This window comes from Pseudomonas sp. URIL14HWK12:I5 (assembly GCF_900176445.1).
Classification (GTDB): Bacteria; Pseudomonadota; Gammaproteobacteria; order Pseudomonadales; family Pseudomonadaceae; genus Aquipseudomonas; species Aquipseudomonas monteilii.
In genome coordinates, this window is sequence record NZ_FWXQ01000002.1 from 113,973 (window position 1) to 228,866 (window position 114,894).

At 61.6% G+C, this 114,894-nt stretch carries 101 protein-coding genes and 1 tRNA gene (2 of these 102 running past the window's edge); 51 read left to right on the forward strand and 51 right to left on the reverse strand.

The features are described 5' to 3' along the window. The 15 genes from nuoM to B9A31_RS05080 form a co-directional block, all read right to left on the reverse strand. Window positions 1–110: the 5' portion of an NADH-quinone oxidoreductase subunit M gene (gene nuoM / locus B9A31_RS05010; protein WP_016711600.1), read on the reverse strand. Its footprint begins 1,423 nt before the window's first position; only the first 110 of its 1,533 coding nucleotides appear in the window; its start codon is at window positions 108–110; its stop codon lies off the left edge, out of view. A 40-nt stretch (window positions 111–150) separates the two neighbouring features. Continuing rightward, entirely contained in the window at window positions 151–2,004 is a 1,854-nt protein-coding gene (gene nuoL, locus B9A31_RS05015) for an NADH-quinone oxidoreductase subunit L (protein WP_084296712.1), read from the reverse strand. Then, the gene (gene nuoK, locus B9A31_RS05020; RefSeq protein WP_003251446.1) at window positions 2,001–2,309 is read right to left on the reverse strand and encodes an NADH-quinone oxidoreductase subunit NuoK; all 309 of its coding nucleotides are present in this window, start codon (window positions 2,307–2,309) and stop codon (window positions 2,001–2,003) included. The genes nuoL and nuoK overlap by 4 nt, the downstream gene beginning before the upstream one ends. Window positions 2,310–2,312: 3 nt before the next feature. Continuing rightward, window positions 2,313–2,813 carry an NADH-quinone oxidoreductase subunit J gene (gene nuoJ, locus B9A31_RS05025; RefSeq protein ID WP_016711598.1) on the reverse strand — a complete coding sequence of 167 codons (501 nt, stop codon included), beginning with the start codon at window positions 2,811–2,813 and terminating at the stop codon, window positions 2,313–2,315. 10 nt (window positions 2,814–2,823) lie between these two features. Further along, window positions 2,824–3,372, reverse strand: coding sequence for an NADH-quinone oxidoreductase subunit NuoI (gene nuoI, locus B9A31_RS05030; protein WP_016488223.1), 549 nt, complete (start codon window positions 3,370–3,372; stop codon window positions 2,824–2,826). Window positions 3,373–3,383: 11 nt separating this feature from the next. Continuing rightward, window positions 3,384–4,391, reverse strand: a complete 1,008-nt coding sequence (gene nuoH / locus B9A31_RS05035; RefSeq protein WP_003251440.1) for an NADH-quinone oxidoreductase subunit NuoH — start codon at window positions 4,389–4,391, stop codon at window positions 3,384–3,386. Continuing rightward, window positions 4,388–7,102 (reverse strand): NADH-quinone oxidoreductase subunit NuoG, encoded by a 2,715-nt coding sequence (gene nuoG, locus B9A31_RS05040; RefSeq protein ID WP_016711597.1) that lies wholly within the window; start codon window positions 7,100–7,102, stop codon window positions 4,388–4,390. The genes nuoH and nuoG overlap by 4 nt, the downstream gene beginning before the upstream one ends. A 133-nt stretch (window positions 7,103–7,235) precedes the next feature. Next, window positions 7,236–8,615: an NADH-quinone oxidoreductase subunit NuoF gene (nuoF, locus tag B9A31_RS05045; RefSeq protein WP_019098403.1), complete on the reverse strand. Its 1,380-nt coding sequence runs from the start codon at window positions 8,613–8,615 to the stop codon at window positions 7,236–7,238. Beyond that, entirely contained in the window at window positions 8,612–9,109 is a 498-nt protein-coding gene (gene nuoE / locus B9A31_RS05050) for an NADH-quinone oxidoreductase subunit NuoE (protein WP_012273294.1), read from the reverse strand. The genes nuoF and nuoE overlap by 4 nt, the downstream gene beginning before the upstream one ends. Before the next feature lie 2 nt (window positions 9,110–9,111). Next, window positions 9,112–10,893: an NADH-quinone oxidoreductase subunit C/D gene (gene nuoC / locus B9A31_RS05055; protein WP_019098402.1), complete on the reverse strand. Its 1,782-nt coding sequence runs from the start codon at window positions 10,891–10,893 to the stop codon at window positions 9,112–9,114. Between the two features lie 79 nt (window positions 10,894–10,972). Beyond that, window positions 10,973–11,650, reverse strand: a complete 678-nt coding sequence (locus B9A31_RS05060) for a NuoB/complex I 20 kDa subunit family protein (protein WP_003251429.1) — start codon at window positions 11,648–11,650, stop codon at window positions 10,973–10,975. 10 nt (window positions 11,651–11,660) lie between these two features. Then, the gene (locus B9A31_RS05065; protein ID WP_003251427.1) at window positions 11,661–12,074 is read right to left on the reverse strand and encodes an NADH-quinone oxidoreductase subunit A; all 414 of its coding nucleotides are present in this window, start codon (window positions 12,072–12,074) and stop codon (window positions 11,661–11,663) included. 491 nt (window positions 12,075–12,565) lie between these two features. Next, window positions 12,566–12,724, reverse strand: a complete 159-nt coding sequence (locus B9A31_RS27665) for a hypothetical protein (protein WP_371104727.1) — start codon at window positions 12,722–12,724, stop codon at window positions 12,566–12,568. Between the two features lie 271 nt (window positions 12,725–12,995). Next, window positions 12,996–14,321, reverse strand: a complete 1,326-nt coding sequence (gene aceA, locus B9A31_RS05075) for an isocitrate lyase (protein ID WP_016711593.1) — start codon at window positions 14,319–14,321, stop codon at window positions 12,996–12,998. 492 nt (window positions 14,322–14,813) lie between these two features. Continuing rightward, window positions 14,814–15,548, reverse strand: coding sequence for a secretin N-terminal domain-containing protein (locus tag B9A31_RS05080; RefSeq protein ID WP_027608764.1), 735 nt, complete (start codon window positions 15,546–15,548; stop codon window positions 14,814–14,816). 165 nt (window positions 15,549–15,713) lie between these two features. Between B9A31_RS05080 and B9A31_RS05085 the strand changes: the two genes are divergently transcribed. Then, complete coding sequence (locus B9A31_RS05085; RefSeq protein ID WP_084296713.1) at window positions 15,714–16,874, forward strand: ATP-binding protein; 1,161 nt, start codon at window positions 15,714–15,716, stop codon at window positions 16,872–16,874. A 91-nt stretch (window positions 16,875–16,965) separates the two neighbouring features. Further along, complete coding sequence (locus B9A31_RS05090; protein WP_025753381.1) at window positions 16,966–18,408, forward strand: SulP family inorganic anion transporter; 1,443 nt, start codon at window positions 16,966–16,968, stop codon at window positions 18,406–18,408. 69 nt (window positions 18,409–18,477) lie between these two features. On the opposite strand, the gene fusA is transcribed toward B9A31_RS05090, so the two are convergent. Together fusA and B9A31_RS05100 are read right to left on the reverse strand one after the other, a co-directional pair. After that, entirely contained in the window at window positions 18,478–20,589 is a 2,112-nt protein-coding gene (fusA, locus tag B9A31_RS05095) for an elongation factor G (protein WP_019098398.1), read from the reverse strand. A 73-nt stretch (window positions 20,590–20,662) separates the two neighbouring features. After that, on the reverse strand, window positions 20,663–21,088 hold the full coding sequence (locus B9A31_RS05100) for a hypothetical protein (protein ID WP_019098397.1): 426 nt from the start codon (window positions 21,086–21,088) through the stop codon (window positions 20,663–20,665). A gap of 140 nt (window positions 21,089–21,228) precedes the next feature. On the opposite strand from B9A31_RS05100, the gene B9A31_RS05105 reads away from it, so the two are divergent. Next, a complete protein-coding gene (locus tag B9A31_RS05105) occupies window positions 21,229–21,531 on the forward strand; it encodes a hypothetical protein (RefSeq protein WP_025753382.1) in 303 nt (100 codons plus the stop codon). A gap of 3 nt (window positions 21,532–21,534) precedes the next feature. Here the strand turns inward: B9A31_RS05105 and B9A31_RS05110 are convergent, their stop codons facing one another. Then, the gene (locus B9A31_RS05110; RefSeq protein ID WP_084296714.1) at window positions 21,535–22,785 is read right to left on the reverse strand and encodes a 2-aminoadipate transaminase; all 1,251 of its coding nucleotides are present in this window, start codon (window positions 22,783–22,785) and stop codon (window positions 21,535–21,537) included. Between the two features lie 120 nt (window positions 22,786–22,905). Continuing rightward, complete coding sequence (gene gcvA, locus B9A31_RS05115) at window positions 22,906–23,802, reverse strand: transcriptional regulator GcvA (protein WP_016711586.1); 897 nt, start codon at window positions 23,800–23,802, stop codon at window positions 22,906–22,908. A gap of 255 nt (window positions 23,803–24,057) precedes the next feature. Between gcvA and B9A31_RS05120 the strand changes: the two genes are divergently transcribed. The 3 genes from B9A31_RS05120 (at window position 24,058) to B9A31_RS05130 (ending at window position 26,778) form a co-directional block, all read left to right on the forward strand. Next, window positions 24,058–25,440, forward strand: a complete 1,383-nt coding sequence (locus B9A31_RS05120) for an amino acid permease (protein WP_016711585.1) — start codon at window positions 24,058–24,060, stop codon at window positions 25,438–25,440. A gap of 57 nt (window positions 25,441–25,497) precedes the next feature. Next, window positions 25,498–25,995 carry a PaaI family thioesterase gene (locus B9A31_RS05125; RefSeq protein WP_016711584.1) on the forward strand — a complete coding sequence of 166 codons (498 nt, stop codon included), beginning with the start codon at window positions 25,498–25,500 and terminating at the stop codon, window positions 25,993–25,995. An 87-nt stretch (window positions 25,996–26,082) separates the two neighbouring features. Next, window positions 26,083–26,778 (forward strand): glutathione S-transferase N-terminal domain-containing protein, encoded by a 696-nt coding sequence (locus B9A31_RS05130; protein ID WP_019096369.1) that lies wholly within the window; start codon window positions 26,083–26,085, stop codon window positions 26,776–26,778. 5 nt (window positions 26,779–26,783) lie between these two features. On the opposite strand, the gene B9A31_RS05135 is transcribed toward B9A31_RS05130, so the two are convergent. Beyond that, window positions 26,784–28,400 (reverse strand): inorganic phosphate transporter, encoded by a 1,617-nt coding sequence (locus B9A31_RS05135; RefSeq protein WP_019096368.1) that lies wholly within the window; start codon window positions 28,398–28,400, stop codon window positions 26,784–26,786. Between the two features lie 211 nt (window positions 28,401–28,611). Between B9A31_RS05135 and B9A31_RS05140 the strand changes: the two genes are divergently transcribed. The 31 genes from B9A31_RS05140 (at window position 28,612) to B9A31_RS05290 (ending at window position 55,021) form a co-directional block, all read left to right on the forward strand. Continuing rightward, window positions 28,612–29,043 (forward strand): GNAT family N-acetyltransferase, encoded by a 432-nt coding sequence (locus tag B9A31_RS05140; protein ID WP_016711581.1) that lies wholly within the window; start codon window positions 28,612–28,614, stop codon window positions 29,041–29,043. A gap of 117 nt (window positions 29,044–29,160) precedes the next feature. After that, a complete protein-coding gene (locus B9A31_RS05145) occupies window positions 29,161–29,550 on the forward strand; it encodes a helix-turn-helix domain-containing protein (RefSeq protein ID WP_016711580.1) in 390 nt (129 codons plus the stop codon). Window positions 29,551–29,613: 63 nt separating this feature from the next. Beyond that, window positions 29,614–30,252, forward strand: coding sequence for a response regulator transcription factor GacA (gene uvrY / locus B9A31_RS05150; RefSeq protein WP_003251380.1), 639 nt, complete (start codon window positions 29,614–29,616; stop codon window positions 30,250–30,252). 5 nt (window positions 30,253–30,257) lie between these two features. Further along, window positions 30,258–32,081: an excinuclease ABC subunit UvrC gene (gene uvrC, locus B9A31_RS05155; RefSeq protein ID WP_027608767.1), complete on the forward strand. Its 1,824-nt coding sequence runs from the start codon at window positions 30,258–30,260 to the stop codon at window positions 32,079–32,081. Window positions 32,082–32,114: 33 nt separating this feature from the next. Further along, window positions 32,115–32,675, forward strand: a complete 561-nt coding sequence (pgsA, locus tag B9A31_RS05160) for a CDP-diacylglycerol--glycerol-3-phosphate 3-phosphatidyltransferase (RefSeq protein WP_016711578.1) — start codon at window positions 32,115–32,117, stop codon at window positions 32,673–32,675. Between the two features lie 64 nt (window positions 32,676–32,739). Then, window positions 32,740–32,815, forward strand: a tRNA-Gly gene (locus B9A31_RS05165). Window positions 32,816–33,108: 293 nt separating this feature from the next. Next, window positions 33,109–33,879 carry a helix-turn-helix domain-containing protein gene (locus tag B9A31_RS05170; protein WP_019096367.1) on the forward strand — a complete coding sequence of 257 codons (771 nt, stop codon included), beginning with the start codon at window positions 33,109–33,111 and terminating at the stop codon, window positions 33,877–33,879. Window positions 33,880–33,883: 4 nt separating this feature from the next. Beyond that, window positions 33,884–35,542 (forward strand): type III secretion system outer membrane ring subunit SctC, encoded by a 1,659-nt coding sequence (gene sctC / locus B9A31_RS05175; protein WP_233454301.1) that lies wholly within the window; start codon window positions 33,884–33,886, stop codon window positions 35,540–35,542. Between the two features lies 1 nt (window position 35,543). Next, the gene (gene sctW, locus B9A31_RS05180; protein ID WP_025753394.1) at window positions 35,544–36,647 is read left to right on the forward strand and encodes a type III secretion system gatekeeper subunit SctW; all 1,104 of its coding nucleotides are present in this window, start codon (window positions 35,544–35,546) and stop codon (window positions 36,645–36,647) included. A gap of 22 nt (window positions 36,648–36,669) precedes the next feature. Next, window positions 36,670–38,721, forward strand: coding sequence for an EscV/YscV/HrcV family type III secretion system export apparatus protein (locus B9A31_RS05185; RefSeq protein WP_025753396.1), 2,052 nt, complete (start codon window positions 36,670–36,672; stop codon window positions 38,719–38,721). An 11-nt stretch (window positions 38,722–38,732) separates the two neighbouring features. Then, on the forward strand, window positions 38,733–40,034 hold the full coding sequence (gene sctN, locus B9A31_RS05190) for a type III secretion system ATPase SctN (RefSeq protein ID WP_084296715.1): 1,302 nt from the start codon (window positions 38,733–38,735) through the stop codon (window positions 40,032–40,034). Next, a complete protein-coding gene (locus B9A31_RS05195) occupies window positions 40,018–40,473 on the forward strand; it encodes a hypothetical protein (RefSeq protein WP_019096362.1) in 456 nt (151 codons plus the stop codon). Before sctN ends, B9A31_RS05195 begins: the two co-directional genes overlap by 17 nt. Then, the gene (locus tag B9A31_RS05200; RefSeq protein ID WP_084296716.1) at window positions 40,470–41,480 is read left to right on the forward strand and encodes a SpaN/EivJ family type III secretion system needle length determinant; all 1,011 of its coding nucleotides are present in this window, start codon (window positions 40,470–40,472) and stop codon (window positions 41,478–41,480) included. The genes B9A31_RS05195 and B9A31_RS05200 overlap by 4 nt, the downstream gene beginning before the upstream one ends. Beyond that, window positions 41,477–42,385, forward strand: coding sequence for a FliM/FliN family flagellar motor switch protein (locus tag B9A31_RS05205; protein ID WP_019096359.1), 909 nt, complete (start codon window positions 41,477–41,479; stop codon window positions 42,383–42,385). Before B9A31_RS05200 ends, B9A31_RS05205 begins: the two co-directional genes overlap by 4 nt. Continuing rightward, a complete protein-coding gene (locus tag B9A31_RS05210) occupies window positions 42,378–43,040 on the forward strand; it encodes an EscR/YscR/HrcR family type III secretion system export apparatus protein (protein WP_025753401.1) in 663 nt (220 codons plus the stop codon). The genes B9A31_RS05205 and B9A31_RS05210 overlap by 8 nt, the downstream gene beginning before the upstream one ends. A gap of 9 nt (window positions 43,041–43,049) precedes the next feature. Then, entirely contained in the window at window positions 43,050–43,304 is a 255-nt protein-coding gene (locus B9A31_RS05215) for an EscS/YscS/HrcS family type III secretion system export apparatus protein (protein ID WP_016711568.1), read from the forward strand. Between the two features lie 6 nt (window positions 43,305–43,310). After that, a complete protein-coding gene (sctT, locus tag B9A31_RS05220; protein ID WP_019096357.1) occupies window positions 43,311–44,090 on the forward strand; it encodes a type III secretion system export apparatus subunit SctT in 780 nt (259 codons plus the stop codon). 1 nt (window position 44,091) lies between these two features. Next, on the forward strand, window positions 44,092–45,123 hold the full coding sequence (locus tag B9A31_RS05225) for an EscU/YscU/HrcU family type III secretion system export apparatus switch protein (protein ID WP_084296717.1): 1,032 nt from the start codon (window positions 44,092–44,094) through the stop codon (window positions 45,121–45,123). Window positions 45,124–45,262: 139 nt separating this feature from the next. Then, on the forward strand, window positions 45,263–45,760 hold the full coding sequence (gene sicA / locus B9A31_RS05230; protein WP_019096355.1) for a type III secretion system translocator chaperone SicA: 498 nt from the start codon (window positions 45,263–45,265) through the stop codon (window positions 45,758–45,760). After that, the gene (sctE, locus tag B9A31_RS05235; RefSeq protein ID WP_019096354.1) at window positions 45,760–47,517 is read left to right on the forward strand and encodes a type III secretion system translocon subunit SseC family protein; all 1,758 of its coding nucleotides are present in this window, start codon (window positions 45,760–45,762) and stop codon (window positions 47,515–47,517) included. The genes sicA and sctE overlap by 1 nt, the downstream gene beginning before the upstream one ends. 19 nt (window positions 47,518–47,536) lie before the next feature. After that, the gene (locus B9A31_RS05240) at window positions 47,537–48,565 is read left to right on the forward strand and encodes an IpaC/SipC family type III secretion system effector (RefSeq protein ID WP_050547850.1); all 1,029 of its coding nucleotides are present in this window, start codon (window positions 47,537–47,539) and stop codon (window positions 48,563–48,565) included. Between the two features lie 14 nt (window positions 48,566–48,579). Beyond that, window positions 48,580–49,539: an IpaD/SipD/SspD family type III secretion system needle tip protein gene (locus tag B9A31_RS05245; RefSeq protein WP_019096352.1), complete on the forward strand. Its 960-nt coding sequence runs from the start codon at window positions 48,580–48,582 to the stop codon at window positions 49,537–49,539. 9 nt (window positions 49,540–49,548) lie between these two features. Then, a complete protein-coding gene (locus B9A31_RS05250; protein WP_019096351.1) occupies window positions 49,549–49,812 on the forward strand; it encodes an acyl carrier protein in 264 nt (87 codons plus the stop codon). A 211-nt stretch (window positions 49,813–50,023) separates the two neighbouring features. Further along, a complete protein-coding gene (locus B9A31_RS05255) occupies window positions 50,024–50,704 on the forward strand; it encodes a winged helix-turn-helix domain-containing protein (protein WP_081717228.1) in 681 nt (226 codons plus the stop codon). A gap of 94 nt (window positions 50,705–50,798) precedes the next feature. Next, window positions 50,799–51,965 carry a PrgH/EprH family type III secretion apparatus protein gene (locus B9A31_RS05260; RefSeq protein ID WP_177325291.1) on the forward strand — a complete coding sequence of 389 codons (1,167 nt, stop codon included), beginning with the start codon at window positions 50,799–50,801 and terminating at the stop codon, window positions 51,963–51,965. A gap of 16 nt (window positions 51,966–51,981) precedes the next feature. Beyond that, entirely contained in the window at window positions 51,982–52,242 is a 261-nt protein-coding gene (locus B9A31_RS05265) for an EscF/YscF/HrpA family type III secretion system needle major subunit (protein WP_016711558.1), read from the forward strand. Window positions 52,243–52,355: 113 nt separating this feature from the next. Next, window positions 52,356–52,619 carry a type III secretion system inner rod subunit SctI gene (gene sctI / locus B9A31_RS05270; protein WP_256204582.1) on the forward strand — a complete coding sequence of 88 codons (264 nt, stop codon included), beginning with the start codon at window positions 52,356–52,358 and terminating at the stop codon, window positions 52,617–52,619. Beyond that, window positions 52,616–53,338, forward strand: a complete 723-nt coding sequence (locus tag B9A31_RS05275; RefSeq protein ID WP_019096347.1) for an EscJ/YscJ/HrcJ family type III secretion inner membrane ring protein — start codon at window positions 52,616–52,618, stop codon at window positions 53,336–53,338. Before sctI ends, B9A31_RS05275 begins: the two co-directional genes overlap by 4 nt. Continuing rightward, window positions 53,322–53,894 (forward strand): hypothetical protein, encoded by a 573-nt coding sequence (locus tag B9A31_RS05280; RefSeq protein WP_016711555.1) that lies wholly within the window; start codon window positions 53,322–53,324, stop codon window positions 53,892–53,894. The genes B9A31_RS05275 and B9A31_RS05280 overlap by 17 nt, the downstream gene beginning before the upstream one ends. Next, a complete protein-coding gene (locus B9A31_RS05285) occupies window positions 53,866–54,585 on the forward strand; it encodes an oxygen-regulated invasion protein OrgB (RefSeq protein ID WP_174244674.1) in 720 nt (239 codons plus the stop codon). Before B9A31_RS05280 ends, B9A31_RS05285 begins: the two co-directional genes overlap by 29 nt. Then, window positions 54,575–55,021, forward strand: coding sequence for a hypothetical protein (locus B9A31_RS05290; protein ID WP_019096345.1), 447 nt, complete (start codon window positions 54,575–54,577; stop codon window positions 55,019–55,021). The genes B9A31_RS05285 and B9A31_RS05290 overlap by 11 nt, the downstream gene beginning before the upstream one ends. Window positions 55,022–55,103: 82 nt before the next feature. On the opposite strand, the gene B9A31_RS05295 is transcribed toward B9A31_RS05290, so the two are convergent. The 5 genes from B9A31_RS05295 to B9A31_RS05315 all read right to left on the reverse strand — a co-directional run bounded on the left by B9A31_RS05295 (window position 55,104) and on the right by B9A31_RS05315 (window position 60,406). Next, window positions 55,104–56,327, reverse strand: coding sequence for a hypothetical protein (locus B9A31_RS05295; protein WP_019096344.1), 1,224 nt, complete (start codon window positions 56,325–56,327; stop codon window positions 55,104–55,106). Between the two features lie 43 nt (window positions 56,328–56,370). Continuing rightward, window positions 56,371–56,775, reverse strand: coding sequence for an InvB/SpaK family type III secretion system chaperone (locus B9A31_RS05300; protein WP_019096343.1), 405 nt, complete (start codon window positions 56,773–56,775; stop codon window positions 56,371–56,373). Window positions 56,776–57,533: 758 nt separating this feature from the next. Beyond that, complete coding sequence (locus B9A31_RS05305) at window positions 57,534–58,760, reverse strand: hypothetical protein (protein WP_141099576.1); 1,227 nt, start codon at window positions 58,758–58,760, stop codon at window positions 57,534–57,536. Window positions 58,761–59,140: 380 nt separating this feature from the next. After that, window positions 59,141–59,656, reverse strand: a complete 516-nt coding sequence (locus tag B9A31_RS05310) for a DUF4880 domain-containing protein (protein ID WP_027608773.1) — start codon at window positions 59,654–59,656, stop codon at window positions 59,141–59,143. A gap of 438 nt (window positions 59,657–60,094) precedes the next feature. After that, the gene (locus tag B9A31_RS05315; protein ID WP_016711549.1) at window positions 60,095–60,406 is read right to left on the reverse strand and encodes a DUF6124 family protein; all 312 of its coding nucleotides are present in this window, start codon (window positions 60,404–60,406) and stop codon (window positions 60,095–60,097) included. 87 nt (window positions 60,407–60,493) lie between these two features. On the opposite strand from B9A31_RS05315, the gene B9A31_RS05320 reads away from it, so the two are divergent. Further along, complete coding sequence (locus B9A31_RS05320) at window positions 60,494–61,201, forward strand: S24 family peptidase (RefSeq protein WP_033693091.1); 708 nt, start codon at window positions 60,494–60,496, stop codon at window positions 61,199–61,201. Window positions 61,202–61,234: 33 nt separating this feature from the next. Here B9A31_RS05320 and B9A31_RS05325 read toward each other — a convergent pair whose 3' ends face one another. The 4 genes from B9A31_RS05325 to B9A31_RS05340 are packed head-to-tail and all read right to left on the reverse strand — an operon-like array spanning window position 61,235 to window position 66,793. Beyond that, complete coding sequence (locus B9A31_RS05325; RefSeq protein WP_084296718.1) at window positions 61,235–63,187, reverse strand: acetyl/propionyl/methylcrotonyl-CoA carboxylase subunit alpha; 1,953 nt, start codon at window positions 63,185–63,187, stop codon at window positions 61,235–61,237. Beyond that, the gene (locus B9A31_RS05330) at window positions 63,184–63,999 is read right to left on the reverse strand and encodes a gamma-carboxygeranoyl-CoA hydratase (RefSeq protein ID WP_084296719.1); all 816 of its coding nucleotides are present in this window, start codon (window positions 63,997–63,999) and stop codon (window positions 63,184–63,186) included. Before B9A31_RS05330 ends, B9A31_RS05325 begins: the two co-directional genes overlap by 4 nt. A 3-nt stretch (window positions 64,000–64,002) precedes the next feature. Continuing rightward, the gene (locus B9A31_RS05335; RefSeq protein WP_016711545.1) at window positions 64,003–65,610 is read right to left on the reverse strand and encodes a carboxyl transferase domain-containing protein; all 1,608 of its coding nucleotides are present in this window, start codon (window positions 65,608–65,610) and stop codon (window positions 64,003–64,005) included. Window positions 65,611–65,629: 19 nt separating this feature from the next. Next, entirely contained in the window at window positions 65,630–66,793 is a 1,164-nt protein-coding gene (locus B9A31_RS05340; RefSeq protein WP_016711544.1) for an isovaleryl-CoA dehydrogenase, read from the reverse strand. Window positions 66,794–67,115: 322 nt separating this feature from the next. On the opposite strand from B9A31_RS05340, the gene B9A31_RS05345 reads away from it, so the two are divergent. Next, window positions 67,116–68,798 (forward strand): AMP-binding protein, encoded by a 1,683-nt coding sequence (locus B9A31_RS05345; RefSeq protein ID WP_025753427.1) that lies wholly within the window; start codon window positions 67,116–67,118, stop codon window positions 68,796–68,798. A gap of 78 nt (window positions 68,799–68,876) precedes the next feature. Here the strand turns inward: B9A31_RS05345 and B9A31_RS27230 are convergent, their stop codons facing one another. Next, window positions 68,877–69,038 carry a hypothetical protein gene (locus B9A31_RS27230; protein WP_015271006.1) on the reverse strand — a complete coding sequence of 54 codons (162 nt, stop codon included), beginning with the start codon at window positions 69,036–69,038 and terminating at the stop codon, window positions 68,877–68,879. 139 nt (window positions 69,039–69,177) lie between these two features. Here B9A31_RS27230 and B9A31_RS05350 point away from each other — a divergent pair, with 139 nt between their 5' ends. The 3 genes from B9A31_RS05350 (at window position 69,178) to glgB (ending at window position 76,786) form a co-directional block, all read left to right on the forward strand. Then, window positions 69,178–71,196 carry an alpha-1,4-glucan--maltose-1-phosphate maltosyltransferase gene (locus B9A31_RS05350; protein WP_025753429.1) on the forward strand — a complete coding sequence of 673 codons (2,019 nt, stop codon included), beginning with the start codon at window positions 69,178–69,180 and terminating at the stop codon, window positions 71,194–71,196. Between the two features lie 62 nt (window positions 71,197–71,258). Next, window positions 71,259–74,579: a maltose alpha-D-glucosyltransferase gene (treS, locus tag B9A31_RS05355; RefSeq protein ID WP_084296720.1), complete on the forward strand. Its 3,321-nt coding sequence runs from the start codon at window positions 71,259–71,261 to the stop codon at window positions 74,577–74,579. Next, window positions 74,576–76,786 carry a 1,4-alpha-glucan branching protein GlgB gene (gene glgB / locus B9A31_RS05360; protein ID WP_019096699.1) on the forward strand — a complete coding sequence of 737 codons (2,211 nt, stop codon included), beginning with the start codon at window positions 74,576–74,578 and terminating at the stop codon, window positions 76,784–76,786. The genes treS and glgB overlap by 4 nt, the downstream gene beginning before the upstream one ends. A gap of 55 nt (window positions 76,787–76,841) precedes the next feature. On the opposite strand, the gene B9A31_RS05365 is transcribed toward glgB, so the two are convergent. The 8 genes from B9A31_RS05365 to B9A31_RS27235 form a co-directional block, all read right to left on the reverse strand. Continuing rightward, complete coding sequence (locus B9A31_RS05365) at window positions 76,842–77,918, reverse strand: autotransporter domain-containing protein (protein ID WP_019096700.1); 1,077 nt, start codon at window positions 77,916–77,918, stop codon at window positions 76,842–76,844. Between the two features lie 346 nt (window positions 77,919–78,264). Next, the gene (gene glgX / locus B9A31_RS05370) at window positions 78,265–80,418 is read right to left on the reverse strand and encodes a glycogen debranching protein GlgX (protein WP_019096701.1); all 2,154 of its coding nucleotides are present in this window, start codon (window positions 80,416–80,418) and stop codon (window positions 78,265–78,267) included. 152 nt (window positions 80,419–80,570) lie between these two features. Beyond that, window positions 80,571–80,852: a DUF2934 domain-containing protein gene (locus B9A31_RS05375; RefSeq protein ID WP_371059035.1), complete on the reverse strand. Its 282-nt coding sequence runs from the start codon at window positions 80,850–80,852 to the stop codon at window positions 80,571–80,573. A 17-nt stretch (window positions 80,853–80,869) separates the two neighbouring features. Continuing rightward, a complete protein-coding gene (locus B9A31_RS05380; RefSeq protein ID WP_084296721.1) occupies window positions 80,870–83,644 on the reverse strand; it encodes a malto-oligosyltrehalose synthase in 2,775 nt (924 codons plus the stop codon). Further along, window positions 83,641–85,710, reverse strand: coding sequence for a 4-alpha-glucanotransferase (gene malQ / locus B9A31_RS05385; RefSeq protein ID WP_025753436.1), 2,070 nt, complete (start codon window positions 85,708–85,710; stop codon window positions 83,641–83,643). Before malQ ends, B9A31_RS05380 begins: the two co-directional genes overlap by 4 nt. After that, window positions 85,707–87,449, reverse strand: coding sequence for a malto-oligosyltrehalose trehalohydrolase (gene treZ / locus B9A31_RS05390; RefSeq protein WP_084296722.1), 1,743 nt, complete (start codon window positions 87,447–87,449; stop codon window positions 85,707–85,709). Before treZ ends, malQ begins: the two co-directional genes overlap by 4 nt. A 14-nt stretch (window positions 87,450–87,463) precedes the next feature. Continuing rightward, window positions 87,464–89,023 carry a glycogen synthase GlgA gene (gene glgA / locus B9A31_RS05395; protein WP_019096703.1) on the reverse strand — a complete coding sequence of 520 codons (1,560 nt, stop codon included), beginning with the start codon at window positions 89,021–89,023 and terminating at the stop codon, window positions 87,464–87,466. A gap of 564 nt (window positions 89,024–89,587) precedes the next feature. Continuing rightward, window positions 89,588–89,755 (reverse strand): DUF6026 family protein, encoded by a 168-nt coding sequence (locus B9A31_RS27235; protein ID WP_019096704.1) that lies wholly within the window; start codon window positions 89,753–89,755, stop codon window positions 89,588–89,590. A gap of 204 nt (window positions 89,756–89,959) precedes the next feature. Between B9A31_RS27235 and gnd the strand changes: the two genes are divergently transcribed. The 5 genes from gnd (at window position 89,960) to B9A31_RS05420 (ending at window position 95,372) form a co-directional block, all read left to right on the forward strand. Next, a complete protein-coding gene (gene gnd / locus B9A31_RS05400) occupies window positions 89,960–90,943 on the forward strand; it encodes a phosphogluconate dehydrogenase (NAD(+)-dependent, decarboxylating) (RefSeq protein WP_019096705.1) in 984 nt (327 codons plus the stop codon). Next, window positions 90,940–92,436, forward strand: a complete 1,497-nt coding sequence (gene zwf, locus B9A31_RS05405) for a glucose-6-phosphate dehydrogenase (protein WP_027608782.1) — start codon at window positions 90,940–90,942, stop codon at window positions 92,434–92,436. Before gnd ends, zwf begins: the two co-directional genes overlap by 4 nt. A gap of 82 nt (window positions 92,437–92,518) precedes the next feature. Then, complete coding sequence (locus tag B9A31_RS05410; protein WP_084296723.1) at window positions 92,519–94,315, forward strand: glycoside hydrolase family 15 protein; 1,797 nt, start codon at window positions 92,519–92,521, stop codon at window positions 94,313–94,315. An 80-nt stretch (window positions 94,316–94,395) separates the two neighbouring features. Continuing rightward, window positions 94,396–94,752: a VOC family protein gene (locus B9A31_RS05415; RefSeq protein WP_016711527.1), complete on the forward strand. Its 357-nt coding sequence runs from the start codon at window positions 94,396–94,398 to the stop codon at window positions 94,750–94,752. Continuing rightward, window positions 94,752–95,372 carry a TetR/AcrR family transcriptional regulator gene (locus B9A31_RS05420; RefSeq protein WP_016711526.1) on the forward strand — a complete coding sequence of 207 codons (621 nt, stop codon included), beginning with the start codon at window positions 94,752–94,754 and terminating at the stop codon, window positions 95,370–95,372. Before B9A31_RS05415 ends, B9A31_RS05420 begins: the two co-directional genes overlap by 1 nt. A gap of 35 nt (window positions 95,373–95,407) precedes the next feature. Here B9A31_RS05420 and preA read toward each other — a convergent pair whose 3' ends face one another. From preA to hydA, 3 genes are all read right to left on the reverse strand, one after another. Beyond that, window positions 95,408–96,682 (reverse strand): NAD-dependent dihydropyrimidine dehydrogenase subunit PreA, encoded by a 1,275-nt coding sequence (gene preA / locus B9A31_RS05425; protein WP_016711525.1) that lies wholly within the window; start codon window positions 96,680–96,682, stop codon window positions 95,408–95,410. Next, the gene (locus B9A31_RS05430) at window positions 96,683–98,050 is read right to left on the reverse strand and encodes an NAD(P)-dependent oxidoreductase (RefSeq protein ID WP_084296724.1); all 1,368 of its coding nucleotides are present in this window, start codon (window positions 98,048–98,050) and stop codon (window positions 96,683–96,685) included. 63 nt (window positions 98,051–98,113) lie between these two features. Further along, a complete protein-coding gene (gene hydA, locus B9A31_RS05435; RefSeq protein ID WP_025753444.1) occupies window positions 98,114–99,553 on the reverse strand; it encodes a dihydropyrimidinase in 1,440 nt (479 codons plus the stop codon). 344 nt (window positions 99,554–99,897) lie between these two features. On the opposite strand from hydA, the gene B9A31_RS05440 reads away from it, so the two are divergent. Beyond that, on the forward strand, window positions 99,898–101,388 hold the full coding sequence (locus B9A31_RS05440) for an NCS1 family nucleobase:cation symporter-1 (RefSeq protein WP_019096710.1): 1,491 nt from the start codon (window positions 99,898–99,900) through the stop codon (window positions 101,386–101,388). Between the two features lie 76 nt (window positions 101,389–101,464). Next, complete coding sequence (locus B9A31_RS05445; protein ID WP_019096711.1) at window positions 101,465–102,748, forward strand: Zn-dependent hydrolase; 1,284 nt, start codon at window positions 101,465–101,467, stop codon at window positions 102,746–102,748. A gap of 121 nt (window positions 102,749–102,869) precedes the next feature. Here B9A31_RS05445 and B9A31_RS05450 read toward each other — a convergent pair whose 3' ends face one another. The 3 genes from B9A31_RS05450 to nhaB all read right to left on the reverse strand — a co-directional run bounded on the left by B9A31_RS05450 (window position 102,870) and on the right by nhaB (window position 106,094). Beyond that, window positions 102,870–103,829 (reverse strand): ribonuclease Z, encoded by a 960-nt coding sequence (locus B9A31_RS05450; protein WP_084296725.1) that lies wholly within the window; start codon window positions 103,827–103,829, stop codon window positions 102,870–102,872. A gap of 107 nt (window positions 103,830–103,936) precedes the next feature. Next, window positions 103,937–104,482 carry a lipocalin family protein gene (locus B9A31_RS05455; RefSeq protein ID WP_019096713.1) on the reverse strand — a complete coding sequence of 182 codons (546 nt, stop codon included), beginning with the start codon at window positions 104,480–104,482 and terminating at the stop codon, window positions 103,937–103,939. 109 nt (window positions 104,483–104,591) lie between these two features. Beyond that, window positions 104,592–106,094 (reverse strand): sodium/proton antiporter NhaB, encoded by a 1,503-nt coding sequence (gene nhaB, locus B9A31_RS05460; protein WP_019096714.1) that lies wholly within the window; start codon window positions 106,092–106,094, stop codon window positions 104,592–104,594. Between the two features lie 151 nt (window positions 106,095–106,245). Between nhaB and B9A31_RS05465 the strand changes: the two genes are divergently transcribed. Together B9A31_RS05465 and nudC are read left to right on the forward strand one after the other, a co-directional pair. Further along, complete coding sequence (locus B9A31_RS05465) at window positions 106,246–107,058, forward strand: crotonase/enoyl-CoA hydratase family protein (RefSeq protein WP_025753447.1); 813 nt, start codon at window positions 106,246–106,248, stop codon at window positions 107,056–107,058. 36 nt (window positions 107,059–107,094) lie between these two features. Further along, window positions 107,095–107,925 (forward strand): NAD(+) diphosphatase, encoded by an 831-nt coding sequence (nudC, locus tag B9A31_RS05470; RefSeq protein ID WP_019096716.1) that lies wholly within the window; start codon window positions 107,095–107,097, stop codon window positions 107,923–107,925. Here the strand turns inward: nudC and B9A31_RS05475 are convergent. From B9A31_RS05475 to B9A31_RS05505, 7 genes are all read right to left on the reverse strand, one after another. Next, window positions 107,893–108,672, reverse strand: coding sequence for a TSUP family transporter (locus tag B9A31_RS05475; protein WP_019096717.1), 780 nt, complete (start codon window positions 108,670–108,672; stop codon window positions 107,893–107,895). The genes nudC and B9A31_RS05475 overlap by 33 nt on opposite strands. Window positions 108,673–108,778: 106 nt before the next feature. Beyond that, window positions 108,779–109,525 (reverse strand): RHS repeat-associated core domain-containing protein, encoded by a 747-nt coding sequence (locus tag B9A31_RS05480; protein ID WP_080587342.1) that lies wholly within the window; start codon window positions 109,523–109,525, stop codon window positions 108,779–108,781. A gap of 198 nt (window positions 109,526–109,723) precedes the next feature. Then, window positions 109,724–110,554 carry an alpha/beta fold hydrolase gene (locus B9A31_RS05485; protein ID WP_084296726.1) on the reverse strand — a complete coding sequence of 277 codons (831 nt, stop codon included), beginning with the start codon at window positions 110,552–110,554 and terminating at the stop codon, window positions 109,724–109,726. A gap of 80 nt (window positions 110,555–110,634) precedes the next feature. Then, entirely contained in the window at window positions 110,635–111,924 is a 1,290-nt protein-coding gene (locus B9A31_RS05490) for an NAD(P)/FAD-dependent oxidoreductase (RefSeq protein ID WP_027615036.1), read from the reverse strand. 128 nt (window positions 111,925–112,052) lie between these two features. Next, entirely contained in the window at window positions 112,053–114,011 is a 1,959-nt protein-coding gene (locus tag B9A31_RS05495) for a DNA topoisomerase III (protein ID WP_027608787.1), read from the reverse strand. A 166-nt stretch (window positions 114,012–114,177) separates the two neighbouring features. Then, window positions 114,178–114,606 carry a GNAT family N-acetyltransferase gene (locus tag B9A31_RS05500; protein WP_019096721.1) on the reverse strand — a complete coding sequence of 143 codons (429 nt, stop codon included), beginning with the start codon at window positions 114,604–114,606 and terminating at the stop codon, window positions 114,178–114,180. Then, on the reverse strand, window positions 114,599–114,894 hold the 3' end of the coding sequence (locus B9A31_RS05505) for a ribosomal protein uL16 3-hydroxylase (RefSeq protein ID WP_016711508.1). Its footprint extends 871 nt past the window's final position; 296 of the gene's 1,167 nt are visible here — the last part of the coding sequence; its start codon lies beyond the right edge, outside the window; its stop codon occupies window positions 114,599–114,601. The genes B9A31_RS05500 and B9A31_RS05505 overlap by 8 nt, the downstream gene beginning before the upstream one ends.

Genomic DNA, 114,894 nt, shown 5'->3' on the forward strand with positions numbered 1-114,894 from the left:
GACATGGTCAGCAGCGCGATCCAGCGCGGCAGGGTGGCGCCGAAGCGCTCACCCAGCCAGCACAGGAAGCCGCCGATGAAGGGGATCAGGATCAGCCAAGGCAAAATCATGACGGGTTGGTTTCCTTTGGCAAAGTCGCAAGATTCATAGTCATACCGCAGCCACTACCACAGCGCCGAGCACCAGCACGGCACCCACGGCGATAGAGGCGGTGTACCAGCGCAGTTGGCCCGTCTCGGTCTTGCTCATGGCGACGTGGCCGCCACGCGCCATCCGAGGAATCAGGCCGATGCTGCGGTCAACCGGGTCCTTGCGCAGGATGTGGCTGATCAGCAGGTACGGTTTGACGAAGAGCTTGTCGTAGATCCAGTCGAAGCCCCAGGCGGCGAACCACCAGGCCGACAGGACGCGGCCGATGCCGCTGTTGGCAACTGCGCTGACGAAGGTGCGCTTGCCCAGGAACAGCAGGGCGGACAGCAGGATACCGGCGATGGCGATGGCACCGGAGGTGATCTCCAACGCGTGCTTGGCTTCGCCACCGGCATGGCCGGCACTTTCAGGCAGCACGCCTGCCAGCGGCGGGTGAATCCAGGCACCGACGGCGGTCGACAGCACGATCAGCACACCCAGCGGCAGCCAGTGGCTGATGCCGTGGCCGGCGTGGGCTTCGGTCTTGGCTTCGCCGTGGAAGGCGATGAAGATCAGGCGGAAGGTGTACAGCGAGGTCATGAACGCACCCACCAGGCCAGCGTACAGCAGGCCGGTGTTACCGCTGGCGAAGGCTTCCCAGAGGATCTCGTCCTTGGAGTAGAAGCCCACGGTCACGATTGGCAGTGCCGCCAGGGCAGCGCCACCGACCACGAAGCTGGCGTAAGCCAGTGGTAGCTTCTTCCACAGGCCGCCCATCTTGAAGATGTTTTGCTCGTGGTGGCAGGCAACGATCACCGCGCCGGAGGCAAGGAACAGCAGGGCCTTGAAGAAGGCGTGGGTCATCAGGTGGAAGATCGCCGCGTCCCAGGCACCGACGCCCAAGGCCAGGAACATGTAGCCGATCTGGCTCATGGTCGAGTAGGCGAGGATACGCTTGATGTCGGTCTGTACCAGCGCGGCGAAGCCGGCCAGCACCAGGGTCACACCGCCGACAACGCCTACCAGGTGCAGGATGCCCGGCGCCAGCAGGAACAGGCCATTGGTACGGGCGATCAGGTACACGCCCGCGGTCACCATGGTCGCGGCGTGGATCAGTGCCGAAACCGGGGTCGGGCCTGCCATTGCGTCGGCGAGCCAGGTCTGCAGTGGCAGCTGGGCCGATTTACCGACCGCACCACCCAGCAGCATCAGGGTTGCCAACACCATCCAGGTGTCGCCCGCCTGGAACTTCTGCGGTGCCAGCACCAGCAGTTCCTGCACGTTCAGGGTACCCAGCTGGGCGAACAGGATGAACAGGCCGATGGCCATGAACACGTCGCCGATACGGGTGACGATGAAGGCCTTGAGTGCCGCGTTACCGTTGTTGCGGTTGCTGTAGTAGAAACCGATCAACAGGTACGAGCACAGGCCCACGCCTTCCCAGCCGAAGTAGATGAACAGCAGGTTATCGCCCAGGATCAGGAACAGCATGCTGGCGATGAACAGGTTGGTGTACGAGAAGAAGCGCGAGTAGCCGGCTTCGCCACGCATGTACCAAGAGGCGAACAGGTGGATCAGGAAGCCCACGCCAGTGACCACGCCCAGCATGGTGACCGACAGGCCGTCCAGGTACAGGGTGAAGTTCGGCGCAAAGCCGTCCACCGACATCCACTGCCACAGCAGCTGGCTGTACGCGCCGCCTTCAGGCGGGGCGACGTTGAATTGCCAGATGACATAGGCGGCGGTGGCGGCCGAAAGGCCCACCGAGCCGACGCCGATCAGGGCGGACAGGTTCTCTGAGAACCGACCGCGCGAGAACGACAGCAGCAGGAAGCCGACGAGGGGGAAGACGAAAGTCAGGAAGAGAAGGTTCATCCGCGCATCTCACTGGCAGCATCGATGTCGAGAGTGTGGAAGCGGCGATACAGTTGCAGCAGGATGGCCAAGCCAATACTGGCCTCGGCGGCTGCCAGGCTGATCACCAGAATGAACATCACCTGGCCGTCGGGCTGGACCCAACGGGCACCGGCGACGACGAACGCCAGGGCAGAGGCGTTCATCATGACTTCCAGGCTCATGAGCACGAAGAGGATGTTGCGGCGGACCATCAGGCCAACCAGACCTAAGCAGAACAGGATGCCGGCGACTGCCAGACCGTGCTCGAGAGGGATAGCACCCATGATTTACTCCTTCGCCTCGTTGCGGCCCAGGTGGAAGGCGGTGACGGCTGCAGCCAGCAGCAGCATCGAAGCCAGTTCGACCACCAGCAGGTAAGGGCCGAACAGGCTGATACCCACTGCTTTCGGGCCCACGGTGGTACCACTGATGCCAGCGCCGCTCGGGGTGACGAACAGCACGTACAGCAGCTCTGCCAGCAGCAGGGCGCCGAGGATCACTGGCCCGACCCAGATGCCGGGCTTGAGCCAGCCCCGTTCCTGGGCGACCGAAGCCGGCCCCAGGTTGAGCATCATCACCACGAACACGAACAGCACCATGATGGCGCCGGCGTAGGCGATCACTTCCAGGGCGCCGGCGAACGGCGCACCCAGGGAGAAGAAGATCATGGCCACGGAAATCAGCGAAATGATCAGGTAAAGCAAGGCGTGCACGGGGTTGGTACCGGTCACCACCCGAAGGGTGGAGACCACGGCGATCCCGGATGCGAAGTAGAAAGCGAATTCCATCTTTCTGTCCTTATGGGAGCAAGCTCTTCACGTTGATCGGCTCGGCTTCGTTCTGCGCAGCGCCTTTCGGCTTGCCAGCGATGGCCATACCCGCAACACGGTAGAAGTTGTAGTCAGGGTTTTTGCCGGGGCCGGAGATCAGCAGATCTTCTTTCTCGTACACCAGGTCCTGACGCTTGAACTCGGCCATTTCGAAATCCGGCGTCAGCTGGATCGCGGTGGTCGGGCACGCTTCTTCACACAGGCCGCAGAAAATGCAACGCGAGAAGTTGATGCGGAAGAATTCCGGGTACCAACGGCCGTCCTCGGTCTCGGCTTTCTGCAGCGAGATGCAGCCAACCGGGCAGGCCACCGCGCAGAGGTTGCACGCTACGCAGCGCTCCTCGCCATCGGGGTCGCGGGTGAGGACGATGCGGCCGCGGTAGCGCGGCGGCAGGTACACGGGTTCTTCGGGGTATTGCAGGGTGTCGCGCTTGCGGAACCCGTGGGAGAACACCATGGCCAGGCTGCGCAGCTGTGTGCCGGTGCCCTTAACGATGTCGCCGATATACTTGAACATGGGTCAAATCCTCACTGGGCCGCGACGGCTGGCGTGTTGTAGAGCACGATCGCAGCGGTCACCAGCAAATTGATCAGGGTCAGCGGCAGGCAGAACTTCCAGCTGAAGTCCATCACCTGGTCATAGCGTGGGCGCGGGATCGAGGCGCGCAGCAGGATGAACAGCATGATGAAGAACGCGGTCTTCAGCGCGAACCACAGGAACGACAGTTGCGGCAGGATGCCGAACGGGCCGTGCCAGCCGCCGAAGAACAGGGTTACCAGCAGCGCCGAGATGAGGATGATGCCGATGTACTCACCGACGAAGAACATGCCCCATTTCATGCCGGCATACTCGATGTGGTAACCGTCGGCCAGTTCCTGTTCTGCTTCTGGCTGGTCGAACGGGTGACGGTGGGTCACGGCGACGCCAGCGATGAAGAAGGTGCAGAAGCCGAAGAACTGCGGAATGATGAACCACAGGTTCTGGGCCTGGTATTCAACGATGTCGCGCATGTTGAACGAGCCCACCTGCACCACCACGCCCATCAGCGCCAGGCCCAGGAACACTTCGTACGACACGGTCTGTGCCGAAGCACGCAAGCTGCCCAGCAGGGCGTACTTGTTGTTCGACGACCAGCCGGCGAACAGCACCGCGTAGACCGACAGGCCGGCCATGGCGAAGAAGAACAGCAGGCCGATGTTCAGGTCGGCAACGCCCCAGGTCGGGGTGATCGGGATGACCACGAAGGCAATGAGCAGGGCGCTCATGGCCACGACCGGTGCCAGGGTGAAGATGACGCGGTCGACGAAAGGTGGGTTCCAGTCTTCCTTGAAGAACATCTTCAGCATGTCGGCTGCGATCTGGAACATACCGAACGGGCCTACGCGGTTCGGGCCGTAACGGTCCTGCCACCAGCCCAGCAGGCGGCGCTCGACGAAGCTGAGCAGCGCGCCGCAGACCACTACCGCCAGCAGGACCACGATGGCCCGCAGCACGGTGAGGATCACGTCGATTACTTCGGGGGTGAACCAGCTCATTGTGCTGCCTCCTGCAGACCTTCGACGGATGCACCGAAGATGGCAGGCGGAATGCCGGCCAGGCCTTTCGGCAACGCGACCAGGCCTGCGCCCAGCTCTTCATTGATGCGCAGCGGCAGGCGCAGGGCCACACCGGCCACGTTCAGGCTCAGCAGGGCACCGTCGTTGACGCCCAGGCGGTCGGCTTCGGACTTGGCCAGGGCCACGTAGGCTGCCGGGATGCGCTCTTGCACCGGGGCGGCGCGCGAGGAGCTTTCTTCGCTGCCGAACAGGTGGAAGAACGGCACAGCGGTCCAGGTACCACGGGCCGGGTTGAAGGCCCCCGGAATGGCGGTGAACCAGTTCAGGCGGTCGCCTTGCGACTCGATCAGGCGCACGCCCGGGTCACCGGCACGCAGGTGGCCACCGACTTCATCCTGAAACTTGTTCCAGGCTTGCGGCGAGTTCCAGCCCGGGGACCAGGCGAATGGCACCTGTTGGCGCGGTTCGGCGGAGCCCGAGTAGCCTTCCATGGAGAAGGCGAACGCGGTGTCCTTGTCTTGCGGGGTGCGCGGTTCGTGCACGCTGATGTTGGCGCGCATGGCGGTGCGGCCAGAGTAGCGCAGCGGCTCACGGGCCAGCTTCATGCCCTTGATGCGGAACGCGGCGCTTGGGGCGGCGTTGACGATGCCGGCCAGTTGCGGGGCAGCTTCGGCGCAGGCACTGGTGACGTGGTCCAGTTGGGTCCAGTCGACCGGCTTGTTCAGCAGGGTGGCACGCAGGGCGTGCATCCAGCGCCAGCCTTCGTGGATCTGGATGCTGCTGTCCAGGTATTGCGGGTCGAACACCTGGAAGAAGCGCTGGGCACGGCCTTCCTGGCTGACCAGGGTGCCGTCGCCTTCGGCGAACGAGGCAGCCGGCAGCACCAGGTGGGCGCGGTCGACCGTCGGGGTTTTCGAGTGGTCGGCAACGATCACCACCTTGGCCGCAGCCAGGGCTGCGTCGACCTTGGCGGCCGGTACGCGGGCGTACAGGTCGTTTTCCAGCACGACAATGGCGTCGGCCTTGCCGCTGATGACGGCGTCCAGCGCAGCATCGACGGACTCGCCACCGAGCATGGCCAGGCCGATGCTGTTGGCTTCAGGCACCACCAGGCTCAGCGAGCCGTTCTTCTCGCGCAGCTTCAGGGCCTTGGCGATGTTGGCGGCAGCTTCGATCAGCGCCGGGTCGGCCAGGGACGTACCGGCGACCACCAGTGGGCGCTTGGCAGCGACCAGGGCGTCGGCGATGCGCTGGGCCAGGGCCTTGGCTTCGTCGTCCAGGCCAGCAACGGCAGGTGCGCTCGGGTCGATGGCGTGGGCCACGGCGAAGCCGATGCGGGCCAGGTCGGCCGGGGCGGCGTGTACGCACTCTTCGGCAACGTCGTCCAGCTTGGTTTCAGCCAGGGAGGCGATGAACAGTGGGTACAGCGCGTGCTGGCCAATGTTCTTCACGGCGGCGTCGAGCCACGGCTGCACTTTCATGGCTTCGGCCATGGCCTCGGCCTTGCCTTTGGTGGCCTGGCGCACGGACAGGGCAACGCGGGCAGCGGTCTGGGTCAGGTCTTCACCGAGCACGAACACCGCGTCGTGGTCTTCGATGTCGCGCAGGGTCGGCACTGGCAGCGGGCTGTTGTTCAGCACGTTCAGGGCCAGGCGCACGCGGGCCAGCTCGCCGGCTTCCATACCCGAGTAGAAGTAGTCGGCGCCGACCAGCTCACGCAGGCCGTAGTTGCTTTCCAGGCTGGCGCGTGGCGAGCCGATGCCGACGATGGTGCGGCCGCGCAGCAGGTCGGCGGCTTTGTCCAGGGCAGCGTCAAGGCCCAGCTTGGTGCCGTCGGCCAGTTGCGGCTGGCGTGGGCGGTCCTTGCGGTTGACGTAGCCGTAACCGAAGCGGCCACGGTCGCACAGGAAGTACTGGTTGACCGAACCGTTGAAGCGGTTTTCGATGCGGCGCAGTTCGCCGTAACGCTCACCCGGGCTGATGTTGCAGCCGCTGGAGCAGCCGTGGCAGATGCTCGGGGCGAACTGCATGTCCCACTTGCGGTTGTAGCGCTCGGAGTGGGTCTTGTCGGTGAACACGCCGGTCGGGCAGACCTCGGTCAGGTTGCCGGAGAATTCGCTTTCCAGCACGCCGTCTTCGACGCGGCCGAAGTACACGTTGTCGTGGGCGCCGTAAACGCCCAGGTCGGTACCACCGGCGTAGTCCTTGTAGTAGCGCACGCAGCGGTAGCAGGCGATGCAGCGGTTCATCTCATGGGCGATGAACGGGCCGAGGTCCTGGTTCTGGTGGGTACGCTTGGTGAAACGGTAGCGGCGCTCGTTGTGGCCGGTCATTACCGTCATGTCCTGCAGGTGGCAGTGACCGCCTTCCTCGCACACCGGGCAGTCGTGCGGGTGGTTGGTCATCAGCCATTCGACGACGCTGGCGCGAAACGCCTTGGACTCTTCATCGTCGATGGAGATCCAGGTGCCGTCGGAGGCAGGGGTCATGCAGGACATGACGATACGACCGCGGGTGTCGTTCTCGTCGGTGTACTGCTTGACCGCGCACTGCCGGCAGGCGCCAACGCTACCAAGCGCCGGGTGCCAGCAGAAATAAGGGATGTCGAGGCCGAGCGACAGACAGGCCTGTAACAGGTTGTCTGCACCGTTGACTTCGAGCGCTTTGCCGTCTACGTGGATAGTGGCCATTGTTCAAAGTTCTTCGTTGGCCCGCGTGAGCGGGCGTGGCTAATGGAAATCGGTGAGCTTGCGGCACGCCACGATTTCTCGGGCCTGCCGGCAAGCTGGCGAGTGGCACGGACCACCCGCCTCAATCATCTTGTTATGCGCCGACCACGCTCGGCCCAGCCTGGATTGGCTTGGCCAGGTTGGGGCGCAGGGCATCGCCAGCAGTAGCTGGAGCGACACCGGCCTCGAACTCGGACCGGAAGTATTTGATGGCACTGCCCAGCGGCTCGACGGCACCGGGTGCGTGAGCACAGAAGGTACGGCCAGGGCCGAGGAAGTTGACCAGGCCCAGCAGCGTCTCGATGTCTTCGGCGCGGCCCTGGCCTTTCTCCAGTGCGCGCAGCATCTTTACGCTCCACGGCAGGCCGTCACGGCAGGGGGTGCACCAGCCGCACGACTCGCGGGCGAAGAACTCTTCCATGTTGCGCAGCAGCGACACCATGTTGATGCTATCGTCCACCGCCATGGCCAGACCGGTACCCATACGGGTGCCGACCTTGGCGATGCCACCGGCGTACATCTGCGCGTCGAGGTGCTCGGGCAGCAGGAAGCCGGTACCGGCGCCGCCTGGCTGCCAGCACTTGAGCTTGAAGCCGTCGCGCATGCCACCGGCGTAGTCTTCGAACAGCTCGCGGGCGGTGACGCCGAACGGCAGTTCCCACAGGCCAGGGTTTTTCACCTTGCCGGAGAAGCCCATCAGCTTGGTGCCGTGGTCTTCGCTGCCTTCACGGGCCAGCGACTTGTACCAGTCGTTGCCGTTGGCGACGATGGCCGGCACGTTGCACAGGGTTTCGACGTTGTTCACGCACGTCGGCTTGCCCCACACGCCCACGGCGGCAGGGAAGGGCGGCTTGGAGCGCGGGTTGGCGCGGCGGCCTTCCAGCGAGTTGATCAGGGCGGTTTCTTCGCCGCAGATGTAGCGGCCGGCACCGGTGTGCACGAACAGCTCGAAATCGAAACCGCTGCCCAGGATGTTCTTGCCCAGCAGGCCTGCAGCCTTGGCTTCATCGATGGCGCGGTTGAGGTTTTTCGCTGCGGTGGTGTACTCGCCACGCAGGAAGATGTAGCCGCGGTAGGCCTTCAGGGCGCGGGCGCTGATCAGCATGCCCTCGACCAGCAGATGGGGCTGTTGCTCCATCAGCATGCGGTCCTTCCAGGTGTTCGGCTCCATTTCGTCCGCGTTGCACAGCAGGTAGCGGATGTTCATGGACTCGTCTTTGGGCATCAGGCCCCACTTCACGCCAGTGGGGAAGCCTGCACCACCACGGCCCTTGAGGCCGGAGTCCTTGACGCTTTGCACGATGTCGTCGGCCGACATCTGCGCCAGCGCTTTGCGCGCTGCGGCATAGCCGTTCTTGGACTCGTACTCGGCCAGCCATACCGGTTCGCCGTCGTCACGCAGGCGCCAGGTCAGCGGGTGGGTTTCGGCGGTACGCGCAATGCGGTTGGCCGGGCCGAAGGAAGTCATGGTCATACGTAACCCTCCAGCAGTTTGGTAACGCCAGCCGGCTGTACGTCGCCAAAGGTGTCGTCGTCGATCATCAGTGCCGGGGCCTTGTCGCAGTTGCCCAGGCAGCATACGGGCAGCAGGGTGAAGCGGCCGTCGGCGGTGGTCTGGCCAAGGCCGATGCCCAGCTCGCTCTGGATCTGGCTGACCACGGACTCATGGCCGCCGATGTAGCAGACCATGCTGTCGCACACGCGGATGATGTGGCGGCCGACCGGCTGACGGAAGATCTGGCTGTAGAAGGTGGCGACACCCTCGACGTCGCTGGCCGGGATGCCCAGCACTTCGCCGATGGCGTGGATGGCGCCGTCCGGCACCCAGCCACGTTCCTTCTGGACGATCTTCAGGGCTTCGATGGACGCCGCGCGCGGGTCCTCGTAGTGATGCATTTCGTGCTCGATGGCCGAGCGCTCGGTTTCGCTCAGGGCGAAACGGTCTGTCTGGATAAGCGTGCTGTTCATGCTTAGCGGTCCACGTCAGCCATAACGAAGTCGATACTGCCCAGGTACGCGATGAGGTCGGCGACCATGCTGCCTTTGATCACCGAAGGGATCTGCTGCAGGTGCGGGTAGCTCGGGGTACGGATCCGGGTGCGGTAGCTCATGGTGCCGCCATCGCTCGTCAGGTAGTAACTGTTGATGCCCTTGGTCGCCTCGATCATCTGGAACGACTCGTTGGCCGGCATGACCGGGCCCCACGAGACTTGCAGGAAGTGCGTGATGAGGGTTTCGATGTGCTGCAGGGTGCGCTCTTTCGGCGGCGGCGTGGTCAGCGGGTGATCCGCCTTGTACGGGCCTTCCGGCATGTTGCGCAGGCACTGGTCGATGATGCGGATACTCTGGCGCATCTCCTCGACACGGACCATGCAGCGATCGTAGGCATCGCCGTTGTGGGCCAGCGGTACTTCGAACTCGAAGTTCTCGTAGCCGGAGTAAGGGCGGGCTTTACGCAGGTCGAAGTCGCAACCGGTGGCACGCAGGCCGGCACCGGTGGTACCCCAGGCCAGGGCTTCCTTGGTGTTGTACGCGGCAACGCCGATGGTACGGCCCTTGAGGATGCTGTTCTGCAGGGCAGCCTTTTCGTACTCGTCGAGGCGCTTGGGCAGCCATTCGACGAAGTCCTTGACCAGCTTGTCCCAACCGCGCGGCAGGTCGTGGGCGACGCCACCGATACGGTACCAGGCCGGGTGCAGGCGGAAACCGGTGATCGCTTCGATCACGGTGTAGGCGCGCTGGCGGTCGGTGAAGGTGAAGAACACCGGGGTCATGGCGCCGACGTCCTGGATGTAGGTACCCAGGAACAGCAGGTGGCTGGTGATGCGGAAGAACTCGGCGAGCATGATGCGAATCACGTCGACTTTCTGCGGCACCTTGATACCGGCCAGCTTCTCGACCGCGAGCACGTACGGCAGGTTGTTCATCACCCCGCCGAGGTAGTCGATACGGTCGGTGTAGGGGATGAAGCTGTGCCAGGACTGGCGCTCGGCCATTTTTTCGGCACCACGGTGGTGGTAGCCGATGTCCGGTACGCAGTCGACGATCTCTTCACCGTCCAGCTGCAGGACAATACGGAACGCACCGTGCGCCGAAGGGTGGTTGGGGCCGAGGTTGAGGAACATGTAGTCCTCGTTGGCGCCCTGACGCTTCATGCCCCAGGCTTCCGGGTTGAAGCGTGCCGATTCCTCTTCAAGCTGCTGCTTGGCGAGGGTCAGGCTGTAGGGGTCGAACTCGGTGGCACGGGCCGGGTAGTCCTTGCGCAGCGGGTGGCCTTCCCAGGTGGGCGGCATCATGATGCGGCTGAGGTGCGGGTGGCCGGCGAAGTCGATGCCGAACATGTCCCAGACTTCACGCTCGTACCAGTTGGCGTTTGGCCAGATACCGGTCACGGTCGGCAGGTTCAGGTCGCCTTCGCTCAGCGACACCTTGATCATCACGTCGCTGTTACGCTCGACCGACAGCAGGTGGTAGAACACGCTGAAGTCGGCAGCTGGCAGGCCACGGCGCTGAGTGCGCAGACGTTCGTCGACGCCGTGCAGGTCGTACAGCATGCTGTACGGCTTGGCCACGCCACGCAGGAAGCTGAGCACCTCTTTGAGTTGGGCGCGCTTGACCCACAGCACGGGCATGCCGGTGCGGGTTTCCTGGGCGACGAATGCTTCGGCGCCAAAACGGTTGTTCAGTTCGACGACCACATCCTGGTCGTCAGCCTTGTAGGGCGGAATGAAAATAGCGTTGTCCGCTGTCATGGTCTCGGTCGCTTTGGGTCAACGTTAAGAATGAAGCCAGGCCGCCGGCTCCTTCGGGAGCGGGCGGCAGGTCGCTGGATCAGACTTCGTCGGGGCTGCGCAGGTTGGTTACTGCAATGCGCTGCTCACGACGCAGGTCTTTCTGGGCTGGCATCTCGGCACGGTAAATACCTTGATCACCAACAACCCAGGAAAGCGGGCGTCGTTCTTGGCCGATCGACTCCTGCAACAGCATCAAGCCTTGCAGGAAAGCCTCAGGGCGTGGCGGGCAGCCAGGCACATAGACGTCCACGGGGAGGAACTTGTCGACCCCCTGAACGACCGAGTAAATGTCGTACATGCCACCGGAGTTGGCGCACGACCCCATGGAGATGACCCACTTGGGCTCGAGCATCTGCTCGTACAGGCGCTGGATGATCGGCGCCATTTTGACGAAGCAGGTACCGGCGATGACCATGAAGTCGGCCTGACGCGGCGATGCCCGGATGACTTCGGCGCCGAAGCGGGCGATGTCGTGGGGTGCCGTGAAGGCCGTGGTCATTTCCACGTAGCAGCAGGACAGGCCGAAGTTGTACGGCCAGAGGGAGTTCTTGCGACCCCAGTTGACCGCGCCACGCAGCACATCTTCAAGTTTGCCCATGAAGATGTTCTTGTGGACCTGGTCCTCCAGCAGTTGGTCGGTGACGGTTTCCCGTTCACCTACCGGGTACTGCTCGTTGGGCGCATCCGGATCGATTCTGGTGAGATTGTATTGCATTGCCAAAGCCTCATTGTTTCAGCTTCGCTTGCCGCTTGCGGCGACCTTCGGGAGCCCAATCAAGAGCACCGACGCGCCATAGGTAGACAAGACCTGCCAACAGAATTGCTATGAAAACGAGAGCTTCGACGAACCCGGTCCAGCCGCTTTCGCGGACGGACACAGACCATGCAAAGAGAAAGAGGGCTTCGATATCGAAGATCACGAACAGCATCGCGACCAGATAGAATTTGGCGGACAGGCGCAGGCGGGCGCTGCCGACGGGCAGCATGCCGGATTCGAAGGGTTCGTTCTTGGCGCGGCCCCAGGCCTTGCTACCGAGCAGGCTGGACAGGCCGAGCATGAAGGCACACAGGCCGACGACACCCAGGAGGAAGATGGCAAAGCCCCAGTTGTGGGCGATGAGTCCTGCCGAATCGGACATGCTAGAGATCCTTATACAGAGACCCAGCTCTGCAGTCTGAAATAAGTAAAGCGGCGACGTGGTGTCGCAGGTGCAGTGACCAAATGTCGCAGCTGAATCAATCGCGCTGATTTTATGGGTAAACCCGGTGCAAGTAAAATTTCCGTTGCAAATTTATTCGTAGGATTTAGAACAAAACTCGCTCCTAACTGGCTGAAAGCCTTGAAATTCGGGCATTGCGTGCTGTTTTGTTAATTATGTTTCTTGCGAGTGGTAACGAATTATAATTTTCGTAATGATAATTAATATCATTTGACCTGATGCCTTCTAATTTGGCTGTTCTGCGCCTTGCAAAGTTCATCTGGCGATTCCCCCTACTTGCAAATGCGAAAGGCTCTTGTTCTAGCAGCTTCCGGCGCTTCGTGCACCGCTCTGGGTCAATACTTTATCGATTGAGCGATGACCGACTGATGAAGCGATCGCCCACTGACCGAGCCAGTAGGTCAGGATGATCAGGTAGGGCGCGGCGCGGCGCTGTGCAGCCAAGCGATCAGGGTCGGCCCAGGGATGGGCTTGGTCGGCAGGGCAAGCAGGGGCTTGTCGCTGGACAGTGCATATATATAGAGGGCGGCGGCCAGGGCGAGAATGATCAGGTGGCTTGGACGAGGCATGGGCGGTCCTTGCTGCTGTGCTGCCTGAAGCATAGACCTGATCCTGGGTTTTGCTGGTGATGCATTTGGATTGTGTGAGGGCTGCCATGGGCTTGGCGAAAGGAATGTGGCGCCTGTGAATTCGAGCGCCGCGCGGGCGGCGCTCGGTATCACGGGCGTTGAAGATGCTGTGGCGAACACCTCCCAGCCCAGAAACATTTTCAAAGGCTTCTGAAAATAAAGGCCCGGAGCTTTCGCAGGCTCCGGGCCTTCGTTCAGCAGCACCCCACTATCAGTGGAACTGCTCTTCCTCGGTCGAACCGGTCAGTGCAGTCACCGACGATGCGCCACCCTGAATCACGGTGGTCATGTCGTCGAAGTAGCCAGTGCCCACTTCCTGCTGGTGCGCCACGAAGGTGTAGCCTTTGCTGGCGTCCGCGAATTCCTGCTCTTGCAGCTTTACGTAGGCGGTCATGTCGTTGCGGGCGTAGTCGTGCGCCAGGTTGAACATGCCGTGCCACATGTTGTGAATGCCAGCCAGGGTGATGAACTGGTGCTTGTAGCCCATGGCCGACAGCTCGCGCTGGAACTTGGCGATGGTCGCGTCGTCCAGGTTCTTCTTCCAGTTGAACGAAGGCGAGCAGTTGTACGACAGGATCTGGTCAGGGTATTCCTTCTTGATCGCTTCGGCGAAGCGGCGGGCTTCGTCCAGGTCTGGCTTGGCGGTTTCGCACCAGATCAGGTCGGCGTACGGCGCATAGGCCAGGCCGCGGGCGATGGCCTGGTCGAGGCCGGCGCGTACCTTGTAGAAGCCTTCACGGGTACGCTCGCCGATCACGAACGGCTGGTCGTACGGGTCGCAGTCGCTGGTCAGCAGGTCGGCGGCGTTGGCGTCGGTGCGGGCCAGGATGATGGTAGGCACGCCCGACACGTCGGCTGCCAGGCGCGCGGCCACCAGCTTCTGGACGGCTTCCTGGGTCGGTACCAATACCTTGCCACCCATGTGACCACATTTTTTGACCGAGGCCAGCTGGTCTTCGAAGTGCACGCCGGCGGCGCCTGCTTCGATCATGTTCTTCATCAGTTCGTAGGCGTTCAGTACGCCACCGAAACCGGCTTCGGCGTCAGCCACGATGGGCGCGAAGTAGTCGATGTAGCCATCGTCGCCCGGGTTCTTGCCGGCTTTCCACTGGATCTGGTCGGCGCGGCGGAAGGCGTTGTTGATGCGCTTGACCACGGTCGGTACCGAATCGACCGGGTACAGCGACTGGTCAGGGTACATGGACTCGGCCGAGTTGTTGTCGGCGGCTACTTGCCAGCCGGACAGGTAGATGGCCTGGATGCCGGCTTTTACCTGTTGCACTGCCTGGCCGCCGGTGAGGGCGCCCATGCAGTTCACGAAATCTTTTTCTGGGCGGAAGGACGGGTGGGCACCTTCGGTGACCAGCTTCCACAGTTTTTCTGCGCCTTGGCGAGCAAAGGTGTGCTCCGGCTGGATGGAGCCACGCAGGCGAACGACATCGGCGGCGGAGTAGGTACGGGTCACGCCTTTCCAGCGCGGGTTCTCGGCCCAGTCTTTCTCGAGGGCTGCAATTTGCTGTTCGCGTGTCAGTGCCATGGAAATAAACCTCGTCGCATCGATCTTGGGTTAATTGTGCTGATGCCCGGGTGCAGATCAGGGTGCCTGGCGGCTGTCCTGTTCTAGAGAGTGCGGCGGCGAACGCGAAGGCTCGAAGGGGGAAGGGGGGCAGGCCAGGCGAAGGTGTGCTCCGGCAGGTCGGCTCGTGGTTGCCTTGCTGCGGTGCTACGCGATTGCCAGTACTGCGGTGATGCGCTTCCGTCCCTCGGGACAACTTCTTCGTTGCAGTCGCAATCCCGTCGAACCGCCTTGTGGGCCGTATAGACACGAGACGCCTCCAGGGGTGGGAGGAGCGCGCCTCGAAGGCCCTTGCCAGGGCCCCTGATTAGCGGGAGCGAGGCCATCATGCCCTTGGGAAAAAGACCCTGTCAAATGTTTTGTAGTGGTTTTTTTCACTTACTACATCTTTGGTCTAATGCGACTTGGCAGTCAGTTTCAAGGCCTTTGGTCGAGGCCTTGAATTGCCTGGGATCAGTCGAGAAGGTCGACTTTGACGCGCAAAGTCATGTTTTCACCCCGTTGGGTGCTGTAACTGTGGCTTGAGGCGCTACGGTCGGCTTGGCTCTGCTGGTTGTAGCCGGCCAGGGTGATCCATTCTCCGAGCTTGCCGGTGATTGTCGTGTCGGTGCTTTGCACTTTCACTACATCAGCACGTTCCTGGCTGATACGGTCATTATTGGTGCTTATTTGCAGACGAACCGTATCGCCACTCAAGCTGGGGGTGACGTAGAAACCCTGGGTCACGTTGCGGTATTCGGTGTTGCTCTGGATGCGCCCGTAGCCGTCGGTACTGGTGCTGGTGATCGGGATGCTCTGGCCAACCTGGATCAGCGCCGGCTGGCCTTCGCTGGCCTGGATCTGTTGCATGCCGCCGTCACGGTTGCTGGTGCCGTAGTGGATAACACGGGCATTGCCCCGGTTGTCCTGGAAATTGCTGTCGTTGTTGTCGACGCTGATCAGCAGGCGTTTGGGTGCGGTGTCCAGTTGTTGCAGCAGGGCGCGCAGGTCGTCGATGCGCTCGGGGCTGGCGTTGACGATCAGCTTGTTCTCGAAGGCGCTGACTGTGCCGTCCTTGCCGACGAATGCCTGCGCCGCAGGCAGCAGTTCGGCGCTGGCGCGGTGCTGCAGAGGCACCACCTCGGTGGCGGCCTGGGCGACGAGGCTGGTAACCAGCAGCAGGGTGGTGAAAAGGGGGCGTAGCGGCATGTCCATGATCTCCGCGGGGGGAATCAACATGATGGCAAATTTGTCGGGGATTTGCCGGCCATGGATCACAAGCGCCGCAGTGGAGGGAAATGCGGAAATGTGATTTATCTTGCTTTATCTTGTAAGCTATAAATTATAGTCATCAAGATAATTGAGGATAAAGCCATGTCTCCGATCCGCCCGCTCCTGCGTCGCGACCAATTGGCCAAGGCCCTGGCCAAAGACCTGGCTGGCGAGTCGCTGGTCGACTACAGTTCGGGCATGTTCCTTGCCGCACCAAGGCGTACAGGGAAAAGTACCTTTCTCAATAACGACTTCATCCCTGAGTGCGTGCGTCTGGGCTGGCTGCCGGTTTACGTCGACCTCTGGTCGGACCGTAATGCGGATCCGGCCGAGCTCATCAGTGGTGCGATCGGTGCAGCGCTGGCTAGCTTTGAAGGCGCGCTGACGAAAACTGCGAAAAAGGCCGGTATCGACAAGATCAACCTGCTGCGCACCCTCAGCTGGGATTTCACTCGGCCTCAACTACCGTCGGGCACTACCCTCGCTCAGGCACTTGCTGTATTGCACCAAGTGTCGGGCCAGATGGTTGTGCTGATCATCGATGAGGCCCAGCATGCCCTCAACAGCGAAGATGGCCTTAACGCGATGTTCGCCCTCAAGGCTGCGCGTGACAACCTGAACCGTGGTGATCGCCCGGATGGCCTGCGGCTGGTGTTCACTGGCTCCAGCCGGGACAAGTTGGCCAACTTGATGCTCAAAAGCAAGCAGCCGTTCTTCGGCGCCAGTATCACGCCATTCCCGTTGTTGGGGGGTGAATATGTCGAGTTCATCACTGCGCTGTGGAATCGGCGCCTGGCAGACAGTAATCAATTCAAGGTTGATGACCTGGCGTACGCTTTTGAGCGGGTGGGGCGGCGCCCGGAAATGCTCAACAAATTACTGGCCGAGGTCAGCGTTGGTCTGGGAGAAGCGGGCAATTTGGGCGAACTTCTGCGCACCGGGGCGCTCAATCATCAGGCTGGCGTGTGGAGCGACTACGAAAGTGCCTGGAACGAACTCTCACCCTTGCAGCAAGCGGTGCTTGAGGTCATCGCCGAGCGCACGCTAGGCCGCCAACCGTTTTCGCCATTTACCGAGCAGACTTTGGTCGAGGTAAGTCGCAAGCTGGAGCAGGCTCAGGCAGAGGTCATCGCCAGCACGCCTAACGTACAGAAAGCGCTGGATGCTTTGCGCGAGAAGGAACTGGTATGGAAAGCCAATCGTGGTGAGTATGCGCTGGAGGATGCCGCCATGGCCGAGTGGCTGACCCGCGCTGCGCGCTAGCGGCCTTCGCGGTGGCCGCTGCCAGACAAATTCCGTAACATCGCGCCCCTTGTTTTTGTATCGCCCGCCCGGGCCGCACCACAGGATATCCATGAAACCCGCCCGACTACGCGCCGACCTGCTCGCTGGCCTCACCACCTCGTTCGCCCTGGTGCCCGAGTGCATCGCTTTTGCCCTGGTGGCCCACCTCAACCCTTTGATGGGCCTGTATGGCGCATTCATCATCTGTACCCTGACTGCGCTGTTCGGCGGTCGGCCCGGGATGATCTCCGGCGCCGCTGGCTCAATGGCCGTGGTGATCGTCGCGCTGGTGGTGCAGCACGGCGTGCAGTACCTGCTGGCGACGGTGTTGCTGGGCGGGGTGGTGATGATCCTGTTCGGCCTGCTGCGCTTGGGCAAACTGGTACGCCTGGTGCCGTACCCGGTGATGCTTGGCTTCGTGAACGGCTTGGCCATCGTCATCGCCATGGCTCAGCTGGAGCATTTCAAGGACGGTGAGCACTGGCTCAGTGGTGCGCCGCTGTACCTGATGATCGGGCTGGTAGCGCTGACCATGGCGGTGGTTTACGTGCTGCCGAAGCTGACCCGTGCAGTTCCGCCGGCGCTGGTGGCGATCCTGGGTGTTGGCCTGCTGGTTTACCTGCTCGGGCTGCCCACCCGCACCCTGGGTGACATGGCGCACATCGCCGGTGGCCTGCCGGGGTTGGCGCTGCCGGATGTGCCCTGGAACCTGGAAACCCTGAAGATCATCGTCCCCTACGCAGTGCTGATGGCCATGGTCGGGCTGCTGGAAACCCTGCTTACCCTCAACCTGACCGATGAAATCACCGAGAGCCGAGGCTTCCCGGACCGCGAGTGCGTGGCGCTGGGTGCGGCGAACATGGTCTCGGGCCTGTGCGGTGGCATGGGTGGCTGCGCGATGATCGGGCAGACGGTGATCAACCTCAGTTCCAATGGCCGTGGCCGGCTGTCCGGGGTGGTGGCCGGGGTGATGATCTTGCTGTTCGTGTTGTTCCTGTCGCCGCTGATCGAGCGCATTCCGCTGGCGGCACTGGTGGGTGTGATGTTCGTGGTGGCCCAGCAGACCTTTGCCTGGGCGTCGCTGCGGGTGCTTAACAAAGTGCCGGTGAATGACGTGCTGGCGATCATTGCGGTCACTGTCGTGACAGTGTTTACCGACCTGGCCATGGCGGTGCTGTTCGGCATCATCATCGCGGCCCTTAACTTTGCCTGGCAGCATGCGCGGGAGTTGTATGCGGACTGCCATGAGGATGCGCAGGGCGGCAAGCATTATCAGGTACATGGCACGCTGTTCTTCGCCTCTACCACCTCGTTCCTCAACCAGTTCGATACGGCCAGCGACCCTGCTCAGGTGACGCTGGATTGCCAGCATCTGAGCTTTGTCGATTACTCGGCGATTGCGGCATTGAAGACCCTGCGTGAACGGTATGCCAAGGCGGGCAAGCAGCTGCGGGTGGTGCACTTGTCGGAGCGGTGCAAGAAGCTGTTGAAGCGGGCAGGTGAGCAGCACTGAGGGTGGGTGGTTGCCTGTGCCGGCCTCTTCGCGGCTAAAGCCGCGAAGAGGCCGGCACAGGCTAATGAGTCACTCCCCGCGGTTCTTCTTCACAATGGCATCGGCAATACTGGCCGGTGCCTCGGCATAGCGGGTGAACTCCATCGAAAAGCTCGCTCGGCCCTGGGTCATCGAGCGCATCGAGGTGGCATAGCCGAACATTTCGCCCAGCGGCACCTCGGCACGGATCACCTTGCCTGCCGGCGTTTCGTCACCGTCCTGAATCATCCCGCGGCGTCGGCTGAGGTCACCCAGAATGTCACCCTGGTACTCCTCCGGCGTCACCACCTCCACCTTCATCACCGGCTCCAGCAGCACCGCGCCACCTTTCTGCGACAGCTGTTTGGTGGCCATCGACGCAGCGATCTTGTAGGCCATTTCGTTGGAGTCGACATCGTGGTAAGAGCCGTCATACACCGCCGCTTTCAGGTTGATAAGCGGGTAGCCGGCCAGTACGCCGTTTTTCATCTGCTCTTCGATACCTTTCTGTATCGCCGGAATGTATTCGCGTGGTACCACGCCACCGACAATCTCGTTGATGAACTCCAGGCCTTCCTTGCCTTCGTCGCCAGGGGCGAAGCGGATCCAGCAGTGACCATACTGGCCACGGCCGCCGGACTGGCGGACGAAACGCCCCTCGATCTCGCAGGTATTGCGGATTTTTTCGCGATAGGCCACCTGCGGCTTGCCGATGTTGGCCTCGACATTGAACTCGCGGCGCATGCGGTCGACGATGATGTCCAGGTGCAACTCGCCCATGCCCGAAATGATGGTCTGGCCGGTTTCTTCGTCGGTGCGCACGCGGAATGACGGGTCTTCCTGGGCCAGCTTGCCCAAGGCGATGCCCATTTTTTCCTGGTCGGCCTTGGTCTTCGGCTCGACGGCCACGGAAATCACCGGGTCGGGGAAGTCCATGCGCTCCAGGATGATCGGCTTGTCCATGTCGCACAGGGTGTCGCCGGTGGTCACGTCCTTCATGCCGATCAGCGCCGCGATGTCGCCGGCGCACACGTCCTTGATTTCGGCGCGCTGGTTGGCGTGCATCTGCACCATGCGGCCGATGCGTTCCTTCTTGCCCTTGACCGAGTTCAGTACTGCGTTGCCCGAGCTGAGCACGCCGGAATACACCCGGGCGAAGGTGAGGGTGCCGACGAAGGGGTCGGTGGCGATCTTGAATGCCAGGGCCGAGAACGGCTCTTTATCGTCGGCGTGGCGCTCCAGGTGCTTATCTTCGTCGTCGGGGTCGGTGCCCTTGATCGCCGGGATTTCCGACGGGGCGGGCAGGTAGTCGATCACCGCGTCGAGCATCAGCGGCACGCCTTTGTTCTTGAACGAGGAGCCGAGGATGGTCGGTACAATTTCGTTGGCGATGGTGCGTTGGCGCAGCGCAGCCTTGATCTCGTCGACACTCAATTCCTCGCCTTCGAGAAACTTCATGGTCAGCTCATCGTTGGCCTCGGCGGCGGCCTCGATCATATGCGCACGCCATTCGTCGGCCAGCGCCTGCAGTTCTTCGGGAATGGGTTCTTCGCGGTAGCTGGTGCCCTGGTCGGCATCGTTCCAGTAGATGGCCTTCATTTTCACGAGGTCGATTTGGCCGACGAAGTTTTCTTCGCTGCCGATGGCCAGCTGGATGGGTACCGGGTGGTGCCCCAGGCGCTGGTCGATCTGCTTGACCACGCGCAGGAAGTCAGCACCCTGACGGTCCATCTTGTTGATGTAGGCCAGGCGTGGCACATGGTACTTGTTGGCCTGGCGCCAGACCGTCTCGGACTGTGGCTCCACCCCGTCAGCGCCGCTGAATACCACCACCGCGCCATCGAGCACGCGCAACGAGCGCTCCACCTCGATGGTGAAGTCGACGTGGCCGGGGGTGTCGATGATGTTGAAGCGGTACTTGTGCGCGAACTGTTTGGTCGAGCCTTGCCAGAACGCCGTGGTCGCCGCCGAGGTGATGGTGATGCCGCGCTCCTGCTCCTGGGCCATCCAGTCCATGGTCGCGGCGCCATCGTGCACCTCGCCCATCTTGTGGTTGACCCCGGTGTAGAACAGGATCCGCTCGGTAGTCGTGGTCTTGCCGGCGTCAACGTGTGCGACGATGCCGATATTGCGGTACAGCTCGATGGGCGTTGTGCGGGCCATGGCGGACTACCTGCGGATGGGCGGATTCCACCACGTTAGCAGACCGGTGGAATCCTGCCCTGCCGCCGGGCCGTCAGTCGGCCTGGGCTTGCAGCATCCATTGGCCATCCACTTCACGGGCCAGGCCGCTGGCTGGCAGCAGGGCCAGCAGGCGCGGGTGCAGAGCGGCTTCGGTGAAGGTCTTGAGGGTGCTCAGGTCCAGCGCGCCGACCAGGTTGAGGTCGGCCTTGGTGTACGACAGCCAGGCCTTCTTCAGCGCTTGGGCAACATCGCTACCCGAGGTGCTGGCAAAGCGGCGGTGCCACTGACGGCCGTCGAAGGTGAAGCTGTGTGCGTGGCTGTAGGTGCTCTCGTCACCACCTTCGGCGCAGCGGTGGCAGCGGCACGGGCCTTCGCCGAAGGCATTGCGCAGGTAGCTGTTGAAGTCCACGACGGGCTTGAGGGACAGGCGTTTGTCGACATCGAACAGGTCGGCGATCAGGGGTTCTTCGGCGCTCACTCGGGATCCTCGTGTGGTGTGGCGTGCATCGGCGGGCACCCTAACAGATCGGGGCATTCAGATCACCTGTAGAGACAACCGGGACCGCCTGCCGTACTCTACGCGCCCATACGCCTACACATCCACTGAGGTAACCCCGCTTGAGCACCAAGTACCCGTACATCGCCACTGTGACCATCAGCGCTGAAGACCGCGGCGCAGATACCGAGGCCGCGGAAAACCCCAACATGCGCGTTGGCCTGGAAGCGGTGACCGAAACCCTGAAGAAGGTGCATTTCGTCGGTACGCTCGCGGCCCCCGAGAAATCGGCCACGCACATTTGCGTGACCCTGGAGAACGGCCTGACCTACTACGGCCCGATCGTCAACGGCCATGCCGAACTCGAAGGCGGCTGGATTGCCTTCGAGTCCGACATGCTCACCCCGCAAGAACTGGGGCTGTAAGCCTCAGTTCAGCTCGGCCAGGCACTGCTCGAGGATATCCAGGCCTTCTTCGAGCACCTCGGCCTGGATGGTCAGTGGTGCCAACAGGCGGATAATGTGCCGTGCCTTGCCGCTGGGCATCAGCAACAAGCCCTTGGCCCGCGCGGCGTCCATCACCTTGGCCAGTTGTGCCGGCGCCGGGCTGCCATCGGCATTGACGAACTCGATGCCACGCATGGCGCCCACGCCGGTCAGGCGGCCGATGAACGGGCTCAGGCCTGAGGCCTGCCAGCGCTGATGGCGGCTGACGATGGCCTGCTCCTGGCGCTCACCCCAGGTGGCGATGTTCTCGTCGGTCATCTGCGCCAGGCTGGCCAGCGCCGCCGCACAGGCAATCGGGTTGCCCGAATAGGTGCCGCCCAGGCCGCCCTTGGGCAGCGCAGCCATCAAATCCTTGCGCCCGACCACCGCACCCAGTGGCATGCCGCCGGCAATGCTCTTGGCCAGCAGCAACAGATCGGGTTCGATGCCAAGGCGTGGGAAGGCGAAGCGTTGGCCGGTGCGGCCGAAGCCCGACTGGATTTCGTCGATGATAATCAGGATGCCGCGCTCGTCGCAGAAGCGGCGCAGGGCCTGGGCGAAGGCGGGGTCAAGGGCGAGGAAGCCGCCTTCACCCTGCACCGGCTCGAAAATGAACGCTGCCACGTCTTCCACAGCCAGTTCGACGCTGAACAGGCGGTCCATGGCCTTGAGCGCCTGCTCGCAGGTCACGCCGGTGTCGGCGCTGGGGTAGGGCAGGTGGTACACCGGCCCAGGCAGTTCACCGACCCGCTGTTTGTACGGGGCGACCTTGCCGTTGAGGTTCAGGGTGGCCAGGGTGCGGCCATGGAAGCCGCCGTCGAAGGCGATGATGGCCCGTTTGCCGGTGGCGCCGCGGGCAACTTTCAGAGCGTTTTCGGCCGCTTCCGCACCGCTGTTGGTGAGCATGCCGGCCAATGGATAGCTGACGGGCACGAACCCGCTCAGTTGTTCCATCAGTGCCAGATACGGGCCGTGCGGGGCGGCGTTGAAGGCGTAGTGGGTCAGGCGGGTGGCCTGGGTCTGGATCGCCTCGACCACGGCGGGGTTGCAGTGGCCCAGGTTGAGCACACCGATACCACCGACGAAGTCGATGTAACGTTTGCCGTCGGTGTCCCAGACTTCGGCATTGCGGCCATGGGAAAGTGTGATCGGGTGAACGATGGCAATGGACTGGCTGATACTTTCCTGGTTCATGGGCACGCGGGACCTTGTTCGAGTTTCTTATTATCCAAGCGTGTTGGCGGGTTATTCCGCAAACGAATTATTCGATTGCGATCATTCCGTGGATTCGTGATCTTGCCGGCGCGGTCAATATCAATCGCCCTCAGCCACCCGCTCCCGAATCCACTGCACAAAGGCCCTGATCTTCGGCACTTCGGCCGCATGCTCGGCATGGGCGATAAAGTGCCGGCCATTGCTCGCCACCGGGTGGTCCCAGGCCACCACCAGCTTGCCCTCGCTTAGCTCCTCTGCCACCAGATAGCGCGGAATCAGGGCGATACCGCAGCCTGCAATCGCTGCGCGAATGCACAGGTAGAACGTGTCGAAACGCGGCCCGTGGTAGCTGTTCTGGCTATGCAGCCCCAGCCCCAGAAACCATTCGTGCCAGGCCTCTGGCCGTGACACGCACTGCAGCAGCCGGTGCTCGGTCAGCGCCTGGGCACTGTCGAAAGGGTGATTGGCCAATAGCTGCGGGCTGCACACCGGCACCACTTCTTCGCTGAACAGCTCGATGCAGGTCGCCCCGGGCCAGGTGCCTTGGCCGAAGAAAAACGCGATATCGGCCTTGGCCTGCACCAGGTCGAACGGTTCCAGTTCGTTGCGCACGTCCAGGTGAATGCGTGGGTAGCGGTCGCCAAAACCCTTGAGTCTGGGCACCAGCCAGCGTGCACCGAAGGTGGGTTGGGTGGCGATGCGCAGTACTTCGGTTTCATCGCCGTAGCTGAGGATGTAGCGGCTGGAAATGTCGATCTGGGTGAGGATCTTGTTCACTTCGGTGAGGTACAGCGCGCCGGCCGGGGTCAGGTGCAGGCGGCGGCGAATGCGCTGGAACAGCGAGTGCGAGAGCATGTCCTCAAGCTGCGCCACCTGCTTGCTGACGGCGCTCTGGGTCAGGTGCAGTTCCTGCGCCGCGCGGGTGAAGCTGAGGTGGCGGGCGGCCGCTTCGAAGCACTGAAGGGCGGTGGTCGAAGGCATCAGGCGTTTGGACATGACGGGCAAATACCGAGCAAAAAAGGAAGGAGTTCATTCCAAAGCGGAATCATGTGGTTCGAAAAGGTCGTTTGTTGACCCCGGCCTATAGATTAATACTGACCTGGATCAACGATTACAACCGGTCGTGCGAAGAGGAGGTTTGTAACCGCTTCCGGCATCTGCAAAACAACAACAACGAACATCAGAAATTTATAAGAATTCTGCTCCGACCTTCAGCCGCTTCGCTGCGGCCGACCCATTCGAGGGTTCTTCATGGCTTCGCAACACAACAAGAAACAGCGTTCCCTGCAGCACGGCCTGACCTCCCGTCAGGTTTCCATGATTTCCATTGCGGGCATTATCGGCGCCGGCCTGTTCATCGGCTCCTCCAACGCCATTGCCACCGCCGGCCCGGCCATCCTCATCTCCTACGCCATGACCGGCCTGCTGGTCTTGCTGGTGATGCGTATGCTGGGCGAAATGGCCATCGCCAACCCTAACAGCGGCTCGTTTTCCACCTATGCCTCCGAAGCCATTGGCCCATGGGCGGGCTTTACCATCGGTTGGCTGTACTGGTGGTTCTGGGTGCTGATCATTCCGGTCGAGGCCATTGCCGGCGCTGACATCCTCCACGCCTACTTCCCTGGGGTGCCATCGTGGCTGTTCGCCTTCCTGATCATGCTGGTGCTGTCGGGCACCAACCTGATCAGCGTGAAGAACTTCGGTGCCTTCGAGTACTGGTTCGCCCTGGTCAAGGTGGTGGCGATCATTGCCTTCATCGTGGTCTGCACCTTGGCCGTGTTCGGCTTCTGGCCGCTGGCAGAGGTGTCCGGGGTCAGCCGACTTTGGGACAACGGCGGCTTCATGCCCAACGGCTTCGGGACGGTGCTGGGTGGTGTACTGATCACCATCTTCTCGTTCTTCGGTGCCGAAATCGTCACCATTGCCGCTGACGAAACCGCCAACCCTAAAGACAAGATCCGCCGCGCCACCAACCTGGTGGTGTACCGTATCGCCATCTTCTATCTGGCGTCGATTTTCCTGGTGGTGTCGCTGGTGGCCTGGAACGACCCTGAACTCAAGGCGGTCGGTTCGTTCCAGCGCGTACTGGAGGTGTTGAACGTGCCAGGTGCCAAACTGCTGGTTGACCTGGTGGTGTTGGTAGCGGTGACCAGTTGCATGAACTCGGGTCTGTATACCGCATCGCGCATGCTCTATTCGCTGGGTGCCCGTGGTCAGGCACTGAGCGTTACCAAGCGCATCTCCGGCTCCGGGGTACCGACCGTGGCGGTGATCTTCTCCACCCTGGCAGGCTTTGCCGGTTGCTTCGTCAACTATGTGTTCCCGGGCAAGGTGTTCGGCTTCCTGCTGTCCACCACCGGTGCCATCGCCTTGCTGGTGTACCTGGTGATTGCCGTGTCGCAACTTCGCATGCGTGCCCGGGCCGAGCGCGAAGGGCGGCCGCTGGAACTGAAAATGTGGCTGTTCCCGTGGCTGACCTGGCTGGTGATCGGCACCATCGTCATGGTGCTGGGCTACATGCTGTTCAGCGATGCCTACCGCTACGAAACCCTGATGACTGCTGGCGTCACCCTGTTCATCCTGCTGGTTTCGCTGACCCAGCGGCGTGCCAAGGTGGTTGCCCAGACGGCCTGATGTTTCTGCTTTAATGGGGGCGTTGCGCGCCCCCATTTCAATAAGCACAGGAAGCGTATGAACGACCAAGCCCTTTCCCTCCAGGCCCTCGCGGCACCCGACGGCACGTGTTATGGCTGCGGGTGCTCCCACCCCAGCGGGCTGCACCTGCAAAGCCACTGGGACGCCGACGGCGTTCATCTGATATGCCGCCATGCGCCCGACAGCACCTTCATCGGCTGGCCCGGCCTGGTTTACGGCGGCCTACTGGCGATGCTGGTCGACTGTCATTCCAACTGGACGGCCATGGCTTACCACTACCGCAATGAAGGCCGCGAGCCGGGCAGCCTGCCGCGCATCGACTGCGTCACGGGTACGCTCAACCTGACCTACCTGAAACCCACGCCCATGGGCGTCGAGCTGTTGCTCAAGGCGCGTGTGGAAGGGGACGTAGGGCGCAAGAGCCGGGTGATCTGCGAGGTCTGGGCCGACGATGTGCTGACCGTGACCGCCGACTCGGTGTTCGTGCGTGTCGACACCGAAAAGCTCAAGCTCAAGGCCCACGGTCAGGCCTGAGTTGCCAGCGCTGATAAGTGGTCGGTGATGGTCAGCGGCCGGGGATGTCTCTAGAGTGACAGGTTCATTCCCCAGGCAAGGTTGATCATGACCGATCTCAGTGCTTTCCCGATTACCCGCAAGTGGCCCGCCAAACACCCAGAACGCCTGCAGCTGTATTCGCTGCCGACACCCAACGGCGTCAAGGTGTCGATCATGCTCGAAGAAATCGGCCTGGCCTACGAGGCGCACAAGGTCAGTTTTGACAACGATGACCAGTTGAGCCCCGAGTTCATCTCGCTCAGCGCGAATAACAAGATCCCGGCCATCCTCGACCCGAACGGGCCGGGTGGTCAGCCGCTGCCGCTGTTCGAGTCGGGGGCGATCCTGCAGTACCTGGCGGAGAAGAGCGGCCAACTTCTCAGTCAGGACCCTGCCCAGCGTTACCAGACCCTGCAGTGGCTGATGTTCCAGATGGGCGGCATCGGGCCGATGTTTGGCCAGGTTGGCTTCTTCCATTTCTTTGCTGGCAAGGAATATGAAGACAAGCGTCCGCGTGATCGCTATGTCAACGAGTCCAAACGGCTGCTGGGTGTGCTGGATCGGCACCTGAAAGGGCGGGAGTGGATGGTGGACGCGTACAGCATCGCCGACATCGCCATCTTCCCGTGGGTACGCAACCTGGTGGAACGTTACAACGCGCGGGAGTTGGTAGGCTTTGATCAGTTCAAGGAAGTGCAACGGGTACTGGCCGCCTTCCTTGAACGGCCAGCCGTGCAGCGCGGCCTGAAGATTCCTGCCTGACTGACCTAGAGGACCTGGTTCAACAACCAGTACAGCGACCCTGCCAGCACCATGGCTGCCGGCAGGGTCAGCACCCAGGCCATCAGCAGGTTGATCAGTGTGCGTTTCTGTATGCCTGAGCCGTTGGCGACCATGGTGCCGGCCACGCCAGAGCTCAGCACATGGGTGGTCGAAACCGGCAGCCCGAACACGTCCGCCGCGCCGATGGTGCACATCGCAACCACTTCAGCCGAGGCGCCCTGGGCATAGCTCAGGTGGGTCTTGCCGATCTTCTCGCCCACCGTCACCACGATACGCCGCCAGCCAACCATGGTGCCCAGCCCCAGCGCGATGGCCACGACCACCTTCACCCACAGTGGAATGTAGCGGGTGGCATCGTCCAGTTGGGCCTTGAACAGTTCTACATGGCTGCGGGTGTCGGCATCGAATGCCACCAGGTGTTTTTTCTCGATCAGGCGAATGGTTTCGCTGGTCAGGTACATGTCGTTGCGCACATTGGCCATGGCTTCAGCCGGCACGCGCTTGAGCGAGCCATAGCCTTTGACCTGGTCGCCGATCATCCCGGTCAGCGCCGCGAGTGCCGGCACCAGTTGCGGGCTGGCCTTGGGCTCGGCAATGAACAAGGTCAGTACTTGGCGCGGGTCGGCCGGGGCCGCTTGCGGGTCGCTGCGCACCAGCGCCTGGCGGGTTACTTCGGCGACGGCAGAAAACTGCAAAGCCTGTTCGTTGGGCATGGTCTTGTTCAGGGCATAGGCCATGGGCAGGGTGCCGACCAGGATCAGCATGATCAGGCCCATGCCTTTCTGGCCGTCGTTGGAGCCGTGGGCAAAGGATACGCCGGTGCAGGTGAGGATCAGGACGCTGCGGATCCACCACGGTGGTGGGGTGCGGCTTTCCGGCGCCTGATACAGTTCCTTGCGCTTGACCAGTGCGCGCAACGCCATCAGCAACAAGGCCGCGCAGGCAAAGCCGATCAGGGGTGAGAACAGCAAGGCATAGCCGACTTTGCTGGCCTGGGCCCAGTCCACGCCACTGGTGCCGTCACGCCCATGCATCAGCGCGTTGGCCACACCCACGCCGATGATCGAGCCGATCAAGGTGTGTGAGGACGAGGCTGGCAGGCCCAGCCACCACGTGCCGAGGTTCCAGATGATGGCGGCCAGCAGCAGGGCGAAGACCATGGCAAAGCCGGCCGAGGAACCGACCTGCAAAATCAGCTCCACCGGCAGCAGGGCAATGATGCCGAACGCCACCGCGCCGCTGGAAAGTAACACGCCAAGGAAGTTGCAAAGCCCGGACCAGACGACCGCCACCGGTGCTGGCAGCGAGTGGGTGTAGATGACCGTGGCGACTGCATTGGCGGTGTCATGAAAACCATTGACGAATTCGAAGCCCAGGGCAATCAGCAGCGCCAGGCCCAGTAGAAGGAACGGTGTGACCGTGGTGATTACCGTTCCGCTGGCCGTTACATCCTGTTTCAGGCTCCAGACGGTATAGGCAATACCGGCCAGTAGCAGGCCGAAGAACAACACGAGGGTGGCGCGCCCTGGCGTGTGGGCAAGCTGCGGGCGGGAATCGCGCCGGGCCAGTTGCGGCTGGCTGGCCAGTGACGGGGTTGCCATGGGTGCTCCCGTTGGCGTTGGGCGTGGGTGCCGAAGGCTTTGAGCATAGAAACAATTCGTAACCCGGCCGTGACCTTGATCAATGAATTATCTAGGCTCAAGACAGACGGTAATGGCAGGGTCGCGCGATGATTCGCTACAAGAAACGCGAGGCGTACCCGCAGGGGCGGTGTTTGTGCGACCGTGTGTCATCCCCGATGAGCGAAATGCGATGCCTTTACAGTTAACCCCCGCCAACGACCGCCACTGCACCTTTGCCCGTGACCTCACGCGCCGCGCCATGTTGCCGTACTACCGCGAATACGACCTGTTGTGGATCGAAGAAGCCTTCGACGAGGCCTGGGGCTGGCGCGAGCAGTGGCTGGTGACCGAAGGCGACACCCTGCTGGGTTTCTGCAGCCTTAGCCAGGACCGCCAGGCGTTGTTCATCCGCGAGTTGCACCTGTTGCCCGAGCACCGTGGGCGCGGGGTCGGCAGCTGGGTATTGGAGCAGTTGGCGCTCTGGGCCAGGCAGCGGCGCCTGCCGCTGCTGCGGCTGATGGTGTTTCGCAGCAACCCGGCCCGTCAGCTGTATCAGCGCCACGGTTTCGTTGAAATGGGAGAAGACGATTGCTTTGTGCGTATGCAGCGAGCCATCAATTAATAGCCCAATGATGGCTTGTCGTGACCCCAGACCATGGGCATAGTGGATCCACATGTTTGTGCCGCCTACGGACGGTAGGGCGGGCATCTGGCATATCAGGGAAGAGGAGAGCCCCCAATGAATGGATTCGGTCCGCGGCTGCGGGAAGAGCGTGAACGACTGGGCATGACCCAGCGAGTATTTGGCGAAATCGGCGGTGTTGAACCCAACGCTCAGGGCAAGTATGAAAGCGGTGAGCGTACCCCTCGGGTCGATTACCTCGCGGCGTTGTCGGTTCGGGGCGTGGACGCGCTGTATGTGCTCAGCGGTATTCGTACCCCAGCACAGCTGGAAGGTTTGAGTACCGATGAGTCTGGTTTGCTTGGGGCATTCCGGCAGTTATCGTTCGACGATCAGGCGGCGTTATGGCACCTGTTGGGGCGCTTGTCCAGCAACGGTCAACCCCGGCAAACAATGAGGCCGCTCGCCGTTGAACGTCAGGCGTTTCTGACGGAATCAATGCGTTAGGCCCACCGTGAAAAATTTTGTTAAGGTGGCGGGATCCAATCGCCCTGCTGACGAGGTGTGTGCTTGATTAGGGTCTTAGTGGTCGATGATCACGATCTGGTACGAACCGGTATTACGCGCATGCTCGCCGACATCGACGGCCTGCAGGTAGTGGGTGAGGGGGACTCGGGCGAGTCGGCGCTCAAACTGGCCCGTGAGCTCAAGCCGGATGTGGTGCTGATGGACGTGAAAATGCCCGGCATCGGTGGCCTGGAGGCTACCCGCAAATTGCTGCGCAGCCATCCGGACATCAAGGTAGTCGCCGTGACGGTGTGCGAGGAAGACCCGTTCCCCACGCGCTTGCTGCAGGCCGGCGCTGCCGGCTATCTGACCAAGGGGGCAGGCCTTGATGAAATGGTCCAGGCTATTCGGCTGGCCTTTGCCGGCCAGCGCTATATCAGCCCGCAAATCGCCCAGCAGCTGGCCCTGAAACCGTTTCAGCCGCAAGGTTCGCCGTTTGACGCGTTGTCCGAACGGGAAATCCAGATTGCCCTGATGATCGTCGGCTGCCAGAAAGTGCAGATCATCTCGGACAAGTTGTGCCTCTCGCCCAAGACCGTCAATACTTACCGTTATCGGATCTTTGAAAAACTCTCGGTCACCAGCGACGTCGAACTGACCTTGCTGGCCGTTCGCCACGGCATGGTTGACGCAAGCCTGTAAATCTCATGTCCCAAGTGTTTGATGCCAGCGCATTCCTGGCGACCTGCAGCGGTCGCCCGGGCGTTTACCGAATGTTCGACGGTGAAGCCCGGCTGCTTTATGTGGGCAAGGCCAAGAACCTGAAAAAGCGCCTGGCCAGCTATTTCCGCAAGACTGGCCTGGCGCCCAAGACCGCCGCGCTGGTAGCGCGTATTGCGCAGGTCGAAACCACCATCACCGCCAACGAAACCGAGGCGTTGTTGCTGGAGCAGAACCTGATCAAGGAATGGCGCCCGCCCTACAACATCCTCCTGCGCGACGATAAATCCTACCCCTATGTGTTCCTGTCCGATGGCGAGTTCCCACGGTTGGGCATTCACCGTGGGGCGAAAAAGGCCAAGGGCCGCTACTTCGGCCCGTACCCGAGCGCGGGGGCCATCCGCGAAAGCCTCAGCCTGCTGCAAAAGGCCTTTTCCGTGCGCCAGTGCGAGGACAGCTACTACGCAAACCGCACCCGGCCTTGCCTGCAGTACCAGATCAAACGCTGCAAAGGGCCCTGCACCGGGTTGGTGACCTCCGAGGAATATGCTGAGGATGTGCGCCACTCGGTCATGTTCCTGGAAGGGCGTAGCCAGCAGTTGGGCAACGAACTGAATGCCGAGATGGAAACGGCCGCCATGGCCCTCAATTTCGAGAAAGCTGCCGAGCTGCGTGACCAGATCTCCCTGTTGCGGCGCGTGCAGGACCAGCAGTACATAGAAGGTGGCAGTGGCGATGTCGACGTCATCGCCGCTTTCGTCAACCCGGGCGGCGCCTGCGTGCACCTGATCAGCGTGCGCGGTGGGCGAGTACTGGGCAGCAAGAACTTTTTCCCGCAGGTGGGTATCGAGGAAGAGGTGGCCGAGGTCATGGCCGCATTCCTTTCCCAGTACTACCTGGGCAATGCAGAGCGCGAACTGCCTGGCGAGTTGATCGTCAACGTGGTTCACGAAGACTTCGAAGCCATCACCGAGGCGCTGCACACGCTGCGTGGCCGCGAGCTGACCATCAGCCACCGGGTACGCGGCACACGCGCCCGCTGGCAGCAGCTGGCAGTGACCAACGCCGAGCAGGCGCTCAACGCCCGCCTGGCCAACCGCCAGCACATGGCTGCCCGCTTCGAGGCCCTGGCCGAAGTGCTGGGCCTGGATGAAGTGCCGCAGCGCCTGGAGTGCTACGACATCAGCCATTCCAGCGGCGAAGCCACCGTGGCCAGCTGCGTGGTGTTCGGCCCTGAAGGCCCGCTGAAGTCCGATTACCGTCGGTTCAACATCGAAGGCATCACCGGTGGTGATGACTATGCCGCCATGCACCAGGCGCTGACTCGCCGCTACGGGCGTATCAAGGACGGCGAGGGCAAGCTGCCCGATGTGTTGCTGGTGGACGGCGGCAAGGGCCAGCTGAACATGGCCCGCGATGTGATGCAGGAACTGGGCTTCAACGACCTGACCCTGCTTGGCGTGGCCAAAGGCGTTACCCGCAAGGCAGGCTTCGAGACCCTTTATCTGAACGACGTGCACCACGAATTTACCCTCAAGGGCGATTCTGCCGCTCTGCACCTGATCCAGCAGATCCGCGATGAAGCCCACCGTTTTGCCATCACCGGTCACCGCGCCCGTCGTGGCAAGGCCCGTCGCGTCTCCAGCCTTGAAGATGTGGCCGGGGTAGGGCCGAAGCGCCGCCGCGACCTGCTGAAACATTTCGGCGGCCTGCAAGAGCTCAACCGCGCCAGTATCGATGAAATCGCCAAAGCCCCCGGCATCAGTAAAAAGCTTGCCGAATCAATTTATGCCAGCCTGCATAGCGAGTAGAATGCCGGGCTCAACTTGCAGCCAGTCGTACCGATGAATATTCCAAACCTGCTCACCGTTCTACGCGTCCTGCTCATCCCGATTTTCATCCTGCTGTTCTATATGCCCTACCATTGGAGCTATATGGCCGCCAGCAGCGTGTTTGCCGTCGCAGCGGCCACCGACTGGCTGGACGGTTATCTGGCTCGTCGGCTGCAGCAGAGCACCCCGTTCGGTGCCTTTCTGGACCCGGTGGCCGACAAACTGATGGTGGCCGTGGCCTTGGTGCTGCTGGTGCAGACCCACGCCAACTTCTGGCTGACCCTGCCGGCTGCGGTCATCATCGGCCGCGAAATCGTGGTGTCGGCACTGCGCGAGTGGATGGCGGAGCTGGGCGCACGGGCGCATGTGGCGGTGTCCAACCTTGGCAAATGGAAGACTGCCGCGCAGATGCTGGCACTGGTGATTCTGCTGGCCAACCCACCGGCGGTGACTTTCTGGGTCATCCTGGGTTACGGGCTGCTGCTGGTGGCGGCGGGGCTGACGCTGTGGTCGATGGTGCATTACCTGCTGGCTGCCTGGCCGCACCTGCGCGAAGGTTCGGAGCAGAAATAAAAGTTTTTTTGAATCAAGGGGTTGACGCTGTTTTAGAAATCGCTAGAATGGCACCCATCACGACGCGGGAATAGCTCAGTTGGTAGAGCACGACCTTGCCAAGGTCGGGGTCGCGAGTTCGAGTCTCGTTTCCCGCTCCAAATTCGGTCCTCAGTGCATGGCTGGGGTCACAAAAAGAAGAGGCCTAAGGGCCTCTTTTTTTATGCCTGCATTTTTTCAATCCCTCCTTTCATGAACCTATCTCGGCAGGGCCGGCCTCTTCACGGGTAAACCCGCTCCCACAGGGATTTCACAGGGCTGAAGGTGGTGCGGTAACTGTGGGCGCGGGTTTGCCCGCGAAGAGGTCGGTACAGGCAGTTGTCATCAGTTTCTCATCAAGATTGTTCGACGGGTCTCCAGCATAGTGGCTGGGAATCTATGCCGGGTGATTGTGATGGTGGCAACTGAAGTGGGGGCGGACGATAAACCAGACTCGATTTCAACCCTGAGGGATTGGTGTGCCCTTACGAAGTCTGGTGAGCAAGTCATTCGTATCCGCAATGGCTGTGACGTTCTGTGTCTGGCGCATCGCGAGCGTTCGGCTTTCTTGTGCCTGGCGCCAGGTTGGCAAGGCTTGCTGGTTTTACGCCCGGGGTTGCAAGTGCTCAGTGGCAGCGCCTGGGTGCTGCCGTTATCGCAAACGAATCTTTTCAAGTTGCAGTTGTTCATCGATCAGGGGGGCGTGCCTGAGGTGCGACCTGCTCCAGGCGAGCCTTGGGCCGTGTTGAGCGAAGGTCTTGGCCAAGGGCGAGCGGCGCCGGCGCTGGAGTCCTGGTATCTCACCCTTGCGTTGCAAGGTGATGCTGCCTATCAAACTTTTGCCCGTCATCTGCGTAGCAGTGAGCATTATCAGCTGCTCGGTTTTTTGTTGGAGCAAGGTTCGGGGGGTGAAAAGCTCCAGGACCTTGCAGGTCGTTATGGCGTATCGGTTTCACACTTCAGAAGGCTTTGCCGTCAAGCCCTGGGTGGTACAGCCAAGTCCGAGTTGCGTGTGTGGCGTACGGCGCGAGCGCTTCTGAGCATGGCTGAAGGCGCTGCCTCCCTGACAGACGTTGCCTTGGAGTTTGGTTACGCCTCTTCCTCGCATTTTTCCAAAGAGATTCGAGAGCTGGTCGGCATTGCGCCGAGTAGTTTGATCGATATAACCGGCCTGTCTGGCGAATGAATTCATGAAGTTTAAAAGTATGTGTCCGCGGGCTGTCATGCTCGTGCTTTGTTGCATGTTGCCTATGGCTTCATCGGTTGCCTCTGTTCGTGCTGAAGAGGGTTATGTGGCTCGTCAGGAAGGCCTGCGCACGTTCTTCGATGCACTGTCAGCGTCCTTGGGTAAACCGGTCATCCTCAGCAAAGCAGCAGCGCGGCGCACCATCAGTGGCGAATTTTCGCTCGCCGCACCGCAGCAGACGCTGGAGCGTATTGTTCGGCAAATGGCGCTGATCTGGTACAGCGATGGTCAGACGCTGTATGTCTATGAGGCGGCCGAAGCGAAGAGTACTGTCATCTCGTTGAACACCATCACTGTCCAGAAGCTGGATGCTTTCCTGCGCAACTCTGGTTTGCGCGATGCCCGATACCCTTTGCGTCATGATGGATTGCGGACCTTTTACATTTCCGGCCCGCCGATCTATGTCGACCTGGTGGCGCAGGCCGCGCAATTCATGGACAACCAAAGTGCCGGCTTGCAACTCGGACAGCAGCGTATTGGCGTTATCAATTTGCGCAATACCTTCGTTGCAGATCGCAATTACGAGTTGCGCGACCAAAGCATCACGGTACCCGGCATTGCGACGGCTATCGAGACGCTGCTCAAGGGGGAAATCCGTGGTGTCAACGCGGTGATCAACAGGGCTGGAGAAGGGCGTCCGGGTGGCATGCCGAGCTTTCCATTGGAGGGGCTGGGAGTTCCTGAGTCTGCATCTTCCGACACGACTACGCCGCGGATCATCGCTCGTGATCTGGCTGCCGGCAATATCCGCGTAGTGGCCTATCCCGATACCAATAGCCTGTTGGTCAAGGGGCTCCCGGAACAGGTACTTTTTATCGAGAATCTGGTTGCTGCGCTCGATGAGCCAAAGCGCCATGTCGAGCTCTCCCTGTGGATCATCGACCTGCAGAAGGACGACCTCAATGAGTTGGGCGTCGACTGGAAGGGGTCGTTCAAGGTTGGCTCGAAGGTGGCCGCATCGCTCAACGGCGGCTCGCTGAGTACGCTGGATAGCACTTCGTTCATGGCTGCCATTTCGGCGCTGGAAACCGACAACCGCGCCCGGGTGGTTTCGCGCCCGGTCGTGCTGACTCAAGAAAACGTTCCGGCGATTTTCGACAATAACCGTACGTTCTATGCGCGGCTGATCGGTGAGCGCAGTGTTGAGCTCGAACATGTCACTTACGGCACCCTGGTCAGCGTCTTGCCACGGATTTCAGCATCCGGAGAAGTCGAGATGGCACTCAACATCGAGGACGGCAGTGTGGTCGATTCGGCCGCGCAGTCGTCTGCGATCGACGCGTTGCCGACGGTTGGCCGAACGCGTATCAGTACCGTTGCCCGGGTGCCGAGGGGTAAGAGCCTGCTGGTAGGCGGCTTCACCCGTGACGAGAGTGCAGAGGTGATCAAGCGTATTCCGGTGCTGGGGCATATTCCTTATCTGGGGAGGATGTTCAGCTATCGGCAGACCCGTGAATCCAACACGGTTCGGGTGTTCCTGATTCAACCTAAAGAGCTCGACAGTCCGTTGGAACCAGGCGCTATGCAGATTGGCGCGCAGGTGATCGGCAAGGTGGCCCGTGACCCGGCCGACCGCGCGGTGCTGCGCGCGCTGGAGCGCTGATATGGCGGCTATTGGCGCAGTGCTGTCGCGCATGCAGATGGCGCGCACGCATCAGGGCGGCGAGCCCCAGGCAAAGGTCGTTGAAGCGCCAGACGACGATACTTCTCCAGCAGCCAGCGTCCAGCGATTCGTTGAAAACAGCGATGAGATGGCGGCGTCCCTGCGTTCGCAGTTTCGCCGTAGAGGCGATTTTGGCGACAAGTTCGAAGGCTTGGCAGACAGCTTCGAGCGGGTCCTGGAGGAAGATGTTGTTCCCAAGGCTCGGCAAATACAGTCGCTGGCCAAGCTTGCCGAGCGCAGCATCGAATGGCTGCTGGCACAGGCCCGGGGGCTGTTTCCCGATGACAGTGATCTGGTGCTGGTGCTGCGCCAGCTGTTGCGGGAAAGAGTGATGGCCGAGGCGACTCGCCGGCGTCTGGAGACGCTACTGCAACAGGTACTCGTTCAGTCGCCGCCCAAGCGTTTGAAGGCCGGTATCAATTCGGCACTCAAAGCCAAGATGTTTGGCAAGGCGCTGGCGTTGCAAGCGGCTTTATTGCGTGACACCTATCGCTTGTTCCTGGAGTCCGAAGGCGGCCCGGTCGAGTCTTATGAGGACTGGATAGCCCTCTACGGCTATCGGCACCGTGGCCCGGTCCTGGATTTTATCGAGGCAGCCTTGCTGACCGACATCGATGCCCAGGACCCCAGTTGCTCACGCGACGAGTTTGGCCAGTTGCTGAAAAAACTGGGTGACCTCAAGCGTCTGCGTTCGGTTGATGTCGTGTTCATCCGCGGGCTGCTCGTACACGAGCTGGTTTGCCAGCATAACGCCAGCGAGCCGGACTGGTTGGTGTTCTTGTTGGGGCTGTTGCAGTTTCCCGACGAGCTCGACCCGTTGCTGTCAGGTCTCTTTGGGGAGCGCTTGTTGTTGGTTGACCATCACGAGCGCGCGCAACTGCTGCAACTGTTGCGACTGGCCTGCCTGGCGCTGCCGCTGGAGCTGTTTGGCGATGACGAGGCATTAGCGCGCATCGCCGCGCAATTCACGCACTTGGCCGACCTGGTGTTTGCCCATGAAACCATCGAGCGACATGCCGCGTTGACGGCTCGTTTCGCCTCCTGATCTTGAAAGGTCGGTACTTATCATGCTCGATAAATTCCTGCGCAATGTCACTGCTCGCCCCGAGCTGCTGATCCTGGCCCTCATGGTGATGATCATCGCCATGCTGATCATTCCATTGCCGACGCCGCTGGTGGATTTTCTGATCGGTCTGAACATCGTCATTGCGATCCTCGTCTTCATGGGGTCGTTCTACATCGAGCGGATCCTGAGTTTTTCCACCTTTCCCGCGCTGTTGTTGATCACCACGTTGTTCCGTCTGGCGTTATCGATCAGTACCAGTCGGCTGATCCTGGTGCAGGCCGATGCCGGTGACATCATCGCGTCATTCGGTGAGTTTGTGATTGGCGACAGCCTGGTGGTGGGCTTCGTGATCTTCGCGATTGTCACCATCGTGCAGTTCATCGTCATTACCAAGGGTTCCGAGCGCGTGGCGGAAGTGGCGGCGCGGTTCTCCCTCGACGGCATGCCGGGTAAGCAAATGAGCATCGATGGCGACCTCAAGGCCGGTGTCATCGATGCCAAGGAGGCGCGTGAGCGGCGCAGTACGCTAGAGCGCGAAAGCCAGTTGTATGGCTCCTTCGATGGCGCCATGAAGTTCATCAAAGGCGATGCGATCGCCGGGATCATCATCATCTTCGTCAACTTTCTGGGGGGGATCGCAATCGGTGTCGGGCAATTGGGTATGGACATGTCCGAGGCGCTGTCGACCTACACGTTGCTGACTATCGGTGACGGTCTGGTAGCGCAGATTCCCGCGCTGTTGATCGCCATTGGTGCAGGTTTCATCGTGACCCGTGTCAACGGAGACGAGGCCAACCTGGGGCGCAACATGATGAGCCAACTGCTGGGGCATCCTTTTGTGCTGGGTATCACTGCCTTGCTGGCGGTCGGTGTGGCAATGCTGCCAGGGTTCCCGGTTGCGGTGTTTCTGATCATCGCCAGTGCGCTGGTGGCATTGCTGTTCTTTCGCTACCGGCTGGAGAAGAAAAGCTCGGGTACTGCCCCCGTTGTGTCTTTGGCGGGTGAAGAGGGGGAACCCGAAAGCGAGTTGGGCCTGATCGAGAACGTCGACGACATGGCCACCGAAACCGTCGCCTTGATGCTGTTGGTGCCAAGCGCTCGCGTCGAAGCGCTGCGCGAGGCTCGATTATGTGAGCGTTTTCGCAGCCAGTTCTTCATCGATTACGGTATCCGGATCCCCGAGCCCCGATTGCGCGGTGCCGACTCACTGCCGATTGGGCAAGTCGCGGTGTTGATCAACGAAGTGCGTGCAGACCAGTTCGATATCCACTTCGATCTGCTACGTGTTGTCGATTACAAGCCAGAGCTTGAACATCTCGGCCTGGACCTGACCAGGGGCGTCGACAGCAACAAGCAAACCAGCGTATGGGTGCGCAGCAGCGAGCGCGAAAAACTGCAGGGCCTGGGGCATCAGTTGCGTACGGCTTATGACGAATTCTATCGCTGCCTGGTAACCCTGCTGGCTCGCAATATTTCGGAGTTTTTCGGGGTGCAGGAGAGCAAGGTCCTGCTCGACGAGATGGAAGCGCGCTACCCGGACCTGGTCAAAGAGGTCTACCGGCATGCCCCGGTGCAGAAAGTCGCGGAGCTCCTGCAGCGCCTGGTCGCCGAGCGGATCTCGGTGCGCAACATGAAACTGATTCTTGAAACGCTTGCTCACTGGGGCTCGCGTGAGAAAGACGTGATTGTCCTGGTCGAGCACGTGCGCGGCGGCCTGGCACGCTACATCAGTAACAAGTTTGCCAACGGCAACGACCTGCGTGTGCTGCTGCTCTCGCCGGAGTTCGAGGACGTGGTGCGCAAGGGCATACGTCAGACCTCTGGCGGAAGCTTCCTCAACCTGGAGCCCTCCGCCAGCGAAGAGCTTATGGACCGGCTGGCAGTCGGGCTCGATAGCCTGCACATCCCTCAGAAAGACATGGTCATCCTGGCCTCGGTGGATGTGCGGCGCTACATCAAGAAACTGATCGAGGGCCGTTACCGGGAGCTGGATGTGGTGTCGTTTGGCGAAATTTCCGACGCCATTTCAGTGACTGTGCTCAAGACCCTTTAGGAGAATGCGCTATGCAACTGCCAATGAGTCGGCCATCGCTGGAGCGCCGTGCTGCCCACCCGTTGCGTTTGAATGGTCCCCTTCTCGAAGCGGCACTGCACGATGTGGTGATCGGCGAAGTCTGCGAGGTGCGAGGAAACTGGCGGGACACTGCGGTGAGCGCTCGCGCGCAAGTGATCGGCTTCAGCCCCGATGCGGTACTGCTCAGTTTGCTGGGTGATGCGCGAGGGTTGTCCCGTGAATCGCTGATCGTGCCTACCGGTTCATTGCTCAGCCTGTATTGCAGCGCTGCCATGCTCGGTAGCGTGATCGACCCCCAGGGGCGGATAGTCGAACGTTTGGCCCCCGGCGATGCATTCGAGGGTTGCGACTGCCCGGTGGATGCTGATCCTCCGGCGTACCACCAGCGTCGCCCGGTAAACCAGCCGATGGCCACCGGCGTACGGGCGATCGATGGTTTGCTGACGTGCGGCATAGGCCAACGCATTGGCATCTTTGCCGCGGCGGGATCAGGCAAGACTTCATTGATGAACATGTTGATCGCCCACAGCGAAGCAGATGTGTTCGTGATCGGGCTGATCGGAGAGCGGGGGCGGGAGGTCACCGAGTTTGTCGAGACGTTGCGTCATTCGGATAAATGCACGCGGTGTGTGGTGGTGTACGCGACCTCGGACTTCTCCTCGAACGACCGCTGCAATGCAGCATTACAGGCAACGGCAATCGCCGAGTATTTCCGTGATCAAGGCCGGCAGGTGGTGTTGATGCTCGACTCGATGAGCCGGTATGCCCGTGCTCGCCGCGACCTCGCGCTGGCGGCAGGGGAGGCACCGGCGCGGCGTGGTTATCCCGCTTCGGTGTTCGACTCCCTGCCGCGTTTGCTGGAACGTCCGGGTGTGACTGCCAACGGGAGTATCACCGCGTTCTACACCGTATTGCTGGAAAGCGACGATGAACCTGACCCTGTTGCCGAGGAGATTCGCTCCATCCTCGATGGACATATCTACCTGAGCCGCAAGTTGGCCGCCAGTGGTCATTTCCCGGCAATCGATGTGCTCCGTAGTGCCAGTCGGGTGGCACATCAAGTCACCGGACCTGATGTTCAGCAACTGGCGGCCATCACCCGCAAGATGTTGGCCCGCATCGAACAGCTGCAGGTATTGCTCGACTTGGGGGAATACCGACCCGGGGAGAATGCGGCCAACGATCAGGCCATGGCCTGTCGCGAAGCGTTGATGGGCTGGCTTTGCCAGGATTTGAGTGAGCGATGTGCACCTCAGGCTGCATTGGAGAGCCTGCATGGTCTGCTTGGCTAATGTCCGGCGCCTGCTGGATTTCAGCGACTACCGGCAGCTTGAGTGTGAGCGAATGCTCGATAAGGCCTTGCGCGCAATGATTCCGCTTCAGCATGAGTTGCAGGCAATCGAGCAACAGGCTCAAGGGCTCGATGAGCTCCTGATAAGCCAACGCCCCGAGGATCAGCGGTTGAGCCATGCCCAGTTGCTGGCGCTGTTGCGGCGTCAGGCGGTCATTCGGCGGCAGATCGGTAACCTGGCGCTAGAGCGCATCCGCGTGATGGACCAGCACCAGGAGGCGGCTCAAGGGGTTGAGCGTTTGCAACGGCATATCAAGACGCTGCAGAGAAAGCATATGAAGTACCAGAGTCTGGAGCAACGTTTGCTGGGCGAACGTCGTTCACGTCTGTGGCGCCAGGAAGAACATGACATTGATGAACTATTGGTGAATTGGAAATGAGCGTAGTGCGCCCTCCTGTAGCGGCAGTCCGCCCGGTCAAAGATATTTTAGCCTCCGATGAGCTCGGCCATGAAGTTCAACCACAGGTCTCTGAAGCCCGTAATACACTGGACGACTTGCCGCAGGGCGCGCTTGTAATGTTGGCGCAGTTGCAGCCACTGCGCGAGCTCCCGCTAAAGCCATCGCTGGCAGCACTACGCCCAGCGGCCGAGACGGAGTCCAGGTCGGCCAAAGTATCGGTGGATCAGACGATACATGTGTCAAGGAAGCAGCCGTCCGTGCCTTCATCGCCGGCACGGGTTGATGCTAGACCTGTGTTGCAGACTAAGCGTTTACCGATCGCTGCGCAGGTGCTTGTTCAGGCACCCGTTGCCACTGCGCTCGCCACACCCGGTCACGCTGCCATCGATGTGTCGGCTCAGCAGCATGTTCCATCGTCGTCTACCCGCTTGCCGGTCGCCATGCGGACACAGGAGCCTGACCGGACCACTGTTGCCAGTGCGCTTTGGGCCTGTGATCGAGCTGTCGCCGACAGACCGGTCAAGCAGGAAACGCCTCAAGCCTTACCGGCGCAACCACCGCCTTTGCTGGAAAAGGCACTGCCTTTACTGGAAAAGCCACTGCATTTGCACCGCGTAACGCACTCGGCGGTGGCTGCTAACCCGACATCTGAACCGAAGCCGGCGCCTGAAGCCAGCACTGCCCAGGAGGGTAGGCGCTATCTTCAGGTGCCCTTCAGCAAAGGTAATGCTGTGGGTCTGATCACAGTCAGCAAGGCGGGGGGCGAACGCCCCGAGCAGTTGTTGCTCAATCCAGACAGCGCGTTGGTTTCCAGCTATTTGAGCGACAACCTGGCGCAGGTGCCGGATTCGCGTTGGCGTTTGGCTGATCAGCAGGGGCATGAACACCGTGACCGTCATCAGCAGGAGCGAGCGGAGGAGGCGTTCGAAGAGGAAAGCCGTCAAACGCGTCGAGACACAGGTGAGCAGGGAGGGCAGCAGGCGTGACCTCCACCCTGTTGCTGCGCTGCGTTGCGCCACTTGATTATGAGCGGCGCCATGCGGTGGCCCGTTGGCAGCGTGAGGGGCACCCGGTTCAGCTGAGCCAACCTTCGCCACAGGCACGTTATCTGACCTTCTGGGCACAAGGTTGCCACGGTCTCTGGCAAGGCATGATCGGGGCGCGTGAGTGGTTGCACGCCGTGGCTCCGCAATGGTCGCAATGGCTGCTTCAAGAGGGCACAGGCCAGGAGGTTCTGGATCTGTTCTCTGCGGTCAGCCGGCCCGTCGAAGTTGCGCCCGAGCTGCTGGACTACCAGCGCCTGTTCGCGTTCGAGCTCATTCAGGGAGAGGCGCTGCAAGGGGCTTGTCTGCCCTGCATTGCAACGCCCCAGAGCGACGTGTGGGTCATGGAAGGGCCGAGCCAGCGCAAGGAGGCCTCGCGCCCGCTGCAGGCGTGGTTGCAGGCCGTGCCGCAGGCCCTGCGAATCGTGCTCGGTAACAGCGAGCTGGCTCGGTTGCCCTATCGGCAACTGGCGATGGGCGATGTGCTGATCATCGCCGAGCAAACCCGACAACTCTTCATGGCCGACCTGTGTATCGGCCAGTTCACCTTTGTCAAGGAAGGTCTGCGCATGCAACTCACCCCCCCGGATAACCTTTCGCCGGCCGCTCCCGGCGTGCTATCGGCGCTGCCGGTCAAACTTGAATTCGTACTGGGCGAACTCACCCTGAGCCTGGCTGCGCTCAACGCGTTCATCGAGGGCCAGGTGCTGCCCCTGGAGTCCACGGCCGCGAGCAATGTTGAAGTCCGTGTCGCTGGCAAGTGCATTGCTGTGGGTGAGCTGGTCCAGCTAGGCGATCGCCTGGGTGTCGAGCTGCGTGAGGTGGGGCGGGGCATGGGTAATGAATGACATTTCAATGATCGGGATGTTGGCAGTGGCTTCATTGCTGCCATTCCTGATTGCCGCAGGCACCTGCTACATCAAGTTCTCGATTGTCTTCGTTATCGTGCGCAACGCCCTGGGCTTGCAGCAGGTGCCGTCGAACATGACCCTCAACGCCGTTGCGCTGTTACTGGCGATGTTCGTCATGAGCCCCGTGGTGCAAGAAGGCTATGACTATTACAAGGAAAACCGGGTTGAGTTCACCAACATCGATGCGGTGGTGGCGTTCCTCGATAACGGCCTGGGCAGTTACCGCGAATACCTGTCCAAGTACACCGACCCAGACCTGGCACAGTTCTTCGAGCGGGCGCAGATCGCGCGCGAGAACCCCAATGCCGTCGATGTCGAACCTGACGAGACGCTGGAGCCTTCGTTGTTCGCGTTGCTGCCAGCCTATGCACTGAGCGAAATCAAAGCCGCTTTCAAGATCGGTTTTTATCTGTATCTGCCTTTCGTCATCGTCGACCTGGTGGTCTCCAGTATCTTGCTTGCCCTGGGCATGATGATGATGAGCCCGGTGATCATCTCCGTACCTATCAAGCTGGTGCTGTTCGTTGCGCTGGATGGCTGGGCACTGCTTTCTACCGGACTGGTTGGGCAGTACCTGTCTCTGGCTCAATGAGAATCGGCGATGAATGACCTGGTGTTTGCCGGCAACAAAACCCTGTACCTGATATTGATCCTGGTGGCCTGGCCGATCATTGTCGCCACGCTGGTGGGATTGCTGATCGGTCTGTTTCAGACTGTGACCCAGCTTCAGGAGCAAACCTTGCCCTTTGGCTTCAAACTGCTGGCGGTGTCGATCTGTCTGTTTCTGCTTTCTGGCTGGTACGGTGAGACGTTGCTGGGGTTCAGTCGGGAAGTCATGCGCCTGGCCCTGAAGTGAATCGCGATGAATGTAAGCCTTTTTTTTGACCTGCATGGCTGGCTGGCCGGTGCGATGATTTGCTTCGCTCGCCTGGCACCGGTTTTTTTCATGCTGCCGTTTCTCAACAGTCGTGCGCTCACCGGAGCACCGCGAAACGCCGTGATCGTGCTGGTTGGCATGGCGCTCTGGCCTTATACCGCTGGCACGTTGCCTCGTCTGGACTCGTTTGGCTTCTACGGGTTGTTGTTGCGAGAGGCCGGCGTAGGCGTGATTCTCGGCTGCCTCTTGTCCTGGCCGTTCTGGGTGTTGCACGGCATGGGCAACCTGATCGATAACCAGCGCGGAGCGATGTTAGGGAACACGATCGATCCGGCCAACGGCGACGACACCTCGGAGTTGGCCAATTTTCTCCAGCTGTTCGCGGCAGTGATCTACCTGGAGGGCGGGGGAATGGCGTTGCTGGTGGAAACCCTGAGCCGCAGCTACCAACTCTGCTCGCCGGTACTCGGATGCGAGCTGCGGATTCAGCCGTTGCTCGGCCTGCTCGATCCGTTGATCAGTAAAACGCTGATCATCAGCGCGCCGGTGGTGGCGACCTTGTTGCTCACCGAGGCGCTGCTGGGTCTGCTGGCGCGTTTTGCGCCGCAAATGAACGCGTTTTCGGTGTCGCTCACTGTCAAGGGAGCCATCGCGTTACTGGTGTTGCTTCTGTATTTCAGTGCACACCTGCCTGACGAAATACTGCGCATGGCCTCCAAGCCTGATCAGCTGGCGGACTGGGTCGTAGCACCGGAGGCCCGCTGATATGTCCAGCGCCTCGAAAACTGAAAAACCCACGGCCAAGAAGCGCCGCGACGCGGCGAAAAAGGGCCAGACCTTCAAGGCCAAGGATCTCTCCAGTTCCTGCCTGATGCTGTGCGCGATCATCTATCTGACGAGCAGCGGCAGCTTGCTGGAGGTGATGGAGGTTTACCGGCGCATCATCGCTTCGGGTTTCGCCGCCGATCAGCAGCGATATGCCGCCGAGCTCGGGGTGCTGATGCTCAAGGTCGTGGCCCCGCTGATCGTTGTGTGTTTTCTCGCCAGCGCCTTGCCCACGTTGTTGCAGACCGGCCTGGCCATTGCCAGCGAGGCCTTGAAGCTGAACTTCGGCGCACTGAACCCGGTTAACGGCTTCAAAAAGCTGTTCAGTCTCAGAACAGTGAAGGATTCCGTTAAATCCCTGTTGTATCTGGGCAGTTTCGTAATCGCATTCTGGGTGGTCTGGCTGACTCAGCGGCATTTACTGTTTGCGCAACTCCATGCGCAACCGGTCGATCTGTTCCCGATCTGGGCTCATTTGTTGTTGGTGCTGGTGCTGGCTTTTCTGGGCTGCATCGTGCTGGTCGTCATGCTTGATGCACTGTGTGAGTACTGGCTGTACATCAAGGATCTGAAGATGGACAAGCAGTCAGTCAAGCGCGAGCACAAGGAACAGGAAGGCAACCCGGAAATCAAGGGGCGGCGGCACGAAATACATCGGGAGCTGCTATCCGAACAAGTCAAATCCGACATTCGTGGTTCGCGAGTGATTGTCGCCAACCCCACACACATCGCTGTGGGTATTTACTTCCGCCCGGAAGTCACAGTGATGCCGTTTATCTCACTGATGGAGACCAACCAGCGGGCATTGGCCGTGCGCAAGTACGCGGCTGAAGTTGGCGTGCCGGTAATCAGTGACATTGCCCTGGCCAGACGCATCTTCAAGACCCATCAGCGCTACACCTTCATACAGATGCAGGAAATCGAAAACGTCCTGCGACTTCTGGTCTGGCTCGAGCAGGTCGAGCAGGCCTGACGGGCCTCCTGCAAAACCGAATGCAAGCATGAGTGATTCACGAACACCACGATGAGCGGTTTGTGACGGCGCCCGTTGCCTTCAGCTGGCTCAATAGCCTTGTCAGCACCGCTGAAGAAACATTCAGGAGTAAGTAGTCATGAGTAGTCGGAAACATACAGAGCAGGAAGAGGACCGGATTGCCGAGCATGTGATGCAGGCCGTACTTGATGGTGCGTCGCTCAAAGAGCTGCGCGGCGTCAGTACCGAGCAGATGGATGGCCTCTACGCCTTTGCCTATGAGTTCTACGAGCAGGGGCGCCTGGACGATGCGGAAAAGTTTTTCCATTTCCTGTGTATCTACGACTTCTATAACGCGCAGTACTGGATGGGGCTGGCGGCGGTGCATCAGCTCAAGCAGAACTATCAGAAAGCGGTTGATCTGTACGCCGTGGCTTTTGCCCAAGGTAAAAATGATTACCGCCCGATGCTCTATACCGGCCAATGCCAGCTGGCGCTGGGTAAAGCCGGCAAGGCCAAGTTGTGTTTTGAGTATGTCATCGAGCGTGTTCAGGAGCCGGGTATGCGTGAGCAGGCCCAGGCTTACCTGAATGCGTTGACCACTATCGACGCCGATCACTCGGAGAAAGAGTTGTAATGGATATCAGGGCTTTGTACTCACGCATATCCCCGGAAACGCAGGCCCGTCAGGCCGGCAGGGAACGTTATGCCGAAGCGGCGAGTAAGGCGGCCAACACCAAGGCCTGGCAGCGCGCTGCCGATACGGCACTGGCCAACCTGCAAGGTGTGAGCTACGCCGCTCAGTCGCAAGGTGGTAATACTGCTGCGCTGGGTAGGCCGATTCTGGCTTCGCCACCGCCAAGTGCTGAGCGTGAGAGAAAGGGTTCTGAAGACAGGTTCACCTTGTTGATGGCCTCGCTCATCAACTTGTTGGGTGACGTCAGCCTGGAGTCACTCAAGTCGCGCATGGAAATCCTCAGGTCGGCCGCCAAGGCCAGCGCTGAGGGCAACAAGGCATTGTCAGACGATTATCTGAGTGCGCTCGCGGAACTGGAAGCGGCTGTCGCCTCTGCGAGCGTATCCGAGGAAGAGCTCGCGGCGGCCAAGGCTAAAGTCGACAGCGCGCAAAGGGCGCTGGCCGATGCTGAAGCGGCGCTGGGGAAAACCGAGCCGGGTACGCCCGAGCATGCCAAAGCCTTGGCGGCCCGTGATCTGGCGCAAGGCAACTTGACCGCCGCCCAACAACAGCTGAGCAACGCCGAGCTGAAGTATCAGGCCGCAGTCAAGGTGGCTGGAGAGGCGGGCAAAAAGGCTGAGGCTCTGGCCAGGTCGGTGGAAATCGCGGGGCTGGGCGACAAGCCGGTGCTCGATGGCATCAAGCGTCAGCTGAACGCGGCTGCGACCATGGTGCTGCTGATGACACGTTTTGCAGAGTTGATGGGCGAAAGCGCTGAAAACAAGATTGAAGCGGAACAGGAGTTGTTCCGCAGCATGCAGGCGGCGCGTCAGGAGTACATGGAGAAAAAGTCTGAAGAGTACCTGGAGCAAGTGCGTAAAGCCGAAGCTGCCATCAAGACGGCGGGGTGTATCGGTAAGTTTTTGGGCCCGGTGCTGACCGTGCTGAGTGTTGTCGGGGCTCCCTTCACGGGCGGAGCTAGCCTGATTCTGGCAGCTGTCGGTGTGGGATTGACGGGAGCGGACATGCTGGGCAAGCAGTTGACCGGGATGTCGTTCATGGAAAAAGCCATGCAGCCTCTGATGGACAACATCCTCAGCCCGATGATTCAGGGCATCGGCAAGGGGATTGCGGACCTTCTGAAGAAGGCCGGCGTTGATGCGGCGTCGGCCGATATGGCGGGGATGATCATGGGCGCAATCATCGGTGCCGTGGCCATGGTCGCGGTACTGGTGGTTGTGGCGGTTGTTGGCAAGTCTGCTGCGGGGCGGGTCGCCAATGCGATGGGCAACATGTTCGGCAAGATGGCCAACGAGATGACGCCACAAATGCTCAAGCAGGCCGCACGGGCGGTCAGCAATGGGTTTACCAGTGTCATGACCAAGGCCCGGTCCAGCATCGGTCTCAAGTCAGATGCGATCTCCCTGGATCTCTATGCATCGCGCCTGGCTGCTTCGCTGGCGGTGGTAGAGGCGGGCGGTACCGCCGCCCAATCCGCGTTGGAAACCAAGTCGGGTATTCACCAGCGCAACGCGGCGCAACACCTGGCCGACTTCGAGTTCGCCAAGGTTATCTCCGAAGCGCTGAAGAACTATCTGCACGACATGGTTCAACTCTTCGATCAGTCCATGAAGGCCAAGGATAACGCCATCAAGCAAGCCTTCAGTATCCAGGACAGTATCAACAGCAGCAGCTTGAGCATGGCGCGCAATATTTGATTCAACAGGGGTGGCACACATGGAATTATCAATCAATAGTCGTTCTCCATCGTTAGTCAGCCCTCAGGCTGCAAAGGTGGCAGGTAAGGTCGTCGATCAAAAGCAGCCGCTGTCGATCAGCAACCTCGGTGGACGGCTCGATGCGCAGGTGTTGATGTCTCGACCCACGCACGCTGTTGAAGCATTGACCCCTCAGCAGTTGAATCAGCACCTGGGTACCTCGGGGTTTAGCGAGAGCGAAAGCCAGGCGATGATGGGCTTATTTCTGGCCACTGTGGTCCAGCAGGAGAAAGAAGGTACCGAAGGTGCGGTGAAAGATCCCGTGGCGGACCTGTTGTCGTTCGACCCCGCCGCGTGGGAAAAACATATCGGTGTGTTGGTGGCATCGATTGTCGCACTCAATATCGCACGCAAATCGAGCGCTGAAATGAGCGGCAAGTTCACACAGATGGCCTATGAGGCCGCCATTGCGCAAGGCGTTGCCATCATGGCCGGTGGTGAGGCCGCGATGTGGGCTGCGGTCAGTGGTGCGGTCGTTGCCACCACCATGGCCGTCGCGGGTGCCGGGTTGTCCTTGCGCGGGCAGAGCCAGAAGCATACTGATATCAAGATCAATCAGTCGGCTGCGGCGAAGTTCGATGCGCAGGCCCACCAGATGCGCGTTGACCTGGAAATTGACCCGAGCAAGCGGGCAGTTCTTGAGTCGAAGATTCGTGAGGCGGTTGACCAAGCCACGCAAGCGCGCATGGAAAGTGCCCTTCAGGCAAAAACATACGAGCGCAACCTGACTGTTGGCGGTGCCGTCAGTTCCATGGCGATGATCATCAGCTCCGGGTTGTCCGCCATCCTGCGTTTGCAAGAGTATTCAGAACGTCAGCGCGAAGTGCTGCACCAGTCCGAGCAGGGTCTGAACAAGGCGGTCAGTGATGTCGCCAGCCAGAGCGTCAATGAAGATGCGGTGCTGGTCAGCAAGATGCTGGACGCTATCCAGCAGTTGGTCGACAGTCGCGGCTCTACCCTGAGCGCAATCGCCTCTGTACGCGCCTGAGCAGGAGTTGAATCATGGAAATTGTCACTAGGTCCTCCCCTGCCATTGCGCTGCGTATCAATCAGCCGGCGGATGAAAAGGTTGGCGGTCCTGAGGTCGATCATCGTCCACTGCCGTCGGCGGCTGAACGGTTGACGCAGTCGTTGGTATCCCGGTTAGGTGGAACGGAGCTCGGGAAAGTAAAGCCCAGTCAGGTTCAGGGGCATTTGCTGGAAGCCGAGTTACGCAAATGGGCAGCGCTTGCCCACCCTGCTGGCCCCAACATCCAACAGTGGAAGGATGAAACGCTCAAGAAACTAAGCGATTTGCCGTTGGCGCCAGAAGCTGCTCGGAATGCGTTGAACCCGTTCAGTGGCAGCGCCGATTTTTTTGAGCAATTGCTGGCGATGATCGGTTTCATCAAGGGCGAATACCTGGAGATCTACGAAGCGCTGCTGACCCAATACTCGGACTTCTACAAGGAGTTCAACGAAACCATCATGGCGAAGATGGGGGAGTGGATAACAGGTGGGAACGACGGTAAGGAAGTCAAAGTAAGTTATAAACTTCGCGCTGCTTTGATGGCGTTGCGCAATAAGTATCAGCAAGCCCCGGACGGGGTCCTCTATCCCACCTCTGGTATGGGAAGTGCGACACAGGAAGAGGCACAGAAGTGGGCCAAGGCCTTGGGGTTGCCTGATTCATGTGTGCAGCCTGATGGCAGCGGTGGCTATCGCGTGATGATGGACTTATCGCCGCTGGAGGGAATGATCGCAGCAGCTCCCATATTTGGCGCGACCTGGGATACCGCGAAGTTCCAAGCCTGGCAGACCGGTTTTAATAGCCTGGAAGGTGATCTGAAGAACCAGCTGCAGTTATTCACTACCAAGTACGGGAACGCCAACTCGTATCACGAGAACTTCAACAAGATCCTCTCCTCGCAATTGAGCCAGTATGCAGAGATGCTCAAGGCGCTCGCGAGCGGGATTGGTTGACGTCGTCGTATGAAGCAAATGATAAAGCTTGAAATCGAGACCGTTATTGTCGCAATTCTCGCTGATAAACTCGTGGTCGATGTCGATGCCGTTACCTCAAGCGCCCGCTTGGTGGAGGACCTCGGTGCGGATTCGTTGAATTTTCTGGATATTGCTTTGGAGATTAACTGTGTCCTGGGCATTGAACTGCCTCCAGAGGGTTTGGCCAGTATTCGTAACGTGGAGGATCTTTATCGCGTGGTTCATCAGGCAATCGCTCAGGCGTCTGTCTGAGCGCTTTCCCGAACGTGCGCACTGGTAAGGGTGCGTAGCCATTTTTCGACAAGATATCTCTACTATGCCGCAGACGGTATGCGTCGGCGACTCAGTGGGGAATTAGAGCCTTTCCTTGGATAATGCGGATTAGTCTCTAGCTTATTGTAGAGAAATCTCAAATATCGTAGGTATCACTTCCCCTATAGTTGGTCACTCACGCCGGGTGCGGATGAACTCCGCCAATGTCACGGCATATTCATCGCATTGGGATGGGGCAATTTGCGTTATGGAAGGGGTTACTGATCAATTGCCAGGGCGGTCGTTTGTGTTTGGCCAATGGATATTGCAGGCGGATGGGTTACTTCTGCGTGACGGTACCGGACTACATCTTCCACCCAAGGAATTGCATGTACTACAGCTATTGTTGTCAGCGGCGGGCTCGCTAGCTCCCAAGGGCTGGATGCTGGACCAGGTGTGGCCCAACTGCGACGTGGCCGAGGAGTCCCTTACCCGCTGCATTTATGCGTTGCGCAAGTTGCTGGGGCGTGAAAATGACTATATCAAGACGGTCTATGGCAAGGGTTATCGCTTTGTTGGGGAGGTCGTCGAACGAGGGGGGCCGCCTTCATCGGTGCCCTCGTTATTAGTCTTGCCGTTGCTGGCGCAGGATGATGAGTGCGCCCTGGAAATGCAGTGCGAAGAGGTTCGCCGATTGGCCGCCGTATTGGGTGGGCATGTTTGTGTGATGCCGGCGGGGCCTACAGCTAATGCGCAAGCTTCCGACGATTACCTGTCGATAGTCGAGCGAATAACACGTGAATATCATCTCAGTGTTCGTTGCGGGTTCGAAGCCGGTGACCGGCATTCTTCTAGCCGGATTCTGATCGCTTGCAACAGGTGCTCCTCATAATCTGATCAGGATTCTCTACCTTCCACGCCCTATCATTTATCGCATGCCGAAGCGGTAGGCGCTTTTCATAGAGTTAGACCAAGTGGTGAACAGCATGCAGGATTCTCCTGCAACGCAATGCGTCCTGAGGGTGTTCAGTGGCCCGCTGCAGGGTTGCGAATTTGATCTGGCGCAGCAGCGTACTCTTTTTGTCGTTGGTTCCGAGGCAACGTTTTGCTCGATTGAACATCCGCTCAGTGTTCCGGACGATGCCATCTACATTCCGCTGGCGTGTGGGGGATGCAACTTTGAGGTCTTGCTTGGGGGTGATGACCGCCCGGAGTGTGTCGTGCGTATCCTGGGTGACGAAGGTGTGGTTGAGCGGCCCATTCCATTCCAGTCACTGGAGCATATATCGGAGTTGCTAATCGCCGTGCGCCCATTCGATGAGGCGTGGCGGAGCGAGTTGTTGGTACAAGGGTCGGCTGTGCTTGCTGAGCCTGAGCCGGCTCGGATGCCCGTTATCGTTTCGCGGCGAGTGGCTGTTGCAGCGGTGCTGGTGATAATGGCTGGCTTGGCCATGTTCGGTTGGTACGCCTCGAATTCCACTCCTGTGTCGAATGTTGAGGCGCTGATTGCCGGGGGTAACAACAGCATGGTCGTCATGTACGGCCGCGACCAGGCAATTTACGTCTTCGCTGACTCCGAGCGCGATGCCGCATGGGGAAGGCAGGTATTGGTGCGCAATGGGTACTCGGCGACTCAGGTGATGACCACATACGACGAGCGTCGCCGTTTGGAGAGTCTGGTGTCCAGCCTTGCGCCGCAACTCGCCTATCACCGTATGGATCTCAGTGATCCGCTTGTTCCGCGATTGTTGATCAGTCGTCAACGCAGCCTGCTGGCACCCGGATTGCGGCGTCGCCTGGAGAGCGCTTTGATCGCAGTCGCACCCTACGCTCGCGAAATAATGATCGTACAAAGTGACGATGACGAACTCCTGCACCTGGCCGAGCAAGGCTTGGAACGCCTGGCATTGCCCTTTACTCGGCACAAACATGCTGAGGGTGTGACCTTTACAGTCGAGGGCAATCTTGAGGACGCGGAGTTGCAGGCCCTGGGTGACTTTGTCGCAACGTTCGGTCGGCAATGGGGTGAGCGGTACGTTCATTTCGCGATCGAGCTCAAAGATGACTGGCTCAAGGGCAAGTCGTTCCAGTATGGGCCCCAGGGCTACATCAAGATGACACCGTCATCCTGGCACTTTCCTAAATCCCTTTGATAATAACGGTTGATATATGAGTACGGTTTCAAACCCTATTGAATTTCATGATGACTTCCTGGGCCGACAGGCTCAAGGCTTCGAGGACGGCGCTACCGGCCTCAAAACCAAACTCGATGAGGCACTGGCCGCATTGCATGAAGATGCGTCGGACCCCACGCTATTGGCGGCCTATCAGGCTGCATTCTCTTCCTACAACGTGTTCCGTAACGTTGCGACCAATACGATCAAGGGCTTCAAGGAAATTGACACGGCGATAGTTTCCGCCGCGCGTTAAGCCTTGCGTCTCCGCTCGGCTGGCAGGAATTTCATATGCCAGCCGGGCACTGTTCTTGTGGGGTTACTATGTCTGTTTCTTCCCTGACGTCAGTGAACCTGAGTCCGCTTCGGATGGCCGAATGGGCGCGTCCCGAGCCTGGCTCAGTGGTTTCCCTGGAGGGTCGTTTGATCGAAAGTTTCGCCAGCTCCGCTGTGGGCACCGAGCGTGATCATGCAAGGATCAATGCCATGCTCAAACGCCCGGATATCACCAACCCGGAAGTGTTGAGCGAATTGCAGCTGCTCACTGCGCAGTACAACATCGATGTCTCTTTACTCAACGTCCTGGTCCGTAAAACAGTGACTACGGCCGAAACGTTGTTGCGTTCGTCATGAAGGTTTTCGCCTGGCTTGCGCTGCTCTGTTTGATGCTGGTTGGCTGTCGACAACCGAGTTTGCTTGAGGGCCTTGACCAACAGCAGGTCAATGAAGTGATTTCGGTACTGCAGCGCAATAACATCACTGCGACCAAAGTGGATAACGGTAAGACCGGATACTCGGTGCAAATCGCGCAAGGGGATTTCGCGGCGGCGGTCGACCTGTTGGCCCTGTATTCGCTGCCTTCCAGGCCGCGTGTTGAAATCGCCCAGATGTTTCCTGCGGACTCTCTGGTCGCTTCGCCGCGAGCCGAGAAGGCGCGTCTGTACAGTGCGCTGGAGCAGCGCCTGGAGCAGTCGTTGAATACCCTGGAGGGTGTGGTTTCAGCACGGGTACATGTGAGTTACGACCTGGAGACCGGAGAAAGCGGTCGCAAGGTAGCGCCCATCCATGTCTCGGCGTTGGTGGTGTATGAGCGTGACAGCGAGCCACAGCTACTGATCAGCGATATCAAGCGTTTTCTCAAGAACAGTTTCTCGGCCGTGGACTACGAACACATTTCGGTGGTCTTGTCCAAGCGGGCTTTGATTCAGCATGCCGCCCCCTTCCCGGAGCCTCGCGCTTACGCCTTTACCTGGCTCTATGGCGTGTTCGTCTTAGGCATTCTGGCTGCGCTAGCGTACTGGGTCATGCGGTATCGACAGTCGAAAGGGATCGAGCATGCTTCGCGGGACTGAAGCGCTGCGCGCCATCCTCCAGCAGCCGCTGGACTATCTGCATCCTCACCGGGGTGTTGTGCCAGCGCTGTTTGGCGAGCCGGCAGCCCGCGCGCTGCTCAACCAATCGTTGCTAAGAGGGTTGGCACTCAGTTGCCCCGATCCGCAACAGCTCAAGCGCAATCCATGGACTGATTGCTGGGTCGCACATTGGCAGCATTTGCCCGCAGTCGCCCGCCTTATGGGGGCGCACCTGATGTGGCCGCAACTGGCTCGCGGGGCGCGCATGCGTGAGCTCGATGTTCCGACAAGAGCCTTCGCCCGCATCAACCTGGGCAATCGGCCAGCGGTCGTGATCAGCGAAGCGCAAGGACTTGAGCCATCGCTCGACGCCCTGGGGCTCGCTGCCTTGGCAGCTTGGCATCAATACATCCCGGATGCGCTCATGCAGCGTCTGTTCTTGCAGTTCTCGCCGCGAGTGGTCGAGTTGCAGCAAACCTTGCCGATCCTGGCGCCGAATTCGTCACTTTTCATCCTGGCGGTACAACATGCTCGAATCCATCAGAACGCTTGCTGACATTCCTTCGACGGATGCCCTGCTGCTGAGGCATGAAGAACGCACGGCTGCGCGTAATCGTCGGTTGTTGATGCAGCAAGCCCGCGAGCGCGCCAAGGCCTGTATGGCAGAAGCGCAACAAGAGGCAGACAGTGTTCGTGCGAACGCCTTTCAGGACGGTTATTCCCAAGGCGTGCTGCAAGCCGCTGCTGACGTGAGCGGGCTTTTACTGCAGTCGCGAGTGATGGCAAGCGCGTTGCAGGCAGAGCTTGTACAGGCCGCCCGGTCATTGCTGGGGGATTTGCTGATGGACGACCGTCTGCTTGATGCGCTGCTGCAGCGTTGGCAGGCGGGGTGGGTAGACCAAGGCCGGGAGCCGCTGCAGATCATGCTGCCGCTGCGGTGCAAGGCCGGGCAGATGGCGCTGAACACCAGGTTGAAGGGCTTGGGTGTCGAGCGGGTGGATATCCGTTTCCATGCCCAGGAACGTTACCTGTTTCGCCTCGCGGATCAGGTGGTCGAGCTCGACATCGGCGCCACCCAAGAGCAGCTGTCGCAGCGTCTGATCGCCCAGCTCAAGCAGTTACCGGAGAGTGTGCGCCAGCTCGATGAAGCGTCGAAGAACGTGTTTGTCAATTGGGCTGCCGACCTGAACAAGGAAGGCTATAGCGCGATGAATATTTCGAAGTCGGATAACAGCGATGAACATTGATAACTACTCGCTTGCAGGTCCCGGCCAGGCCCCGCATCGAGGCGCCGAGACGATTGTGCCTCTGGACCAGCGCATGGGGCTTCAGGGCGCGGAAACCAGCGCTGATCCGGATCCTGAGTTTGCCCAGTTCTACGGCGCGTTCATGGAGTGGATAGCGTCCACGGCACCCTCCCCGGGCAGTATTCAGCGTTACTTGAAACAATACGCGAATGCCGGTGGCGAGTTGCCCTATAAAACGACGCAGAAGCAAATGGATGCGTTGACGCAGGTGATGGTGCGGATGAAAGAGCAGGGTTTGGAAGACAGTGAGACTTACAAGGAGATAAGGGTTGCGCTGGTATCGGTTTCATCGGCCAATATGTTCTTTAAGGAGTTTATGCAGGACGTGTTCAAACCGTCTGAGGACGAAGATAGCCGCGAAAATATCAATTGGTAGACGCATTGGCATTTAAATCTCCAATAAGCGGCTAACCGTGGAACTGGATGAATGCCGTCGCTTGGGCATTTTAAACAGCGCGCTATTGCGCTGTATTGGTTTTAAATAATTCGGTTATGAGATCCGTCGCTGCGCCATGCCCAAACACATGAGCGGCATCACGTTGTGATTGAGACAGCGTTCCCTCTGCCCTCATGCTTTGCCCCAAGTAGACGAGAATGCCCTCAAGCACTTCGACGGTGCTGTGGTAGCCCAGACCAACCAAAAAGGCACTGGCACCCGCCGCACGAGCATAGCGCTGCGCTTGCTCGACCGATGTCAAGTCAGACAGGGGGTGACGGAACTCTTCACCCGCTTGGCGAACCGAATTACGGGTGAGGGCGCCCACATACTGGTCCTCTCCTTTAACCCCGCATAACATGTCCCAGGTCTGTAAAATCTCGGCCGGAGAACCTGACATGTGCCCGGCAAACGGCTCTGTAGTTTGCTGGATGCGGGCCGTACTGATGTCGAAGACCGGCCAACGGATTTCTGGAATACGATTGTGTTCAGTAATGCCTAGTATTTTATCTGCTTCCAGCCCCATATTGTGAATGCCCGTTCGGAAAGGGATGTCTACGCCAGCGTCGAAAGTCACTACTTTTCGCTCAGACTTTTTATCTGGCCCTACAGTGCGAGAGCCTCCAGTCTCTCGCATGATTTCCATTTCTGGTTCCTCTGGCACATGCAGGCCCGCTGCTATCAGCAGACTGTTAAACTCGGTCAGCAACTCCATCTTCACGTCGGCAGGGCGGGAGTAAAATACGCCGATGTCTCCCATCAGAGCAATTACCGCGGCTCTGTCTGTAGCACTGGCAGTCTGTGCACTGGATACCGTGTTCTTTGTACTGGCTCGCTGTAGCGTAGCGAGCAAATCTGCAATTGTTCTTCCTTCGAGCAGGCCTTCTTCTCCCAGTAAACGGGCAGCGATGATTGTTTGACTGTCGGGACTCAGGTTTGAAACGACTCTATGCAATATGCTGGCAGCAGTGCCCAGTTCTTTAATGAGCACGTCGCACGGGCTATAAAGAACTCTTCTTCCGTCAATAGTTTGTTTCATGGCGAGCTTCTTCGTCGCTCTCAGTGTGTGCGGACCTGCCGGGTTGGTGTGGGTCAGTGTAGACGTTTCATTTGATGCAATATCAGTGGAGTTGTTTATTGCGAAATCAAAGTTTTTGACAAAATCGGCGTTTTTTGAGTTGCTGCTCTCGACTTGGTCTTTTACGGTGGTTGGCGGAACGAATTTTATATTGTTATTAATCGGCATGCTTAGTCGCCTGTGTAACGCAGTTGAGGTTGTGGGGTGTGGTTCAATGATTGAGTGCTTTGTGGACTGACATGATCAGGCTGTAGAACTCATTCAGTGCCAGGCGTAGCGTGTCCGGTGATTCGATGCATTCTTCTGCGAGCAGTGCTTTTATCTCGTAGCCATTATTCGCTTTTCCCAGTACTGCTTGGCCCGTCAATACACCTGGCAAGGCGTGCTGCAGTAAGTCGAGTAGTTTTTCTGCATGAAAACTTATGTTGATGCTATTCAAGTCTTCAAGTTTGCTCCATATCCAGGTCATGTCATTTTTTATTGTAATAATTATTGGGCTGATGGTTTTGAAGTTTAGCTCTATGGAGGAGTGATGGTCGAATGTGCCGATTCTTTCCGGAGGAAGTCCGAGACTTATCAATGATGTGCGCAAGGTTTCCGAGATGTTGGGGTGCATTGTCAGTTCTCTCTTGGGGGTTAAAGGCAAGCTTTTCTAGAGTGCTATTTAATTTGCAATTCTGAAATGCCCACCGCTGACGCCTTGAGACATCAGTGTTCGGCATTTAAAGGCGTGTGATTGACTCATGGCTCTGCATGCGGTTGAGGGTATCTGCTATTCACTAGCATATTCAGCAGGTGCCTACGGCACAGCCTTGACAATTGAAACAGTGAGGGTGAATTTGACACTGAGTTCAGCGTGGACTTTTTCTTGCAGCCTAGATTTCGCCTATGGCCTTGTCTTTCAAAAAGCGCTCAAATTTATGAGAATTTGAACGTTTATTTTGTTATGACGTCGTTCGGAGTTCATGAGTGGCACGATATGGCACGATATGGCGCGAGGGCTAGGTGATAGTTCCCCCTGAAATCAGTTCACGTAAGAAGTAGAATTGAGTTCGGAGGCGATCACCCTGGATGAAGCGTACAGGTGCTTCAGGAAGCACGCTTTACGTTATGGGGCAGGGTTGTAAAAATTTTTTGCGGCAATCGATCCTTGGATAGACCACCCTTCGAGAATACCAGTCAGTTAAACAGGTTGCGTTGATCAGAGCTCGTCAAGGCATTAGCAGCGCCTGTTTATGGCGCGCCGCCCGTGCGGCGCATCGCGAGGTGCAGGACGATCGTACAGATATACGAATGCCCTGTCGAACGCGCCTCACGCCAAATTACTTAACTGACCGACATTAACCCTCCAAGGGTGATCGTTTGTAGAATTGATCAGTGTATCGAAATTGTTTGACTGGCGCGTTCACTCAACTGTCTAGCCAATTCAGGATCGCTGATTTCAACGGTGAGTTGCTTGTCGTAGAGGTCGTGCTGGTTGTTTGCGATCAACGCGTCCAAGGATTCACGATCTATTTCAGCCAGTGCAGTATCAATCAGCTGTACGGTGTCGTCGGAAAACTCACGGTGCCCAATGTCGTTGTGCGTTTCCATCTGGTAAATGGCGAGCGCTGGTAGAAGTGAGGTTTCTACGTAATTTGGTTCTTTATAGTCGGCTAGATGTTTCTCCTCTCCAGTTGTGAGAGGGAAGCCTTGTTCAAATTTTTCCGCCAGTGAAGTATTCAGGTGATCGCTTAACACAAGTACCTGTAGATGAGTTATCTGGTCCTGGAGCATGGCCTTGAAAGTTTCATTGCTTTCGATCTTTATCTGCGGAATTTCTTTAATATCATTGGATTTTTCGAACGCAATCGAATTTTCGGAAACCGCTTTACTCGTGTGGGCAAGTGTCAGGGTAGTTCCCATGACGTTCCCGTGGGATTCTACGCTGTGAGGTGTAGCTATGGGGAAGTGATTAAGACTACCTTGCGCGTACAATGTTTTATCTGTGACTTTCATCTCGGCTTCTGAAATGAATTTTGCCTCACGGGCTCCAGCGTCTGTTTGCGACTTTGATGCGCCGAGTTCATATTTTGAGTAACTATCTCTTAGTGAGGTTGAATCTGTTTTCGGGCCTTCTTGGTAGTTGACGTTGATGTATCCTCCCGCCAGCACGCTTGATCCCAGGGTCCAGCGATGATAGTGAGGGCTATCCTCTCCTCCGAGACCGCTACCTCTGACACTAAAATTGTGAAGGCGCAGATTCCAGCCCTGCTCCGGGTTAGACATCAAGTAAAACTTGTTGAAAAAAGGGGCTTTAGCTGATTTATTTTTGCAATTTTCAAATAACTTATCGTCGGTCTTGATGTGTTCTAGTATGGAAATAAGATCCTGTTTGGAAATGGGTTCTATATCTGCGGTCACACCAGGCCGTTGTTGGAAGCCAAGCTCCGTCTTCGGGCTGAAATCTTGATATCGCTCACTGATCATTGTGAGCGTATTTTGATAGATTTTTTCGTTTTTTACAGCTTTGGGTTCGGCTTCATTAACCGTCCGGGCGGGAGCGTTATCAGGTGTAAAAGTGGATACTCGCGACTGAGATGTAATACTTGATATAGGCATGATCAGATCTGTACGGAATAGAGGGCAATAGGATCTGTGTGGAAATCTTGAAACTCGGTGACGCAGCGTGAGAACGGCCTCGAATGTTCACTCACAACCCGCAAAGTCTGGCGACACCTCGGCTGTTTTTCGCCTTGCCTTACCTTCGTTTCAGACTTTTCACACAGGGCCTAAGATGCATCCAAGTCGAACGCCCTGCTTTCACAAAAAGCTCATTGCCGTGCTTTTGGCCGCGATTGCAAGCCCACTTTCAGTTAGATAATGTCAGCTTTCCGACAAACCAACGTGGCCGTCCTCGCAAACGCCGCTAATGGGTCTCGCTGGCTTTTTTCATGCGGTGTTTGTGGCATCTCTATTCGTACAGAGCCTTCGGGGGGTGATCAGCCCCACAACCCAAACAGCACCAACGCCGCCACACCCAGCCCGACCGCAACCGAACAACCGCCCAGCGACAACGCCGCCCGGCCCTGCCGGTACCAGCCGTCGTGGCCAAGCTGCCGAGCCGGTGCCAGCAGGCTGCGCCAACGCAATTCCGTCTCGTGGAACGCCTGCAAGTTCGCCTGGTCCACGTCCAGCCAGCGACGAAAGTCGATCCGCTCGCACGCCGTTACCTGAGGGCTTTGCAAGCGCACATACCATTGCCCGGCAACACTTGCCAGTACATCCCGGCGCGAGCGGCCTGCCTGCAGGGCCTGTTCCATGTTCCGCTCGACACTGGCCAATGGCAGGTCGAGGCGGGCGGCAATGCTGGCGAAGTCCAGTTGATCGAGGCGGTTGAGCAGGAACACTTGCTGTACGCGCCGGGGCAGCCGCTTCAGGGCATGCAGCAGGGCGTGATCGGCATCATGTTCGGCAACCGGGCCTGGGTGCTCAAGGGGCAGTAGCAGACGGGTCATGGACAGCTCCTTGCTTTACAAGGGGGGAGGGGATGGGGGCATCTTCCTTGATGCGTGATCAGCGTAGACGAAACGAGATTGATTCTCAACTGCTGATTCCGCAAAGTTTTGTAATGAGCGTTCACGCCCTGAAACACCTTTGCTATCATGCGCGCCATCACGATCTTCATTAGCCTGAAGAGCCAAAAAAAAGACCCGGCAAAAAGCCGGGTCAAAAACCGTGATTAGCCTGATGAGGAGATAATCTGAGAGCGACCTAAGCTCCAGGTTATCCAGCGGATCTCGCGATCAGCTGAGTGCAATAATAATCGTTATCATTTGCCAGTCAAATGAATTTTCGTCCTTTCGGTAAAAAAGTTTTACCGATGCGCTTCCTTGTCCCGGCAATCGGGGCCTTTGCCGATACGCGGCTATCACGTTTTCTCCCTTCTTTCTTGCCTATAAACCCGGTTCTGCGGCGCGTTTGTGCTCCAGCAGTGCGCGGGCCATGTCCATCATGTGCATAAGGGCGAAGGTCAGCTCGCGCTGGCTGCCGTGCTGGTGGGTGGCTGTTTCCTGGGCGGTGGCGGCAGCGCAGCGCAGCAGGGCGATGGCGTGCTCCTGGGCTTGGTCGCCGGTTACGCCCTCGTGCAAGGTCCAGATCTTGTTGTCCAGCGTGGGGCGTGGCGGGTTGGGGTTGAGGTAGTAGTCGAGCGCGCGACGGGCTGCTTCGCTGTCGAGATCTGTTTCGTCGTTTTTCGATGGTTTCATCCTGATACCTGCTAGAGCCAGTAAGTAAAGGGTGAACCCGATACTAATACCTAGAGTATTTTTATGCGTTGAGATAAATAATACTGAATGTTTATTGAGCGCCTGAAGGCAGTCCGTATCGTGCCAGCGATGAATATGGATAAATGGATTGCCCTCGTCCGCGACCGGATGGAGGAGCTAGGGCTCACCCAGGAGCAGCTTGCCGAGCGCGTTGGTGTGTCTCAAGGCAGTGTGGGGCATTGGGTGAACAAGCGGCGTCAGCCGAAGATCGAGTCGATGAACCGCACGTTTGTCGAAATTGGCATGCCCCATTACAACGTCAGTCTGCAGCTGCGCATTCAGGGCCAGGTTGGCGAGGAGCGTGGCGCCTACGGGGTGGATGATGCCGAGGACGACCTGGACCTCATGCAGTACATCGTGTGTTTCCGCTACCCGGTCAAGGACTGGAGTGAGTTGGGTGCTACAGATGCTGAGGAGCCCACCGTGTTCGAACAGACGGATTACCTGGCCCAAGGCAAAGCATTCTGGCTGACAGTTGAGAATGACGCGATGAGCGCCGTCAGTGGTCGCAGTGTGCCACAGGGCATGCGGATGCTGGTTGATCCTGGGGTGGAGGTTGAGGCGGGGCGTTTGGTTATCGCTCGTCAGCCGGGCAAACCCGCGATTTTTCGCGAGTTGGCTGAGGACGGCGGGCAGCGGTACCTGAAGGCCCTCAATAACAACTACCCGACGCTGCTCTGTGAAGAAGGTTGCGAGTTTCTCGGAGTGGTCGTGCGAGTGCACGGTGCCTTCTAGAATGAAGGGGCTGCAAAGCAGCCCCCGCTGACCTCACTCTGTCAGCTCGACCAGCACCGTCCCTTCGCTGACCATATCCCCTTCCTGGCAGAACAACGCGTTCACCGTCCCGCCATGCGGCGCACGAATGCTGTGCTCCATCTTCATGGCTTCCAGCACCACCAGCGCGGCACCTGCTTCCACCACTTGCCCCGGCTCGACCAGTACCCGCACGATGCTGCCGTTCATGGGCGCGCCCAAGCCGCCCTGATGGCTGTGGCTGGCCTCGGCTTCGGCAATCGGGTCGAAGGCCTCAATGGCGTGCATCTCGCCATCCCAGTGCAGGTAAAGCGTGCCACCCCGGCGGATCGCCAGGTGCTGGCGGCGCACACCGGCCTGGTCATGCACCAGCTGTTCGCCCACCAGCTGGTAGGTGGACGTAGCGCTGCGCTCCAGGGCAACCGCCTGGTCCTGCCCGCTGCTTACCAAGTGCAGGCTGGTGCGTGCCGGCAGGCCCAAGCGCAAGCCGTTGCGCTCACCCCACGGCGAACGGCGGTCGTCCTCACGCTGATGCCCGGCCTGGCATTGCAGCCAGGCTTCGGCTGCTGCCTCCCAGAAGCTGGCCGGCAGTGCGTTTGGCGCTTGTAGCAAAACCTCCTGGTGACGCGGAATGAAGCCGGTATCCAACTCAGCGTCAGCAAATGCCGGGTGGGCCAGAATGCGGCGCAGGAAGGCGATGTTGGTTTTCAGCCCGCCAATGGCGAACTCGTCGAGCATGGCCAGCAAGCGCAGGCGGGCCTGTTCGCGGTCCTCGCCCCAGGCGATCAGCTTGCCCAGCATCGGGTCGTAGAACGGCGACACCACGTCACCTTCACTGACCCCACTGTCCACCCGCCGGCCTTCACCCGGCGCCGACTCACGGTACAGCGCCAGCTTGCCGGTCGCCGGCAGGAATTCGTTGGCCGGGTCCTCGGCATACAAGCGCACTTCGATGGCATGGCCGATCAGCGGCACCTGTTCCTGGGTAATCGGCAACGCCTCACCGCAGGCCACGCGAATCTGCCAGGCCACCAGGTCCAGGCCGGTGATGGCCTCGGTGACCGGGTGTTCCACCTGCAGGCGGGTGTTCATCTCCATGAAGAAGAACTCACCGCGAGCGTCGAGCAGAAACTCTACGGTACCGGCACCTACATAGCCGATGGCCTGGGCTGCGCGTACTGCCGCCTCACCCATGGCCCGGCGCAGTTCAGGTGACAGGCCGGGAGCAGGGGCTTCTTCGACCACTTTCTGGTGGCGGCGCTGAATGGAGCAGTCGCGTTCGTTGAGGTACAGGCAGTTGCCGTGCTGGTCGGCGAACACCTGGATCTCTACGTGGCGAGGCTTGAGCACGTACTTTTCAACCAGCATGCGCGCATCGCCGAACGACGACTGTGCTTCACGCTGGGCAGAAGCCAGGGCGTCGGCGAGCTGGCTTTCTTCCTCGACCACTTTCATGCCCTTGCCGCCGCCGCCGGCACTGGCCTTGAGCAGCACCGGGTAGCCAATGCGTTCGGCAGCGGCGCGGAAGGTGTCCAAGTCCTGCGCTTCACCGTGGTAGCCCGGCACCAGCGGCACCCCGGCAGCCTCCATCAGCGCCTTGGCTGCCGACTTGCTGCCCATGGCATCGATGGCGCTGGCCGGTGGGCCAAGGAAGATCAGCCCGGCCTGTTCGATGGCGCGTGCGAAGCCTGCGTTCTCGGACAGGAAGCCATAGCCCGGGTGGATGGCCTGGGCGCCACTGGCCTTGGCGGCGGCCAACAGTTTTTCGACCAGCAGGTAGCTTTCGGCGGCCTTGGTGCCGCCCAGGTCAACGCGGATATCCGCTTCGCGGCTGTGCCGTGCGTCACGGTCGGTGGCGCTGTGCACGGCGACGGTGGTCAGGCCCATGGCCTTGGCGGTACGCATTACCCGGCAGGCGATTTCGCCGCGGTTGGCGACCAGCAGGGTGGTCAAAACGGGGCGGCTCATGGGCGCGGCTCCTTCTTGTCATCGGTTTGCCAGGCGGGGCGGCGTTTTTCCAGGAAGGCGCGCAGGCCTTCCTGGCCTTCGGCGCTGACGCGGATGCGGGCGATGGTGTTCTCGCAGTAGCGACGCAGGGCCGGGCTGAGTTCGCCGTCGTCCACTTCGCGCAGCAGGTCCTTGGTGGCGCGCAACGCCTGCGGGCTGTTCTGCAGCAGGTTGGTTACCCAGGACTCGACCTGAGCGTCCAGTTCGCTGGCCGGATACACCTCCGCCAACAAGCCCAGCTCGCGGGCCCGCACGCCACTGAAACGCTCGGCAGTGAGGGCATAGCGGCGTGTGGCGCGTTCCCCCATCGCCTTGACCACGAACGGGCTGATGACCGCCGGGGCCAGGCCGATACGTACTTCCGACAGGCACAGCTGGGCGTCTTCGGCGCCAATGGCCATGTCGCAGCAACTGATCAGGCCCAGCGCGCCGCCAAAGGCTGCACCTTGCACCACGGCCAGGGTAGGGGTCTTGAGGCGGTGCAGGGCGTACATCAGTTCGCCCAGTTCGTGGGCATCATCCAGGTTGGTGTTGAAATCCAGCTGCGCCGATTGCTGCATCCAGGCCAGGTCGGCGCCGGCGCTGAAGTGCCGGCCACGGCCGCGCAGCAGCACGAAACGCAGGCTGGCGTCTTCGGCCAACTGGTCGATGGCCACGATCAGCTCGCGGATCATCTGCGCATTGAAGGCGTTGTTCTTGTCCTCGCGGCTCAGCCACAGGGTGGCGAAACCGCGTGGGTCGCGGATCACTTCGAGGGTGCTGAAATCGCTCATGGGTCACATCCGGAAAATGCCGAAGCGGCTCTGTTCGATCGGCGCGTTCAGCGCGGCAGACAACGCCAGGCCAAGCACGTCGCGGGTTTGTGCCGGGTCGATGACGCCGTCGTCCCACAGGCGAGCGCTGGAGTAGTAGGGGTGGCCCTGGTGCTCGTACTGGTCGAGGATCGGCTGCTTGAGCCTGGCCTCGTCCTCGGCACTGAACGGCTGGCCGCTACGCTCACTTTGCTCGCGCTTGACCTGGGCCAGCACGCCTGCGGCCTGTTCGGCGCCCATCACGCCAATGCGTGCGTTGGGCCACATCCACAGGAAACGCGGGTCGTAGGCGCGGCCACACATGCCATAGTTGCCGGCGCCGAAGCTGCCGCCGATGATGACCGTGAACTTGGGCACCTGGGCGCAGGCCACGGCGGTCACCAACTTGGCACCGTGCTTGGCGATGCCGCCTTCTTCGTACTTCTTGCCGACCATGAAGCCGGTGATGTTCTGCAGGAACAGCAGCGGGATGCCGCGCTGGCAGGCCAGTTCGATGAAGTGCGCGCCTTTTTGCGCGGCTTCGGCGAACAGGATGCCATTGTTGGCCAAAATTGCCACCGGGTAGCCATGCAGGTGGGCGAAACCGCACACCAGGGTGGTGCCGAACAGCGCCTTGAACTCATCGAACACCGAGCCATCGACCAGCCGAGCGATCACCTCACGTACATCGAACGGCTGCTTGGCATCGGCCGGCACCACGCCATACAGCTCGTCGGCCGCATACAGCGGCGCCACCGGGGCCAGGCGCTGCAGCTTGCCCAGCTTGTGCCAGTTGAGGTTGGCCACGCTGCGCCGGGCGATCGCCAGGGCGTGTTCGTCGTTGTCGGCATAGTGGTCGGCCACGCCGCTGGTGCGGCAGTGCACATCGGCGCCGCCGAGGTCTTCGGCGCTGACCACCTCACCGGTGGCGGCTTTTACCAGCGGTGGGCCGGCGAGGAAGATCGTTGCCTGTTGGCGTACCATGATCGCTTCGTCGGCCATGGCCGGCACATACGCACCGCCAGCGGTACACGAACCCATCACCACGGCGATCTGCGGGATGCCCTGCGCGCTCATGTTGGCCTGGTTGAAGAAGATCCGGCCGAAGTGCTCGCGGTCCGGGAATACTTCGTCCTGGCGCGGCAGGTTGGCGCCGCCCGAGTCCACCAGGTAAATGCATGGCAGACGGTTTTGCAGGGCGATGGCCTGCGCGCGCAGGTGCTTTTTCACCGTCAGCGGGTAGTACGAACCGCCCTTCACCGTGGCGTCGTTGGCCACGATCATGCATTCCACGCCTTCGACGCGGCCGATACCCGCAATCACGCCCGCAGCCGGCACGTCTTCGCCGTACACCTCATGGGCTGCCAGCTGGCCGATTTCGAGGAACGGCGAGCCTGGGTCCAGCAGGCGGTCGATGCGCTCGCGTGGCAGCAATTTGCCGCGTGAAGTATGCCGCTCCTGGGCTTTGGGCCCGCCGCCCTGGGCCACCTGGGCAAGCAGGCCGCGCAGGGCCTGGACCTGTTCAAGCATGGCCGCGCTGTTGCCGGCGAACTCCGCCGAACGCGGGTTGATCTGGGTGTGCAAGGTAGCCATGTGCGCCCGTCCTTTATGTTCAGCGGGTTTCGTTGAACAGTTCGCGGCCGATCAGCATCCGGCGGATTTCGCTGGTGCCGGCACCGATTTCGTACAGCTTGGCGTCGCGCAGCAGGCGGCCGGCCGGGAATTCGTTGATGTAGCCGTTGCCGCCGAGAATCTGGATCGCCTCCAGGGCCATTTGCGTGGCGCGTTCGGCGGTGTACAGGATGACCCCGGCGGCGTCCTTGCGGGTTGTCTCGCCACGGTCGCAAGCCTGGGCCACGGCGTACAGGTAGGCACGGCTGGCGTTGAGCTGGGTGTACATGTCGGCAATCTTGCCCTGTATCAGCTGGAACTCGCCGATGCTTTGGCCGAACTGCTTGCGGTCATGAATGTAGGGGACCACCAGATCCATGCAGCTTTGCATGATGCCGGTCGGGCCGCCGGACAGCACCACGCGCTCGTAGTCCAGACCACTCATCAGCACGCGCACGCCACCGTTGAGCTGGCCGAGAATGTTCTCCTGCGGCACTTCCACACCGTCGAAGAACAGCTCGCAGGTGTTGGAGCCGCGCATGCCCAGTTTGTCGAACTTGTTGCTGCGGCTGAAACCTTTCCAGTCACGTTCGACGATGAAGGCGGTGATGCCGTGCGGGCCTTTGTCCAGGTCGGTCTTGGCATAGATCACGTAGGTGTTGGCGTCGGGGCCGTTGGTGATCCAGGTCTTGCTGCCGTTGAGCACATAATGATCGCCGCGCTTCTCGGCACGCAGCTTCATCGACACGACGTCGGAGCCGGCGTTGGGCTCGCTCATGGCCAGCGCGCCGATGTGCTCGCCGCTGATCAGCTTGGGCAGGTACTTGAGCTTCTGCTCATGGGTGCCGTTGCGGTTGATCTGGTTGACGCACAGGTTGGAATGGGCGCCGTAAGACAGTGCCACCGAGGCTGAGCCACGGCTGATTTCTTCCATCGACACCACGTGGGCCAGGTAGCCCAGGCCAGCGCCGCCGTACTCTTCCGACACGGTGATGCCCAGCAGGCCCATGTCGCCGAACTTGCGCCACATGTCGGCAGGGAACAGGTTGTCGTGGTCGATTTGTGCGGCGCGCGGGGCCAGTTCTGTCGCGACGAAGGCGCGGACCTGGTCGCGGAGCATGTCGATGGTTTCGCCCAGGGCGAAGTTCAGGGAGGGGTAATGCATGCTGGGGCACCTTCTTGTTCTTGAAATTGGGTTACACCGTAGCTTGCGGATCCAACCCCCGACCCCTGTGGGAGCGGGCTTGCCCGCGAATGCGTCGGCAGGGTCACCGTCATTGCCTGATCGATCGCATTCGCGGGCAAGCCCGCTCCCACAGAGTTCGGCGTGCTGCCTGCAAGAGGGTGTCGTTCATCACCTTTACGTTAACGTAAACCTGCGGAGGGTTGCTGTCAATCCAGTCGTCACCTTTACGTAAACGTAAATCTGCGCCAGAGTATTCCCGCTGCTTCAGCCGTGCCCAGAACAACCACAAGAAGGGACACCCATGAGTCAACCGAGCTATACCCGCGGTCGCCAGGACCAAGCCTTGCTGACCCAGACTATCGGCCAGGCCTTCGATGCCACGGTGGCCCGCTGTACTGACAGCGAGGCGCTGGTGTCGCGTCATCAGGGCTTGCGCTACAGCTGGCGACAGCTGGCCGAGCAGGTCGATACCCATGCCCGCGCCCTGATGGCCCTGGGCGTCAACACCGGGGACCGGGTCGGCATCTGGTCACCCAACTGCGCGCAGTGGTGCGTCCTGCAACTGGCCAGCGCCAAGGTCGGCGCCATTCTCGTCAACATCAACCCCGCCTACCGCGTGGGCGAACTGGAATACGTGTTGCGCCAGTCCGCCTGCCGCTGGCTAGTGTGCGCCGATGCCTTCAAGACCTCCGATTATCACGCCATGGTCCAGGAACTGGCGCCGGAGCTGGCCAGTGCCACGCCAGGCGAACTGGCCTGCGAATGCCTGCCCGAGTTGCGCGGGGTCATCAGTCTGGCGGCCAACCCGCCTGGCGGCTTCCTGCCTTGGCAAGCGCTGGTTGAGAGGGCAGGGCAGACCTCGACAGAGGCCTACACCGCTCGTCAGCAAAGCCTGCAGTGCGACCAGCCGGTGAACATCCAGTACACCTCCGGCACCACCGGCGCGCCCAAGGGCGCCACGCTCAGCCACTACAACATCCTCAACAACGGCTTCATGGTCGGCGAAAGCCTGGGCCTGACCGTGCGCGACCGCATGGTGATCCCGGTGCCGCTGTATCACTGCTTCGGCATGGTCATGGCCAACCTCGGTTGCATCACCCACGGCAGCACCATGATCTACCCCAACGATGCCTTCGACGCCGAACTCACCCTGCGCGCCGTGGCCGAGGAGCGTGCCAGCATCCTGTACGGCGTGCCGACCATGTTCATCGCCATGCTCGATCACCCGGCTCGCCAAGGCATGGACCTGTCGACCCTGCGCAGCGGCATCATGGCCGGCGCCACTTGCCCGATCGAAGTCATGCGCCGGGTCATCGACCAGATGCACATGGCCGAAGTGCAAATTGCCTATGGCATGACCGAAACCAGCCCGGTATCGCTGCAAACCGGCCCCGACGATGAGTTGGAGCTACGCGTGACTACCGTCGGCCGCACCCAGCCGCAGCTAGAGAACAAGCTGGTGGACGCCGACGGCTGCATCGTCCCGCGCGGTGAGATCGGCGAGCTGTGCACCCGTGGTTACAGCGTGATGCTGGGTTACTGGAACAACCCCCAAGCGACGGCGGACGCCATCGACCCGGCGGGGTGGATGCACTCGGGCGACCTGGCGGTGATGGACGCGCACGGTTACGTGCGCATCGTCGGGCGCAACAAGGACATGATCATTCGCGGCGGCGAGAATATTTACCCGCGTGAACTGGAAGAGTTCTTCTACACCCACCCGGCGGTGGCCGATGCGCAGGTGATCGGCATTCCGTGCAGCCGATACGGCGAAGAGATTGTGGCCTGGATCAAGCTGCACCCCGGGCACAGCGCCACCGTGGAGGAGCTGCAGGGCTGGTGCAAGGCACGCATTGCACACTTCAAGGTGCCACGGCATATCCGTTTCGTTGACGAATACCCGATGACGGTGACGGGCAAGGTGCAGAAGTTCCGCATGCGGGAGATCAGTGTGGCGGAGATTTCGGCTGCAACGGCTGGTTGATGCATGGGCTCAACCGGCCTCTTCGCGGCTTTAGCCGCGAAAGGGCCGGCCCTGCCAGCACAAGATAGTGGTCTACCCTTAGGCTTTCACCGGTGGCTCCTGGCTCGGCGGGTCGCCCACCGTCGGTGGTACAGTCGGCTTGATCGGCAGCTCGTCCGGTTCTTCTTCCGGCACGGGCGGCGGCAAGCTGGGGTCGTCGATGTTGGGATCGGGGGTTTCCGGTGGAATGGGAATGTTCATGGCCTGACCTCGCGTGGGTGAATGAAGAGGTGCTGCAGGCTTCGACTTCGCGTAGCTGCCGTTCGCTCAATTTTTTTGAACCCCACGCCTGTGCCCGGCTCTGAACCCTTACCGCCACCAGCCTGAGGGAGCAAGGTCGATGTCACGTAACGAGCCCTTTGAGAGCGTGCCCACGGCGAATGATCATGCGGATCAGGCCATCAGCTTGTCCCAGGCGCTGCTGGCGCCGCGTATCGTGATCGAAGACACCCAACCCGTGCTCGAAGCAGGCACCTTCGCGGCCAAGGCCATCAGCGGCCAGCCGGTGGCGGTCAGCAGCAAAGTCTATTGCGATGGCCACGACCGCCTGGCGGTGATGCTCAACTGGCGCCAGGCCAACAGCCGCCGCTGGCATTGCGTGCCCATGCAGTCACCAGGCAATGACCTTTGGCTGGCCGACTTCACCCCCACCGAGCTGGGCCCCCACCTGTTCAGCATCGAAGCCTGGGTCGACCCCTACGCTACTTACTGCCACGACCTGGAGAAAAAGTACCACGCCGGTGTCGAGGTAACGCTGGAGCTGGAAGAGGGCCGGTTGATGCTGGGCAAAGGCATCGACCTGTGCAACGGTGCCCTGCGGGAAGAACTGCAAGCCACGCAGCAACGCCTAGCCACGCTGGGCGCTGACGACCAGGTGGCGCTGTTCCTCGATCCCACAACGGCACGCCTGATGAGCGAAGCCGAGCACCGCAGCTACCTGGCCCGCAGCCGTGAATTTCCCGTTGATGTCGACCGCCCGGCAGCCCAGTTTGCCAGCTGGTACGAGTTGTTCCCACGCTCGATCACTGACGACCCCAAGCGCCACGGCACGTTCAATGATGTGCACGAACGCCTGCCGATGATCCGCGACATGGGCTTCGACGTGCTGTACTTTCCGCCCATCCACCCCATTGGCATGCAACATCGCAAAGGCCGCAACAACGCACTCACGGCCCAGCCGGGCGACCCGGGCAGCCCTTACGCCATCGGCAGCGCCGAAGGTGGCCATGACGCGATCCACCCGCAACTGGGCAGCCGCGACGACTTCCGCCGCTTGGTGGCTGCGGCGGCCGAGCACGGCCTGGAAATCGCCCTCGACTTCGCCATCCAGTGCTCTCAGGACCACCCTTGGCTCAAGGAGCACCCGGGCTGGTTCAGCTGGCGTCCGGACGGCACCATCCGCTATGCCGAGAACCCGCCGAAAAAGTACCAGGACATCGTCAACGTCGACTTCTACGCCCCCGACGCAGTGCCTGGCCTGTGGCTGGCCCTGCGCGATGTGATCATCGGCTGGGTGGAGGAGGGCGTAAAAACCTTCCGCGTCGACAACCCGCACACCAAACCGCTGCCGTTCTGGCAATGGCTGATTGCCGACGTGCGCGCCCGGCACCCGGACGTGATCTTCCTTGCCGAGGCCTTCACCCGGCCGGCCATGATGGCGCGGCTTGGCAAGGTCGGCTATGCGCAGAGCTATACCTATTTCACCTGGCGTAACACCAAACAGGAGCTGCGCGAATTCTACGAGCAGCTCAACCAGCCGCCGTGGAGCCAGTGCTACCGGCCCAACTTTTTCGTCAACACGCCGGATATCAACCCGTACTTCCTGCATACCTCCGGCCGCGCCGGCTTCCTCATCCGCGCCGCACTGGCCACCATGGGCTCGGGGCTGTGGGGCATGTATTCGGGCTTCGAGCTGTGCGAAGGCACGCCGCTGCCGGGCAAGGAGGAGTACCTGGATTCGGAGAAATACGAAATCCGCCCACGGGACTTCACCCAGCCTGGCAACATCATTGCCGAGATCGCCCAGCTCAACCGCATCCGCCGCCAGAACCCCGCGCTGCAAACCCACCTGGGCGTGGCGTTCTTCAACTGCTGGAACGACAACATCCTGTACTTCGCCAAACGCACGCCCGATCGTGACAACTACATCCTGGTGGCAATCAGCCTCGACCCGCACAACGCCCAAGAGGCGCATTTCGAGCTGCCGCTGTGGGAGCTGGGCCTGGACGACAACGCCGAAACCCATGGCGAAGACCTGATGAACGGCCACCGCTGGTCGTGGTATGGCAAGACCCAGTTCATGCGCATCGAACCCTGGCACCAGCCATTCGGTATCTGGCGTATCGAAAAAGCCTTGTAGGAGCGGCACAAGGCCGCTCCTACAAGGATCGCGAAGAACCTGGAAAATGAAAGGAGTCACCCATGGCCAAGCGTTCCCGCCCGGCAGCCTTCATCGACGACCCGCTGTGGTACAAGGACGCCGTCATCTACCAGCTGCACATCAAGTCGTTCTTCGATTCGAACAACGACGGCATCGGCGACTTCGCCGGCCTGATCAGCAAGCTCGACTACATCGCCGAGCTGGGCGTCAACACCCTGTGGCTGCTGCCGTTCTACCCCTCGCCACGTCGCGACGACGGCTACGACATCGCCGAATACAAGGCCGTGCACCCTGATTACGGCGGCCTGGCAGACGCCCGCCGTTTCATCGCCGAGGCCCACAAGCGCGGCCTGCGGGTGATCACCGAACTGGTCATCAACCACACCAGCGACCAGCACCCGTGGTTCCAGCGTGCCCGCCATGCCAAGCGCGGCAGCAAGGCAAGGGACTTCTACGTGTGGTCGGACGATGACCAGAAATACGACGGCACGCGCATCATCTTTCTCGACACCGAAAAGTCCAACTGGACCTGGGACCCGGTCGCCGGCCAGTACTTCTGGCACCGCTTCTATTCGCACCAGCCCGACCTCAATTTCGACAATCCCCAAGTGCTCAAGGCGGTGATCGGCGTTATGCGTTTCTGGCTCGACCTGGGCGTCGACGGCCTGCGCCTGGATGCCATCCCCTATTTGATCGAACGTGACGGCACCAACAACGAAAACCTCGCCGAAACCCACGATGTCCTGAAGGCCATCCGCGCCGAAATCGACGCCAACTACCCCGACCGCATGCTGCTGGCCGAGGCCAACCAGTGGCCCGAGGACACCCGCCCGTACTTCGGCGAAGGCGAAGGCGACGAGTGCCATATGGCCTTCCATTTCCCGCTGATGCCGCGCATGTACATGGCCCTGGCCATGGAAGATCGTTTTCCGATCACCGACATCCTGCGCCAGACGCCGGAAATCCCCGCCAACTGCCAATGGGCGATCTTCCTGCGCAACCACGATGAGCTGACCCTGGAAATGGTCACCGACCGCGAGCGCGACTACCTGTGGAACTACTACGCCGAAGACCGCCGCGCCCGCATCAACTTAGGCATCCGCCGGCGCCTGGCGCCACTGCTGCAGCGTGACCGCCGGCGTATCGAGCTGCTCACCAGCTTGCTGCTGTCGATGCCCGGTACGCCGACCTTGTACTACGGCGACGAACTGGGCATGGGTGACAACATCTACCTGGGTGATCGCGATGGCGTGCGCACGCCCATGCAATGGTCGCCAGACCGCAACGGCGGCTTTTCGCGCGCCGACCCGCAGCGCCTGGTGTTGCCGCCGATCATGGACCCGCTGTACGGCTACCAGACCGTCAACGTCGAAGCCCAGAGCCACGACCCGCATTCGCTGCTGAACTGGACGCGGCGCATGCTGGCGGTGCGCAAGCAGCAGAAGGCCTTTGGTCGCGGCAGCTTGCGCACGCTCACGCCCAGCAACCGGCGTATCCTCGCCTATATCCGCGAGCACACCGATGCCGATGGCAATACCGAGGTGATCCTGTGCGTGGCCAACGTTTCCCGTGCCGCCCAGGCCGCCGAACTGGAATTGTCACACTACGCCGACAAAGTACCGGTGGAGATGCTCGGCGGCAGCGCCTTCCCGCCGATTGGCCAGTTACCGTTCCTGCTCACCTTGCCACCCTATGCCTTCTACTGGTTCCTGCTGGCCTCGCACGACCGCATGCCCAGCTGGCACGTCCAGGCCACCGAGGGGTTACCCGAATTGACTACGCTAGTGCTGCGCAAACGCATGGAAGAATTGCTGGAAGCTCCGTCAAGCGACACCCTTCAAAACAGCATCCTGCCGCAATACTTGCCAAAACGGCGCTGGTTCGCCGGCAAGGAAGGGCCAATCGACGCAGTCAGGCTGTGCTATGGCGTACGCTTCGGCACCGCCACCACGCCAGTTCTGCTCAGCGAAATCGAAGTGCTCGGCGACGGCACGGCCAATCGGTATCAGCTGCCGTTCGGCCTGTTGCGCGAAGAGGACATCAACACCGCGCTGCCGCAGCAACTGGCCCTGTCGCGGGTGCGCCGCGCCCATCAGGTCGGCCTGATCACCGATGCCTTCGTCCTCGAACCCTTCATCCGCGCCGTGCTGCGCGCCTGCCAGGAGGGCATGCGCCTGCCGTGTGGCAACGGCGAGGGTGAGCTGCGTTTCGAAAGCACGGAGCCGTTGGCAGGCCTGGCGTTGAACGACGAAAGTGCAGTGCGCTACCTCAGCGCCGAACAGTCCAACAGCTCGGTGGTGATCGGCGACCGGGTGGTGCTCAAGCTGATCCGCCGGGTCAACCCGGGTATCCACCCCGAACTGGAAATGAGTGCCTACCTCACCGCTGCCGGCTTTGCCAATATCTCGCCGTTGCTGGCCTGGGTCAGCCGGGTGGACGAACAACATGCGCCCCATTTGCTGATGATTGCCCAGGGCTACCTGAACAACCAGGGCGATGCCTGGGCCTGGACCCAGAACACCCTGGAGCGGGCGATCCGCGACCAGATGGAGCCCACCGCCAATGATGCCGAGCCGCACACCGACGCGCTCGCCGAACTCAGCGGTTTCGCGGCCTTGCTTGGCCAGCGCCTGGGTGAAATGCATCTGCTGTTGGCGGCACCCTCTGACGATGAGGCGTTCCGCACGCGCCCCAGCGATGCCAGCGACAGCCAGCACTGGGCTACCCAGATCAGCGCCGAACTGACCCGTGCCCTCGACTTGTTGGCCCAGCATCGCGACAACCTTGACAGCGACAGCCAGGCCTTGGTCGACGACCTGCAGCAACAACGCGACGGCCTTGCCGAACACATTAGCCAGCTGGCCGTGCAGGCCCAGGGTGGCCTGCTGATGCGCGTGCACGGCGACCTGCACCTGGGCCAGGTGCTGGTGGTGCAGGGCGATGCCTACCTGATCGATTTCGAAGGCGAACCGGCCCGGCCGCTGGAGGCGCGACGGGCAAAACACAGCCCGTACAAGGATGTGAGCGGCGTGCTGCGATCCTTCGACTATGCTGCTGCCATGATCTTGCGCAGCGCGTCTGCGGTCGACCTTTCCGGCCCGGCGCGCCAGGCGCGTCAGCGGGTTGCCCGGCAGTACCTGCATCAGTCGCGCCACGCCTTCGTCGAAGCCTATGGCCTGGCCACCGCCGCCATGCCCCATGCCTGGCAACAGACCCAGGGCGAGCGCGCCGCACTGGAACTGTTCTGCCTGGAAAAAGCCGCCTACGAAATTACATACGAAGCCGAGAACCGTCCAAGCTGGCTGGCCGTGCCTTTGCATGGCCTGCATGGACTGATCAGTACCTGGGGAGAGTCAGAATGAACGTTACAACGCGTGAAAACGGTGGCCTTCGGCAACGGGACCTCGACGCCCTGGCCCGCGCCGAACACGCCGATCCATTTGCGGTACTCGGCCCCCATGGCGACGGCGCGGGCGGGCAGGTTGTTCGCGCCTTTCTGCCCAATGCCCTGAATGTGCGCATCCTGGCGCGGCATGACGGGCGCATCCTCGCCGAAATGGAGCAGGGTAGCCTGCCCGGGTTGTTCAGCGCGCACCTTGATGAGGCACAGCCCTACCTGTTGCACATCGGCTGGGCCGGCGGCGAGCAGGTGACTGAAGACCCCTACAGCTTTGGCCCACAGCTTGGCGACATGGACCTGTACCTGTTCGCCGAGGGCAACCACCGCGATTTGGCCGGGCGTTTCGGCGCCCAGCCGATCCAGGTCGAGGGCATCGACGGCGTGTGCTTCTCGGTGTGGGCGCCCAATGCCCGCAGGGTGTCGGTCGTCGGTGATTTCAACAATTGGGACGGCCGCCGCCACCCCATGCGCCTGCGCCACAGCGCCGGGGTGTGGGAGCTGTTCGTGCCGCGCCTGGGCGTGGGCGAAACCTACAAGTTCGAGGTGCTGGGCAAGGAGGGGATTCTGCCGCTGAAGGCCGACCCGCTGGCCCGCGCCACCGAATTGCCGCCGAGCACCGCGTCCAAGGTTGCCCATGCGCTGAGCCACGACTGGCAGGACCACGACTGGATGGCACAGCGCGCGCAGCGCCATACCTACAACGCGCCGCTGTCGATCTACGAGCTGCACCCCGGGTCGTGGCGCTGCGAGCTCGATGAAGCGGGCGAAGTCGGGCGCTATTACAACTGGCGCGAACTGGCCGAGCGCCTGGTGCCTTACGTGCAGCAACTGGGCTTCACCCACATCGAACTGCTGCCGATCATGGAGCACCCGTTCGGCGGCTCCTGGGGCTACCAGCCGCTGTCGATGTTCGCGCCTACTTCTCGCTACGGCAGTGCCGAGGACTTCGCCGCCTTCGTCGATGCCTGCCACCAGGGCGGCATTGGCGTGCTGCTGGACTGGGTGCCCGCGCATTTCCCCACCGATGAACACGGCCTGGCGCGCTTCGACGGCACCGCCCTGTACGAATACGACAACCCCCTGGAAGGCTACCACCAGGACTGGAACACCCTGATCTACAACCTGGGCCGCAACGAAGTGCGCGGCTTTATGATGGCCTCGGCCCTGCACTGGTTGAAGCACTTCCACATCGACGGCCTGCGGGTCGATGCGGTGGCTTCCATGTTGTACCGCGATTACTCGCGCAAGGCCGGCGAGTGGGTGCCCAACCGCTACGGCGGGCGCGAGAACCTGGAAGCCATCGACTTCATCCGCCACCTCAACGGCGTGGCTGCCCACGAGGCCCCGGGCGCGCTCATCATCGCCGAGGAATCCACCGCCTGGCCTGGTGTCAGCCAGCCGACCCAGCAAGGCGGGCTGGGCTTTGCCTACAAGTGGAACATGGGCTGGATGCACGACACCCTGCATTACATCCAGAACGACCCGGTGCACCGCACCTACCACCACAACGAGATGAGCTTCGGGCTGATCTATGCCTACTCCGAGCACTTCATCCTGCCCATCTCCCACGACGAAGTGGTGCATGGCAAGCATTCGCTGATCGACAAGATGCCCGGCGACCGCTGGCAGAAGTTCGCCAACCTGCGTGCCTACCTCACCTTCATGTGGGCGCACCCGGGCAAGAAGCTGCTGTTCATGGGCTGCGAGTTCGGCCAGTGGCGTGAGTGGAACCATGACAGCGAACTGGACTGGTATCTGTTGCAGTACCCCGAGCACCAAGGTGTGCAGCGGCTGGTAAGCGATCTGAACCGGCTGTACCGCGAGGTGCCCGCACTGCATGAGCAGGACTGTCAGCCGCAGGGCTTCCAGTGGTTGATCGGTGATGATGCGCAGAACAGCGTGTACGCCTGGCTGCGCTGGAGCAGCAGTGGCGAGCCGGTGCTGGTGGTGGCCAACTTCACCCCGGTGCCGCGTGAGGGGTATCGGATTGGCGTGCCGTTTGGCGAGCGTTGGCAGGAGTTGTTGAACAGTGATGCCGAGCTGTATGCCGGGTCGAATGTGGGCAATCTGGGGGCGGTGGCCAGTGATGAGGTGGCTAGCCATGGGCAGCCATTGTCATTGGCTCTCAACTTGCCGCCGCTCGGGGTATTGGTAATGAAGCCCGCTTGATCTGTCGTTGGTACTGGCCCTTTCGCAGGCATGCCCGCGAAAGGGCCGGGCCTGCCTACCACCGCATCCGCACCCCAAGGCTACCAATCAACCCGTTCAGGTCATTGTCATCCACATCGCTGCTGTAATCTGCACTCACAAACAAGGCCACCGAAGGCGTCACCCGCGCCACCAGCCCCAACCCCAATTCCACCGTGGTCGAGTAGCGCGAGCTGGAGATCTTGTCGACCTGGTCCAGCTTCACCTCGTCGGCATTGCTGAAGTCATACCACACGTTGGTCCGCACATAGGGTTCGATCGGCATGCCGCGCACTTCGTAACGCCCGGACAATTTCGCACCCACCCGGCCACTCCAGCTCGGCTGGCTGTCAAAGGCCTGCAGGGTTTCTTCCTGCACCTGGTTCCCGGGGAAGAACTGTTGGTTGATCAACTGTGCCTGGGGTTCGATCACCCAGTTGCCGCCCAGGCGAATCGGGTAACCACCTTCCACCGAAAAGGTCATCGCGTGGCCGTTGTCGTCCACGCGCTGGCCGTTTTCGCCACGCCCCAGCACATCGATGCGCGAGCCCATGGCCACGGCGTCCAGGTGCCAGCCCTGTTCATGGGTCATGCTCCAGTAAACGCCCAGGCTTTCCCCGCTCAGGTTCACCGCATTGCGCTGCTTGTCGCCCAACAGTGGGCGCATGCCGTTGAAGCTGCTTTGCAGGTTGTTGTGCCCCACGAAAATCCCTGCGCGGTGCACATTACCCGCAGCCGTTTCACGCACGAACAGGTCCGGGCCGATCATCAGTTGCTGGCTGGGCGCCTCAAGCTGCTCCGGGGGTTGTGCGCCGTTGCGCGAGGTGCTCGGGAAAAACTGCGCCCACTGGCTGGCAACCAGGTCCGGTGCCGCCTGCCCGTGGCGTTCGCTCATCTTCTGTGAAAAGGCATTCAGCGTGCCGATGCTCAGGCCACTGGCGCTGACCGGGTCAAGCGACAGCTGCGGCACCGCAGCCTGCTGCAAAAAGCCGGGCGAGGTGGGGTCTCCCTGCAATTCGTACGCGAACGTTTCCACCGGGGTTGCCAGAAGCAGCGACGTGGAAACCGCGTAGAAAATGCTGTCGAAGCGCAAGGGGTTCGAGGTGCATTTCATGGCGGATCTCCTTTGTTTTTGAGAGTTACAGCCCGAGGACCTGGCCTGTTGTCACGAGCTGTACGGCAAAAACAGGGGGCGACCCAAACCAGCACGCCAGCCTTCGCAAGCGCGCACAAAGGCGCGAGCTAGAGGCCCGGCGCGAGATCTTTACTGCTAGATAATCTTCAGCTAAGGAGACGACGCCGCTTGCGTCAAGAAAGCGTGAAAGAACTGTTCACGCTTCGTGGTTGGGCTCAAACCCTTGATTTTTTGAGCAAAGAAGTAGGGCATAGCCGGGTTAGCTATTTGCCGCGCCCCGGCTATGACGAATGATTGCTAGCGCTCACCTGCACTGCCAGGTGATTCAGTCTTCCTCGTGCTGCAACACCATCAGCAGCATCGACCGCCCTTTGACCTCGAACGTGCTGTCGAACTGCAAGTGCTGCCCCTTGCGCAGCTCCGGCCGGTCGGTATCGACCAGGCAGCTCCAGTATTCGCCCTCGGGCACTGCCGGCAACTTGAACGGCACGATGTCATGGTGAGCATTGACGATCAGCAATACCGTGGCCTCGGCACCGGGCCGGGCAATACCGCTGACCTGCGCACGGCCGTCGATGAGCATGCCCAGGCAACGCCCGTGCGGATCTTCCCACTGCTCCACGCTCATTTCGCTGCCATCGGGCGCCAGCCAAGTCACGTCCTTGACCCCGATGGCCTCATTGTAGTCGCCTACCAGAAAGCGCGAGCGGCGCAGCACCGGGTAGGCCAGGCGCAGGCGGGTGAGGCGTTTGACGAAGGCCAGCAGCTCCTCGCCGTCCTGGTCCAGGTCCCAGTTCACCCAGCCGATCTCGCTGTCCTGGCAGTAGGCGTTGTTGTTGCCGTGCTGGGTACGGCTGAACTCGTCGCCGGCAACGATCATCGGCGTGCCTTGGGCCAGCAGCAAGGTGGCGAAGTAGTTGCGCATCTGGCGCATGCGCAAGGCATTGATGCCCGGGTCGTCGGTCGGCCCTTCCACGCCGCAGTTCCACGACAGGTTGTTGTCGGTGCCGTCCTGATTGTTCTCGTCGTTGTCTTCGTTGTGCTTGTGGTTGTACGACACCAGGTCGCGCAGGGTGAAACCATCGTGGGCGGTGACGAAGTTGACCGAGGCATACGGGCGCCGGCCACGGTTGTTGAACATATCGCCCGAGGCGGTCATGCGCGAGGCAAAGTCGGCCAGCTGGCCTTCGTCGCCTTTCCAGAACGCCCGCACGGTGTCGCGGAAGCGGTCGTTCCATTCGGCCCAGCCCGGAGCGAAATTGCCCACCTGATAGCCGCCGGGGCCGCAGTCCCAAGGTTCGGCAATCAGCTTGACCTGGCTCAGCATCGGGTCTTGTCGGCAGGCAACGAGGAAACCGTGGCGCTCGCTGTAGCCTTCGCGGTAACGGCCCAGGATGGTTGCCAGGTCGAAGCGGAAGCCATCCACATGCATTTCGCCGGCCCAGTAGCGCAGCGAGTCGGTGACCAGTTGCAACACGCAGGGGTGGCTCAGGTCCAGGGTGTTGCCGGTGCCGGAATCGTTGATGTAGTAGCGCTTGTCGTCCGGCATCAGGCGGTAGTACGAGGCGTTGTCGATGCCGCGCATCGACAGGGTGGGGCCACGCTCGTTACCTTCGGCGGTGTGGTTGTAGACCACGTCCAGAATCACCTCCAGCCCGGCGTCGTGCAGGTGCGCGACCATTTCCTTGAACTCGGCGATCTTGCCGCTGGCCAGGTAGCGCGGGTGGGGGGCGAAGAAGGCGATGCTGTTGTAGCCCCAGTAGTTGTTCAGGCCTTTGTCCAGCAGGTGCTGGTCGTTGACGAAGGCGTGGATTGGCAGCAACTCGATGCTGGAAACGCCCAGTTCCTTGATGTGCTTGAGCAACTCGTCATTGGCCAGGCCAGCAAAGGTGCCACGTAGCTCTTCCGGTACGGCCGGGTGGCGCATGCTGATGCCGCGGGTGTGCGCTTCGTAGATGATGGTGCGTTCCCAGGGGATGAGCACGCGCTGGTCGCGGCCCCAGGTGAACGCGGGGTCGATCACCTTGCATTTGGGCACGAAGGGCGCGCTGTCGCGTTCGTCGAACGACAGGTCGCCGTCGGGGTGGCCGATGGTGTAGCCGAACAGCGCCTCGGACCATTTCAGGCTGCCGACCAGCTGCTTGGCGTAGGGGTCGATCAGCAGTTTGTTGGGGTTGAAGCGGTGGCCGTTCTCTGGCTCGTAGGGGCCGTATACCCGGTAGCCATACACAAGCCCGGGGTGAGCGTCGGGCAAGTAGCCGTGGTAGATCTCGTCAGTGTACTCGGGCAGTTCAATGCGCTCGATTTCCTGTTCGCCGGTGGAGTCGAACAGGCACAGCTCGACCTTGGTGGCGTTGGCCGAGAACAGGGCGAAATTCACCCCAAGGCCATCCCAGGTGGCGCCAAGGGGGAAGGGCAGGCCTTCGCGGATGCGCGATGGGGCAACTGAGCGGGTTTTCTTTGGGGTGCGAGGGCTCATGGCAATCCTCAGGGGCCTTGGTGGAAGGGGAATTGTTTAGTCCTGCACCGGCCTCTTCGCGGGCTTGCCCGCTCCCACAGTACCTCCACAGCGCAGGAGGTTGATGCTGTACGTGTGGGAGCGGGCGAGCCCGCGAGGAGGCCGGTGCAGGCTTAACCGGCAGCCGGTTTTTTCGCCGCCCGGGGCTTTTTCGCCGCAGCGGGTTTGACGCCCGGAAGGGCAGCTACCTTGGGGTCGGCAGGCGCTTTGGGCTCAGCTGCTACCTTGGGCTTGGCCGGCGCCCGCTTGCGCGGCTCCGCCTTCGGTGCCAGTGCCTCAGCCTCGGCTAGCTTGCGGGCCATGTCCCAGTGGCGCTCTTCCTCGCCTACAGGCTTACCCTCGGACTCCCAGATCTGGTAGGCGAATTCGCGAATACGTTTTTCATCGACACTCATCATGACGCTCCTGATGCTCAAGATTGTTGTATCAACAGGTTGACCGGAAACTCTGCCAGCACAGCGCTCAACATCAGCTCCCTAGAAGGGCTGACCGCCGCACAGGGGAAAAGTCCCGTCGAGTTGGCAGGCGACAAGGCAAACGGCAGTACCAGCCGGGTGTCGTCCCAGTTCTGCGCCGGGATCAACGGGGTTGCAGCGCCGCCCAGCAGGCCACTGGTCAGGCGTGGGGCGACGACGATGGCGCGTTCGCCTTCACCCAGACGGGCAAAGGCGATCACATGGTCTGCATGCCGGCCTTGCACCGTCAGCGGCAGGTAGGCGCCGCGGCGGAACAGGTCGGCGTGGGCCTGGCGGCAGTCCAGTAGCCGGGCGATCAAGGCCTGCTTGATACGGCCGTCGCGCCAGTGTGCCAGCAGCTCAGTGGTGGGCGTTGCATCGTCCAGAGTGGCCCGCCTGCAAGCGTAGTCCACGGCGCGGCGGTTGTCCGGATCGACCAGGCTGAAGTCCCAGTATTCGTTGCCCTGGTACAGGTCGGGTACGCCGGGCGTGGTCATGCGTAGCAAGGCCTGCACCAGGCCATTGAGGGCGCCGGGGCAGGCCAGCAGTTGCGCGGCATCGGCCACGGATTTGCGCAGCTGCTGGTTCTCGTTGTCCAGCAACAGGCTGTCGATGTAGCGGGCACAGGCACTTTCGTAGCCTTCGTTCGGGGCGCTCCAGCTGCTGCGCAACTTGGCTTCGCGCAGGGCTTTCTGCTGCCACTGGCGAATGCGCTCCGCATACTGGCGCAGGGCATTGCCATCGTGGAGGTCGAGGTCCAGCGGCCAGCTGCCGAGCAGGGTTTGCAGCAACATCAGTTCGTCGCCGGGGCTGGGGGCCTGACCATCTTCCAGCTGCGTACGTAGCGGTTCGGCCAGCTCGCGCCAATGTTCTACCCGGCTGGCCAGCCACGGGCCACGCTCGCTGAGCACGGCCAGGCGTGCGCGGGTGTCTTCGCCGCGCTTGTGGTCGTGCGTGGCGGTGGCCAGCAGGTTGTCGGGGAAGTCGCGCAGGCGCCGTTGGGCTTCGTTGTGGAAGTGCATGGGCGAGGCGCTGAAACGTTCGGCCTCGAAGCCGACGTCGTTGCGCGACAGCAGCCGGGCACTGCGGTAGAAGGCGGTGTCCTCCACGGCTTTGGCAGCACTGGGTGCGGTCAGCTGCTGGAAGCGCACGCAGGCGTGACGCAACTGTTTACGGGCGCGGCCCGGTGGCAGGTGCCGCCAGCCTTGCCCGCCCAGCCATTGCTCAAGCTGCTCCAGCAGCGGCCAGTCGGCTTCGCCCAGGTCCTGCCGGGCATTGGCCAACGCTTGCTGGAAAAACCCTTCGTCTTCAGCCGGGCGCCCACAGGCGTTGAAGTAGGTGCGGTACACCGGGTAATGCGCCACCAGTGCCTGCAGGGCCCGGCGAATCGCACCCAGGGTCAGGTCGCGGGTCATCAGGTCGTTGCGGGCAACCTGCAATAGCGCTTGGGCCACCGATTCGCAGTCCCCTGCCAGGCTGGCGTTGAGCACCAGGTGGCGCGCCTGACGCACTTCTTCAGGGAAGTCCGGGCGCTCGGTCACGTTGGCCCACAGTTCCGTCAGCGGCGTTTCGCCGGTCGGGTCGTGTTGCAGCAGCGAGACCTGGTTCATGAACTCGTAGCCGGTGGTGCCGTCGGTGAGCCAGTCGCGGTGCAGGTGTTCGTTGGCGCCGAGGATTTTCTCCACGTAGATCGGGAAGTGCTCCAGGGCAGCCTGCAAAGGCCGGCGTGCCAACAGGCCATCGACGCGCCGGCGCAGCTTGCGGCAGTAGCCACGTGGGTCGGCAAGGCCGTCGATATGGTCGATGCGCAGGCCGTCCACCAGGCCGCGTTCGATCAGTTCGAACAGCTTGGCGTGGGTGGCCTCGAACACCGCCGCGCGCTCCACCCGCAGCCCGCCCAGCTCGTTGATGTCGAAAAAGCGCCGCCAGTTGATGTCGTCGGCGGCGGTGCGCCAGCTGGCCAGGCGGTAGGTCTGGCGCTCCAGCAGCAGGTGCAGGCGCTTGAAGCCGACCTCGCTGCGGCTGTCGAACGCCAGCAGGGCCGAGTCGAAGTCGGCGCCCTCGCGTGCCAGGCGGGCCAGCTCGGCTTGCAGCGGGAGGGCATCGGCAAGCGGCGTGGCCGAGTCGCTCAAGGCGGTGAAGTGCTCGGCCAGGGCTTTCAGGGCCGGCTCCGGGCTGAGCGCCAGGATCCAGCCATAGTCGACCGGGCAGATCGGGAAGCGGTGCTCGTAATGCGCCACTTGCAGCAGGCCGTGATGCTTGTCGAATTCCAGCGGTATCTCGCCATGCTTCAAGGCCACGCCATAGTCGCTGCCCAGGAACGGCAGCAGCAGTTGCCCGGCCAGCAGCGGGTCGCTGGAATGCCACTGGATGTCGAAGAATTCTGCATACGGGCTGCGCCGGCCCCAGGCCAGCACGCTCTGCCACCAGGGGTTGTCGGCGCCGCCCACAGCCATGTGGTTGGACACCGTGTCGAGGATCAGCCCCATGCCATGCTGGCGCAGCGCGGCGACCAGCCGCTCCAGTGCCGCCTCGCCGCCCAGCTCGGGGTTGACGCAGGTCGGGTCGACCACGTCGTAGCCATGGCGCGAGCCAGCACGGGCTTTGAGGATGGGCGATGCATACAGGTGGCTGATGCCCAACTGGGCGAAGTACGGCACCAGCGGCACGGCATGGTCAAGGGTGAAGTCGCTGTGAAATTGCAGGCGCAGGGTCGCGGTCAGCGGCTTCATTGGTCACGCTCCCAGGCCTGTTCGCGGGCTTGGGCCAGCAATTCCAGGCGGCGTGCGGCATCTTCGTCATCGAGCAGATCGCGCACTGGCAAGGCGAAGCGCCGGCGCCAGTTGGGATGCCCGGCGGTGGTGCCCGGCAGGTTGGGCTGCTCGTCACAGCCGAGGAGGTCTTCCAAAGGCACCAGCACCAGTGGTGCGCGGGTATGGCCGACGTAGCGGATGGCGGCATCGATCAGCGCGTCGTTGTCCTTCAACGCACCGTAGTTGGCTTCCAGGGTGCGGCGCAGGCCGTCGTGCTCTTTCTGGCGGTCGTGGCGCCAGTGCAATTCGGTGGCGGCATCGATCAGCTGCAAGCGGTGGCTCCAGTCGATGTCGCGGTTTTCCAGCCAGCCGGCCAGGGGCGCCAGGTCGTGTGTGCCGGTGGTGGCCAGCGCGTTTTCCGGCCAGTCGAGAATCGGCTTGAACTGGCCGGGCTGGGTTTGCTCGAAGGGCAGCACGCGCATGCCCAGCACGGCTTTCTCTGCCAGGGTTTCGCGCAGGCCATCGGGCACGGTGCCCAGGTCTTCGCCGAGAATGATCGCCTGGTGGCGCACCGACTCCAGCGCCAGCAGGCGCAGCAGGTCGTCCAGTGGGTAGTTGAGGTAGGCACCTTCACTGGGCTTGGCGCCCTGTGGGATCAGCCACAGCCGGCGCAGGCCCATCACATGGTCGATGCGCAGCCCGCCCGCGTGGGCGAGGTTGGCCCGCAGCATTTCGATGAAGGCGCGGTAGCCATTGCGCTTGAGGCCTTCGGGCGAGAACGCGCAGATGCCCCAGTCCTGCCCGGCGCGGTTGAGGATGTCGGGCGGCGCACCCACCTTGAGGCCCGCCAGCAGTTCGTCCTGGCGGCTCCAGGCCTGGCTGCCGGCACCGTCGGCACCCACGGCCAGGTCGGCGATCAGGCCAACGCTCATGCCGTTGCTGCGGGCGGCTTCCTGCGCTCGCTGCAGGCCCCGTTCGGTCAGCCATTGGCAAAAGGCATGGAACTCGACCTTGGCCGGGTAGGCGTTGGCAAAGGCTTCAACTTCAGGGTGGTACGGGTCGTGCCAGGCCTTGGGCCAGTTGCGCCAGTCGGCGCCCAGGCCATGCTCTACCGCCTGTGCTTGCAGTACCTCGAAGCGGCAGTGGTGCTCAAGCGCCTGGCCGCCGGCTTCGCGGAAGCTGTCGAAATCCGCGCGCAGTGGATGGTTGCCCTGGCTAAAGCCTTGGTACAGCGCTTCGAGCAGGCGCAGTCGGGCGCTGGCGGCGCGTGGCCAATCGACCAGTGAGCGTTGTTCCAGCTCTTCCAGTTGCTGCTCCAGGCCGCAGGCTTCGATGGCCATGCGCACCTCCCGTTCACCCAGCAGCGCAGCGGGGCTGGCGTACAGGGTGTTGAGCAGCAGGCGGCTGGAGGGCGAGTAGGGGCTGTAGTGCTCCTGGTCGATGGCCGACAGGGCGTGGATCGGGCTGATGGCCAAGGCATCGGCGCCGCGTTCGGCAGCGGACCGGGCCAGTTGTTCCAGGGCCAGGCAATCGCCGTAGCCGCCGTCGCCGGGGCGGCGCAGGCTGTACAGCTGCACGGCCAGGCCCCAGCAGCGCGGCGGGGGTTGCGGCACCTTGTCTTCCAGGCTGTGACAGCGCGGCGGTGCCACGGCCACGGTGAAGCGGCGGCTGTCGATTTCAACGTGGTGGTAGCCGATGGGTAGCTCGCCGGGCAGGCGCGCCTGATCGTCGAGGCTGAGGGTACGCGAGGTGTGGTCTTCCAGGGTGCAGTGCGCGACGCTGGCCGCACTGAAGTAGCGTGCCAGCGCCAGTGGCTGGCCAAGGTCGGCGGTCAGCAGTGGTGGCAGGTGCTCGCTGTCTTCTGCTGCCTCCACAGCGCGCAGGCTGGCGGCAATCGCGGTGTCATCGGCGGCGGGGTGGCCCAGGCCTTCCAGAATATTGCGCAGCACTTCATCACTGACGCGCTGGGGCCGGGCGTTGGCGTCGACCCAGTCGCGGCTCAGCCCGACGCGGTTTGCCAAGCGGTGCAGGGCGGTTTCGCTCATGGACGCTCCAGATCAGGGGGAAGCAGGCTGACCACACAGCTGTAGGCCGCCAGTTGGCTATCGGGGTGTCGGGTGTCGCTGCTGTCGAACAGCCGAGTGGAGGCTGCGGGTAATTCGATGGACTGCGGTGTGTCGCCCAGGTTCAGGTCGATACGCAGGGTGTTGCCATCGCCCAGGCGCCAGCGTGCGGTCAGCGCCTTTTCGCCGTGCACCTCGGTGCCCAGTGAACGGCTACCGGGCAGGTGCGGGATGACATGGCGGTGGCGCAGGTCGAGCAGTTGCTGGTACAGGCCGTGCCAGCCGGCGATCACTTCCTTGTTTTGCGGGCGTGACGCTTCGAAGGTCTGTTCGGCGTTGGGGTCGGGAATGCGTGCGCGTTGCTCGGGGTCGGCGAACGCGTTGAAGTGAGCGAATTCGCCGCGCCGGCCTTCGCGCACGGCGTCAGCCAGCTGATCATGAAAGTCGGTGAAAAACAGGAACGGCCGGCAGCTGCCATCGTCATCGCCCATGAACAGCAGCGGGATCATCGGTGCCAACAGCAGCAGGCCAGTGGCCGCCCGCAAGGCCGGCGGCGGGCACAGGCGGGTCAGGCGTTCGCCCAAGGCGCGGTTGCCGACCTGGTCGTGGTTCTGCAGGAACAACACAAAGGCACTGGGCGCCAGGTGCCCGCTGGGTTCACCGCGTGGCGTGCCATGGCGGTTGGCCTGGCCCTGGAACACGAAGCCTTCGGCCAGGCAGCGCGCCAGCTGGTCGATGGGGCGTTGCTGGTAATCGGCGTAGTAGCCTTCGGTTTCGCCGGTCAGCAGCACATGCAGGGCATTGTGGCCGTCGTCGTTCCACTGGGCGTCGAAGCCCTGCTCAAGCAGGCCGGCCTGGTTGTGCTCGTTCTCCAGCACCAGCCACACCTGGCGGCCAGGTTCCACGGCGGCGCGCACGCGTTGCGCCAGCTCGATCAGGAAATCGGGCTGGTCGATGGCATGCACGGCATCCAGGCGCAGGCCATCGCAACGGTAATCGCACAGCCACATCAGGGCGTTCTGGATGAAGTACTCGCGCACCTGCGGGCGGCGGAAGTCGATGGCGGCGCCCCAGGGCGTCTGCCGGTCTTCGCGGAAGAACGGGCTGGCGTACTGGTGCAGGTAATTGCCGTCGGGGCCGAAGTGGTTGTACACCACGTCCACCAGCACCATCAGCCCCAGGCCGTGGGCCTGGTCGACCAGTGCACACAGCTGCTCGGGGGTGCCGTAGGTGTTTTGTGGCGCGAACGGCAGCACGCCGTCGTACCCCCAGTTGCGCTCGCCGGGGAACTGCCCCAGCGGCATCAGCTCAATGGCACTGATGCCCAGCTCGGCCAAGCGTGGCAACTGTCGGGCAACCCCGGTGTAACCCTCGAGCAGGCCGACATGCAGCTCCTGGATAACCGCTTCGTGCCAGGGGCGACCTTGCCACGGGTGTTGCCAGGCGTAACCGGCCACATCCACCACCTGGCTCGGCCCCTGTACTCCTTCAGGCTGGTAGCGCGAGGCCGGGTCGGCAACCCGCAGTTCGCCGTCGATGCGGTAGTGGTAACGGTCACCGGCCTGACACGGTGCAACGCCGGTGTACCAGCCATCTTCATCCGGCAGCAGCGCGATGGCCGGCTGCTGCTCCAGTTCCACGCTCACGCTGCGCGCATCGGGTGCCCAGAGGGCGAAGCGCGCCGACGTGGCGTCCAGCAAGTGTGCGCCATGCCTGTGCATCTTCTGACCCTCGCTCAGTAATGGCTCAACTGTGCCTGCTTGACCAGGTCCTCGTAGAGGCGGGCGTAGGGTTCCACCGCCTGGCACCAGTTGAACGGCTGAGTCATCGACAGGCAGCGCATGGCGTTCAGCAGGTCCTTCTTGCCGTACACATAGAAGGCGCGGCTGAGTGCCTGGCGGTAGCTCTCGACGGTGGACTCGTTGAACAGGAAGCCGGTAACGCCACACTCGATGGTGTCGGCCAGCCCGCCAGTGTTGCGCGCCACCGGCAGCGAGCCGAAGCGCTGTGCATACATCTGGCTGAGGCCACACGGCTCGTAGCGCGACGGCATCAGCAAGAAGTCGCTGCCGGCGAACATGCGCCGGGCGTCGGTTTCGTTGAAGCCGATGCGCACGCCGATGCGGCCCGGGTGGCGCAGCGCCAGCTCGCGCATGGCCTGTTCCTCTTCGGGCTCGCCACGGCCGATGATCGCAATCTGCCCGCCTTGCTCGACGATGTAGTCGGCCACGCCCAAAGTCAGGTCCAGGCCTTTCTGGTAGACCAGCCGCGATACCACGGCGAACAGCGGACCGTCAGAATCCTCCAGGCCGAACAGCTCGCGCACTTCATGGGCGTTACGCGCCTTGCCTTCCCAGTCGTTGATGCTGAAGTTGTGCTGCAGGTGCTTGTCGGTGGCCGAGTCCCAGCTTTCATCGATACCGTTGGGAATACCCCCGAGCAGACCTTGCTGGGCCTTGCTGGCGAGGAAGCCGTCAAGGCCGCAGCCAAATTCGGGTGTGGTGATTTCCCGGGCATAGGTGGCGCTGACCGTGGTGATGTGGCTGGAGTAGGCCAGGCCCGCCTTGAGGAACGACAGCTTGCCGTAGAACTCCATGCCTTCCTGCTGCATGGCGTGGTCGGGAATCGCCAGCTCCGGGCTGCATCCCCGGCTGTACACACCCTGGTAGGCCAGGTTGTGAATGGTGAACAGGGTAGGCGTGCTTAGCCCGCGCCAGTGCATGTAGGCCGGGGCCAGGCCGGCGGGCCAGTCATGGGCGTGCACCACTTCGGGTGTCCAGTGGATCTTGCCTTCGCCTGCGGCGATTTCGGCCGCAGCCAGGCCCAGGCGGGCGAAGCGGATGTGGTTGTCGGGCCAGTCGCGGCCATTGTTGGCACCATAGGGCGTGCCGTCGCGCTGGTACAGTTCGGGGCAGATCAGCACATAGATCACCAGGCCGTCGGCCATGTCCATGCGCCCGATCTTGCACGGCGGCAGTGCCGCGTGGCCGCCCAGTTCACCGACGATGTGGATGGGGTTGTCGCTATCCATCACCTGGCGGTAGCCGGGGATCAGCACCCGCACATCGTGCAGGTGCGCCAGGGCGCGGGGCAGGGCGGCAGATACGTCACCCAAGCCACCGGTTTTCACCAGGTCGGCGATTTCCGACGTCACGAACAGGATCTTGCGCTTGTTGGGGTTGTGCTGGCGCTGGGCGCCGGGTGCCGTGCCTGTCTTGGCGAAGTCCGGGGTTAGCGGCTCGCGGTTGTCCGGGTTGAATGAATCTACGTGAGGCTCGACAGCGGCACTGATCATACTTCTCTCCGTCCCTATGCTTTGGCCGGGTGCTGGCACCCGTGGCGATATATCGTGTGAGTTCTCTCTAATTCGGATCTGCGTAGTGCGTTCCATGCCCCTGAGTCGTGCGCGCAGGCACTGCGCTGTCGGCATTCCGGCCGCAGGCGAGTGGACTGGTTGGGGTGGGTGGGCCGTGGCTGGGAGTGCCCCATCCGTTTGGCCTACTTAATTCCTGACCTACCGGCTTTCCTTAAAGTTCGACTTTTTTACGTCACTCTTCCCTTGAGCAAATGGCGGGCCGAAAACCGAGTGTAGGAGAGAACGCGATAAAAATGTGACCCACTGGTCATTAATGTGAGGTGCGAAATAGACGCAAACGTTGGCGTATGTGGCTGGATGTGAAAAGGTTTGCCCGAGGCGTTTTGCGGGTGCGCCAAATTGTGGCTGGAATGGGAGCTTGCACCATAGTGGGGCGATGGAAGGGTGTTTGCGTCTTTGCCAGTGACCCGCGTAGGGGCCTGACCTGGAAAAGTAGAGTCAGCAGGTGGGAGCCCTACAGCCCCCACTGAGAGGAAGGAAAGATCAGAGGCTGACGGCCTTGCCGTCGGTACGCGCTTGCGCCAGCAGCAGGTTCAGTTGGGCGACCTGCTGGCGCAGCTGGTCACATTCGTCTTTCAGTTTACGCAGCTCATCACGGCGCACGGAGACATAGAGTGTCTGGGTTGGGGTTGCAGGCATCAAGGTACCCATGAGCACACCTCGCGGTTTTGGCTGGTGACAAGTCAAAGCGTAGACGCTTCACGCGGGGCGCATTCTGAATTCTTTTGCAGGGCTTGGGAACTTTTTTGTTTATCGTGGTCTCGCCGTTCGTCGCTGAACCCTCATGCGGTACGCTGGACTAATCTGGAAAGCTGGACTGTGTCGTCAACCATTTCGTAAGGGGAGCATCGGCTCATGCAACTGGGAATCGTCGGGCTGGGCCGCATGGGCGGCAATATCGCAAGGCGCCTGATGCGCGCCGGCCACCGCACCGTGGTACACGACCGCAACCGAGAGGCCATCACCGGGCTGGAAGGCGAGGGTGCTCAAGGCGCACACGACCTCGGTGCGCTGGTACAAAAACTGAAAGCGCCGCGCGCAGTGTGGGTCATGCTGCCGGCCGGCGAGCCGACCGAGCAGACCATCGCCCAGCTGGCCGAACTGCTGGAGCCGGGCGATGCGATCATCGACGGCGGCAACACCTTCTACAAGGACGACATGCGCCGCGCCGCTGAACTGGCCAAGCGCGGCCTGCATTACCTGGACGTGGGCACCTCCGGCGGTGTGTGGGGCCTGGACCGTGGCTACTGCATGATGATCGGTGGTGAAAAGGACGTGTTCGAGCGCCTGGAGCCTTTGTTCAAGGCGTTGGCGCCGGGCGTGGGCGACATCCCGCGTACTCATGGCCGCAGCGGTGAGCATCAGCGTGCCGAACACGGGTATATCCACGCCGGCCCACCTGGCGCCGGGCACTACGTGAAAATGGTGCACAACGGCATCGAATACGGCCTGATGCAGGCCTACGCCGAAGGCTTCGACCTGTTGCGCAGCAAAGGCGGCAACGAGCTGCCCGAAGAACAGCGCTTCGACCTGAACGTGGCCGAGATCGCTGAAGTGTGGCGGCGCGGCAGCGTGGTCACTTCGTGGTTGCTCGACCTCACCGCCGATGCCTTGGTCGCCGACCCGCAGCTGTCGCAGTTCAGCGGCTCGGTGTCCGACAGTGGCGAGGGCCGTTGGACCATCGACGCCGCTGTGGAACAGGCAGTGCCGGTGCCGGTTTTGTCCAGCGCGCTGTTCGCCCGCTTCCGCTCGCGCCAGCAACAGGGCACCTACGGTGACAAGATCCTCTCGGCCATGCGCCTGGGCTTTGGTGGCCATGTCGAGAAGAAAGCCGAATGACCAAACAGACCATTCCTGCTGCACCGCCTTGCACCCTGTTTCTGTTCGGCGCCAATGGCGACCTGGTCAAGCGCCTGCTGATGCCGGCGCTTTACAACCTTAGCCGCGACGGTTTGCTGGACCGCAACCTGCGCATTGTCGGCGTCGACCATAATCCGGCCAGCGCCGAGGATTTTGCCGCGCGCCTGCATGCGTTCATGGTCGAGCGGGACAAGGGCACGGCCAAATGCCTGGACGAGAAACTGTGGGCCCGCCTGGCCAAGCGCCTGGATTACCAGACTGGCGATTTCCTTGACCCGGCGACCTACCAGGCCATCGCCAAGCGTATCGAGAAGACCAGCCACGGCAATGCGATCTTCTACCTGGCAACCTCGCCGCGCTTCTTCCCCGAAGTAGCCCAGCGCCTGGGGCAGGCCGGGTTGCTCGACGAGTCTGCAGGGGGCTTTCGCCGTGTGGTGGTCGAAAAGCCGTTCGGCACCGACCTGGCCAGCGCCGAGGCGCTCAACGCCTGCCTGCTGAAGGTGATGGGCGAGCGGCAGATTTACCGCATCGATCATTACCTGGGCAAAGAAACGGTGCAGAACATTCTGGTCAGCCGTTTTTCCAATGGCTTGTTCGAATCGTTCTGGAACAACCACTACATCGACCATGTGCAGATCACCGCTGCGGAAACCGTCGGCGTCGAAACCCGGGGCGCGTTCTACGACAGCACCGGGGCCTTGCGCGACATGGTCCCCAACCACTTGTTCCAGTTGCTGGCGATGGTAGCCATGGAGCCACCCGCAGCGTTCGGCGCCGATGCCGTGCGCAGTGAAAAGGCCAAGGTGGTCGGCGCCATCCGCCCGTGGTCGGCGAAAATGGCCCTGAAAAACTCCGTGCGCGGCCAGTACGTCGCCGGCAAGCAGGGGCGCAAGCCGCTGCCCGGCTACCGCCAGGAGGCCAACGTCGCTGCCGACAGCCAGACCGAAACCTTCGTGGCACTGAAGGTCATGATCGACAACTGGCGCTGGGCTGGCGTGCCATTCTACCTGCGTACCGGCAAGCGCATGAGCGTGCGCGATACGGAAATCGCCATCTGCTTCAAGCCCGCGCCCTATGCGCAGTTTCGCGAGTCGGAGCTGGAGCGCCCCAAGCCCAACTACCTGAAAATCCAGATTCAGCCCAACGAAGGCATGTGGTTCGACCTGCAGGCCAAGCGGCCGGGGCCGGAGCTGGTGATGGAGAACGTCGAGCTGGGCTTTGCCTACAAGGACTTCTTCAAGATGACCCCGGCGACCGGCTACGAGACCTTGATCTACGACTGCCTGACCGGTGATCAGACCCTGTTTCAGCGCGCCGACAACATCGAGAACGGTTGGCGCGCGGTGCAGCCGTTTCTCGATGCCTGGGCGCAGGATGGCGAGGTGCATGAGTACCCGGCGGGTGAAGATGGGCCCGAGGCTGGCAATGAACTGCTGGCGCGGGACAAGCGCGAGTGGCATCGGCTGGGGTGAGGTTCTTGTTATGCCTGTGCTGGCCCTTTCGCGGGCGAGCCCGCGAAAGGGCCAGCACAGGCAACCACATCAAGGAGGTTGAATGCCCGCCCACATCGAAGACTACGCGCTGCTGGGCAACTGCCGCAGCGCTGCCCTGGTCAGCCGTGATGGCTCGCTCGACTGGCTGTGCCTGCCACGCTTCGACGCCCCAGCCGTATTCGCCGCACTGCTGGGCAACGAAGAAAACGGCCGCTGGCGCCTGGCCCCCAGCGACCCGGTCGAGCACAGTAGCCGGCTTTATCTGGACGATACCCTGGTGCTGGAAACCACCTGGGTCACCGCCACTGGCCGTGCCCGCGTGCTCGACTTCATGCCCTTGGGCGAGGTCAATTCGGTGGTGCGAATCGTCGAGGGCATCTCTGGTGAAACCAACTTCGAAATGGACCTGGTCATGCGCTTCGACTACGGGCGCAGCGTGCCCTGGGTGGAACGGCTCGACCCACTCACCCTCAGCGCTGTCGCCGGCCCTGACCGGCTGATCCTGTGCAGCACCGTGCCGCCGCATGCCCGCGACCACCATACCGTCGCCCGTTTTCGCGTTGGTACAGGTGAGCGGCATATCTTCAGCCTGCGCCATCAGCCCTCGCACCTGCCAGTGCAACCCGACCGCGACAGTGACCAGGCCCTGGCCCACACCATCGATCAATGGCAGGCCTTCGCCGCCCGTTGCCCGCAGGTAGGCCCCTACACGGCCTTGGTGCGCCGTTCGTTGCTTACCCTCAAGGCAATGACCTACGCGCCTACCGGCGGCATCGTCGCCGCCGTTACCACCTCGCTGCCCGAGCGCCTGGGTGGGGAGCGTAACTGGGACTACCGCTTCTGCTGGCTGCGCGACGCCACCATGACCCTGCTGGCGTTCATGAACCTGGGCTATTTCGACGAAGCCCAGGCCTGGCGGGAATGGCTGCTGCGTTCGGTGGCTGGCAACCCTGAACAGATGCAGATCATGTACGGCCTGGCTGGCGAGCGCGACTTGCAGGAATACACGTTGCCGTGGCTGGCCGGTTACGAGCATTCGCAACCCGTGCGGGTGGGCAACGCCGCTTCGCAGCAGATGCAGCTGGACATCTACGGCGAACTGGCCGATGCCATGACCCAGGCGATCAAGGGCGGCTTGCCGCGCCACCCGCGCAGCGCTGCCATTTCCCGCCTGATCCTGCCTTACGTCGAGCGCATCTGGCGCGAGCCGGACGAAGGCATCTGGGAAGTACGCGGTGGCCGGCAGCAGTTCGTGCACTCCAAAGTGATGGCGTGGGTCGCCTTCGACCGTGCTGCGGGGCTGGCCGACACCACGGAGGAAGGCCGCGAGCGTGGGCGGCATTATCGCCAGGTGGCCGATGAGATTCACCGTGAAGTCTGCGAGCGCGGCCTTGATGCCAGCGGTCTTTATTTCGTCCAGGCCTACGGTTCTTCAGAAATGGACGCCAGCCTGTTGCAGGTCGCCCTGACCGGATTTCTGCCGGCAGATGATCCACGCTTTTTACGCACGCTTGAACAGATCGAACAGCGCTTGCTGAAGAACGGCCTGCTGTTGCGTTACGACAGCGACAGTTGCAGTGATGGCCTGACGCCCGGGGAGGGTACTTTCCTGGTGTGCTCGTTCTGGCTGGCTGACGTGTATGTATTACTCGGGCGCCAGGCAGAGGCGCAGGCGCTGTATGAACGCCTGACCGGCCTGTGCAACGACCTTGGCCTGCTGGCCGAGCAATATGAACCGGCCGGCCAGCGCATGCTTGGCAACTACCCTCAGGCGTTCAGTCATATCGGCATCATCAACACTGCGCTCAACTTGCACCGGGCACAGTGCCCGGTGCGTGACCGGGCGAGTTGCAGATAGGTGCGACGTGCACCAAGGGATTGCACCACGTTGGAGCAAGCGGAGTAGACTAGGCCAAACCCCTTAGGCACGGAGCACCCATGGGCATTCGCGGTACTGATCGGCAGATCGACAACATCGAGTTCAATGTCAGCGACATCGCACGGAGCAAGGCCTTCTACGGCAGCGTGTTCGGCTGGGCGTTCACCGATTACGGGCCCACCTACACCGAGTTCAGCGATGGTCGCCTTACCGGGGGCTTCACCACCGGCGAGCCGGTACGCCCGGGTGGTCCGCTGGTCATTTTGTACGCTGACGACCTGGAGGCCACGCAGCAGCGGGTCGAGGCGGCGGGGGCGAAAATCAGCCGGGCAACTTTTGCCTTCCCCGGCGGGCGACGCTTCCACTTCATCGACCCGGACGGTTATGAACTGGCGGTGTGGACGGCCCAGGGCTGATGGCCAACCACAAGATCGAAATCCGCCGGCGCAATATCGAGAAGATTCTGCAGGCGGCGGAAAAGGTGTTCGCCGAAAAAGGCTATGGCGCCACGTCCATGGGCGATATTGCCGAACAGGCCGAGTTGCCGCGCTCCAACCTGCACTATTACTTCAGCACCAAGGACGACCTGTTCCGCGCCGTACTGCAAGACTTGCTGGACGTGTGGAAGCAGGACGCGCTGTGCTTCGAGAACTTCGACGACCCCCGCGTGGTGTTGACCAGTTACATCCGCGCGAAGATGGGGCATTCGCGTTCGCGGCCGCTGGGTTCGAAGATCTGGGCCGAAGAAATGCTGCACGGGGCGCCGGTGCTGGGGGTGAACCTGGATGAAAGCCTGGTGCCCTGGGCCAAGTTGAAAGAGAACAAGATCCGCCGCTGGGTAGAGGAGGGGCGCATTCTGCCGGTGGAGCCGTCGGCGTTGCTGTACATGATCTGGGCTTCGACTCAGCATTACGCCGACTTTGGTTACCAGGTTGAATTGCTCAATGGCGGGGAGATGCTCTCGGACATGGCGTTCGAGAGTGCGGTGCAGACGGTGACCAGCGTGATCTTGCGGGGGATTGGGCTAGAGCCCTGAACCGGAAAATGGGGCCGCTGTGCGGCCCCAATTGCTCAGCTGGCCTCGCGATAGGGATTACGCGGATCCTGCGTCCAGTTCATGTACGGCTTGCCCGTATCCTGCGCCTGCATCTCGATGCAGCTTTCCACCGGGCAAGTGATCTGGCACAGGTTGCAGCCCACGCATTCCTCCTCGATCACACTGTAGGCATGCGTGCCGTCAGCCTTCAGCGTGCTGGCAATGGCCTGGTGAGACGTATCCTCACAGGCTATGTGGCAGCGCCCGCAACCAATGCAGGCCTCCTGGTCGATATGCGCCACCGATTTATAGTTGATGTCCAGGTACTTCCAGTCGGTGGTATGACCCACCGCTTGCCCGCGAAATGCTTCGATGTTGGCATGCCCATGCTGGTCCATCCAGCGCGCCAGGCCGTCCTTCATGTCCTCGACAATGCGGAACCCATGCAGCATCGCCGCCGTGCACACCTGCACGGCGCCGCTGCCCAGGGCCATGAACTCCGCCGCATCACGCCAGTTGCCAATGCCGCCAATGCCGCAGATTGGCAAACCGCGTGTTTCCGGGTCGCGGGCGATCTCCGCCACCATGTTCAGCGCAATCGGCTTGACCGCCGAGCCACAGTAACCGCCGTGGGTGCTCTGGTCCCCCACGATGGGGTGGGCGACCATGCGGTCGAGGTCGACACTGGTGATGGAGTTGATGGTGTTGATCAGCGACACCGCATCGGCCCCGCCCCGGTGCGCGGCACGGGCCGATTGGCGGATGTCGGTGATGTTCGGCGTAAGCTTCACGATCACCGGCAGCGAGCAGTGCGTCTTGCACCAGCGGGTGACCATTTCCACGTACTCCGGCACCTGGCCGACCGCCGCGCCCATGCCCCGTTCAGGCATGCCGTGCGGGCAGCCGAAGTTAAGCTCGATGCCGTCGGCCCCGGTGGCTTCCACCAGTGGCAGGATGAACTTCCACGATTCTTCCACGCACGGCACCATCAGTGACACGATCAGTGCACGGTCAGGCCAGTCCTTCTTCACCTGGGTGATTTCGCGCAGGTTGATGTCCAGCGAACGGTCGGTGATCAACTCGATGTTGTTGATGCCCTGCACCTGGCGGTTGGCGCCGTAGTGTGCTGAGTAACGCGACGACACGTTGACCGCCGCCGGGTCCTCGCCCAGGGTTTTCCACACCACGCCGCCCCAGCCGGCCTCGAAGGCGCGGACCACGTTGTAGGCTTTGTCGGTGGGCGGCGCGGAAGCCAGCCAGAACGGGTTCGGTGCCTTGATGCCGGCAAACACAATAGACAAGTCGGCCATTTACGCTGCCTCCACGTTGAGCATGAGTCGGGCATGGATGGCTTCGGCGGCCAGCTTGCCGTGCTGTACGGCCTGGACGGTAAGGTCCTGGCCCAGGGCGGTGCAGTCACCGCCGGCATACACGCCCGGCAGGCTGGTTTGCAGGGTTTCGTCGACACGGATGCGCTCACCCTCGCGGACCAGCTGTGCAGCCACCGGGTCGCCGAGGCTGGCATCGTCGAAGCGTTGGCCGATGGCCTTGAAGATGGCATCGGCGGCCAGCTCGAAGGTTTCGCCAGTGTCGCGCAGGCGGCCGTCGGCCAGCTCGGTACGGGCGAAGCGCATGCCGCGCACCTTGCCAGCGTCATCCAGCAGTACGGCATCGGGGCGGGCCCAGGTGTGCAGGCGCACCTGGTTGGCCTTGGCAATGTCTTGCTCGTGGCCGGTGGCGCCCATGTCGGCATTGCCACGGCGGTACACGAGGTTGACGTCGCGGGCGCCCAGGCGGCTCATCTGCACGGCCATGTCGATGGCGGTGTTGCCGGCACCGATCACCAGGCAGCGGTCGGCCAAGGGCAGTTGGCTCAGGTCATCGGCCTGGCGCAGTTCGCGGATGTATGCGGTGGCGGCGAGCAGGCCGGGGGCTTCTTCATCGGGCAGGCCCAACTGGCGCACGGCATTCAGGCCGATGCCAAGGAATACCGCGTCGTACTGGTCGCGCAGTTCGCCCAGACTGAGGTTGCCGCCCAGGCGCTGGCCATGGCGAATTTCGATGCCACCGATGCCCAGCAGGAATTCCACTTCACGTTGCGCATAGTCGTCGACCAGTTTGTAGCGGGCGATGCCGTACTCGTTGAGGCCGCCAGCCTTGTCACAGGCCTCGAACACCACCACGTCATGCCCGTGCATGGCCAGGCGATGGGCACAGGACAGCCCGGCAGGCCCGGCACCGACCACGGCGATGCGCTTGCCGGTAGCCGGGGAACGCTTGAACGGGTGTTCGGTGAAGTGGGCGTTGTCCAGGGCGTAGCGCTGAAGCTGGCCGATCAGTACCGGCGCACACTCCTGCGCGTTGTTGCGCACGCAGGCTTGCTGGCAGAGGATTTCGGTGGGGCATACACGGGCGCAACTGCCGCCGAGGATGTTGGCGGAGAGGATGCGCTCGGCGGCGCCTTGCAGGTTTTCGTCACTGATGCGGTGGATGAACGAGGGGATGTCGATGTCGCTGGGGCACGCATTGACGCAGGGCGCGTCGTAGCAGTACAGGCAGCGCGCGCTTTCGACGGCGGCCTGGCGAGCGGTGAGGGGTGGGGCCAGGTCGCTGAAGCGCTCGGCCAACTGGTCGGCACCGGCCCTTGGGCGCGGCAAGTGTTTCAGGGCGTCGATCACGGTTGTAGCCTCTCTATTTTTATGGGGGCAGGCGACAGGGGCCGCTTCGCAGCCCCAAGGGCCTTAACGCTGCACGGGCGTCGGGCGCTGATGCTCGGCCCTGCGTTCCAGCACCTCATACACCGACGGGTACGCCGGCCGTTCCACATACCGCCCCGCGCCCGCTTCGGCACGCAGGTCGCCATCGGCCCACAGCACCTTGCCCTGGCTGATGGTGTGGCTGGGGATGCCACGCACGGTGCGGCCTTCGAAGATGTTGAAGTCCACCCGCTGGTGGTGGGTCTGGGCGGAGATGGTGCGGGTGCCCTGCGGGTCCCACAGCACCAGGTCGGCGTCGGCGCCAACGCGGATGGCACCCTTGCGCGGGAACAGGTTGAAGATCTTCGCCGTGTTGGTAGAGGTGAGGGCAACGAACTCATGCATCGACAAGCGCCCGCTGTTCACCCCGGCATCCCACAGCACCGCCATGCGATCCTCGATGCCGGCGGTGCCGTTGGGAATACGGCTGAAGTCGTCGCGGCCCATGGCTTTCTGCTCGGCGCAGAAGCAGCAGTGGTCGGTGGCGGTGGTGTGCAGGTTGCCCGACTGCAAGCCGCGCCACAGGGCTTCCTGGTGTTCACGCGGGCGGAACGGCGGGCTCATCACGTAGCCGGCCGCAGTGGCCCAGTCCGGGTCACGGTAGACGCTGTCATCCAGCAGCAGGTGGCCGGGCAGCACTTCGCCATACACCGGCTGGCCCTTGCCCCGCGCATAGGCAATTTCATCCAGTGCCTCGCGGCTGGAAACATGCACCAGGTACAGCGGCGTGCCGAGGGTTTCGGCAATGCGGATGGCGCGGCTGGCCGCCTCGCCCTCGACCTGGGACGGGCGCGACAGCGGGTGGGCTTCCGGCCCGGTCAGGCCCTGGGCCAGCAGTTTTTTCTGCAGGTGGTACACCAGCTCGCCGTTTTCGGCATGCACGGTAGGCACGGCACCCAGTTGCAGGCAGCGCTCGAAGCTGGCCACCAGGGTGTCGTCGGCGGCCATGATGGCGTTCTTGTAGGCCATGAAGTGCTTGAAACTGTTCACACCGTGCTTGGCCACCAGCTCGCCCATCTCTTCGGCCACCTGCTCGCTCCACCAGGTGATGGCGACGTGGAAGCCATAGTCGCTGGCGCTTTTCTGTGCCCAGCCGCGCCAGGTGTGGAAGGCCTCCAGCAGCGATTGCTGCGGATTGGGGATGACGAAATCGATGATCGAGGTGGTGCCACCAGCAAGACCCGCAGCGGTGCCGCTGAAGAAGTCCTCGCTGGCCACGGTGCCCATGAACGGCAACTGCATGTGGGTGTGCGGGTCGATGCCGCCGGGCATCAGGTACTGGCCACTGCCGTCAAGGATCTCGCAGTCGGTCGGGGGTTCGAGGTTTTGCCCGATGGCGCGGATCAGGCCATCGGCACACAGGACATCGGCGGGGTAACTCTCTTCGTGGGTAACCACGGTGGCGCCACGGATCAACAGGGACATGCCGTTTTCCTCGCAGGCTGACCGGTCTGGGCCGGTTCTTGGAATTGTCACGGGTGCAGGGCGGGCAGGGCGGTTAATCCTGTCAGTCCTGACAAGATTCGAGGCTAGATGCTGATTGGTGATTCATCAAGAAAATTTTCCTATTATTTTTGTGGTTTTTAAGTGACTGATATTTAAAGATTAATTATTTAGTTAGCGCTGGTTTCGGGGCTTTCGGAGGTTTTTGACTTACTTGACAAGATGAAAATCTGGTCGAGATTTTTAAGCACGATTACGCGTGCGTACTCCGGCCATCGAGTTAGCCCGATGAGCAAACAACTAAAAGAAAATCTGGAGAAGGGCCCATGCAACAGAGCAGATCGGAAGTGGTCGAGCAAGATGGCCTGTTCGAACTGTCCGAGGGCAGTGATGTCCTCGACAGCCCGCGCTATAACCACGACATCGCGCCCACCAAAGTGCACCAGCGCACCTGGAACAAATGGCACATCACAGCCCTCTGGGTAGGCATGTCCATCTGCGTGCCCACCTACACTTTGGGCGGCGTGCTCACGGCTTACTTCGGCCTCAGCGTGGGCGAGGCGTTGCTGGCTATCCTGCTGGCCAACGTGATCGTGCTTATTCCGCTTACCCTCAACGCGTTCCCCGGCACCAAGTACGGCATCCCGTTTCCGGTGTTGTTGCGCTCGTCCTTTGGCATCCTCGGCTCCAACGTCCCGTGTCTGATCCGCGCGGTGGTCGCGTGCGGCTGGTTTGGTATCCAGACGATGTTTGGCGGGCTGGCCATTCACCTGTTCCTCGGGTCGGTGTTCGATGACTGGAAAGCACTGGGCGGCACCGGCGAGGTGATCGGCTTCATGATCTTCTGGTGTCTGAACCTGTGGGTGGTGCTGCGCGGCGCCGAGTCGATCAAGTGGCTGGAAACACTGTCGGCACCGCTGCTGGTGGCGGTGGGCGTCGGGCTGCTGTTCTGGGCGTTGCCGCACATGTCGATGACCGAACTGCTGGCCCAGCCACCCAAGCGTCCGGAAGGGGCGAGCGTGGTCAGTTACTTCTGCGCCGGGCTTACCGCCATGGTCGGCTTCTGGGCCACGTTGTCGCTGAACATTCCCGACTTCAGCCGCTACGCCCGCAGCCAAAAAGACCAGATTCTGGGGCAGATCTTCGGCCTGCCGCTGACCATGTTCCTGTTCGCTTCGCTGGGTGTGGTGCTGACCGCTGCCTCGGCATCGCTGGTGGGCGAAACGGTGTCCGACCCGGTCAGCCTGATCGGCAAAATCCACAGCCCGTTCTGGGTGGCCCTGGCCATGGCACTGATCGTGATCGCCACGCTGTCGACCAACACCGCCGCCAACATCGTGTCACCGACCAACGACTTCCAGAACATTGCCCCTCGCCTGATCGGACGCAGCCGTGCCGTATGGCTGACCGGCTTCATCGGTTTGGCGTTGATGGGGCATGAGCTGCTGAAAAAACTGGGCTGGATCGTGTCCGACCTGAGCCTGGAGAGCGTGTACTCCAACTGGTTGCTTGGCTATTCCAGCCTGCTCGGGCCGATTGCCGGGATCATGGTGGTGGACTACTTCATGATCCGTCGGCAGCAGCTGGACCTGGCCGGGCTGTACCGGGATGACGTGTATCCCGCGTGGAACTGGGCCGGGTTTGCCGCCTTTGCGTTGCCGGTGGCGCTTACCGTGATGGCCATTGGCAACAGCAGTTTCAGCTGGTTTTACGACTACGGCTGGTTCACCGGCTCGCTGCTGGGTGGGGGGCTGTATTACGTCTTCGCCAGCGTGGCGGCGCGCAATCCGGCGCGGCTGGCCAAGCCCTTGCCTTGAGACCCAGTCTGCCTCTTCGCGGGCGCGCCCGCGAAGAGGCCCGAACAGACAACAAAAAAGCCTGAAGGAGAAACCCGTGACTCCAGTTCAAGACATCCTGAAAACCAATGCCCACCACGTCGACAGCACCCGCCTGTGGCAATCGCTGATGGACCTGGCCCGCCTCGGCGCCACCGCGAAAGGGGGCGTTTGCCGCCTGGCCCTGACCGACCTCGACCGCCAGGCCCGCGACCTGTTCGTGCAGTGGTGCGAGGCCGCCGGTTGCACGGTCGGCATCGACGCCGTCGGCAACATCTTTGCCCGCCGCCCCGGGCGTAACCCCAAGCTGCCCCCGGTGATGACCGGCAGCCATATCGACACCCAGCCCACCGGCGGCAAGTTCGATGGCTGCTTCGGGGTGATGGCCGGGCTGGAGGTGATCCGCACCCTCAACGACCTGGGCGTGGAAACCGAAGCGCCGCTGGAAGTCGTGGTGTGGACCAACGAAGAAGGTTCGCGATTTGCGCCGTGCATGATGGGTTCAGGGGTGTTCGCCGGCAAGTTCACCCTGGAGGATACCCTGGCCAAGCGAGATGCCCAGGGTGTCAGCGTTGGCGAGGCGTTGAACGCCATCGGCTATGCCGGTCCGCGTGCGGTGCTGGGCCACCCGGTGGGGGCGTATTTCGAAGCGCATATCGAGCAGGGGCCAATCCTCGAAGATCAGGCCAAGACCATCGGCGTGGTGCTGGGTGCCCTCGGCCAGAAGTGGTTCGATCTGACACTGCGTGGTGTCGAGGCCCATGCCGGCCCGACGCCCATGCACCTGCGCAAGGATGCATTGGTCGGTGCCGCTGCGGTAGTGGAAGCGGTCAACCGCACCGCCCTCGGCCATCAGCCCCATGCCTGCGGCACCGTAGGATGCCTGCAGGCGTACCCCGGGTCGCGTAACGTGATCCCGGGTGAAGTGCGCATGACCCTGGACTTCCGCCACCTGGAGGGCGAGCAGCTGAATGCGATGATTGCCGAGGTGCGCGGGGTGATCGAAGCCACCTGTGCCAAGCATGGCCTGAGCCATGAACTGGTCCCCACGGCTGACTTCCCGGCGCTGTACTTCGACAAGGGCTGTGTCGATGCGGTGCGCGAGTCGGCCAAGGCATTGGGCCTGCCGCACATGGACATCGTCAGCGGTGCGGGGCATGACGCGATCTTCCTGGCCGAGCTAGGGCCGGCGGGGATGATTTTCGTGCCGTGTGAAAACGGCATCAGCCACAACGAGATCGAGAACGCCACGCCGGGTGACCTGGCGGCAGGGTGTGCGGTATTGCTGCGGGCGATGCTGGCGGCATCGGAGGCCATTGCCAGCGGGCGCTTGGCGGCCTAGCCTGGCGTGGGTTATGTGGCGTCTTTGAGATCGAGCGCCGGCCGCGCGGCGCTCGGTTTACGCGCCACCTCAAAATTCAAGGCTGGCACCTGTCAGCACCACGCCTATCTCTTGGCATAAATCACCCAACAGCTACAAGACAGCCATCGCGGCCTATGTGATAGCGCTGCAGGTCCTGCGCCAGGGTCAGTTGCCCGTGGTAGTGGGCGAGGGCTTCGTCACGCACGTTATCGATATTCGGGGTGCGTCTGGGATCGCTCTGGTAGCGGGCGCTGAAGTGCGTCAGCATCAGGTTGCGCACGCCTGCCGCTTCGGCAAAGCGCGCTACCGCTGCTGCGGTGCTGTGACCGAAGGTAACCCCGGTGCGCTCGACCACTGCCTGGGTGAACGTGGCTTCGTGCACCAGCACATCCGCGCCTTTGGCGGCATCGGCCAGCAATTCGGGGTTGTCGTTGTCCCCGCACACGATCACCCGGCGCGGCGGGCGCGAAGGGCGCAAGTAGTCGTTACCGTCGAGCCACTGCCCGCCATGCTGCGTCTTCAGGCCTTTGGCCAGCTCGCCCCACAGTGGACCGCGTGGAATGCCTTCGGCTTCCAGGCGCTGGATGTCCAGGCGCGGCTCGGGGTTGAGTTCGGTGAACACGAAAGCGACGCTCGGTACCCGGTGTGACAACTGCACGGTGGTCACTTGCAGGGTCTCGCTGCGCCATTCGGCCACGTCCTCCACGGCCAGCAGGCGCAGTTCGAAGGGCAGGAAGGTGTCGCTGGCCAACAGGCCCTGACGTAACCAGTCATGCAGTGCGGCGGGCAAAATCAGCTCCAGCGGCCGGGTGCGCCCGCTCATCCCGGCACTGGCCAGCAAGCCTGGCAGGCCAAAGCAATGGTCGCCGTGCACATGGGTGATGAAAATGGCACGCAAGTCACGGATCGACAGCGGCGTGTGCAGCAGTTGATGCTGGGTGCCTTCGCCACAGTCGACCAGGTACCAGTGGCTGCCACTGGCTTCGATCACGGCAGTGGCGCTGACGTTGCGCGCCTTGGTCGGCACCCCGGCAGAGGTGCCCAGGAACAGCAGGTCCATGCTCAGGGCTCCTTGCTCGTACAGGCTGGCGTCATCGAAGCGCGCATCCTTCGAGTCGATAAAGGGCGCACACCTTAACCGGATTGCCGCAGGCCGTCGATGGTGAGCTAGTCTGCCTGCCGCCAGATGAGCTTGCTGGTGTCATAGCCTTGCTCCCGCGCGATGCTCAGCAGTTGCTCGCGTTGCTGGTCGGTGACCGCCGGCGTGCGCGACAGCAGCCACAGGTACTCACGGTTGGGGTGGCCGACCAACGCCACGCGGTAGTCCTTGTCGTGGTACAGCACCCAGTATTCGCCCTTGGTCAGGCCGGGGGCCAGGCGGCTGAACCAGTTGTCGAAGCGTACCCACAGCTTGTCGGTACTGCCCGGTTGTTGGGCTTCGGCGACACCTTTGGCTTCATTCCACTGGCCGTCCTTTTCCTGGCAACGGTTGGTCACGTCGATGCGGCCATCGGTACGCAGGCCATAGTGCGCCTCGGACTGCACGCAGTTGCGCTGGAAGAACATCGGTAGCCGCGCCAGTTCGTACCAGGTGCCCTGGTAGCGTTGCAGGTCGACCTGCTGGGTATGCGGCGGTGCCGGGTGATCGTTACCGGCGCAACCGAGCAGGGCCAGGGTGATGCAGGACAGCAGCAACGGGGTGCGTAGTGCCATGGCGAAACTCCTTGGAACGGATGGGGGCTTACCTGTGCTTCGATGCGGGCGCAGGGCAAAAGTTGTACGGGATTGTGGCGGAGGGTGTACATAAGTCCCCGTCGAACGATTACAACCAGTAGGTCACCGCCCACCACCCCAGCCCACCCATGACCACTGTGTAAGGCAAGGCCATCCACACCATCCGCCCATACGACAGCCGGATTAACGGCGCAATCGCCGAGGTCAGCAGGAACAGGAACGCAGCCTGGCCATTCGGTGTCGCCACGCTGGGCAGGTTGGTACCGGTATTGATCGCCACCGCCAGCGTCTCGAAATGCTCGCGGCTCATGCCGCCATTGAGAAACGCCTGCTTCACTTCGGTGATGTAGATGGTGGCAACGAACACGTTGTCGCTGATTGCCGACAGCAGGCCGTTGGCCAGGTACAGCATGCCCGGCTGTTGCTCGGCAGGCAGCGTCAGCACCCAGCTGATCAAGGGGCTGAACAGTTGCTGCTGATGAATCACTGCCACCACGGCGAAGAACACCACCAGCAAGGATGTGAACGGCATGGCGTCCTGGAAGGCACGGCCCAGGCGGTGCTCATCGGTGATGCCGGTAAAGGCCGTGATCAGCACAATCACCATCAGGCCGATCAGACCAACCTCGGCCACATGCAGCCCCAGGCATACGATCAGGATCAGCGCAGCCAACCCTTGCACCCACAGCGCCAGGCGCTGGGCCTGGGTGCGCGCGTCGTCGTCTTCGGCGGCATAGGTGGCCAGCACCTGACGCACGGGTTCAGGCATCAGCGTGCCGTAGCCGAAAAGGCGAAGCTTCTCCAGCAGCACGCAAGTGAGCAGGCCGGCACCCAGTACCGGCAGCGACACGGGCGCCACCTTGAAGAAGAAGTCGGCGAAGTGCCAGCCCATTTCATGGCCGATCAGCAGGTTCTGCGGCTCGCCCACCAGCGTGCAAACACCGCCCAGGGCAGTACCCACCGCGCCGTGCATCAGCAGGCTGCGCAGGAAGGCGCGGAACTGGTCGAGGTCTTCGCGGTGCAATTGTGCCACTTGCTGATCGCTATCGAGCGCGCTGTCTTCACGCGGGTTGGCCCCGGAGGCGACACGGTGGTAAACGGCGTAAAAGCCAACCGCAGCGCTGATGATCACCGCCGTCACGGTCAGCGCATCGAGAAACGCCGAGAGGAATGCCGACAGCACGCAGAACAGCAGGGACAGGACTGCCTTCGAGCGAACGCCCAGCAGGATGCGTGAGAACAGGAACAGCAGCAGTTCCTTCATGAAGTGGATACCGGCAACCATGAACATCAGCAGCAGAATCACCGGGAAGTTGTGCTGCAGTTCCTCGTACAGCGCCTGTGGCGTGGTCATCTGCAGCAGCAGGGCTTCGATCAGCAACAGGCCGCCGGGCATCAGCGGGTAGCACTTCAGCGCCATGCCCAGGGTAAAGATGAACTCGAGTACCAGCGCCCACCCGGCCGCAACCGGGCCTACGGTTACCAGGAGCAGGGGGTTGAGCACCAGGAACAGGCAGATGACCGCCTTGTACCAAAGCGGCGACTGGCCCAGAAAACTGTGGGCGAGGGCGCCGGTCGGGGAGCGTGACATGTATTTGTATCCTTATAATTCGGCGATGGCGCACGGTGCCGGAACGGCGCGTCTTAGGCAAGGCGTGCAGTCCCGTTTTTGGCACAAGTGCGGTCATCGGGCTGGGTTACCATTCCGAGCCATGAACCCTTCACCCGCAGGAGTGCCGCCCGTGACCGAGTACAGCGCATTCAAGGTCGAACTGACCGATAACATTGCCCACGTTCAGATCAACCGCCCGGAAAAGGTCAACGCGATGAACGCCGCCTTCTGGGAGGAGATCATCGACATCTTCCAGTGGATCGACGACACCGATGCGGTGCGCGCGGTGGTGATCAGCGGTGCCGGCAAGCATTTCTCCGCCGGTATCGACCTGATGATGCTGGCGTCGCTGGCCGGGCAGATGGGCAAGGATGTGGGCCGCAATGCGCGCTTCCTGCGCAAGACCATCCAGCGCCTGCAGGCCTCGTTCACTGCCGTGGACAAGTGCCGCAAGCCGGTGCTGGCTGCCGTGCAAGGCTACTGCATCGGTGGTGCCATCGACCTCATCTCGGCCTGCGACATGCGCTACTGCAGCAACGATGTCCAGTTCTCGATCAAGGAAATCGACATGGGCATGGCCGCCGATGTCGGCACACTGCAACGTTTGCCACGTATCATCGGTGACGGCATGATGCGTGAGCTGGCCTTCACCGGGCGCAACGTTGCGGCGGACGAAGCCCTGCGCATCGGCTTGGTCAACCGGGTCTATGATGATCAGGCCGCATTGCTTGACGGGGTCTTTGCCATCGCCCGCGAGATTGCCGCAAAATCGCCGATCGCCGTGGCCGGCACCAAGGAAATGCTCAGCTACATGCGTGACCATCGCATTGACGATGGCCTGGACTACATCGCCACCTGGAACGCCGCGATGTTGCAGTCCGAAGACCTGCGTGTGGCCGTGACGGCACACATGAGCAAACAGAAACCGACGTTCGCCGACTGATCGGGCCGGGGGACGTGCAGTAAAGGAACCCCCGATATGTCAGCACGCTGGACAACTGCAGTACTCGACCCGCAGATAACCGGGGGCGTGGCCGTGGCCCGCAGTCCGGAAGGGTTCCTGGTGGACGACAACGGCGCGCTGTTCCCCCGCGACTGGCTCAAGCGCCAGGATCTCGATGTACTGTGCGAGCATGGCATCGGCCACTTCGACGGCCAACCGGTGTTCCTGCTGGAGCTGCGCAGCGCCACTGACGTGCCCGGTTGCCACTGGCGTGGCCTGCGCGCGTTCATGCTTGAAGGCGACTTCGACACCTACAAGGTGCTGGGTTATGCCGCGCAGATCGGTACCTGGGCCCGCGAGCACCGCTTTTGCGGCAGCTGTGGCCAGGCGATGACGCAAATCCGCTGGGAGCGGGCGATGTACTGCCAGCCCTGCGATCTGCGCAGCTACCCGCGCATTTCGCCGAGCATGATCGTGCTGGTGACCCGTGGCGACGAAATCCTGCTGGCGCGCTCGCCGCGCTTCGTCACCGGTGTGTACAGCACCCTGGCAGGCTTTGCCGAACCGGGCGAGTCGGCCGAAGACTGCCTGGTGCGCGAAGTACGAGAAGAGGTGGCGGTGGAGGTGCAGAACATCCAGTACGTCGGCAGCCAGTGCTGGCCGTTTCCGCATTCGATGATGCTGGGGTTCCATGCCGAGTACGCGGGGGGCGACATCGTCATGCAGCCGGACGAGATCGAGGACGCCCGGTGGTTCAGTGTCCACGACCTGCCGCCGCTGCCGGCCGGGCGCTCCATCGCCCGTTATCTGATCGATTTGTACGTTGCGCGTCGCTTAGGCCTGCCCGAACCAGTGCTGCCACGCTAGGCGCACGGTCAACGCCAGCACCACGGTGATGAACACCGGGCGGATGAACTTGCTGCCGCCGCTGATCGCCGTGCGTGCGCCGAAGAAGGCACCGACCATCACCGACAGGCCCATGCACAGGCCGACGATGTAGTCCACCTGCCCGGAAATGATGAACACCGTCAGCGCTGCGATGTTGCTGACGAAGTTCATGCTGCGCGCCACGCCGCTGGCGCGGACCAGGTCGATGGGGTAGAGCAGCAGGGTACTGACGGTCCAGAAGGCCCCGGTACCCGGCCCGGCCACGCCATCGTAGAAGCCCAAGGTGAAGCCTTGTGGCATCTGCCATTTCTTCTTGATCGGTGCATCGGCATCCAGCGGCGCTTTTGGCGTGCCGCCAAACAACAAGTAGATGCCGCAGGCGAAGACGATGACCGGCAGCATCTTGTTAAGCCATTCGGCCGGCATGTAGTGGGCAACCACTGCGCCAATCGATGCCCCGACCAAGGTGGCGAACAGCGCCGGGCGCCATTGTGCCGGGTGGAACAGCTTGCGTTTGTAGTAGGTGAAGCCGGCAGTGGCCGAGCCGAAGGTGGAGCTGAGCTTGTTGGTGCCCAGTACCAGGTGGGGCGGCATGCCGGCGGTGAGCAGGGCCGGGGTGGTCAGCAGGCCGCCGCCACCGGCGATGGCATCGATGAAACCGGCGACGAAGGCGACCAGGGCCAGGATCAGCAGGGTTAGGGGTTCTACGGTGAGTTCGAAGGGCATGGGAGGCTTCAGGCAGTTGGTGCAGTCAAGGCCGCTATAGTAATGCCGGAAGCCCGATTTTGTCAGTTAACATGTGTTCCCACTTGAGATGTTCTATTTTCAAAAGCTATTGTTTTCTTAGGTTTTTACTTTGTTCTGCAAGTGATAAAGATGAATGGGGTGTGGGTTCTCTGTTTCTTGAGTATGCAGGCAAAATGCTGTCTAGGGTTTTTATCAGAGACTCATAAGCACTAAGTGCTAGATGGTATTCATTGATGCCAAATTGATCTCCTATGCTGTCGTGTTTAATTTCCCCCGAGGGGTGGAGGTATTTATCTTGTTCGGTGGGTTTTAGGCTGCGTACGAATTCTTCGTTCTCGGCTTTGGCGGTGGTAATGGCCTTTATGCCTTTGCCTGCTTTTGATATCAATTTGAGTTCATGTTTGTTTAGGCTGTTGTCGGCGATGGGTTTATATTTGTCAAGCACTGGGTTTTCTTCGATTGCCTGAAGTGAGATATCGCGGCGTTCTGAAAGTGTTTTGCTCCTGAAGAGGTTCTTGAAGAACCTGCCATGGCCTGAAGGGTCCTGATAGTTAACTGGATCTCCGGAGCAGTAAGCATATGCGTTCAGGCCACCCCTTTCAAAAGGGCTAGCGCTATCAGGCGAGTGAAATCTCATTAATATGCAATTGTAAGCTCTATAGCCAATGCCAAGATGATAGTTTCCGGTTATAGGGTCAACAGTTTGCCCGTTGAAGCCGAGTGTTGGCATGGCTGGAGTTGACGCCTTGAAGCCATAGCACGAGTATGCATAGTGCTGCAGTTTGTTGTGGGAACGATTAACTGATCTGGTTGGGTTTTGGGTAAAGGCCATGGGCGTCACCGTGCCATGAAAAGGCAGTACACTGTCGGGCGTTCAGGGTAGAAGTGCAACTGGCAAAAATGATGGGTCTAGGGAGATTGCCAAAGGCTAGCGGCTGTTTTTTGTTGTGCGTTATTTATCTTTGCAGTGCAAACGGACCTCTGCGCGAAGGTGGGTCGTGTCGCGATGAGGTCCGGAATGGTAATGACATCAGCTACGTATAAACGCCAGCAGATCCGCATTGATCACATCGGCATGGGTAGTCGGCATGCCATGCGGGTAGCCCTTGTAAGTCTTCAGTGTGCCATTGGGCAGCAGCTTCGCTGACAACACCCCGGAATTCTCATACGGCACGATCTGGTCATCGTCCCCATGCATCACCAGCACCGGCTGCCGGATGCCCTTCAAATCCTCGGTGAAGTCCGTCTGGGAAAACGCCACGATGCCATCGTAATGGGCCTTGGCACTGCCGATCATGCCTTGGCGCCACCAGTTGCCGATGATTCCTTCGCTGGCTTCGACACCAGGGCGGTTGTAGCCATAGAACGGCCCGGCCGGCACATCCCGGTAGAACTGCGCCCGGTTACTGGCCACCTGGGCCTGGAAGCCGTCGAACACTGACTTGGGCAGGCCGCCGGGGTTGCCGGGGGTTTGCACCATCAGTGGCGGTACGGCAGCGATCAGCACGGCCTTCGCCACCTTGTCTTCCGGGTGCCGGGCTATGTAACGCACCACCTCGCCACCCCCGGTCGAGTGGCCGACATGCACGGCGCCCTGAGTGCCAAGGTGAGTAACCACGGCAGCCGTATCGTCGGCATAGTGGTCCATGTCATGGCCGTCCCATACCTGGCTGGAACGCCCATGGCCACGGCGGTCGTGGGCGACCACGCGGAAACCCTGGGCCAGGAAGAACAGCATCTGCGCGTCCCAGTCATCGGCGCTGAGCGGCCAGCCGTGGTGGAAGTGGATGACCGGTGCGTCGCGTGGGCCCCAATCCTTGTAGAAAATCTGCACCCCGTCCTTCGTGGTTACATAGCTCATGGTCGTGTCTCCTGTGTGCAGGAACCTAAGGGAGCTATTGAGAATAGGAGAGATTTTCGGGCAGCAAGCGCCGGCCGTCTTCAGGCGCGGTCGCGCATCCGGTACCAGGCCTTGGCGGCAGCTTCCAGCGGTGCTGCCAGCAGGTCGCCACCGGGGAAACGGCCGTTGTCGATGCCTTGGTACAGCGCCAGCAGGTCAGCGTCACCGAGGATTGCATCACTGACCGCCCGTGCCGCTGCCAGGGTTGGCAGCACGCCATGGCCGGAGAAACCTTGCAGCCAGTAGCGTTGGCCCTCGCGGCCGACGTCCGGGGTGCGCTGGATACTGCAGTCGATATGGCCGCCCCAGGCATAGTCGATGGCCACCCCGGCCAGTTGCGGGAAGACGCGCTCCAGGTAGGGCCGGGTGGCGCTGGCGACGTCCTTGGGGATGCCGCCCAGGTAGGTGCAGCCGCCACCAAACAGCAGGCGGTGGTCCGGCGTAAGGCGGAAGTAGTCGGGTACGAACTGGTTGTCGATCACGCAGCTGTTGCGCGGTAGCAGCGAACGGGCGAAGCCGGGGTCCAGTGGCGCGGTGGCCACCTGATAGGAGCCGACTGGCAACAGGCGGCGCGACAGGCTGCGGTCGAGGCGGTCGATGTAGGCGTTGCAGGCCAGCACCAACACGTTGCAGCGCACTTCGCCTTTGTCGGTTCGGGCAACGTAGCCATCGCCTGCCTGCAGGTAGCGGAGTACCTGGCTTTGTTCGTAGATATGGCCGCCAGCGGCTTCGATGGCGCTGGCCAGGCCTTGTGCCAGCTTCAGCGGGTTGAGGTGGGCACCTTTGGCATCATACAGCGCGGCCTGATAGCGCGGGCTGTCGATCCATTGCGGCAGCTCTTCACGGCCGATCAGGCGCAGGGCGTCGTAGCCCCATTTGTGCTCAGCCTCGTGCAGGGCTTCTTCAAGCAGTTTCACCCGGCGCGGTAGCACGGCGGTCCATAGGCTGCCCAGCCGGTAATCGATCTCGAAGCCGTGGCGCTGGGGGAGGTCGCGCATTTCGTCAGCGGCCCAGCACATGCTGGCCCACAGCCGTTGGGTACGTTCGATGCCCAAGGCCTTTTCCAGCGGCGGCATATCGCACGACCAGCCCAGTAGCGCCTGGCCGCCGTTGCGCCCGGAGGCGGCCCAGGCCACGCGGCTTGCTTCCAGCAGCGTCACGCGCTTGCCAGCCTGGGTAAGGCGCAGGGCGGTGTGCAGGCCACTGAAACCGGCGCCGATGATCAGCACATCGGTGTCGTGGGTGCCTTGCAGGGTTTGGCGTAGGGGGATGTTGGCGGGGTAGGTCTGGGCGTAGTAGCTGGCGACGTGCTGGGCGGACTGCTTGAACATGCATAGACCTCATGAAAATTATTGTGATTATTTTCATGAAAACTTAGCAGGTAAAATTCATGGTGCCAATCTGTCAGTCCAGTTTGTGGTTTACCCGCGAAGCGGCCAGTCCTGAAATGGCATAAACCTCAGGTTGTCGCTTTTCTCCGAGGCTGACGCGGCTTGCTGGCGGCCGACTTGCTGCCAGCCGTTTTGCTTTTCCCGCCACCGCGCCGCTTCTTCTTCCAAGGCGCCGCCGCCCCGGCAGCCGGCCCGCTGATGGTCATGCGCATGCCGCTGCACCGCTCGACCAGCTTGCCCATCCACGCCGACTGCCGGGCGACGAATTCTTCCAGGCTCATCTCGCCACTTTGCACCATGTCCAGCGCCTGCTCCCAGATCGCCGTGGTACCAGGGTCGGCGATGGCGCGGGGTACGGCATCGATCAGGCTGAAGGCCGCGGGCGTTGCGGCCAGTGCCTTGCCATTCTTCACCAGGTAGCCTCGGTCAAGCAGGCCCTGGATGATACTGGCGCGGGTGGCCTCGGTGCCGATGCCGGTGGTTTCCTTGAGCTTCTGCTTCAGCCGTGGATCATCCACCAGCTTGGCCACGTTCTTCATCGCCTTGATCAGGTCGCCTTCTGTGAAAGGCTTGGGCGGCTGGGTCCACAGATCTTTCAGTTGCAGGCCTTGTACATTGCAATCCTGGCCTTCGCGCAGTGCCGGCAGTACTTGGGCGGGTGGCGCTTCGCGGCCCTTGGCCGGGGTCAACGCCTCGGGCAGGGCGCGGCGCCAACCCGGCTCGACAATCTGCTTGCCCACCGCGCGCAGGGCATGGCCGGCACAGTCGAAGTCGGCCTGGGTGCGGTCATACTCATGGTTGGGCAGGAACTGCGCCAGGTAGCGGGCGCGGATCAGGGTATACACCGCCTTGTGCTTGGCCGGCAGGCGCGACGGGTCGCTGGCGGCGGCGGTGGGGATGATGCCGTGGTGGGCGCTGACCTTGGCGTCGTTCCATGCCCGCGAGCGGCGCTGCGGCTCCAGGTAGGGCTGTAGAGGCGCCAGGCTGGCATCGGCCCGTTGCAAGGCGGCGAGGATGGCCGGCGCTTCGGCGTGCTGGCTTTGCGGCAGGTAACCGCAGTCGCTGCGCGGGTAGGTGATCAGCTTGTGGGTTTCGTACAGGGCCTGGGCGATGTCGAGGGTTTCCTGGGCGCCGAGGCCGAACTTTTTCGAGCACAGCTCCTGCAGGGTGCCGAGGTCGAAGGGGAGTGGTGCGGCTTCACGCACGCGCTCGGTGGCAACCTTGACGGCGCGGGCCGTGCCGGCGTTACCGATGTCGGTGGCCGCTTGTTGTGCCAAGGCGTGCTTCAGGCAGCGGCCTTGGTCGTCGCAGGCGTCCTCGGGGGCGCGCCATTGGGCATTGAAGTGTTGGCCGGCGTGTTCCAGTTGCACATCGATGGCCCAGAACGGCACGGGCACGAAGTCGGCGATGCTGCGGTCGCGGTCGACCACCAGGCGCAAGGTGGGCGTTTGCACCCGGCCCACCGGCAACACGCCCTGGTAGCCGGATTGGCGGCCCAGCAGGGTGAACAGCCGGCTCATGTTCATGCCGATCAGCCAGTCGGCGCGCGAGCGGCCCAGCGCCGAGTGGTACAGGTTGAAGGTTTCGTGGCCGGGCAGCAGGCGGGCCAAGGCCTTGCGGATGGACGCGTCGTCCAGTGCCGACAGCCACAGGCGTTGCACCGGGCCGCGATAGCGGCAATGTTCGACCAGTTCGCGGGCGATCATTTCGCCTTCGCGGTCGGCGTCGGTGGCGATCACCAGTTCCCGCGCTTCGCCAAGCAGGCGTTTGACCGCCTTGAACTGGCTGGCGGTCTTGGGCTTGACCAGCATCTTCCACTTGTCCGGGATGATCGGCAGGTCGGCCAGGTTCCAGCGCTTGTAGCGTTCGTCGTAGCTGTCGGGCGGGGCGGTTTCCAGCAGGTGGCCGATGCACCAGGTGACGCAGACGTCGGTGCCTTGCCAGCAGCCGTCGCCCTTACGGTTGGCGCCGAGCACTTTGGCGATGTCTTTTGCCTGGGAGGGTTTTTCGCAGAGGAACAGGCGCATGGCCGGGAACGCTTCATCGGGGGTGATGGGCACTAGGATGCGCAAGCGGGGGCGCGGAGGCAAGTTTTATCTGGATGGATGTACAGGTTTTTGTCAGTGAGCGTGTCATTGACCTGTGCCGGCCTCTGCGCGGGCTTGCCCGCGCAGAGGCCGGTGCCGTTGTGGGTCAGGCGCGCGAGTCGCGCACCATGTCCACGTGCGGGATGCCGGCTTCGAGGAATTCCTCGCTGACTACGCGAAAGCCCAGGCGCTCGTAGAACGGCGTGGCATGCACCTGAGCGCTGAGCATCTGCTGCTTCAGGTCGCGGTTCTGCGCTTCGACGATGACTGCGTTCATGAGCGCGTCACCCACTTTCAAGCCGCGCCAGTCCTTCAGCACCGATACCCGGCCGATAGTCCCGTCTGGCAGCAGGCGGGCAGTGCCGATCGGGTAGTCGCCTTCCAGGGCCAGGAAGTGTGCAGCGGTCGGGTCATCCGAGTCCCACTCCAGCTCCGGCGGTACATGCTGTTCGGCAATGAACACCGCCTCACGGATACGGCGAATGTCGGCGTTGTCTTTGTGCCAGTCGGCGAGGCGAACGCTGATCTTATTCATTGGCGAATCCCAGGCTTCCTTGTTTGACCAGCTGCTGTACCAGCATAAGGCCATCTTCGTCTTGCAGCCAGTCTGCCAGGTTGTCGATATGCAGGGCATCGGCCGCGCACACCAGCTTCAGCAGCTCGCGCAGTTTGCCCGGCAGCGGGCAGCTGCGGCCGCTGGCGAACAGCAGCAGGTCGTCTTCGAATTCCGACCAGGCCAGGCGTGCGCTTGGGTTGCGGATCAGGATGGCGCCTTGTTCCAGGGCATCGATCAGCTCTTCTTCGCTCAGCTCTTCGCCAACGA

Bases quoted from the DNA above. Each gene is read 5' to 3' on its own strand.
- B9A31_RS05170 (WP_019096367.1), top strand. From the start codon at position 33,109: ATGGTGGCAACTGAAGTGGGGGCGGACGATAAACCAGACTCGATTTCA.
- B9A31_RS05300 (WP_019096343.1), bottom strand. From the start codon at position 56,775: ATGCACCCCAACATCTCGGAAACCTTGCGCACATCATTGATAAGTCTC.
- pgsA (WP_016711578.1), top strand. From the start codon at position 32,115: ATGAATATTCCAAACCTGCTCACCGTTCTACGCGTCCTGCTCATCCCG.
- B9A31_RS05440 (WP_019096710.1), top strand. From the start codon at position 99,898: ATGCAACAGAGCAGATCGGAAGTGGTCGAGCAAGATGGCCTGTTCGAA.
- B9A31_RS05335 (WP_016711545.1), bottom strand. From the start codon at position 65,610: ATGGCTACCTTGCACACCCAGATCAACCCGCGTTCGGCGGAGTTCGCC.
- B9A31_RS05310 (WP_027608773.1), bottom strand. From the start codon at position 59,656: ATGACCCGTCTGCTACTGCCCCTTGAGCACCCAGGCCCGGTTGCCGAA.
- B9A31_RS05185 (WP_025753396.1), top strand. From the start codon at position 36,670: ATGCTCGATAAATTCCTGCGCAATGTCACTGCTCGCCCCGAGCTGCTG.
- B9A31_RS05210 (WP_025753401.1), top strand. From the start codon at position 42,378: ATGAATGACATTTCAATGATCGGGATGTTGGCAGTGGCTTCATTGCTG.
- B9A31_RS05345 (WP_025753427.1), top strand. From the start codon at position 67,116: ATGAGTCAACCGAGCTATACCCGCGGTCGCCAGGACCAAGCCTTGCTG.
- B9A31_RS05195 (WP_019096362.1), top strand. From the start codon at position 40,018: ATGGTCTGCTTGGCTAATGTCCGGCGCCTGCTGGATTTCAGCGACTAC.
- preA (WP_016711525.1), bottom strand. From the start codon at position 96,682: ATGGCCGACTTGTCTATTGTGTTTGCCGGCATCAAGGCACCGAACCCG.
- B9A31_RS27235 (WP_019096704.1), bottom strand. From the start codon at position 89,755: ATGGGTACCTTGATGCCTGCAACCCCAACCCAGACACTCTATGTCTCC.
- B9A31_RS05485 (WP_084296726.1), bottom strand. From the start codon at position 110,554: ATGAGCTATGTAACCACGAAGGACGGGGTGCAGATTTTCTACAAGGAT.
- B9A31_RS05455 (WP_019096713.1), bottom strand. From the start codon at position 104,482: ATGGCACTACGCACCCCGTTGCTGCTGTCCTGCATCACCCTGGCCCTG.
- B9A31_RS05200 (WP_084296716.1), top strand. From the start codon at position 40,470: ATGAGCGTAGTGCGCCCTCCTGTAGCGGCAGTCCGCCCGGTCAAAGAT.
- B9A31_RS05280 (WP_016711555.1), top strand. From the start codon at position 53,322: ATGCTTCGCGGGACTGAAGCGCTGCGCGCCATCCTCCAGCAGCCGCTG.
- B9A31_RS05120 (WP_016711585.1), top strand. From the start codon at position 24,058: ATGGCTTCGCAACACAACAAGAAACAGCGTTCCCTGCAGCACGGCCTG.
- B9A31_RS05240 (WP_050547850.1), top strand. From the start codon at position 47,537: ATGGAATTATCAATCAATAGTCGTTCTCCATCGTTAGTCAGCCCTCAG.
- B9A31_RS05480 (WP_080587342.1), bottom strand. From the start codon at position 109,525: ATGGCCTTTACCCAAAACCCAACCAGATCAGTTAATCGTTCCCACAAC.
- B9A31_RS05450 (WP_084296725.1), bottom strand. From the start codon at position 103,829: ATGGACCTGCTGTTCCTGGGCACCTCTGCCGGGGTGCCGACCAAGGCG.
- treS (WP_084296720.1), top strand. From the start codon at position 71,259: ATGGCCAAGCGTTCCCGCCCGGCAGCCTTCATCGACGACCCGCTGTGG.
- sctC (WP_233454301.1), top strand. From the start codon at position 33,884: ATGAAGTTTAAAAGTATGTGTCCGCGGGCTGTCATGCTCGTGCTTTGT.
- B9A31_RS05125 (WP_016711584.1), top strand. From the start codon at position 25,498: ATGAACGACCAAGCCCTTTCCCTCCAGGCCCTCGCGGCACCCGACGGC.
- B9A31_RS05250 (WP_019096351.1), top strand. From the start codon at position 49,549: ATGAAGCAAATGATAAAGCTTGAAATCGAGACCGTTATTGTCGCAATT.
- glgX (WP_019096701.1), bottom strand. From the start codon at position 80,418: ATGAGCCCTCGCACCCCAAAGAAAACCCGCTCAGTTGCCCCATCGCGC.
- B9A31_RS05375 (WP_371059035.1), bottom strand. From the start codon at position 80,852: ATGAGTGTCGATGAAAAACGTATTCGCGAATTCGCCTACCAGATCTGG.
- B9A31_RS05305 (WP_141099576.1), bottom strand. From the start codon at position 58,760: ATGCCTATATCAAGTATTACATCTCAGTCGCGAGTATCCACTTTTACA.
- B9A31_RS05215 (WP_016711568.1), top strand. From the start codon at position 43,050: ATGAATGACCTGGTGTTTGCCGGCAACAAAACCCTGTACCTGATATTG.
- B9A31_RS05085 (WP_084296713.1), top strand. From the start codon at position 15,714: ATGTCTCCGATCCGCCCGCTCCTGCGTCGCGACCAATTGGCCAAGGCC.
- sctT (WP_019096357.1), top strand. From the start codon at position 43,311: ATGAATGTAAGCCTTTTTTTTGACCTGCATGGCTGGCTGGCCGGTGCG.
- B9A31_RS05495 (WP_027608787.1), bottom strand. From the start codon at position 114,011: ATGCGCCTGTTCCTCTGCGAAAAACCCTCCCAGGCAAAAGACATCGCC.
- B9A31_RS05290 (WP_019096345.1), top strand. From the start codon at position 54,575: ATGAACATTGATAACTACTCGCTTGCAGGTCCCGGCCAGGCCCCGCAT.
- B9A31_RS05225 (WP_084296717.1), top strand. From the start codon at position 44,092: ATGTCCAGCGCCTCGAAAACTGAAAAACCCACGGCCAAGAAGCGCCGC.
- treZ (WP_084296722.1), bottom strand. From the start codon at position 87,449: ATGCACAGGCATGGCGCACACTTGCTGGACGCCACGTCGGCGCGCTTC.
- B9A31_RS05415 (WP_016711527.1), top strand. From the start codon at position 94,396: ATGGGCATTCGCGGTACTGATCGGCAGATCGACAACATCGAGTTCAAT.
- B9A31_RS05325 (WP_084296718.1), bottom strand. From the start codon at position 63,187: ATGAGCCGCCCCGTTTTGACCACCCTGCTGGTCGCCAACCGCGGCGAA.
- nuoE (WP_012273294.1), bottom strand. From the start codon at position 9,109: ATGAACAGCACGCTTATCCAGACAGACCGTTTCGCCCTGAGCGAAACC.
- glgA (WP_019096703.1), bottom strand. From the start codon at position 89,023: ATGATCAGTGCCGCTGTCGAGCCTCACGTAGATTCATTCAACCCGGAC.
- gcvA (WP_016711586.1), bottom strand. From the start codon at position 23,802: ATGTCCAAACGCCTGATGCCTTCGACCACCGCCCTTCAGTGCTTCGAA.
- B9A31_RS05275 (WP_019096347.1), top strand. From the start codon at position 52,616: ATGAAGGTTTTCGCCTGGCTTGCGCTGCTCTGTTTGATGCTGGTTGGC.
- hydA (WP_025753444.1), bottom strand. From the start codon at position 99,553: ATGTCCCTGTTGATCCGTGGCGCCACCGTGGTTACCCACGAAGAGAGT.
- malQ (WP_025753436.1), bottom strand. From the start codon at position 85,710: ATGAGCGAAACCGCCCTGCACCGCTTGGCAAACCGCGTCGGGCTGAGC.
- B9A31_RS05475 (WP_019096717.1), bottom strand. From the start codon at position 108,672: ATGCCCTTCGAACTCACCGTAGAACCCCTAACCCTGCTGATCCTGGCC.
- nudC (WP_019096716.1), top strand. From the start codon at position 107,095: ATGTCAGCACGCTGGACAACTGCAGTACTCGACCCGCAGATAACCGGG.
- B9A31_RS05285 (WP_174244674.1), top strand. From the start codon at position 53,866: ATGCTCGAATCCATCAGAACGCTTGCTGACATTCCTTCGACGGATGCC.
- nuoJ (WP_016711598.1), bottom strand. From the start codon at position 2,813: ATGGAATTCGCTTTCTACTTCGCATCCGGGATCGCCGTGGTCTCCACC.
- B9A31_RS05110 (WP_084296714.1), bottom strand. From the start codon at position 22,785: ATGAACCAGGAAAGTATCAGCCAGTCCATTGCCATCGTTCACCCGATC.
- nuoI (WP_016488223.1), bottom strand. From the start codon at position 3,372: ATGTTCAAGTATATCGGCGACATCGTTAAGGGCACCGGCACACAGCTG.
- B9A31_RS05255 (WP_081717228.1), top strand. From the start codon at position 50,024: ATGAACTCCGCCAATGTCACGGCATATTCATCGCATTGGGATGGGGCA.
- nuoL (WP_084296712.1), bottom strand. From the start codon at position 2,004: ATGAACCTTCTCTTCCTGACTTTCGTCTTCCCCCTCGTCGGCTTCCTG.
- B9A31_RS05145 (WP_016711580.1), top strand. From the start codon at position 29,161: ATGAATGGATTCGGTCCGCGGCTGCGGGAAGAGCGTGAACGACTGGGC.
- nuoF (WP_019098403.1), bottom strand. From the start codon at position 8,615: ATGACCATGACTTCCTTCGGCCCGGCCAACCGCATTGCGCGTACCGCC.
- sctI (WP_256204582.1), top strand. From the start codon at position 52,356: ATGGCCGAATGGGCGCGTCCCGAGCCTGGCTCAGTGGTTTCCCTGGAG.
- B9A31_RS05265 (WP_016711558.1), top strand. From the start codon at position 51,982: ATGAGTACGGTTTCAAACCCTATTGAATTTCATGATGACTTCCTGGGC.
- B9A31_RS05420 (WP_016711526.1), top strand. From the start codon at position 94,752: ATGGCCAACCACAAGATCGAAATCCGCCGGCGCAATATCGAGAAGATT.
- sctN (WP_084296715.1), top strand. From the start codon at position 38,733: ATGCAACTGCCAATGAGTCGGCCATCGCTGGAGCGCCGTGCTGCCCAC.
- fusA (WP_019098398.1), bottom strand. From the start codon at position 20,589: ATGGCCCGCACAACGCCCATCGAGCTGTACCGCAATATCGGCATCGTC.
- B9A31_RS05130 (WP_019096369.1), top strand. From the start codon at position 26,083: ATGACCGATCTCAGTGCTTTCCCGATTACCCGCAAGTGGCCCGCCAAA.
- B9A31_RS05140 (WP_016711581.1), top strand. From the start codon at position 28,612: ATGCCTTTACAGTTAACCCCCGCCAACGACCGCCACTGCACCTTTGCC.
- B9A31_RS05090 (WP_025753381.1), top strand. From the start codon at position 16,966: ATGAAACCCGCCCGACTACGCGCCGACCTGCTCGCTGGCCTCACCACC.
- B9A31_RS05245 (WP_019096352.1), top strand. From the start codon at position 48,580: ATGGAAATTGTCACTAGGTCCTCCCCTGCCATTGCGCTGCGTATCAAT.
- B9A31_RS05380 (WP_084296721.1), bottom strand. From the start codon at position 83,644: ATGAAGCCGCTGACCGCGACCCTGCGCCTGCAATTTCACAGCGACTTC.
- B9A31_RS05260 (WP_177325291.1), top strand. From the start codon at position 50,799: ATGCAGGATTCTCCTGCAACGCAATGCGTCCTGAGGGTGTTCAGTGGC.
- nuoH (WP_003251440.1), bottom strand. From the start codon at position 4,391: ATGAGCTGGTTCACCCCCGAAGTAATCGACGTGATCCTCACCGTGCTG.
- nhaB (WP_019096714.1), bottom strand. From the start codon at position 106,094: ATGTCACGCTCCCCGACCGGCGCCCTCGCCCACAGTTTTCTGGGCCAG.
- glgB (WP_019096699.1), top strand. From the start codon at position 74,576: ATGAACGTTACAACGCGTGAAAACGGTGGCCTTCGGCAACGGGACCTC.
- nuoG (WP_016711597.1), bottom strand. From the start codon at position 7,102: ATGGCCACTATCCACGTAGACGGCAAAGCGCTCGAAGTCAACGGTGCA.
- B9A31_RS05340 (WP_016711544.1), bottom strand. From the start codon at position 66,793: ATGCATTACCCCTCCCTGAACTTCGCCCTGGGCGAAACCATCGACATG.
- sctE (WP_019096354.1), top strand. From the start codon at position 45,760: ATGGATATCAGGGCTTTGTACTCACGCATATCCCCGGAAACGCAGGCC.
- B9A31_RS05315 (WP_016711549.1), bottom strand. From the start codon at position 60,406: ATGAAACCATCGAAAAACGACGAAACAGATCTCGACAGCGAAGCAGCC.
- sctW (WP_025753394.1), top strand. From the start codon at position 35,544: ATGGCGGCTATTGGCGCAGTGCTGTCGCGCATGCAGATGGCGCGCACG.
- gnd (WP_019096705.1), top strand. From the start codon at position 89,960: ATGCAACTGGGAATCGTCGGGCTGGGCCGCATGGGCGGCAATATCGCA.
- nuoC (WP_019098402.1), bottom strand. From the start codon at position 10,893: ATGACAGCGGACAACGCTATTTTCATTCCGCCCTACAAGGCTGACGAC.
- B9A31_RS05365 (WP_019096700.1), bottom strand. From the start codon at position 77,918: ATGAAATGCACCTCGAACCCCTTGCGCTTCGACAGCATTTTCTACGCG.
- B9A31_RS05080 (WP_027608764.1), bottom strand. From the start codon at position 15,548: ATGCCGCTACGCCCCCTTTTCACCACCCTGCTGCTGGTTACCAGCCTC.
- B9A31_RS05350 (WP_025753429.1), top strand. From the start codon at position 69,178: ATGTCACGTAACGAGCCCTTTGAGAGCGTGCCCACGGCGAATGATCAT.
- B9A31_RS27230 (WP_015271006.1), bottom strand. From the start codon at position 69,038: ATGAACATTCCCATTCCACCGGAAACCCCCGATCCCAACATCGACGAC.
- B9A31_RS05490 (WP_027615036.1), bottom strand. From the start codon at position 111,924: ATGTTCAAGCAGTCCGCCCAGCACGTCGCCAGCTACTACGCCCAGACC.
- sicA (WP_019096355.1), top strand. From the start codon at position 45,263: ATGAGTAGTCGGAAACATACAGAGCAGGAAGAGGACCGGATTGCCGAG.
- B9A31_RS05320 (WP_033693091.1), top strand. From the start codon at position 60,494: ATGTTTATTGAGCGCCTGAAGGCAGTCCGTATCGTGCCAGCGATGAAT.
- B9A31_RS05295 (WP_019096344.1), bottom strand. From the start codon at position 56,327: ATGCCGATTAATAACAATATAAAATTCGTTCCGCCAACCACCGTAAAA.
- B9A31_RS05500 (WP_019096721.1), bottom strand. From the start codon at position 114,606: ATGAATAAGATCAGCGTTCGCCTCGCCGACTGGCACAAAGACAACGCC.
- nuoK (WP_003251446.1), bottom strand. From the start codon at position 2,309: ATGGGTGCTATCCCTCTCGAGCACGGTCTGGCAGTCGCCGGCATCCTG.
- B9A31_RS05410 (WP_084296723.1), top strand. From the start codon at position 92,519: ATGCCCGCCCACATCGAAGACTACGCGCTGCTGGGCAACTGCCGCAGC.
- B9A31_RS05135 (WP_019096368.1), bottom strand. From the start codon at position 28,400: ATGGCAACCCCGTCACTGGCCAGCCAGCCGCAACTGGCCCGGCGCGAT.
- B9A31_RS05330 (WP_084296719.1), bottom strand. From the start codon at position 63,999: ATGAGCGATTTCAGCACCCTCGAAGTGATCCGCGACCCACGCGGTTTC.
- zwf (WP_027608782.1), top strand. From the start codon at position 90,940: ATGACCAAACAGACCATTCCTGCTGCACCGCCTTGCACCCTGTTTCTG.
- uvrC (WP_027608767.1), top strand. From the start codon at position 30,258: ATGTCCCAAGTGTTTGATGCCAGCGCATTCCTGGCGACCTGCAGCGGT.
- B9A31_RS05060 (WP_003251429.1), bottom strand. From the start codon at position 11,650: ATGCAATACAATCTCACCAGAATCGATCCGGATGCGCCCAACGAGCAG.
- B9A31_RS27665 (WP_371104727.1), bottom strand. From the start codon at position 12,724: ATGCCTCGTCCAAGCCACCTGATCATTCTCGCCCTGGCCGCCGCCCTC.
- aceA (WP_016711593.1), bottom strand. From the start codon at position 14,321: ATGGCACTGACACGCGAACAGCAAATTGCAGCCCTCGAGAAAGACTGG.
- B9A31_RS05065 (WP_003251427.1), bottom strand. From the start codon at position 12,074: ATGTCCGATTCGGCAGGACTCATCGCCCACAACTGGGGCTTTGCCATC.